The sequence below is a fragment of the Ruegeria sp. BC5 genome, from assembly GCF_056539205.1.
Genome location: NZ_JBQFUN010000001.1, coordinates 502,465 through 614,613 on the forward strand (window position 1 = coordinate 502,465; position 112,149 = coordinate 614,613).

The 112,149-nt window shown below is 57.2% G+C and carries 104 protein-coding genes and 4 tRNA genes (2 of these 108 cut by a window edge); 54 read left to right on the plus strand and 54 right to left on the minus strand.

What is annotated here, in order from left to right; genetic code table 11:
* A protein-coding gene (locus ACR0LY_RS02585) for a hypothetical protein (RefSeq protein ID WP_480640504.1) crosses the window boundary here: on the minus strand, positions 1 to 289 show its 5' portion. It extends 212 nt beyond the left edge of the window; only the first 289 of its 501 coding nucleotides appear in the window; the start codon lies at positions 287 to 289; the stop codon falls past the left edge of the window.
* 166 nt (positions 290 to 455) lie between these two features.
* Here ACR0LY_RS02585 and ACR0LY_RS02590 point away from each other — a divergent pair, with 166 nt between their 5' ends.
* Positions 456 to 866, plus strand: coding sequence for a SufE family protein (locus ACR0LY_RS02590; RefSeq protein ID WP_170348835.1), 411 nt, complete (start codon positions 456 to 458; stop codon positions 864 to 866).
* A gap of 6 nt (positions 867 to 872) precedes the next feature.
* Here the strand turns inward: ACR0LY_RS02590 and ACR0LY_RS02595 are convergent, their stop codons facing one another.
* The gene (locus tag ACR0LY_RS02595) at positions 873 to 1,538 is read right to left on the minus strand and encodes a DUF1638 domain-containing protein (RefSeq protein ID WP_170348834.1); all 666 of its coding nucleotides are present in this window, start codon (positions 1,536 to 1,538) and stop codon (positions 873 to 875) included.
* A gap of 89 nt (positions 1,539 to 1,627) precedes the next feature.
* Entirely contained in the window at positions 1,628 to 2,326 is a 699-nt protein-coding gene (locus tag ACR0LY_RS02600; RefSeq protein WP_170348833.1) for a corrinoid protein, read from the minus strand.
* A gap of 290 nt (positions 2,327 to 2,616) precedes the next feature.
* Between ACR0LY_RS02600 and ACR0LY_RS02605 the strand changes: the two genes are divergently transcribed.
* Positions 2,617 to 3,681, plus strand: coding sequence for a PA0069 family radical SAM protein (locus ACR0LY_RS02605; RefSeq protein WP_170348832.1), 1,065 nt, complete (start codon positions 2,617 to 2,619; stop codon positions 3,679 to 3,681).
* A gap of 48 nt (positions 3,682 to 3,729) precedes the next feature.
* On the opposite strand, the gene gltA is transcribed toward ACR0LY_RS02605, so the two are convergent.
* Complete coding sequence (gltA, locus tag ACR0LY_RS02610) at positions 3,730 to 5,025, minus strand: citrate synthase (RefSeq protein WP_170348831.1); 1,296 nt, start codon at positions 5,023 to 5,025, stop codon at positions 3,730 to 3,732.
* A 119-nt stretch (positions 5,026 to 5,144) separates the two neighbouring features.
* Positions 5,145 to 6,545, minus strand: coding sequence for a glutamate--tRNA ligase (gltX, locus tag ACR0LY_RS02615; protein ID WP_170349413.1), 1,401 nt, complete (start codon positions 6,543 to 6,545; stop codon positions 5,145 to 5,147).
* 78 nt (positions 6,546 to 6,623) lie between these two features.
* Here gltX and ACR0LY_RS02620 point away from each other — a divergent pair, with 78 nt between their 5' ends.
* A complete protein-coding gene (locus ACR0LY_RS02620) occupies positions 6,624 to 8,675 on the plus strand; it encodes a ComEC/Rec2 family competence protein (RefSeq protein ID WP_170348830.1) in 2,052 nt (683 codons plus the stop codon).
* Here the strand turns inward: ACR0LY_RS02620 and lexA are convergent.
* From lexA to ACR0LY_RS02650, 6 genes are all read right to left on the minus strand, one after another.
* Positions 8,669 to 9,367, minus strand: a complete 699-nt coding sequence (gene lexA, locus ACR0LY_RS02625; RefSeq protein WP_170348829.1) for a transcriptional repressor LexA — start codon at positions 9,365 to 9,367, stop codon at positions 8,669 to 8,671. The two genes, ACR0LY_RS02620 and lexA, sit on opposite strands and share 7 nt — an antisense overlap.
* A gap of 78 nt (positions 9,368 to 9,445) precedes the next feature.
* Complete coding sequence (locus tag ACR0LY_RS02630) at positions 9,446 to 10,618, minus strand: molybdopterin molybdotransferase MoeA (RefSeq protein WP_170348828.1); 1,173 nt, start codon at positions 10,616 to 10,618, stop codon at positions 9,446 to 9,448.
* Positions 10,615 to 11,088: a cyclic pyranopterin monophosphate synthase MoaC gene (gene moaC / locus ACR0LY_RS02635; protein ID WP_170348827.1), complete on the minus strand. Its 474-nt coding sequence runs from the start codon at positions 11,086 to 11,088 to the stop codon at positions 10,615 to 10,617. Before moaC ends, ACR0LY_RS02630 begins: the two co-directional genes overlap by 4 nt.
* Entirely contained in the window at positions 11,088 to 11,900 is an 813-nt protein-coding gene (trpC, locus tag ACR0LY_RS02640; protein ID WP_170348826.1) for an indole-3-glycerol phosphate synthase TrpC, read from the minus strand. The genes moaC and trpC overlap by 1 nt, the downstream gene beginning before the upstream one ends.
* Complete coding sequence (gene trpD / locus ACR0LY_RS02645; protein ID WP_170348825.1) at positions 11,897 to 12,916, minus strand: anthranilate phosphoribosyltransferase; 1,020 nt, start codon at positions 12,914 to 12,916, stop codon at positions 11,897 to 11,899. The genes trpC and trpD overlap by 4 nt, the downstream gene beginning before the upstream one ends.
* Entirely contained in the window at positions 12,913 to 13,494 is a 582-nt protein-coding gene (locus ACR0LY_RS02650) for an anthranilate synthase component II (protein WP_170348824.1), read from the minus strand. Before ACR0LY_RS02650 ends, trpD begins: the two co-directional genes overlap by 4 nt.
* Positions 13,495 to 13,611: 117 nt before the next feature.
* On the opposite strand from ACR0LY_RS02650, the gene ACR0LY_RS02655 reads away from it, so the two are divergent.
* Positions 13,612 to 15,180 (plus strand): divergent polysaccharide deacetylase family protein, encoded by a 1,569-nt coding sequence (locus ACR0LY_RS02655; RefSeq protein ID WP_480640508.1) that lies wholly within the window; start codon positions 13,612 to 13,614, stop codon positions 15,178 to 15,180.
* A 45-nt stretch (positions 15,181 to 15,225) separates the two neighbouring features.
* Here ACR0LY_RS02655 and trpE read toward each other — a convergent pair whose 3' ends face one another.
* The 5 genes from trpE to fabI all read right to left on the minus strand — a co-directional run bounded on the left by trpE (position 15,226) and on the right by fabI (position 21,195).
* A complete protein-coding gene (gene trpE, locus ACR0LY_RS02660; protein ID WP_170348823.1) occupies positions 15,226 to 16,737 on the minus strand; it encodes an anthranilate synthase component I in 1,512 nt (503 codons plus the stop codon).
* 12 nt (positions 16,738 to 16,749) lie between these two features.
* The gene (locus ACR0LY_RS02665) at positions 16,750 to 18,591 is read right to left on the minus strand and encodes a peptidyl-prolyl cis-trans isomerase (RefSeq protein WP_170348822.1); all 1,842 of its coding nucleotides are present in this window, start codon (positions 18,589 to 18,591) and stop codon (positions 16,750 to 16,752) included.
* Positions 18,592 to 18,671: 80 nt separating this feature from the next.
* Positions 18,672 to 19,847, minus strand: coding sequence for an aminotransferase (locus ACR0LY_RS02670; RefSeq protein WP_170348821.1), 1,176 nt, complete (start codon positions 19,845 to 19,847; stop codon positions 18,672 to 18,674).
* A gap of 27 nt (positions 19,848 to 19,874) precedes the next feature.
* The gene (gpt, locus tag ACR0LY_RS02675; protein WP_170348820.1) at positions 19,875 to 20,384 is read right to left on the minus strand and encodes a xanthine phosphoribosyltransferase; all 510 of its coding nucleotides are present in this window, start codon (positions 20,382 to 20,384) and stop codon (positions 19,875 to 19,877) included.
* 4 nt (positions 20,385 to 20,388) lie between these two features.
* Positions 20,389 to 21,195: an enoyl-ACP reductase FabI gene (gene fabI, locus ACR0LY_RS02680; RefSeq protein WP_170348819.1), complete on the minus strand. Its 807-nt coding sequence runs from the start codon at positions 21,193 to 21,195 to the stop codon at positions 20,389 to 20,391.
* A 135-nt stretch (positions 21,196 to 21,330) separates the two neighbouring features.
* Between fabI and pdxH the strand changes: the two genes are divergently transcribed.
* The 4 genes from pdxH to ACR0LY_RS02700 all read left to right on the plus strand — a co-directional run bounded on the left by pdxH (position 21,331) and on the right by ACR0LY_RS02700 (position 23,179).
* Entirely contained in the window at positions 21,331 to 21,936 is a 606-nt protein-coding gene (pdxH, locus tag ACR0LY_RS02685) for a pyridoxamine 5'-phosphate oxidase (RefSeq protein WP_170348818.1), read from the plus strand.
* 142 nt (positions 21,937 to 22,078) lie between these two features.
* Complete coding sequence (locus tag ACR0LY_RS02690) at positions 22,079 to 22,585, plus strand: cold-shock protein (RefSeq protein WP_174818762.1); 507 nt, start codon at positions 22,079 to 22,081, stop codon at positions 22,583 to 22,585.
* Positions 22,586 to 22,591: 6 nt separating this feature from the next.
* The gene (locus tag ACR0LY_RS02695) at positions 22,592 to 23,059 is read left to right on the plus strand and encodes a DUF192 domain-containing protein (protein ID WP_170348816.1); all 468 of its coding nucleotides are present in this window, start codon (positions 22,592 to 22,594) and stop codon (positions 23,057 to 23,059) included.
* 43 nt (positions 23,060 to 23,102) lie between these two features.
* Positions 23,103 to 23,179 (plus strand) — tRNA-Pro (locus ACR0LY_RS02700).
* A gap of 10 nt (positions 23,180 to 23,189) precedes the next feature.
* On the opposite strand, the gene ACR0LY_RS02705 is transcribed toward ACR0LY_RS02700, so the two are convergent.
* A complete protein-coding gene (locus ACR0LY_RS02705; RefSeq protein ID WP_170349409.1) occupies positions 23,190 to 23,624 on the minus strand; it encodes a hypothetical protein in 435 nt (144 codons plus the stop codon).
* A gap of 531 nt (positions 23,625 to 24,155) precedes the next feature.
* On the opposite strand from ACR0LY_RS02705, the gene ACR0LY_RS02710 reads away from it, so the two are divergent.
* Entirely contained in the window at positions 24,156 to 27,776 is a 3,621-nt protein-coding gene (locus tag ACR0LY_RS02710; protein ID WP_170348815.1) for a vitamin B12-dependent ribonucleotide reductase, read from the plus strand.
* Positions 27,777 to 28,324: 548 nt separating this feature from the next.
* The gene (locus ACR0LY_RS02715) at positions 28,325 to 28,570 is read left to right on the plus strand and encodes an EF-hand domain-containing protein (RefSeq protein ID WP_170348814.1); all 246 of its coding nucleotides are present in this window, start codon (positions 28,325 to 28,327) and stop codon (positions 28,568 to 28,570) included.
* Positions 28,571 to 28,617: 47 nt separating this feature from the next.
* Here ACR0LY_RS02715 and ACR0LY_RS02720 read toward each other — a convergent pair whose 3' ends face one another.
* On the minus strand, positions 28,618 to 30,162 hold the full coding sequence (locus ACR0LY_RS02720) for a trimethylamine methyltransferase family protein (protein ID WP_170348813.1): 1,545 nt from the start codon (positions 30,160 to 30,162) through the stop codon (positions 28,618 to 28,620).
* A gap of 417 nt (positions 30,163 to 30,579) precedes the next feature.
* Here ACR0LY_RS02720 and ACR0LY_RS02725 point away from each other — a divergent pair, with 417 nt between their 5' ends.
* Positions 30,580 to 31,098, plus strand: a complete 519-nt coding sequence (locus ACR0LY_RS02725) for an outer membrane protein (protein WP_170348812.1) — start codon at positions 30,580 to 30,582, stop codon at positions 31,096 to 31,098.
* 6 nt (positions 31,099 to 31,104) lie between these two features.
* Here the strand turns inward: ACR0LY_RS02725 and ACR0LY_RS02730 are convergent, their stop codons facing one another.
* Positions 31,105 to 32,295: a pyridoxal phosphate-dependent aminotransferase gene (locus tag ACR0LY_RS02730; protein ID WP_170348811.1), complete on the minus strand. Its 1,191-nt coding sequence runs from the start codon at positions 32,293 to 32,295 to the stop codon at positions 31,105 to 31,107.
* Positions 32,296 to 32,560: 265 nt separating this feature from the next.
* Here ACR0LY_RS02730 and cysS point away from each other — a divergent pair, with 265 nt between their 5' ends.
* From cysS to ACR0LY_RS02745, 3 genes are read left to right on the plus strand one after another with little or no spacing between them, the layout of a single operon-like run.
* Complete coding sequence (cysS, locus tag ACR0LY_RS02735) at positions 32,561 to 33,958, plus strand: cysteine--tRNA ligase (protein ID WP_170348810.1); 1,398 nt, start codon at positions 32,561 to 32,563, stop codon at positions 33,956 to 33,958.
* Positions 33,958 to 35,592 (plus strand): citramalate synthase, encoded by a 1,635-nt coding sequence (gene cimA, locus ACR0LY_RS02740; RefSeq protein WP_170348809.1) that lies wholly within the window; start codon positions 33,958 to 33,960, stop codon positions 35,590 to 35,592. The genes cysS and cimA overlap by 1 nt, the downstream gene beginning before the upstream one ends.
* On the plus strand, positions 35,589 to 36,371 hold the full coding sequence (locus ACR0LY_RS02745; protein WP_170348808.1) for a squalene/phytoene synthase family protein: 783 nt from the start codon (positions 35,589 to 35,591) through the stop codon (positions 36,369 to 36,371). Before cimA ends, ACR0LY_RS02745 begins: the two co-directional genes overlap by 4 nt.
* A 3-nt stretch (positions 36,372 to 36,374) precedes the next feature.
* On the opposite strand, the gene ACR0LY_RS02750 is transcribed toward ACR0LY_RS02745, so the two are convergent.
* On the minus strand, positions 36,375 to 37,601 hold the full coding sequence (locus ACR0LY_RS02750) for an MFS transporter (protein ID WP_170348807.1): 1,227 nt from the start codon (positions 37,599 to 37,601) through the stop codon (positions 36,375 to 36,377).
* A 98-nt stretch (positions 37,602 to 37,699) separates the two neighbouring features.
* On the opposite strand from ACR0LY_RS02750, the gene ACR0LY_RS02755 reads away from it, so the two are divergent.
* The 3 genes from ACR0LY_RS02755 to ACR0LY_RS02765 are packed head-to-tail and all read left to right on the plus strand — an operon-like array spanning position 37,700 to position 39,500.
* Entirely contained in the window at positions 37,700 to 38,332 is a 633-nt protein-coding gene (locus tag ACR0LY_RS02755) for a DNA-3-methyladenine glycosylase family protein (RefSeq protein ID WP_170348806.1), read from the plus strand.
* The gene (locus ACR0LY_RS02760; RefSeq protein WP_170348805.1) at positions 38,329 to 38,994 is read left to right on the plus strand and encodes an alpha/beta hydrolase; all 666 of its coding nucleotides are present in this window, start codon (positions 38,329 to 38,331) and stop codon (positions 38,992 to 38,994) included. The genes ACR0LY_RS02755 and ACR0LY_RS02760 overlap by 4 nt, the downstream gene beginning before the upstream one ends.
* Positions 38,995 to 38,996: 2 nt before the next feature.
* Positions 38,997 to 39,500 (plus strand): GNAT family N-acetyltransferase, encoded by a 504-nt coding sequence (locus tag ACR0LY_RS02765; protein WP_170348804.1) that lies wholly within the window; start codon positions 38,997 to 38,999, stop codon positions 39,498 to 39,500.
* Positions 39,501 to 39,504: 4 nt separating this feature from the next.
* On the opposite strand, the gene ACR0LY_RS02770 is transcribed toward ACR0LY_RS02765, so the two are convergent.
* Together ACR0LY_RS02770 and ACR0LY_RS02775 are read right to left on the minus strand one after the other, a co-directional pair.
* A complete protein-coding gene (locus tag ACR0LY_RS02770; RefSeq protein WP_170348803.1) occupies positions 39,505 to 39,930 on the minus strand; it encodes a VOC family protein in 426 nt (141 codons plus the stop codon).
* A 31-nt stretch (positions 39,931 to 39,961) separates the two neighbouring features.
* Entirely contained in the window at positions 39,962 to 40,567 is a 606-nt protein-coding gene (locus ACR0LY_RS02775; protein WP_170348802.1) for an rRNA large subunit pseudouridine synthase E, read from the minus strand.
* A gap of 213 nt (positions 40,568 to 40,780) precedes the next feature.
* Here ACR0LY_RS02775 and ACR0LY_RS02780 point away from each other — a divergent pair, with 213 nt between their 5' ends.
* Entirely contained in the window at positions 40,781 to 41,368 is a 588-nt protein-coding gene (locus ACR0LY_RS02780) for an HNH endonuclease (RefSeq protein ID WP_170348801.1), read from the plus strand.
* Here the strand turns inward: ACR0LY_RS02780 and ACR0LY_RS02785 are convergent.
* Positions 41,365 to 41,829 (minus strand): disulfide bond formation protein B, encoded by a 465-nt coding sequence (locus ACR0LY_RS02785; RefSeq protein WP_170348800.1) that lies wholly within the window; start codon positions 41,827 to 41,829, stop codon positions 41,365 to 41,367. The two genes, ACR0LY_RS02780 and ACR0LY_RS02785, sit on opposite strands and share 4 nt — an antisense overlap.
* Positions 41,826 to 42,404, minus strand: coding sequence for a YqaA family protein (locus tag ACR0LY_RS02790; protein ID WP_170348799.1), 579 nt, complete (start codon positions 42,402 to 42,404; stop codon positions 41,826 to 41,828). Before ACR0LY_RS02790 ends, ACR0LY_RS02785 begins: the two co-directional genes overlap by 4 nt.
* Positions 42,405 to 42,549: 145 nt before the next feature.
* Between ACR0LY_RS02790 and ACR0LY_RS02795 the strand changes: the two genes are divergently transcribed.
* Positions 42,550 to 42,635 (plus strand) — tRNA-Leu (locus ACR0LY_RS02795).
* 76 nt (positions 42,636 to 42,711) lie between these two features.
* Here ACR0LY_RS02795 and ACR0LY_RS02800 read toward each other — a convergent pair.
* Together ACR0LY_RS02800 and ACR0LY_RS02805 are read right to left on the minus strand one after the other, a co-directional pair.
* Entirely contained in the window at positions 42,712 to 42,864 is a 153-nt protein-coding gene (locus tag ACR0LY_RS02800; RefSeq protein WP_170348798.1) for a hypothetical protein, read from the minus strand.
* Positions 42,861 to 44,354, minus strand: coding sequence for a BCCT family transporter (locus ACR0LY_RS02805; protein ID WP_170348797.1), 1,494 nt, complete (start codon positions 44,352 to 44,354; stop codon positions 42,861 to 42,863). The genes ACR0LY_RS02800 and ACR0LY_RS02805 overlap by 4 nt, the downstream gene beginning before the upstream one ends.
* A gap of 382 nt (positions 44,355 to 44,736) precedes the next feature.
* Here ACR0LY_RS02805 and ACR0LY_RS02810 point away from each other — a divergent pair, with 382 nt between their 5' ends.
* From ACR0LY_RS02810 to ACR0LY_RS02820, 3 genes are all read left to right on the plus strand, one after another.
* A complete protein-coding gene (locus ACR0LY_RS02810) occupies positions 44,737 to 45,705 on the plus strand; it encodes a TAXI family TRAP transporter solute-binding subunit (protein ID WP_170348796.1) in 969 nt (322 codons plus the stop codon).
* 103 nt (positions 45,706 to 45,808) lie between these two features.
* Positions 45,809 to 48,418 carry a TRAP transporter permease gene (locus ACR0LY_RS02815; RefSeq protein ID WP_170348795.1) on the plus strand — a complete coding sequence of 870 codons (2,610 nt, stop codon included), beginning with the start codon at positions 45,809 to 45,811 and terminating at the stop codon, positions 48,416 to 48,418.
* Complete coding sequence (locus ACR0LY_RS02820) at positions 48,415 to 48,846, plus strand: universal stress protein (RefSeq protein WP_170348794.1); 432 nt, start codon at positions 48,415 to 48,417, stop codon at positions 48,844 to 48,846. The genes ACR0LY_RS02815 and ACR0LY_RS02820 overlap by 4 nt, the downstream gene beginning before the upstream one ends.
* Here ACR0LY_RS02820 and ACR0LY_RS02825 read toward each other — a convergent pair.
* From ACR0LY_RS02825 to ACR0LY_RS02835, 3 genes are read right to left on the minus strand one after another with little or no spacing between them, the layout of a single operon-like run.
* Positions 48,843 to 49,883: a lipocalin-like domain-containing protein gene (locus ACR0LY_RS02825; protein WP_170348793.1), complete on the minus strand. Its 1,041-nt coding sequence runs from the start codon at positions 49,881 to 49,883 to the stop codon at positions 48,843 to 48,845. The genes ACR0LY_RS02820 and ACR0LY_RS02825 overlap by 4 nt on opposite strands.
* Positions 49,873 to 52,287, minus strand: coding sequence for an ABC transporter permease (locus tag ACR0LY_RS02830; RefSeq protein WP_170348792.1), 2,415 nt, complete (start codon positions 52,285 to 52,287; stop codon positions 49,873 to 49,875). Before ACR0LY_RS02830 ends, ACR0LY_RS02825 begins: the two co-directional genes overlap by 11 nt.
* On the minus strand, positions 52,284 to 52,931 hold the full coding sequence (locus ACR0LY_RS02835) for an ABC transporter ATP-binding protein (RefSeq protein WP_170348791.1): 648 nt from the start codon (positions 52,929 to 52,931) through the stop codon (positions 52,284 to 52,286). The genes ACR0LY_RS02830 and ACR0LY_RS02835 overlap by 4 nt, the downstream gene beginning before the upstream one ends.
* Positions 52,932 to 53,082: 151 nt before the next feature.
* On the opposite strand from ACR0LY_RS02835, the gene ACR0LY_RS02840 reads away from it, so the two are divergent.
* Positions 53,083 to 53,517, plus strand: coding sequence for an ion channel (locus tag ACR0LY_RS02840; protein WP_170348790.1), 435 nt, complete (start codon positions 53,083 to 53,085; stop codon positions 53,515 to 53,517).
* Here the strand turns inward: ACR0LY_RS02840 and cls are convergent.
* The 3 genes from cls to ACR0LY_RS02855 form a co-directional block, all read right to left on the minus strand.
* A complete protein-coding gene (gene cls, locus ACR0LY_RS02845) occupies positions 53,514 to 54,926 on the minus strand; it encodes a cardiolipin synthase (RefSeq protein WP_170348789.1) in 1,413 nt (470 codons plus the stop codon). The two genes, ACR0LY_RS02840 and cls, sit on opposite strands and share 4 nt — an antisense overlap.
* A gap of 23 nt (positions 54,927 to 54,949) precedes the next feature.
* Positions 54,950 to 55,924 carry an HAD family hydrolase gene (locus ACR0LY_RS02850; RefSeq protein WP_170348788.1) on the minus strand — a complete coding sequence of 325 codons (975 nt, stop codon included), beginning with the start codon at positions 55,922 to 55,924 and terminating at the stop codon, positions 54,950 to 54,952.
* A 69-nt stretch (positions 55,925 to 55,993) separates the two neighbouring features.
* On the minus strand, positions 55,994 to 57,604 hold the full coding sequence (locus tag ACR0LY_RS02855; protein WP_174820415.1) for an arylsulfatase: 1,611 nt from the start codon (positions 57,602 to 57,604) through the stop codon (positions 55,994 to 55,996).
* Between the two features lie 219 nt (positions 57,605 to 57,823).
* Here ACR0LY_RS02855 and ACR0LY_RS02860 point away from each other — a divergent pair, with 219 nt between their 5' ends.
* Entirely contained in the window at positions 57,824 to 58,483 is a 660-nt protein-coding gene (locus ACR0LY_RS02860) for a Crp/Fnr family transcriptional regulator (RefSeq protein ID WP_254440173.1), read from the plus strand.
* A 3-nt stretch (positions 58,484 to 58,486) separates the two neighbouring features.
* On the opposite strand, the gene ACR0LY_RS02865 is transcribed toward ACR0LY_RS02860, so the two are convergent.
* The 8 genes from ACR0LY_RS02865 to ACR0LY_RS02900 form a co-directional block, all read right to left on the minus strand.
* A complete protein-coding gene (locus tag ACR0LY_RS02865) occupies positions 58,487 to 59,716 on the minus strand; it encodes a BatD family protein (protein ID WP_170348786.1) in 1,230 nt (409 codons plus the stop codon).
* On the minus strand, positions 59,713 to 61,218 hold the full coding sequence (locus ACR0LY_RS02870; protein ID WP_170348785.1) for a VWA domain-containing protein: 1,506 nt from the start codon (positions 61,216 to 61,218) through the stop codon (positions 59,713 to 59,715). Before ACR0LY_RS02870 ends, ACR0LY_RS02865 begins: the two co-directional genes overlap by 4 nt.
* Positions 61,215 to 62,198 (minus strand): vWA domain-containing protein, encoded by a 984-nt coding sequence (locus ACR0LY_RS02875; protein ID WP_170348784.1) that lies wholly within the window; start codon positions 62,196 to 62,198, stop codon positions 61,215 to 61,217. The genes ACR0LY_RS02870 and ACR0LY_RS02875 overlap by 4 nt, the downstream gene beginning before the upstream one ends.
* Positions 62,195 to 62,671, minus strand: a complete 477-nt coding sequence (locus ACR0LY_RS02880; RefSeq protein WP_170348783.1) for a DUF4381 domain-containing protein — start codon at positions 62,669 to 62,671, stop codon at positions 62,195 to 62,197. The genes ACR0LY_RS02875 and ACR0LY_RS02880 overlap by 4 nt, the downstream gene beginning before the upstream one ends.
* Positions 62,668 to 63,615: a DUF58 domain-containing protein gene (locus tag ACR0LY_RS02885; protein WP_170348782.1), complete on the minus strand. Its 948-nt coding sequence runs from the start codon at positions 63,613 to 63,615 to the stop codon at positions 62,668 to 62,670. The genes ACR0LY_RS02880 and ACR0LY_RS02885 overlap by 4 nt, the downstream gene beginning before the upstream one ends.
* Positions 63,616 to 63,633: 18 nt before the next feature.
* Positions 63,634 to 64,611, minus strand: a complete 978-nt coding sequence (locus ACR0LY_RS02890; RefSeq protein ID WP_170348781.1) for an AAA family ATPase — start codon at positions 64,609 to 64,611, stop codon at positions 63,634 to 63,636.
* Between the two features lie 119 nt (positions 64,612 to 64,730).
* The gene (locus ACR0LY_RS02895; protein ID WP_170348780.1) at positions 64,731 to 65,840 is read right to left on the minus strand and encodes an acetoin utilization protein AcuC; all 1,110 of its coding nucleotides are present in this window, start codon (positions 65,838 to 65,840) and stop codon (positions 64,731 to 64,733) included.
* A gap of 3 nt (positions 65,841 to 65,843) precedes the next feature.
* Positions 65,844 to 66,929 (minus strand): AI-2E family transporter, encoded by a 1,086-nt coding sequence (locus ACR0LY_RS02900; RefSeq protein WP_170348779.1) that lies wholly within the window; start codon positions 66,927 to 66,929, stop codon positions 65,844 to 65,846.
* A 156-nt stretch (positions 66,930 to 67,085) separates the two neighbouring features.
* Here ACR0LY_RS02900 and ACR0LY_RS02905 point away from each other — a divergent pair, with 156 nt between their 5' ends.
* The 3 genes from ACR0LY_RS02905 to ACR0LY_RS02915 all read left to right on the plus strand — a co-directional run bounded on the left by ACR0LY_RS02905 (position 67,086) and on the right by ACR0LY_RS02915 (position 70,136).
* A complete protein-coding gene (locus ACR0LY_RS02905; RefSeq protein WP_170348778.1) occupies positions 67,086 to 67,952 on the plus strand; it encodes a YihY/virulence factor BrkB family protein in 867 nt (288 codons plus the stop codon).
* Positions 67,949 to 69,850 carry a multiheme c-type cytochrome gene (locus tag ACR0LY_RS02910; RefSeq protein WP_170348777.1) on the plus strand — a complete coding sequence of 634 codons (1,902 nt, stop codon included), beginning with the start codon at positions 67,949 to 67,951 and terminating at the stop codon, positions 69,848 to 69,850. The genes ACR0LY_RS02905 and ACR0LY_RS02910 overlap by 4 nt, the downstream gene beginning before the upstream one ends.
* Positions 69,851 to 69,947: 97 nt before the next feature.
* Positions 69,948 to 70,136, plus strand: a complete 189-nt coding sequence (locus ACR0LY_RS02915; RefSeq protein WP_170348776.1) for a hypothetical protein — start codon at positions 69,948 to 69,950, stop codon at positions 70,134 to 70,136.
* Between the two features lies 1 nt (position 70,137).
* Here the strand turns inward: ACR0LY_RS02915 and ACR0LY_RS02920 are convergent, their stop codons facing one another.
* Together ACR0LY_RS02920 and ACR0LY_RS02925 are read right to left on the minus strand one after the other, a co-directional pair.
* A complete protein-coding gene (locus ACR0LY_RS02920) occupies positions 70,138 to 70,854 on the minus strand; it encodes an RlmE family RNA methyltransferase (protein WP_170348775.1) in 717 nt (238 codons plus the stop codon).
* Positions 70,854 to 71,966 (minus strand): Ppx/GppA phosphatase family protein, encoded by a 1,113-nt coding sequence (locus ACR0LY_RS02925; RefSeq protein WP_170348774.1) that lies wholly within the window; start codon positions 71,964 to 71,966, stop codon positions 70,854 to 70,856. The genes ACR0LY_RS02920 and ACR0LY_RS02925 overlap by 1 nt, the downstream gene beginning before the upstream one ends.
* A gap of 241 nt (positions 71,967 to 72,207) precedes the next feature.
* Here ACR0LY_RS02925 and ACR0LY_RS02930 point away from each other — a divergent pair, with 241 nt between their 5' ends.
* From ACR0LY_RS02930 to ACR0LY_RS02950, 5 genes are all read left to right on the plus strand, one after another.
* Positions 72,208 to 72,504, plus strand: a complete 297-nt coding sequence (locus ACR0LY_RS02930; RefSeq protein WP_170348773.1) for a virulence factor — start codon at positions 72,208 to 72,210, stop codon at positions 72,502 to 72,504.
* 26 nt (positions 72,505 to 72,530) lie between these two features.
* On the plus strand, positions 72,531 to 73,457 hold the full coding sequence (locus ACR0LY_RS02935; protein ID WP_170348772.1) for a methylenetetrahydrofolate reductase: 927 nt from the start codon (positions 72,531 to 72,533) through the stop codon (positions 73,455 to 73,457).
* Between the two features lie 9 nt (positions 73,458 to 73,466).
* A complete protein-coding gene (locus ACR0LY_RS02940) occupies positions 73,467 to 74,531 on the plus strand; it encodes a methyltetrahydrofolate cobalamin methyltransferase (protein WP_170348771.1) in 1,065 nt (354 codons plus the stop codon).
* Positions 74,532 to 74,661: 130 nt separating this feature from the next.
* A complete protein-coding gene (locus tag ACR0LY_RS02945) occupies positions 74,662 to 75,489 on the plus strand; it encodes a polyphosphate kinase 2 family protein (RefSeq protein ID WP_170348770.1) in 828 nt (275 codons plus the stop codon).
* Between the two features lie 65 nt (positions 75,490 to 75,554).
* Positions 75,555 to 75,628, plus strand: a tRNA-Gly gene (locus tag ACR0LY_RS02950).
* A gap of 1 nt (position 75,629) precedes the next feature.
* Here ACR0LY_RS02950 and ACR0LY_RS02955 read toward each other — a convergent pair.
* Both ACR0LY_RS02955 and ACR0LY_RS02960 read right to left on the minus strand, forming a co-directional pair.
* On the minus strand, positions 75,630 to 76,487 hold the full coding sequence (locus ACR0LY_RS02955; protein WP_170348769.1) for a class I SAM-dependent methyltransferase: 858 nt from the start codon (positions 76,485 to 76,487) through the stop codon (positions 75,630 to 75,632).
* Positions 76,488 to 76,511: 24 nt separating this feature from the next.
* Positions 76,512 to 78,557 (minus strand): ASKHA domain-containing protein, encoded by a 2,046-nt coding sequence (locus ACR0LY_RS02960; RefSeq protein ID WP_170348768.1) that lies wholly within the window; start codon positions 78,555 to 78,557, stop codon positions 76,512 to 76,514.
* Between the two features lie 217 nt (positions 78,558 to 78,774).
* On the opposite strand from ACR0LY_RS02960, the gene guaB reads away from it, so the two are divergent.
* The 3 genes from guaB (at position 78,775) to ACR0LY_RS02975 (ending at position 83,872) form a co-directional block, all read left to right on the plus strand.
* On the plus strand, positions 78,775 to 80,223 hold the full coding sequence (guaB, locus tag ACR0LY_RS02965; protein ID WP_170348767.1) for an IMP dehydrogenase: 1,449 nt from the start codon (positions 78,775 to 78,777) through the stop codon (positions 80,221 to 80,223).
* Between the two features lie 95 nt (positions 80,224 to 80,318).
* Entirely contained in the window at positions 80,319 to 81,476 is a 1,158-nt protein-coding gene (locus ACR0LY_RS02970) for an RsmB/NOP family class I SAM-dependent RNA methyltransferase (protein WP_170348766.1), read from the plus strand.
* A 104-nt stretch (positions 81,477 to 81,580) separates the two neighbouring features.
* Positions 81,581 to 83,872, plus strand: a complete 2,292-nt coding sequence (locus tag ACR0LY_RS02975; protein ID WP_170348765.1) for a hybrid sensor histidine kinase/response regulator — start codon at positions 81,581 to 81,583, stop codon at positions 83,870 to 83,872.
* Between the two features lie 5 nt (positions 83,873 to 83,877).
* On the opposite strand, the gene ACR0LY_RS02980 is transcribed toward ACR0LY_RS02975, so the two are convergent.
* A complete protein-coding gene (locus ACR0LY_RS02980) occupies positions 83,878 to 84,471 on the minus strand; it encodes a sulfotransferase family 2 domain-containing protein (RefSeq protein WP_170348764.1) in 594 nt (197 codons plus the stop codon).
* A gap of 192 nt (positions 84,472 to 84,663) precedes the next feature.
* On the opposite strand from ACR0LY_RS02980, the gene recA reads away from it, so the two are divergent.
* The 4 genes from recA to ACR0LY_RS03000 all read left to right on the plus strand — a co-directional run bounded on the left by recA (position 84,664) and on the right by ACR0LY_RS03000 (position 89,854).
* Positions 84,664 to 85,731: a recombinase RecA gene (recA, locus tag ACR0LY_RS02985; protein WP_170348763.1), complete on the plus strand. Its 1,068-nt coding sequence runs from the start codon at positions 84,664 to 84,666 to the stop codon at positions 85,729 to 85,731.
* Between the two features lie 180 nt (positions 85,732 to 85,911).
* A complete protein-coding gene (alaS, locus tag ACR0LY_RS02990) occupies positions 85,912 to 88,584 on the plus strand; it encodes an alanine--tRNA ligase (RefSeq protein WP_170348762.1) in 2,673 nt (890 codons plus the stop codon).
* A 1-nt stretch (position 88,585) separates the two neighbouring features.
* On the plus strand, positions 88,586 to 88,873 hold the full coding sequence (locus tag ACR0LY_RS02995; RefSeq protein ID WP_170348761.1) for a DUF1330 domain-containing protein: 288 nt from the start codon (positions 88,586 to 88,588) through the stop codon (positions 88,871 to 88,873).
* A 357-nt stretch (positions 88,874 to 89,230) separates the two neighbouring features.
* Positions 89,231 to 89,854 carry a transglutaminase-like cysteine peptidase gene (locus tag ACR0LY_RS03000; protein ID WP_170348760.1) on the plus strand — a complete coding sequence of 208 codons (624 nt, stop codon included), beginning with the start codon at positions 89,231 to 89,233 and terminating at the stop codon, positions 89,852 to 89,854.
* Positions 89,855 to 89,991: 137 nt separating this feature from the next.
* On the opposite strand, the gene ACR0LY_RS03005 is transcribed toward ACR0LY_RS03000, so the two are convergent.
* The 6 genes from ACR0LY_RS03005 to ACR0LY_RS03030 all read right to left on the minus strand — a co-directional run bounded on the left by ACR0LY_RS03005 (position 89,992) and on the right by ACR0LY_RS03030 (position 96,325).
* Positions 89,992 to 91,191 carry a hypothetical protein gene (locus ACR0LY_RS03005; RefSeq protein WP_170348759.1) on the minus strand — a complete coding sequence of 400 codons (1,200 nt, stop codon included), beginning with the start codon at positions 91,189 to 91,191 and terminating at the stop codon, positions 89,992 to 89,994.
* Positions 91,192 to 91,650: 459 nt separating this feature from the next.
* Positions 91,651 to 93,468 carry a translational GTPase TypA gene (typA, locus tag ACR0LY_RS03010; RefSeq protein ID WP_170348758.1) on the minus strand — a complete coding sequence of 606 codons (1,818 nt, stop codon included), beginning with the start codon at positions 93,466 to 93,468 and terminating at the stop codon, positions 91,651 to 91,653.
* A gap of 76 nt (positions 93,469 to 93,544) precedes the next feature.
* Positions 93,545 to 93,880 carry a DMT family transporter gene (locus ACR0LY_RS03015; RefSeq protein ID WP_226688434.1) on the minus strand — a complete coding sequence of 112 codons (336 nt, stop codon included), beginning with the start codon at positions 93,878 to 93,880 and terminating at the stop codon, positions 93,545 to 93,547.
* A gap of 392 nt (positions 93,881 to 94,272) precedes the next feature.
* Positions 94,273 to 95,430, minus strand: a complete 1,158-nt coding sequence (locus ACR0LY_RS03020; protein WP_170348756.1) for an HD domain-containing protein — start codon at positions 95,428 to 95,430, stop codon at positions 94,273 to 94,275.
* Positions 95,427 to 95,672 carry a hypothetical protein gene (locus tag ACR0LY_RS03025; protein WP_170348755.1) on the minus strand — a complete coding sequence of 82 codons (246 nt, stop codon included), beginning with the start codon at positions 95,670 to 95,672 and terminating at the stop codon, positions 95,427 to 95,429. The genes ACR0LY_RS03020 and ACR0LY_RS03025 overlap by 4 nt, the downstream gene beginning before the upstream one ends.
* Positions 95,672 to 96,325, minus strand: a complete 654-nt coding sequence (locus ACR0LY_RS03030) for an alpha/beta hydrolase (protein ID WP_170348754.1) — start codon at positions 96,323 to 96,325, stop codon at positions 95,672 to 95,674. Before ACR0LY_RS03030 ends, ACR0LY_RS03025 begins: the two co-directional genes overlap by 1 nt.
* Before the next feature lie 177 nt (positions 96,326 to 96,502).
* Here ACR0LY_RS03030 and iscR point away from each other — a divergent pair, with 177 nt between their 5' ends.
* From iscR to ACR0LY_RS03080, 10 genes are all read left to right on the plus strand, one after another.
* Positions 96,503 to 96,961, plus strand: a complete 459-nt coding sequence (iscR, locus tag ACR0LY_RS03035) for a Fe-S cluster assembly transcriptional regulator IscR (protein ID WP_170348753.1) — start codon at positions 96,503 to 96,505, stop codon at positions 96,959 to 96,961.
* 60 nt (positions 96,962 to 97,021) lie between these two features.
* Entirely contained in the window at positions 97,022 to 98,065 is a 1,044-nt protein-coding gene (locus ACR0LY_RS03040) for a cysteine desulfurase family protein (protein WP_170348752.1), read from the plus strand.
* A gap of 18 nt (positions 98,066 to 98,083) precedes the next feature.
* Positions 98,084 to 99,604, plus strand: coding sequence for a Fe-S cluster assembly protein SufB (gene sufB / locus ACR0LY_RS03045; RefSeq protein ID WP_170348751.1), 1,521 nt, complete (start codon positions 98,084 to 98,086; stop codon positions 99,602 to 99,604).
* A gap of 39 nt (positions 99,605 to 99,643) precedes the next feature.
* Positions 99,644 to 100,519 (plus strand): FkbM family methyltransferase, encoded by an 876-nt coding sequence (locus tag ACR0LY_RS03050; RefSeq protein ID WP_170348750.1) that lies wholly within the window; start codon positions 99,644 to 99,646, stop codon positions 100,517 to 100,519.
* A 39-nt stretch (positions 100,520 to 100,558) separates the two neighbouring features.
* Entirely contained in the window at positions 100,559 to 101,314 is a 756-nt protein-coding gene (gene sufC / locus ACR0LY_RS03055; protein ID WP_170348749.1) for a Fe-S cluster assembly ATPase SufC, read from the plus strand.
* The gene (sufD, locus tag ACR0LY_RS03060; protein ID WP_170348748.1) at positions 101,314 to 102,597 is read left to right on the plus strand and encodes a Fe-S cluster assembly protein SufD; all 1,284 of its coding nucleotides are present in this window, start codon (positions 101,314 to 101,316) and stop codon (positions 102,595 to 102,597) included. The genes sufC and sufD overlap by 1 nt, the downstream gene beginning before the upstream one ends.
* Positions 102,597 to 103,082: a YIP1 family protein gene (locus tag ACR0LY_RS03065; protein ID WP_170348747.1), complete on the plus strand. Its 486-nt coding sequence runs from the start codon at positions 102,597 to 102,599 to the stop codon at positions 103,080 to 103,082. The genes sufD and ACR0LY_RS03065 overlap by 1 nt, the downstream gene beginning before the upstream one ends.
* The gene (locus ACR0LY_RS03070; protein WP_170348746.1) at positions 103,079 to 103,645 is read left to right on the plus strand and encodes a YIP1 family protein; all 567 of its coding nucleotides are present in this window, start codon (positions 103,079 to 103,081) and stop codon (positions 103,643 to 103,645) included. The genes ACR0LY_RS03065 and ACR0LY_RS03070 overlap by 4 nt, the downstream gene beginning before the upstream one ends.
* A gap of 13 nt (positions 103,646 to 103,658) precedes the next feature.
* A complete protein-coding gene (locus ACR0LY_RS03075; protein ID WP_170348745.1) occupies positions 103,659 to 104,879 on the plus strand; it encodes a cysteine desulfurase in 1,221 nt (406 codons plus the stop codon).
* 66 nt (positions 104,880 to 104,945) lie between these two features.
* Positions 104,946 to 105,022 (plus strand) — tRNA-Arg (locus tag ACR0LY_RS03080).
* 227 nt (positions 105,023 to 105,249) lie between these two features.
* Here the strand turns inward: ACR0LY_RS03080 and mepK are convergent.
* Complete coding sequence (gene mepK, locus ACR0LY_RS03085) at positions 105,250 to 105,819, minus strand: peptidoglycan L,D-endopeptidase MepK (RefSeq protein WP_170348744.1); 570 nt, start codon at positions 105,817 to 105,819, stop codon at positions 105,250 to 105,252.
* Positions 105,820 to 105,951: 132 nt separating this feature from the next.
* Positions 105,952 to 106,170 (minus strand): hypothetical protein, encoded by a 219-nt coding sequence (locus ACR0LY_RS03090; protein WP_170348743.1) that lies wholly within the window; start codon positions 106,168 to 106,170, stop codon positions 105,952 to 105,954.
* A gap of 3 nt (positions 106,171 to 106,173) precedes the next feature.
* On the opposite strand from ACR0LY_RS03090, the gene ACR0LY_RS03095 reads away from it, so the two are divergent.
* The 4 genes from ACR0LY_RS03095 to ACR0LY_RS03110 are packed head-to-tail and all read left to right on the plus strand — an operon-like array spanning position 106,174 to position 110,413.
* Positions 106,174 to 107,778, plus strand: coding sequence for a L,D-transpeptidase family protein (locus tag ACR0LY_RS03095; RefSeq protein WP_170348742.1), 1,605 nt, complete (start codon positions 106,174 to 106,176; stop codon positions 107,776 to 107,778).
* A gap of 35 nt (positions 107,779 to 107,813) precedes the next feature.
* Positions 107,814 to 108,905 carry a UDP-3-O-(3-hydroxymyristoyl)glucosamine N-acyltransferase gene (gene lpxD, locus ACR0LY_RS03100; RefSeq protein WP_170348741.1) on the plus strand — a complete coding sequence of 364 codons (1,092 nt, stop codon included), beginning with the start codon at positions 107,814 to 107,816 and terminating at the stop codon, positions 108,903 to 108,905.
* 32 nt (positions 108,906 to 108,937) lie between these two features.
* Positions 108,938 to 109,195, plus strand: coding sequence for an acyl carrier protein (locus ACR0LY_RS03105; protein WP_170348740.1), 258 nt, complete (start codon positions 108,938 to 108,940; stop codon positions 109,193 to 109,195).
* Between the two features lie 9 nt (positions 109,196 to 109,204).
* Entirely contained in the window at positions 109,205 to 110,413 is a 1,209-nt protein-coding gene (locus ACR0LY_RS03110) for a beta-ketoacyl-[acyl-carrier-protein] synthase family protein (RefSeq protein ID WP_170348739.1), read from the plus strand.
* A 67-nt stretch (positions 110,414 to 110,480) separates the two neighbouring features.
* On the opposite strand, the gene ACR0LY_RS03115 is transcribed toward ACR0LY_RS03110, so the two are convergent.
* The gene (locus ACR0LY_RS03115) at positions 110,481 to 111,077 is read right to left on the minus strand and encodes an invasion associated locus B family protein (protein WP_170348738.1); all 597 of its coding nucleotides are present in this window, start codon (positions 111,075 to 111,077) and stop codon (positions 110,481 to 110,483) included.
* A gap of 438 nt (positions 111,078 to 111,515) precedes the next feature.
* Here ACR0LY_RS03115 and ACR0LY_RS03120 point away from each other — a divergent pair, with 438 nt between their 5' ends.
* Positions 111,516 to 112,149: the 5' end (the start) of a helicase HerA-like domain-containing protein gene (locus tag ACR0LY_RS03120; protein ID WP_170348737.1), read on the plus strand. It continues 908 nt past the right edge of the window; the window shows 634 of its 1,542 coding nt (coding positions 1-634); its start codon is at positions 111,516 to 111,518; the stop codon falls past the right edge of the window.

The following is a 112,149-nucleotide window of genomic DNA, read 5'->3' on the forward strand; positions in this document are numbered from 1 at the left end:
GAGCGTCATAAGCACCTTGCCGGATTGCCGTCCCCGAGGCGTAGACGATTGCACCGTTCGGGGTCGGCTCAATCCTCAATTCATCAATCTTGGCGATCGGAACGCTTGTATCCTCGGGGGTTGGCCTTGAGAGCAACCCACCGCCTTCCCTTGTTTCGGGCACAAGAGCGTTCGCGTCATAGGTCGCTGTTTCCGGCGGCGGGGCTGACGTGCTTGAACCGAACCAGTTGGACGGGTTCACCCGTGACTCGCGCCAGCTGTTGCAGGCAGACAGGGCCAGGGTAGCCACCAAGAGAACAGTAAATGATTTTTGCATGGTCCCAACGTCCAGAGCTGTAAGTCCAGCAATGGGTTATCGCAATTTCTGTTGATTGAAAAGCCGCGTAGGGGGGTGGACAGGCATAGATCAGAGGCATAGTTCACAATTGTGATTGCAACGAAAGGACCGCCGCGACATGGCAACGCCTGCCTTTGAAGAGATCGTCGAGGATTTCGAATTTCTGGAGGACTGGGAAGACCGGTACCGCCACGTCATCGACCAGGGCAAAGCGATGGAGCCGCTGGAGGACGCACTAAAAGTGCCGGCCACCAAGGTCCACGGCTGCGCAAGCCAGGTCTGGTTGCACCCGATCATCGAAGATCGGGTTTTCCGGTTCGACGGGGACAGCGATGCGCTGATCGTACGCGGTCTGATCGCGGTATTGCGTTCCTTATATAACGGGTTGCCCGTCAGCGAAGTCCCCAAGGTGGACGCAGGCGGAGAGCTGGCGCGCTTGGGTCTGAATGATCACCTTTCTGCTCAGCGATCGAACGGGTTGCGGGCAATGATTGAACGCATCCGCGAAGTGGCGCAGGAAAACGCCTGACGCTATTCAGGCTTTCGGCTTACGTTTTGCCCAATCGGTCAGGGTGGTTTCCAAATCGCCATAGCCGGTCAGGCGACGTTCGAATTCCAAACCCATCCGCTCGGCACATTCACGGGCACGGGCCGTCAGGTCCGGATCGTCGATTTGCGCCTGATAGACCAGCTTGGTGTAGTTGCCGAAATACATGCTAAGCAACTCGGGGTGTCGGTCCAGCCCCAGCGGCTTCCACACAAAGGCATCGAACTGCCGGGCCAGAAAATCGGTCAGGTAAAAGGCGGTGGTTTCCTCATCACCATGTGCTTCAAACGCCTGATTTCCTTCGAAGAAGGAATAACAATGGGGGCCTTTGACCATCTCGACGCCCAGGTCTTCGCAGGCTTGCTGCAGCAGGCCACCCGTTCCGCAATCGGCATAGACCACAAAGATCTGGTCATAGTCGTCACGGTGTTTGGCGACGGCCTCCTGTACCGCCGGAATGATCTTGTCAGGCTGGATGTGAAAAATCGCGGGCAGGCAGGTCAGCGCCATGTGATCCCAGCCATTGCGTTGCTTCAGGTCCAGAATCTCACGCGCCAGCGCGCCACAGGCCAACAGCAGGATGCGCCCGTGCTCACCGGATTGGTAGCCCTTGGTCGTCAGGCTGGCATCGTCTGGCAATTTTTCCTGCTGCATTGGGTGCCTCTCGGATTCTACGCGACTGTCAGTGTAACAAAAAAGGCCGCCCGAAACCCGGACGGCCCCAGAATAACCTGCGCGTCCGGTTAGCCGGCCAGTTGGTTGTGCTTGCGCGAGACGAAATCCTTGGCGGTTTCAACCGCAACGGCTGCGTCACGGCAATAAGCATCCGCACCGATGGCTTTGCCGAATTCCTCGTTCAGCGGCGCGCCGCCAACCAGAACGATATAGTCTTCGCGCTTACCTTGTTCGACCAGCGTGTCGATCACGACCTTCATGTAAGGCATGGTCGTGGTCAGCAGGGCGGACATGCCCAGAATATCTGGCTCTTCGGTTTCAAGCGCTTCCAGATAGTTTTCAACCGGGTTGTTGATGCCGATATCGACCACTTCAAAGCCAGCGCCCTCCATCATCATCGACACAAGGTTCTTGCCGATGTCGTGGATGTCGCCTTTGACCGTACCGATCACCATCTTACCCACGCGCGGCGCGCCGGTTTCGGCCAGCAGCGGCTTGAGGATAAACATACCGCCCTTCATGGCGTTTGCAGCCAGCAGAACCTCGGGCACGAAAAGAATACCGTCGCGGAAGTCGTGGCCCACGATGGTCATGCCACCGACCAGAGCCTTGGTCAGGATGTCGTAAGGTGTCCATCCGCGTTCAAGCAGGATGTTCACACCTTCTTCGATCTCTTCTTTCAGGCCGTCATAAAGATCGTCGAACATCTGCTCGACAAGTTCGTCGTCATTCAGTTCGGACAGGACGATGTCTTCTTCTTCAGACATGGGGCGTTTCCCTGAGCTGTGCGAGCCATAGGCTCGTGGTGGCATTTTTTCCGTTTTGGCCAAAACGTCGCAGTTTGACTGTGACGATTGCGACCTCAGTCGTTTCGGGACCGACCTATACGTCAAATTTTCGCGTCTCTCGACAGAATTATCTGCAAGATGATCCTGCATCTGGTTCATTTTACTGGTGGATAACCACGCGGTTGATACCTGCGCGGCCTCGAATGCTGTGCTTGCGAGTATTCGGGATTGCCGTTATACCCAATCAAAGGAACATAACGAGAACAAACATGGTTGCACCGCATATTCGCGGCCGAGGAGCCGCCACAAATACCGCTGGACGGTTCGAACAATTCGACACCATCCCTTGCGACGATGGCTGGGATATCGACGAGGACCTGCCGCCTTTGCGAACCGATGTTCGGGACGAGGTCGCGCGCAGCCTGATTACCTATAACCGTTCGCCGGATTTGCCGTTTGATCGCTCGATCAACCCGTATCGCGGGTGTGAGCATGGTTGTGTCTACTGTTTCGCCCGCCCGAGCCATGCCTATCTTGGGCTATCGCCGGGGCTGGATTTCGAAACCCGCCTGATCGCGCGGCCAAACGCAGCGGATATCCTGCGCAAGGAGTTGTCGGCCAAAGGGTACAAGGTTGCACCCATTGCCTTGGGTACCAACACGGACCCTTACCAACCGATTGAGAAAACCCACGCGATTACAAGAGGCTGTCTGTCGGTTCTGCAAGAATTCAATCACCCCATCGCCATCGTCACCAAGGGGGCCTTGGTCGAACGGGACTTGGACATCCTGGCGCACATGGCTCAGCAAGGGTTGGTGCGGGTCGGGATATCCCTGACCACTCTGGATGCTAATCTGTCCCGTCGGATGGAGCCGCGCGCGCCCTCACCACAGCGCCGATTGGCCATGATACGCCGCTTGACCGAAGCTGGGGTGCCGGTGCGGGTCATGACGTCTCCCATAGTGCCTGGTCTGACGGATCATGAGTTGGAACACCTGCTTGAGGCGGGGCGTGAGGCGGGCGCGGATGCTGCCAGTTGGATCATGTTGCGCTTGCCGCGTGAAGTATCGACGTTGTGGCAGGAGTGGTTGCAGGATCACGAACCCGCGCGGGCGGAAAAGATCATGTCCAAGCTGCGCGAAATGCACGGGGGCAGGGACTATGACCCGCGCTGGGGCCACCGGATGCGGGGTGAGGGTGAATATGCTGGGTTGATTGCCAAACGGTTTGCCTTGGCGGTCAAGCGCCTAGGCCTTGTAACGCGGACACCGCCCCTGCGATGCGACCTGTTTGCCCGCCCGGCTCAGATCGGCGATCAGTTGAGCCTACTATGAAAGAAGCCCCGGACGCAGGTCCGGGGCTTAAGCATTTCATCGCTGCAATCAGCGGTTTTCGATATCCACGTAATCACGCATGGTTTCGCCCAGATACAGCTGGCGCGGACGACCGATCTTGTTCTGTGGATCGGCGATCATCTCTTTCCATTGGCTGACCCAGCCAACGGTGCGCGACAGGGCGAAGATCGGCGTGAACATCGAGGTTGGGAAACCCATCGCCTCGAGGATGATGCCCGAATAGAAGTCCACATTCGGGAACAGCTTTTTCTCGGCGAAATACGGATCTTCCAGCGCTTCTCGCTCAAGCTCTTTGGCGACCTGCAGTTTTGGATTGTCTTCGATGCCCAGCAGATCCAGCACTTCGTCAGCGGATTGCTTCATCACCTTGGCGCGCGGGTCAAAGTTCTTGTAGACGCGGTGGCCAAAGCCCATCAGGCGGAACGGATCATCCTTGTCCTTGGCGCGGGCAATGTATTCAGGGATGCGATCCACTGAACCAATCTCTTCCAGCATCTCCAGACACGCTTGGTTGGCGCCACCATGGGCCGGACCCCACAGACAGGCGATACCGGCCGCGATACAGGCAAACGGGTTCGCACCCGAGCTTGAAGCCAGACGCACGGTCGAGGTCGAAGCGTTCTGTTCATGATCCGCGTGCAGGGTAAAGATGCGGTCCATCGCGCGGCTGAGGATCGGGTTAACATCATACTCTTCGGCCGGAACGCTGAAGCACATGCGTAGGAAGTTCGACGCATAGTCCAGGTCGTTGCGCGGATACACGAAGGGCTGACCGGTGTGATACTTGTATGCCCAGGCTGCGATGGTCGGCATCTTGGCGATCAGACGGTGCGACGCAATCTCGCGCTGACGTGGGTCATGAATATCTGTCGAGTCATGATAGAAAGCCGACATTGCACCGACGACGCCAACCATGATTGCCATAGGATGCGCATCGCGACGGAACCCGCGATAGAAATACTGCATCTGTTCGTGCATCATGGTGTGGCGAGTGATCGTGGTCTCGAACTTCTCCAGATCTTTTGCGACTGGCAGCTCTCCGTACAGCAACAGGTAGCACACTTCGAGGAAGTGCGATTTCTCGGCCAGTTGGTCGATCGGATAGCCGCGGTGCAACAGTTCACCCTTATCGCCGTCAATATAGGTGATGGTGCTGTCGCAGCTGGCTGTCGAGGTGAAGCCCGGATCATAGGTGAACACACCCGCATCACTGTACAGTTTGCGAATGTCGATCACATCCGGGCCAACGGTTGGCGAGTGAACCGGCAACTCGTAATTTTCACCATGTACGGTAAGAGTGGCTGTTTTTTTGCTGTCGGTCATCGTTGTCCCTTCTTCGTTCATGAGCACGCCGGGTGAGCGGCCTGCGCGCGGTCAGCGGTCACACACCAAAGTGTTGACCGGTCGTAACGAAGCAGCGTTACCTGAATATTAAGCCAGGGTCATTTTGCTGCGTCGGAAAGCCGTGCCAAGGTTTCTTCACGCCCCAGCACAAGCATCATGTCAAACACCGAAGGAGTCACTGCCCGACCCGCCAAAGCCGCCCGCAAGGGCCCAGCCAGCTTGCCGAACTTGATGCCTTTCGCTTCTGCAAAGGCATTGAGGGTTTCCTCCAGTTCGTTCCGCAACCAGCTAGCATTTTGCACATGCGGCGTCAATTCACTTAGTATACCGTCGGATACTGTTTGCAGTGATTTTGCCGCTTTCTCATCCGGCTCAATCGGGCGGGAAATCAGCGCAAAGTGTGCTTTTTCAAGCAATTCCGGGAAAGTTCGGGCGCGATCCTTCAGACAATACATTGCACGTTCAAGAACACTAGATTGTGTCTGAGTGAGAGCAGGAAGGCCCGCCGCATCCAGATAAGCTTCGATTTCATGCCGCAGCGCAGCATCATCAGACATCGCGATATGCTGACCGCAGAGATTCTCAAGCTTTTTCAGATCAAAGCGGGCCGGACTTTTGCCGATTCCGTCCAAATCAAACCACTCTTTGGCCTGCTCGTCGGTAAAAAACTCATCGTCGCCGTGGCTCCAGCCCAAACGCGCGAGATAGTTGCGCATGCCAGCGGCAGGATAGCCCATCGCCTGATATTCCTGTGCGCCCAAGGCACCGTGACGCTTCGACAGTTTCTTACCGTCTGGCCCGTGAATCAGCGGGATATGTGCCCATACCGGAACGTCCCAGCCCATCGCCTCGTAGATCATCATCTGGCGTGCGGCGTTGTTGAGGTGATCGTCGCCCCGGATCACGTGCGTCACGCCCATGTCGTGATCATCCACCACCACAGCCAGCATATAAACCGGTGTTCCGTCCGAGCGCAAAAGGACCATGTCGTCCAGCTGATTGTTGCGAATGGTCACATCCCCCTGCACCTGATCGCGGATCACGGTGGCGCCGTCCTGTGGGGCCTTGATACGGATTACAAAAGGTGCATCGGGATGGGTTGCCGGATCAGCGTCACGCCAAGGGCTGCGAAACAGGGTGGACTTGCCGTCGGCCCGAGCTTGCTCACGAAAGGCTGCAATTTCATCCTGGGTTGAAAAACACTTATAGGCTTTACCTTCGGCCAGAAGCTGGTGAGCGACTTCGGCATGGCGTGTGGCACCCTCAAACTGGCTGATTACATCACCATCGTGGTCTAGGCCAAGCCATTCCATACCTTGCAGAATTGCGGCTGTCGCCTCAGGCGTCGAGCGTTCGCGATCTGTGTCTTCGATCCGCAGCAGGAACTTACCGCCACGACCACGAGCATAGAGCCAGTTGAACAACGCAGTGCGGGCACCGCCGATATGCAAAAAACCGGTGGGCGAGGGGGCGAAACGGGTGACGACCTGATCGGACATTGTGTGGATTAACCTTTTGGTAACCGTGTCGGGCATAGTTTGGCGTCTGTCTAACGAGCCCGAAGGACGGGGGCAACCATGCGTGTTCTGACACGGGTCGACGCCGCTTTGCTGAACCAGACAGGGTATTTGTTCCAGTGGTCTCCGATTTGTCTGGCAGTTGGCATCGGCCTCTATTTCAGCCTTCGGTTTGAACCGGAATGGCAGGTCTATGCCTGTCTTCTACTTGGGATCACGTTGCTGGTCTGGGTTGGCCGCACGCGGCGCACTGGCTGGGCTGCGTTGGCAACGGGGGGCGCGCTGATCGCGTCCGGTTTTATACTGGCCGGCGCCCGAGCCCATACGGTCGCAGAGCCGGTCCTGTCCTGGCGTTACTACGGCCCGATCGAGGGGCGGGTCGTAGCCATGGATCGCTCTGCGTCGGACGCGTTGCGGGTCACGCTGGATCGGGTGCGCATAGGGGATGTGCCCGCAGATCGCAGACCGCAGCGCGTCCGGCTTTCACTGCACGGAGGATCGGTTTCCCTGGCGCCTGGGCAAAGGATCATGACCACCGGGCATCTCTCACCGCCGCAAGGGCCGGTTGAACCCGGAGGGTTTGATTTCCGCCGTCATGCCTGGTTTCAAGGGCTGGGCGCGGTTGGCTATACCCGGGTGCCGGTGATGACCATTGCCCCCGCAACTGACGCGACCGAAGGGGTCCGGGTAACTGCCTGGCGTATGGCTATCTCGGAAAGGGTACGTGCGATCCTGCCTGGTGAGATCGGTGGGTTCGCAGCCGCCGTTACAACCGGAGATCGCAGTGGCATGGGGCAAGAGACGTTAAAATCCCTGCGGGCCTCGAACCTAGCGCATTTGCTGGCGATTTCGGGCCTTCACATGGGGTTGCTGACGGGGTTCGTTTTTCTGGTGTTTCGGTTGGGCTTATCAGCCATTCCTTCAGTGGCCTTAAGGTTGCCCGTCCGCAAGTTGGCGGCAGTTTGTGCGTTGATCGCGGCCGTCCTTTACCTACTGTTGTCCGGGGGCAATGTTGCAACGGAACGCGCTTTCGTCATGGCCAGCGTAATGCTGGGGGCGATCCTGATCGACCGCCGTGCGATTTCTTTGCGGGCCGTGGCCGTGGCTGCCATAATCGTGTTGATTCTACGGCCAGAAACATTGTTGAGCCCAGGCTTCCAGATGTCCTTTGCTGCCACTACGGCGCTTGTCGCGGTGTTTGGGCTGTTGCGGGACTATGGCCCAATGCCCGGTCCAAAATGGCTGAAACCGGTGACCGGCTTGCTGTTGTCCTCGGCGATTGCAGGGCTTGCGACCGCACCTATCGGGGCGGCGCATTTCAACACGATGTCACACTATGGGTTGCTGGCCAATATGCTCTCGGTCCCGGTAATGGGCACGATTGTGGTGCCCGCCGCCTTTGTCGCGGCATTGCTGACCCCTTTCGGGCTAGAGGCGGTCGCATTGAATGTCATGGGTCTGGGGTTGGAGTGGATTCTGATCGTTTCAGACAAGGTGTCAAACTTAGATGGCGCGCAAGGCTATGTCGTTTGTCCGCCACATTACGTGTTGCCCATGTTTGCGCTGGGGGCGTTGTGGCTGGCGCTGTGGCAGGGCCGCGCAAAATGGATTGGGATTATCCCGGTTGCGTCCGCATTTTTGTCGTGGGGGCAGGGGCAAAGACCCGAGGTTCTGATCGCGGAATCAGGCGGGCTGGTGGGGGTCATGACTGAACATGGCCGCGCGCTGAGCAAAGAAAAAGGTAGCGGTTTCATCGCTACGGTATGGTTGGAAAACGATGGTGACGGAGTAGATCAGAAGAAGGCGGCCAGCCGCTGGCCTGATGCAGAAAACGCTGTTCAGCGCTTTGATTGGCAGGGCAAGGAAGTGATTCACATCACCGGAAAACGTGCGGCTCAAGGGTTTGAAGAATGCCAATCAAACCAGATCGTGGTGTCTGCAGTTGAGTTGAACCTGAACGGGGATTGCGGTCTTTTCGATCCGAACCGCCTGAAAGAGACCGGAAGCCTGGCGTTTTCAAAAGGACGCATAACAACCAGCCGAGAGGTAATCGGCCATCGCCTGTGGTCCCCGGCCATCGCCGAGAACCGCAATTTAAAACGGGATCAGTAGCTGCGGATCAACCCGACCAGCCGTCCTTGCACCTTGACCTTGTCCTCGGGCAGAACGCGGGTTTCATAGGCGGGGTTCGCAGCCTCAAGCGCGATAGCATTGCCGCGGCGGAAAAAGCGCTTCAGGGTCGCTTCCTGATCTTCGACCAGAGCCACGACGATATCGCCATTATCGGCAACCCGAGTTTCACGGATCACCACGACATCGCCGTCATTGATACCGGCATCGATCATCGAGTCGCCACGTACCTCAAGCGCGTAATGTTCACCTTTGCCCGAAACCATGCTGCCCGGGACCGCCACACGGTGCGATACGTGGCTGATCGCCTCAATCGGGACACCAGCGGCGATACGGCCCATGACCGGCAATTCCAAGGCATCTACAGTGACCGGTTCGAAATTCGCCGGGCGGGGACCTTCGGGCCTGTCGCCTTCAATCACGCGAGGTTTGAAAGCGGCTGTTGGTTCGCCGCCGAGACTCTCGGGCAGCTTCACGATCTCAATCGCGCGCGCCCGGTGGGCAAGGCGACGAATAAAGCCACGTTCTTCCAGCGCAGTGATCAGGCGATGAATCCCGGACTTCGACCGTAAATCCAGCGCGGCCTTCATTTCGTCGAAACTAGGCGGAACACCGTCCGCCTGAACGCGTTTGTGGATGAATTCCAACAAATCCAACTGTTTCTTGGTCAGCATTGCTCACACCTCGTCGGTCATGCGTTTTCTTTTGTTCTACGCATGTTCACGTTTTGTGTCAACGGATTTGAGCGTTGCCTATATCGGCAGGTACAGAACCTCATCCCCCGCGGGGCGCGCCGGATCATTCGGCTCACGAACCAAAAGCGCGTTGGCCTGCGCCAGAACGCTGAGAAGCGAGCTGTCCTGATCGGCACAGGCGCGAATGCCATCCTCACCGAGGACAGCTCGCATATAATGTTCGCGTGGGCCGTTTTTGCCGATGGGCTCGGCCAGCTTGGCCTGGCGAAACGGGGTCAGGGCTTGTTCGATGCCCAACATGCGACGCAACATGGGGATCAGGAAGAGATAACCGCAAACCATTGCACTCACGGGATTTCCCGGCAGCCCAACCATCGCTGTGTCACCCAACTGACCCGCCATCAGGGGTTTCCCGGGGCGCATGCGGATTTTGTAGAACGACCGCTCCATCCCCAATTTCTGAGAAACGTCCCCGACCAGATCGTATTCTCCGACCGAGGCACCCCCGATTGTCACGACCAGATCGGCGCCACTTGCCAGCCCAAACGCCGTTTCCAAGGACGCGACAGTGTCGCGCGCGATCGGTAGAATTCGCACATGTGCACTGGCATTCTCTAGCATGGCTTTCAGGCCAAAAGTGTTCGAAGCGATGATTTGATCCGGGCCTGGGATCTCACCGGGCATAACCAGTTCATCTCCGGTCGAAATCAATGCGACCACGGGTTTGCGTCTGACCGGCACTGTTGCAATATTCATTGCTGCCAACAGCGCGACGTCTTCAGGGCGCAAAAGGCGCGGAGCGCTGATCTTGGTGCCGACGGTAAAGTCGACACCTGCAGGTCGGATATTTGTTTTCAGTCCGGGATCGTCGGTGATTGTAAGCAAATCCCCGCGCCGTTCCGTATCTTCTTGAATAACAACGAAATCAGCACCTTCCGGCACCGGAGCGCCGGTAAAGATACGAACGGCCTGACCGGGGCCTACGGTGCCTTCAAAACGACGCCCGGCAGCGGATTCGCCAACTACTTTGAACATGGCGTGTTGTTCGACTTCGGTCGATTTCAGCGCATAACCGTCCATGGAAGAGGCTGCAAATGGCGGTTGATCGCGCGTGGCGCTGAGGTCTCCCGCCAGCACGCGGCCAGCAGATTCGGCAAGCGGAACTGTTTCGGCGTTTAGCGGGGAAACAAGATCAAACAGTAGCGACCGGGCTTCTTCGACCGTAATCATCTCGCCTCGTAACGGCCTGATTTACCGCCATCTTTCAGCAGGACCCGGATACCGCCGATCTCCATCGCCTTATCGACTGCCTTGGTCATGTCATACACAGTCAGCGCCGCGGTTGAGACCGCAGTCAACGCCTCCATCTCAACCCCGGTCTGGCCTGCGGTCTTGACGGTGGCTTCAATCTGTACGCCCGGCAAATCAGGGTTCAGGGTCAACTCAACCGCAACCTTTGTGACTGGCAAGGGGTGGCATAGCGGGATTAGGTCGGGTGTTTTCTTCGCTCCCATGATGCCTGCCAGCCGCGCAATACCCAATACGTCGCCCTTTTTGGCGCGTCCTTCTGAAATTAAATCAAAGGTTTCCTTTGCCATCTTGATGTGGCCAGCCGCCACCGCGACGCGGTCAGTAACAGCCTTGTCCGAGACGTCGACCATATGGGCCTGTCCCTGTGCATCGAAATGGGTCAGAGGCATCACATCACTCCGGGGATCAGCGGGTTTGCCAGCAATTGCCGGGTGGCGGCGGTGACATCATCCTGACGCATCAGGCTTTCCCCAATCAGGAAACACCGCGCGCCATAACGGGCGATATCGGCCAGGTCTTCGGGTGTACTCAGACCGCTTTCACAGACAATCGTCCGACCGCCAGGAACCAGTTTCGACAGACGGCGCGTGGTATCAAGTGTGGTCTCGAAGGTCTTGAGATTACGGTTGTTTATCCCGATCAATGGGCTTTTCAGTTGGGTCGCACGTTCCAGTTCAGCCTCGTCGTGAACTTCGATAAGAACGTCCATCCCCCAGTCAAAGGCCGTTTGTTCCAGCTCGGCCGCCTGACCATCTTCGACCGAGGCCATGATGATTAGAATGCAATCGGCACCCAAAGCGCGCGCTTCGACCACTTGATAAGGGTCGTACATGAAATCCTTACGCAGGGCTGGCAGCGACGTTGCTGCGCGTGCCTCGGTCAAGTATTCCTTGGCGCCTTGGAAGCTAGGCGTGTCGGTCAGTACAGACAGACAGGCTGCACCGCCTTCTTCATACGCCTTGGCCAATGCAGGCGGGTCGAAATCGGCGCGGATCAACCCCTTGGAGGGGCTGGCCTTTTTGACCTCGGCGATCAGGCCATACCCCTTGCGGGTCGCTTTCCGCAAGCTTTCGGCAAAGCCGCGCACTTCGGATGCAAAACGTGCCTCACTTTCCAGTTTTTCCAAGGACTTCTCAGCCTTGTCTGCAGCTATTTCTTCCAGCTTATAGGCTTTGATCTTGTCCAGTACCGTCTCGGTCATGCGGTCTCCTGAGTCATGCGGGCCAGAACCGCGATTTTTTCTTTGGCTTTTCCGCTGTCGATGCTTTCGACGGCTTTTTCGACACCATCCCGCAAATCTGTTGCGGCGTCTGCAACCACCAGCGCGGCGGCAGAGTTCAACAGAACCGCATCGCGATAGGCCGAGGGCTGCCCGTCCAGCAGTGCGCGGAAGGCGACAGCATTTTCTTCGGGTGTTCCGCCGATGATATCCTCGAACGGATGAACCGGTAGGCCCGCGTCTTCGGGGTGAAGTTCCACCTCCTTAACGCCACCATCCTCTAGTGCTGCGACCCAACTGATGCCAGTGATGGTCAGCTCATCGGTCCCGTCTGATCCGTGTACCAGCCAGGCGCGGTCAGACCCCAGCAGACCAAGCGTTTCGGCCATTGGGCGTATCAGGTCGCGGCTGAAGGCTCCGGTCAATTGGCGTTTGACGCCCGCAGGGTTCGTCAAAGGGCCGAGAATGTTGAAGATCGTCCGGGTCCCAAGCTCTTGCCGCGAGGGCATGACATGCGCAATGGCTGGGTGGTGCATCGGGGCCATCATAAAGCCGATACCGGCCTCTTTCAAAGCCTTTTCAACTGTTTCCGGGCCAACCATGACGTTGATCCCCAACTGCCCCAAAGCATCCGCTGCCCCGGATTTTGAGCTGAGGTTGCGGTTGCCATGCTTGGCCACGGTGACACCGGCACCAGCGACAACAAATGCCGTGGCGGTTGAGATATTGAGCGTGCCTTTGCCGTCCCCTCCGGTTCCGACGATATCCATTGCACCGTCGGGCGCGGTGACGGCATTGCACTTGGCGCGCATCACGGCGGCGGCCGCGGCGTATTCCTCGACCGTTTCGCCACGGGTGCGCATGGCCATCAGCAGGCCACCGATCTGGCTGGGCGTGGCTTCACCGTCAAACAAGATACCAAAAGCCTGTTCGGCTTCGGCACGGGTCAGAGGCCGATCGGCGGCGGCTCCGATCAGCGGTTTCAGAGCGTCGCTCATGCGGGAACTTTCATCTCAGACAGGAAATTCTTGAGCAGGGCGTGACCATGCTCGGAGGCGATGGATTCCGGGTGGAACTGAACGCCGTGAATCGGCAATTCTTTGTGCTGCAGACCCATAATGGTACCGTCTTCCAGCTCTGCCGTGACCTCAAGACAGTCGGGCAGGGTGTTGGGGTCGACCACCAAAGAATGATAGCGGGTCGCCTCAAATGGCGAGGGCAGCCCGGCAAACACACCTTTTCCGGAGTGGTGCATCGTTCCCATTTTGCCATGTACGATTTCGTGGCAGCGGATGACGTCGCCCCCAAAGGCCTGTCCGATGGTCTGATGGCCAAGACAGACTCCCATCAGCGGCGTTTTCGTTTCAGCCGCTGCTTCGGTCAAGGCCAAGCAGATACCGGCCTGATCCGGATCACAGGGGCCGGGGCTGAGCAGGATGCCGGATGGGTTCATGGCCATGGCTTCCTGAACGTCCAAGGCGTCATTCCGCCGAATGACCATCTCGGCGCCAAGTTCGCCTAAATAATGTACCAGGTTGTAGGTAAACGAGTCGTAGTTGTCGATCAGCAGCAGCATTTGGGCACTTGTCTCGGCTTGGGCATTTCGGGCTGGCGATGCAGCCCCGAGCCACGGTATAATGTCGGGACATACATGCTCAGGCTTGCGCGGCAGCGTCAAGGGGACATCCCGTTCTTGGCGCTGCGGCAAGCAAATGCCGCAGCAGACGGCGAACATGTGATCGATGCAGGGCCAAGACGAGAGGCAATTGTTATGGGCGGATTTGTCGGCGGAATGATCGTGGGAACGGTCGCTGTTCTTGTGCTGGGGGCGGTGCTGTCTTTGAACATGCCTTTGACCAGCAAACCGAACGTGGCGGTTTCTGCGCCTGAACCCTCTCTGGCTGATGTCCCGGATACAGTGGCGGACGCGACGGATACCGGGGGTGACCCCGATGTGCTGGACTTGCCACCAACCACACCTGAATCTGTCGGCGAACAGACGGACACGCTGGCTGAATTGTCAGATGTCGAGGTTGAGCCCGATGCCCAGCCCAAAGTCAACCTGGACCCGGCGCAAGTCGATGCGCCCAGCGTTGCTCAATCAGCTCCTGTAATTGCAACCACTGTGGCCCCGGTCGCTCCACAGGCCCCGCCGTTGTCGCAGGTATCCCCAAATGCCGAAGCCTTGCCTGAGGTGTCGCTGGAGGTGCCTGAACCTCAGCCTGAACCGGCCGTCGAACAAGAGCCCGAGGTTGTGGAGGCCGAGCCGAAACCAGAACCCGAGGTTGCCGAGGGGGCTCAGAAATCGGACCCTGTTGTTGCCGACAGTGCAGCACAACCGGAACCCGAGGTCGCCGCAGCCGCCGATCCGGAAACCGAGGAAAACCCATTTGTCGACAGCCCAATCGCCGTAGAAGGTGATGAGGATACAGCACCGCGCAATTTGCCCCGGATCGCGTCGGTTCCGCAAATTGGCGGGGCAAGCGAAGCGACCACAGTCTCGACAGTCGGAACGCGCGTGGTTCCATTAACGGAACGTGATGATGTTATTGAGGTCAGCACGACCAACGTGGCGGCTGTCCTTCCGGGCAAGCCGATCGAGGCTTATGCGGCGGAATTCGAAAACCCCGAATCCAAGCCGTTGATGTCAATCATTCTGATCGACGATGAAGGTGCCTATGGGGCTGAAGCTCTGCATGATTTTCCTTATCCGCTGAGTTTTGCCGTCAGCCCGTCTGATCCGGACGCTGTGGAAAAGATGGCGCGTCACCGCGAAGCCGGGTTCGAAGTTCTGGCTCTGGCTGATCTACACGAAGCCGCCAGCGCGCAGGATGCCGAAGTATCGCTGGCCGTATGGCTCGACACGCTGCCGGAAACGGTGGGTATTCTCGAAGGCGTGGATTCTGGCATTCAGGGCAATCGCAAGCTTGCCGACCAAGTGGCCGCAATTGCTGCCGGTACAGGGCGTGGTCTGATCACGCAGGACAATGGTCTGAACACTGTCCAAAAACTGGCTGCGCGCAACGGTATTCCATCGGGTGTGATTTTCCGCGATATCGACGGTGCGCGCCAGGACCCCAAGATCATGCGTCGTTTTCTGGACCAAGCGGCATTTCGTGCCGGGCAGGAGGGGACGGTTGTAATGCTGGGCCGTCTGCGCCCTGACACGATCTCGGCTTTGTTGCTGTGGGGGCTTGAAGATCGGGGCAGCCGTGTGGCGATGGCCCCAATCTCCGCAGTGATGATGAAAGAGGTTCAGTAACCTCGGAACAACGAAAACGGCTGGCCCTGAAAGCCCGCCGTTTTTTTATGTGTTGCCAGATCCTGTGAACCGGGACGCATCGGCAGCAGCGCGGCGAATGGCGTTTGATTTATGGACGGTTTCCATAAACTCTGCCTCGGGGTCGCTATCAAAAACAACACCGCCGCCCGCCTGAATATAAAGCTTGTGATCCTTCACGATGGCCGTTCGCAGAGCAATGCACATGTCCATGTCGCCGCCGGCACTGAAATAACCAACGCCGCCGCCATAGATACCGCGCTTTTCAGGCTCCAACTCGTCGATGATCTCCATCGCACGCACTTTTGGCGCGCCCGAGACGGTGCCAGCAGGCATCCCGGCAAAGAACGCGTCCAATGCGTCTTTGTCTTCGGCCAGCTCTCCGACCACGTTCGACACGATGTGCATCACATGGCTGTAGCGTTCGATGATGAACTCTTCGGTTGGCCGCACCGTTCCGATCTTGGCCACGCGGCCGGTATCGTTGCGGCCCAGGTCCAGCAACATTAAGTGTTCGGCCAGCTCTTTCTTGTCGGCCAGCAGATCGACCTCGTTGGCCTTATCCTCTTCGGGGGTTGCGCCACGGGGTCGGGTACCTGCGATGGGGCGGATTGTCACCTCGTCGCCAAAGACACGCACCAGAATTTCTGGGCTGGCACCGACCACCTGAAAGCCGCCAAAGTTGAAATAGAACATGAACGGAGAGGGGTTAGTGCGCCGCAATGACCGATAAAGTGTAAAGGGCGGCAGTGGGAAATCCTGTGTCCAACGCTGAGCTGGTACCACCTGAAAGATGTCACCTGCGCGGATGTATTCCTTGGCCTTTTTAACCGCTTCTATATAGCCGGATTTGGTGAAATTCGACACCGGAGGCGCGACTTCAGAGGCATCGCCCAGATCGCGAGTCTCGGCGGGCATGGCGCGTTCTAAATCGCGCACTGCGTCCATCACACGCTCAGCGGCTTGCGCATAGGCAGCCTTGGCGGATTGCCCCTCGGCGACCCAGGCAGGGGAGACGACCGTGACCTCTCCCTTTACACCGTCCAGAACGGCGATGACCGATGGGCGCAGCATAATCGCATCGGGTAGGCCCAGTGGGTCTGGGTTCACATCCGGCAGATACTCTACCAGACGCACCATGTCATACCCAAGATAACCGAACAGCCCTGCGGCGGCTTGAGGCAAATCGTCAGGCAGCTCAATCCGGCTTTCGGCCAGCAAGGCACGCAGATTGTCCATCGGATTGCCATCCTGAGGCGAAAACGCGTCGGCATCGAACCTGGCCGAGCGGTTCAATTCGGACGTCTCACCCCGGCAGCGCCAGATCAGGTCCGGTTTCATCCCGATGATTGAATAGCGGCCACGCACCTCGCCTCCGGTCACGGATTCCAGCATAAAGGCGTCTTTCTGCGCGCCCGTCAGCTTGAGCATCAGGGACACAGGCGTATCCAGATCGGCTGCCAAGCGGGTGTAAACGACCTGATTTTCGCCAGCCTCATAGGCGCGGGCGAAGCTGTCAAACTCGGGGGTCAGGGCCATGTTCGGTCTCTTTTAATAGCTCGACTGCACGGCGTTCAGCGCGCGTTGGTCAATCACGGGACGGGCGCGGGTCTGCGCGTCGCGCACATAAGCGTCAAAGATGTTCTGGGCCAGCGCCTGATTTAGCTGTGCTTCCAGCGCGGTTTGTACCTGGCGCAGTTCATCAGTTTCGGCGGGCGGTAGCAATTCTTCAAGACGCACGACGAACGCCGTGCCATCGCCAGGAATGACTCGCAGCTCACCAGGCTCCATCTCGAACACCTGACCCATGAAATCTGCCGGCACATCCTCAAGGAAAGCGGTGCGGGTCAGCGCATTTTCAACCCGGAACGGCAAACCGGTGGCGGTGAAATCGCCGTCAGCATTCAGTTGCTCCAGAGCGGAATTTGCATTTTCAGCCAACGCCTTGCCGGTTTCCACCTGCGTCCATGCGGCGGCCACACGATCACGTGCGCTTTCCAGAGGCTCGGGGCGTTGGGGCAGCACCTCGTTCAAACGCAAAGCAAAGATCGAACCGTCTTCGAGGAACGCAACCTCGGGGAAATCGCCTTCGTTTACGGCTTCGGCAGCGGCGCGGAAACCGTCATAGGCGGCGACGCCTTCACCGCTTTCGCGGGTCCAGTCGATCTGGCCCAATTCCATTTCGGTCTCGCCGGTCAGTTCTTCCAGCGTTGCACCACCAGCGAGCAGATCGTCAATGTCTTCGGCCTGTGCTTCGATTTGACGACGCGCGCGGTCGGCGGCCAGTTCTTCGCGCAGGGCAGGGGCGGCATCTTCGAACGGCGTGTTGTTTTCGGCCAGCGATCCGTTGATGCGGAACAGCGCGGGGCCGAAGGTCGAGGGCAGCGGGCCAACAACCGCGTCCAGATCGGCGGCAAAGACGGCATCAGCAGCTTCGCCCAGATCTTCGCGGGTGACGTCGCCAAGGTCGATATCGCTCAACTCTAGCTGGCGATCTCGCACGAGGTTTTCGAACGTGGTGCCACCGACCTCAAGCTGCGCAATCGCATGCTGTGCGTCTTCTTCGTTCGGATAAGTCAGACGTTCGACCAGACGTCGCTCGGGCTGATAGAATTCCGAGGCACGCTGATCATAGAGGCGACGCACCGCATCCTCATCAATCTCGACACTGTCCAACAGCATGTCGGGCGACAGAATCGCATAAGTCAGTTGCTTGGTACTGGGCAGGGTGAACTGATCCTGATTCTCATCATAGTAAGTCTGGATCTGCTCATCCGTGGGTGCAGGAACAGGCGATGTCAGGGCGTCGGGCCCGACCGTCGCAACGGTAAAACTGCGGCGTGCGCCGACATAGTCCGTCAGCACTTGCGTCAGAAGCGAAGGCATCTCAACCCCGCTGATCACCGCGTTTTGCACGATGGTGCGCGAGGACTCCTTGCGCAGATCCGATTCGAATTCGGTATCCGTCATGCCAGCCTGTTCCAGCTGGAACTGATAGGCCTCGCGGTCAAACGTGCCGTTGACGCCCTGAAAAGCCGGGATGGCGACGATTTCTTCTTGCAGGTTCTCATCCCCGATCGAAATGCCCAGCTCACCGACTTCGTTGTCCAGCGCGGCCAAAGCGGTCAGGCGCGACAGGGCCAACTGATCCAGACCGAACTCATGCGCCTGCGACATTTGCAAGGGCTGGCCGGTCTGGCTTTCGACCGCGCGAATTTCGCGCTGCAATTCGCGAACGTATTGGTTGATCGAAACCTCTTCGTTCCCAACTTGTGCGACGGTGCGCACGGTGCCGGTCAGGCTTGTTGCGCCAAAGCCCGCAAGGCCCAGCATCAATAGGCCCATGAGAATCCAGACAAAGGTCTTCGATAGGTTTTTCATGCCTGCGGCCATGGTGCCCTCTTAATCTTGTGGCAAGGAACTGCCCTGTCGGTTGCGGCCCTGAATACGACGCGCACCGCCGGGGGGCAAGCTCAGAAGGACAGGGCTTGCAACCGTTCGAACAATTGCTGAATACCGGCGCGGTCGAGATTAGCGAATGCAATGCGCATCTGGCGTTTTCCGGCGGGATCATCTGGCGGCATAAACATCGTTCCGGGCAGCAGAAGGATGCCGGCCTCCGCCACCAGACGGCGGGCCAGTTCGTCCGAGGGGATATCGAACGGATGTTCGAAATAGGCGAAATAGGCGCCCAAGCCTAACAGACGCCAACCCTTGTTAGTCAGGTTTGGCAACTGCTCTTGGATAGCCGCGCGGCGATCGAGGATTTCGTCACGCTCTCCGGCGACCCATTGCGACAGGTTCCGCATGCCCCAAAGGGCCGCGAATTGGCCGATCTGACCGGGGCAGATCGCCACCGTATCAAGGAATTTTTCTACCTCGGATAGCAGGTCAGCACCGGTTGCAATGGCACCAACCCGGTGGCCGGTCAGGCGATAGGCTTTGGAAAAGGAATAGAGGTGAACCAGCGTCTCGTCCCAGCCGGGCTGCGCGAACAGGTCATGCGGCGGGCCGCTGCGGCTGTCGAAATCGCGATAGGTCTCATCGACCAGCAAGCGCAGACCGTTTTCACGGGCCAGTTCGTAGAACGCGCGCACCAGATCGGCCGGGTATTCCACACCACCCGGGTTGTTCGGCGTCACCAGAGCGATGGCGCGGGTTTTGTCGGTGATCAAAGCGCGGGCGGCATCAGGATTAGGTAACAGATCATCACCGGTCTTCAGGTCAACGGCATGTACCCCGGCCATGTCCAACCACATTTTGTGATTAAAATACCATGGGGTTGGCAGGATGACCTCATCCCCTTCGTCAGTGATAGCCGAGATTGTGGCGGCAAATGCCTGATTGCAGCCCGAGGTGATTGCGACCTGATCCGGTGCGACCTCGACGTCATAGTGCTGACCAATTTGCACCGCCAGTTCGGTGCGCAGATCCGGATTGCCCAGCACGGGCCCATACAGATGGGCCCGATCCTCGGTCACCGCAAATTCGGCCATGGCCTGACGCAAGGCCAAAGGGGGCGGATCGACCGGCGCGGCCTGGCTGACATTGATCAAAGGCTGGTCGTCAGGGAAATTCGCGCCTTCCAGCCAGCGCCGCGCCTCCATCACCGGTGGGGCGAAGGTGGCGGCGGTGCGTGTCCGGGTCATGCGAGATCCTAGATGTTCAGGAAAAGATCAGTCTGTGCCGCGGTAGGGCTCGACATATTGCAGGGCCATATCCCACGGGAAGAAGATCCACGTATCCTGGCTGACTTCGGTGATGAACGTATCCACCATCGGGCGGCCTTTGGGTTTGGCATAGACAGTGGCAAAATGCGCCTTGGGGTACATCGCACGCACCAGTTCCAGTGTTTTGCCGCTGTCGACGAGATCGTCGATGATCAAAACGCCTTCACCATCACCCATCAGATCGGCATCAGGGGCTTTCAGCACCTCGGCTTCGCCTTGTTCCTGATGGTGATAGGACCGCACGCTAATCGTGTCGACGGTGCGAATGTCCAGCTCACGGCTGGCGATCATGGCTGGGGCCATACCACCGCGTGTGATCGCAACAACCGCGCGCCAAGCACCGTCGTCCGGTCCTTGACCATCCAGCCGCCATGCCAGAGCACGGGAATCGCGATGGATTTGGTCCCAACTGATGTGAAAGCCTTTTTCGTGAGGCAGACGGTCCTTGGCGCTCATTGCGTTAACCCTTTTCAACGTCCGGGGCGTCGACGGCTTTCATACCGACGATGTGATACCCCGAATCTACGTGCAGATTTTCGCCCGTGACACCACTGCTGAGATCGGACAGCAGATACAGCGCTGATTTACCGACATCGTCGATGGTCACGTTGCGGCGCAGGGGCGAATTATACTCGTTCCACTTCATGATATAGCGGAAGTCACCAATACCGCTGGCTGCCAGCGTCTTGATCGGACCGGCCGAGATCGAGTTCACCCGGATACCGTCTTTGCCCAGATCCTCGGCCAGATATTTGACCGATGCTTCCAGCGCGGCCTTGGCGACACCCATGACGTTATAGTGCGGCATAACCTGCTCGGCACCGTAATAGGTCAGAGTGATTGCACTGCCGCCTTCGGACATCATCTTTTCCGCACGCTGCATGACGGCGGTGAAAGAGTAGACCGAAACATCCATGGTCAGCTTGAAATTCGCCCGGCTGGTATCGACGTACCGACCACGCAGCTCATTCTTGTCGGAAAAACCAATCGCGTGAACCACGAAGTCCAGCTTGCCCCATTTCTGTTCCAATTCCGAGAACAGAGCATCAATCGAGTCCTCGTCACCCACATCACAGGGAAGAACAATTTCACTGCCCAGCTGCGCCGCCAGCGGATCGACCCGCTTTTTTAGGGCATCGCCCTGATAGGAAAAGGCCAATTCGGCCCCGGCATCGGATAAAGCGCGGGCAATGCCCCATGCGATCGATTTATCATTGGCCAGTCCCATGATGAGGCCGCGTTTGCCGGCCATCAACTGATTTGACATGTTTGGTTCTCCGCCTGTCTTCGCGATTTGTTGCGTTGGTTTATGCCATTGGATGCGCTGCATCAAGGCCGCGTACTCTTGCCCGCAGCGGGTTCTCGCCCTAGGGTGGCCAATAATAGTTTCCGGGGGATGGAAATGACCGAGCGTGACGGCATCTTCGCCGGCTCCGATCCGTTTGAAATAGCGGGGCGGTGGCTGGGTGAGGCCAAAGACAGCGAACCGAACGATCCCAATGCAATAGCGTTGGCAACCGTCGATTCTGACGGCATGCCGAACGTGCGTATGGTGCTGTTGAAAGAAATCGAATCCGGTGCCTTTGTATTTTACACCAACTACGAAAGTGCCAAGGCGGCCGAATTGAATTCGGCGGGCAAAGCAGCTTTTGTAATGCATTGGAAATCATTGAGGCGGCAAATCCGTGTTCGTGGTACAATAACCCGCGAAAGCGGGGCGCAAGCCGATGAATATTATGCGTCGCGCTCGCTAAAAAGCCGTCTTGGGGCTTGGGCTTCGAAACAGTCTCAGCCTCTCAGCAGCCGGGCTGCTTTGATGGCAGAAGTTGCAAAGGTGACCGCGAAATTAGGGCCGAACCCACCGCGACCACCGTTCTGGGGCGGGTACAGGTTAGTGCCGAGCGAGATTGAGTTTTGGGCCGATGGTGCATTCCGGTTGCACGACAGGTTTCAGTGGCGCCGGGATCAGGAAGACTCGGCATGGGATGTACAAAGGTTGAATCCATGACATTCGCGTATCGTGAAATGCAACACAAAGAAATCAAAGGATTTTTTCAGCTTGAATTTGCGAGCCAATCCCATACACATCGGACCCTTAACGAACTATTAATTTTCGCGATAGGAATGCTGTGCCGGAAGACCTGAACAATATGTACCGCGTTCGAGGACACGTGAAATGGTTTGACCCCGCTAAGGGGTACGGTTTCGTTGTGTCCGACGAAGGTGGCCCGGATATTCTGTTGCATGTGAACGTGTTACGTAACTTTGGTCAAAGCTCGGTCGCCGATGGCGCCGGGATCGAGATCATGACGCATCGCACTGACCGCGGCGTTCAGGCGGTTGAGGTTGTCAGCGTAGACCCACCGGCGCGCACCGACTCAATGATGTTGGCTGATTTCGCGGAACTTGATCCGGTTGTGATCGCGGAGGCTCCTTTGGAAGCGGCGCGGGTGAAATGGTTCGACAAGGGCAAGGGTTTTGGCTTTGCCAATGTTTTTGGTCGGGACGAAGACGTTTTCCTGCATATCGAGGTGCTGCGCCGATCTGGTCTGGCTGATCTGCAACCAGGCGAAGCGTTGGCGATGCGCGTCATTAATGGCAAACGCGGGCGTATGGCGGCTCAGGTCCTGGCCTGGGAAGCTGCACTGGACGAATAATACCAGATGATCAGACTGTTAACGGTTCTTGCAAGTGTGACAATGCTGTGGGCCGGTAACGTGCTGGCTGCGTGCCAGGTGGATCGTGTCGGGCTGCGGAACGACAAAACTCAGGTCAGTTTCAACGTCGAGCTTGCAATCAGTCCGCAGGATAGGGCGCGTGGATTGATGTTTCGCGAGTCGCTGCCGCAACGGTCTGGAATGCTGTTCGTGTTCGATCCGCCGCAGCCAGTCGCCTTTTGGATGAGAAACACGCTGATTCCCTTGGATATCATTTTTCTGGATCGCACAGGCGCTGTTGTTCATGTGCATGAGAACGCGATTCCCGGGGATGAATCACTGATTGAAGGCGGAGATTCGGTTTATGCAGTCCTGGAAATCAACGCTGGATTGGCGGCGCGTTACCTGATCACCCCAGGAACACAGATGCAGCACGAAATTTTTTCGCAAGGTCCTGCAATTTGGCCGTGTTAGGGCTTTTCAAATCAGAATGGCAACGTTAGGAAGGCGCACGGTCCGGGGCGTGGCGCAGTCTGGTAGCGCACCTGTTTTGGGTACAGGGGGTCGTAGGTTCGAATCCTGCCGCCCCGACCACTTCTTCCTCTTATGTTAGTGAACCACCCATCTTTTGGAACAGCGCGCCCAACGCTTGATCCAGTGCTTTGCTCTCTACGGGAACTTTGACGGCTGGGCCCTGTTTTTGCGGCACATTGAAGAACAATTCGGCATCCACGCGATACCCGGTAGTGTTCTTGGTCGACGTCATGCGCATGACGCTTTTGGGCAGGTCCTGCGGGTAGCCATCATAATTGAGAATCAGAAACGCGGTGGTGTCCGGAGGAAGAAACTCCTGGCACTCAAACACCCGATTCCCCACTTTTTCGAACTTTTCTCCTGGCCCAGCGCACTGAGTCTCAAAGGTGTCAAACAACCGTTCGGGATATGTTTCAAACTGCGCGCTGCGGGTCGGAGGGGGCATATCTTGTGGTGCGCAGGCCACGATAAGGGCCATTGCGGGCAGAAATCGAAACGCGGTCATCCACTCTGACACTCTCGATTTTCTATTCTGCACGTTATGCCTCCTGTCTGGCCGCGCGACCGGTGGTGTTGTGATTCTCATTCAGCCTATCCACCTTACAACGAGATTATCAAATGCCGGTAACTCTGCTGATAAAAACAGTTAATCCTGTTGTGCGATTTTCAAGTGCAGTGCTTTATCCCGTGGATGAACCTGTGGAGGAATCGGAATCCAACGCCCGCGGACCCTTTGGAACCGTTTGGTCAACAAAAAAGATTTCAAAAATGAATGAAAATGGCGTTGACGATCTATGGCCGAATACGCCAAGTTGTATGGGCCGAAAGACATGCCACTAAATCTGGTAGCATAACCAGGGTAAGGCATAGGGCGAGGGTCGGAAAGCACATCTATTAAACGTGCAACCGTATAAGCGGTTTCGCGCTGTTAAAGACAGCGACCGGTCATTTGCGCCCAATTTTCAGGCATGGCGTGCGGATCGCTGAAATGCATCTGACGCGAACGGACAAGTTGATTGAATCTAGGGCTGCGGACATGAAGATTGACAGGAAATTCACCAAATCGGGGCAAGATGCATACGCAGAACTGGATTTTGTCTCTGCGACATCTGAGATACGGAACCCGGACGGCACCATTGTTTTCCGACTGGATGAAATCGAGATCCCCGCAAAGTGGAGCCAGGTCGCCAGTGATGTCATCGCTCAGAAGTACTTTCGTAAGGCTGGCGTTCCGTCGGCTCTGAAAAAGGTCAAGGAAAAGGACGTTCCCGAATTTCTGTGGCGCTCAGTTCCTGCAGAAGGTGCTGAATTCGGTGGCGAAACCTCGTCCAAGCAGGTGTTCGACCGCTTGGCGGGCGCTTGGGCGTATTGGGGTTGGAAGGGCGGCTATTTCTCGACCGAGGAGGATGCGCGCGCTTACTTTGACGAGATGCGTTATATGCTGGCGACTCAGCGCGCCGCGCCGAACAGCCCGCAGTGGTTCAACACAGGTCTGCACTGGGCCTACGGAATCGATGGCCCTGCGCAGGGTCACCACTATGTCGATTACAAGACCGGCAAGCTGACCAAATCGAAATCCGCATACGAGCATCCGCAGCCGCACGCGTGCTTCATCCAGTCCGTCGATGATGATTTGGTGAACGAAGGCGGCATCATGGATCTTTGGGTGCGCGAGGCGCGCCTTTTCAAATACGGCTCGGGTACCGGGACCAACTTCAGCCATCTGCGTGCAGAAGGCGAGGCGCTGTCGGGTGGCGGCAAATCCTCGGGCCTCATGGGCTTTCTCAAGATCGGCGACCGCGCCGCTGGCGCGATCAAATCAGGCGGAACAACCCGTCGAGCAGCAAAGATGGTAATCGTCGATGCTGATCACCCTGACATCGAAAAATTCATCGAATGGAAGGTGATCGAAGAGCAGAAGGTGGCCTCGATCGTTGCCGGATCGAAGATGCACGAGAAGATGCTGAACGGCATTTTCGAGGCCATCCGTAGCTGGGACGGCGCTCAGGACGACGCGTATGATCCCAACAAGAATGACAGCCTGAAGAAAGCGGTTCGCGAAGCCAAAAAGGTTGCGATCCCAGAAACTTACATCAAGCGCGTTCTGGATTACGCCAAGCAGGGCCATGACAGTATTGAGTTCCCAACCTATGATACGGATTGGGATTCGGAAGCCTATAGCTCGGTGTCGGGCCAAAACTCGAACAACTCGATCCGTGTGACCAACGCATTCCTGACCGCCGTCGAGAAAGACGCGGATTGGGAATTGATCAACCGCACCGATGGCAAAGTCTCGAAGACCGTCAAGGCGCGGGATCTGTGGGAAAAGGTTGGCCACGCCGCATGGGCTTGCGCCGATCCCGGCATTCAGTTCCATGACACAGTTAACGAATGGCATACATGCCCGGCGGACGGAGAGATTCGCGGCTCGAACCCTTGCTCGGAATACATGTTCCTCGATGACACGGCTTGTAACCTGGCGTCGATGAACCTGCTGACCTTCCTCAAGGATGGTGAATTCCAGGCGGCGGACTATATGCACGCTTCGCGTCTGTGGACACTGACGCTGGAAATCTCGGTGACTATGGCGCAGTTCCCGTCGAAGGAAATCGCGCAATTGTCCTATGACTTCCGTACCTTGGGTCTGGGATATGCCAATATCGGCGGCCTGCTGATGAATATGGGCTACAGTTACGACTCGGATGAGGGGCGCTCGATCTGTGGCGCGCTGACCGCGATCATGACCGGTGTCGCCTATGCGACCTCGGCCGAGATTGCAGGCGAGCTTGGACCTTTCAAGGGGTATGAGCGCAACGCTGAACACATGCTGCGCGTCATCCGCAACCACCGTCGTGCATCGCAAGGCGTGACCGATGGTTATGAAAAACTGGCCGTAAAGCCGGTGCCACTGGACCATGGTAACTGCCCGGACAAGCGTCTGATCGATCTGGCCATGTCCGCTTGGGATGAGGCGCTGAGCCTCGGTGAGAAGAACGGCTACCGGAACGCGCAGGCCACCGTGATTGCGCCCACCGGCACCATCGGTCTGGTGATGGATTGCGACACCACTGGGATCGAGCCTGACTTTGCGCTGGTAAAGTTCAAGAAGCTGGCCGGTGGCGGTTACTTCAAGATCATCAACCGTTCGGTGCCTTCCGCTCTGGAAAAGCTGGGCTATTCCTCGTCGCAGATCGAAGAAATCGTCGGTTATGCGGTTGGTCACGGCACTATCGGCAACGCGCCGGGGATTAACCACACCTCGCTGACCGGTCACGGTTTTGGCCCAAATGAGCTGGCCAAGGTGGACGCCGCGCTGGAAAGCGCCTTTGATATCCGGTTCGTGTTCAATCAGTGGACACTGGGCGAGGATTTCTGCACCGGAGTTCTGGGCATCCCGGCGACCAAGCTGAATGACCCGACTTTCGACCTGCTGCGCCATCTGGGCTTTACCAAGGCGGATATCGACGCGGCGAACGATCATGTCTGCGGAACCATGACGCTGGAAGGCGCGCCGCATCTGAAGGAAGAACACTATTCGATCTTTGACTGCGCCAACCCGTGCGGCAAGAAAGGCAAGCGTTTCCTTGGGGTTGATAGCCACATCACCATGATGGCGGCGGCGCAGAGCTTTATCTCGGGTGCGATCTCGAAGACGATCAACATGCCAAATGACGCGACCATCGAGGACTGCCAGAAGGCATACGAACTGTCATGGTCGCTGGGTGTGAAGGCGAACGCGCTGTATCGTGATGGTTCGAAACTGTCGCAGCCTCTGGCGGCGGCGCTCGTCGAGGATGACGATGAAGCCGCTGAAGTGCTTGAAAGCGGATCGGCGCAGGAGAAAGCCGTCGTTCTGGCCGAAAAAGTGATCGAGAAGGTTGTGGTCAAGGAAATCATCCGCAGCCACCGCGAGAAACTGCCACATCGCCGCAAGGGCTATACCCAGAAAGCGATCGTGGGCGGCCACAAGGTCTATCTGCGAACCGGTGAGTTCGAAGACGGCAAGTTGGGCGAGATCTTCATCGATATGCACAAGGAAGGCGCTGGCTTCCGGGCGATGATGAACAACTTTGCCATCGCTGTCTCGGTTGGCTTGCAATATGGCGTACCGCTGGAAGAGTTCGTCGATGCGTTTACCTTCACCAAGTTCGAACCGGCGGGGATGGTACAGGGCAACGACTCGATCAAGAATGCGACCTCGATCCTGGATTACATCTTCCGCGAACTGGCCGTGTCTTATCTGGACCGAACCGATCTGGCCCACGTGAAGCCCGAAGGTGCAACCTTCGATGATCTGGGCCGGGGCGAGGAAGAGGGTGTCTCAAACGTCTCTGAAATCAGTGAAAGTGCAGCGACTAAGTCGCTGGAAGTGCTGAAACAAATCAGCTCAACCGGGTATCTGCGCAAGCGTCTGCCGCAGGATCTTGTCGTCTTTAACGGCGGTCAGGCCGAGGTGAACGGCATGGCGGAAACCGCCGCATCGTTCGAGGCTCCGGTCGCGGAAACAGCGGTTGCCACAGGCATGGATGCTCGCACCAAAGCCAAGATGCAGGGCTACGAAGGAGACCCGTGCGGCGAATGTGGAAACTATACGCTGGTGCGCAACGGCACCTGCATGAAATGCAACACCTGCGGCGGGACCAGCGGGTGTAGCTAAGGCAAACGCCCCGCCACGCGGGGTGTAGGGACCTGAATTTCCCCTCGGATATTCGGTCCCGACGAATACGGGGCAAGGCATAGCCTGAGACTTACCACTAGGCGTCTTGCTCCACTCGGTCGACATGCCCGTGTCGGCCGGGAACAGGGTGGGGCGGAATATTTGCTCTTTCCCACTCTTTCACGGGGCGGGTGCGCTCGTCCCATGCGCAGTCCAGGCCGCAGGCAAAAAAACACCGGGCGGTCAACGAAATGAGCCTGGAAGGCGAAACTGACAGGGGGCTTCGGCCCCCTTTCTTTTTTCAACCGTGAATGGGAAATTAGGCAGGGTTCTGCCAGATTGTGCATTCCTCATCGGGCAAGACCCGCCGAGACGTGATGGGGGAATTTTGCCCAGCGGCTCGCCGCAGACGCGACTCGGAAAAACACGCAAAGATTGGCGCGAAAGTGGCTTAGTCCCGCAATGCGGGTGACAGCAGCCCGGCGTGCGGTGTTTGTAGGGCTTGTCCGGACGCAAACATGCAAAAAACTCAATCAGGAGGCATCACAATGAAACCACAAACTCTGGCCGCTATTTCCGCCCTTGCCTTTGGACTGCCGACGCTGGCCGTCGCACAATCCTCGGCAGATACAAATGGAGACGGCGTTTTGACCATCGAAGAGGTGCAGGCGGTTCTGCCTGAAGTGGACACGGATGGTTTCTCGGCAATGGATGCCAACGGCGACGGCGCGCTGGATGAGGCCGAGATTGCCGTGGCACAGGAAGCAGGATTGCTGCCGCCAACCGACGGCTAACACATTAAAGAAAGCGGCCAGAGGATTTCTGGCCGCTTTTCAATATCTTATTGGGAGAGGTGAATATTGAATCTGGTCCGAAGTTCAGCATCCAGAAGTGGATCAAAGCGCGCCGGTGACGGCATCGACAAGATCTCTTCCTTCCGCTTGATCGCCTTTTCGATCAGATCGGGTTTGCCAAGCTCGGCCCATTCCTTGGGTGAGGTGCGGTCGCCGAAAACGGGATAGACATAGTCCGCCTGCATCCGGCTGAGCGTGGCATCGGTGCCCAGATAGTGACCCGGCCCGCCAATGCAGACCTCGGCGATTTGGTCCAAGGCCAAGGTTTCGTCAGTCACTTCGATCCCACGCACACAGCGCTGTGCCTGACCGATCAGGTCGTCACTGAGGATCAGGCTCTCATGGCAAAAGCCCAGCAACGAGGCATGCATGCCCGCCGCTTCGTATACCATGTTCAAACCTGACAGGCCCGCCATGACGTTGGAACACATCTGCTCCCACCCGGCCTGCATATCGGGCAGCTTCGAGTCCGATGCTCCAGCCGCAGCACCACCCGGCAGGTCATAAAACCGATGCATTTGCGCGCAGCCGGCCGTCAGCAGGGCCTGTTCGCCCGAACCGATGGACATCGCACCTGTGCGCAGGTCCAAACCAAATGGCCAGGTGCCAAAAACTGCCGGTGCGCTGGGGCTTACGGCATTTACGTAAACCAGTCCGGCCAGACATTCCGCAGTGGCCTGCGTGATTGCTCCGGCGATGGTTGAAGGCGCGGTCGCGCCTGCCATGCCGGCAGACAACAGCAGAACCGGCATCCCGGCCTTGATGCACTCTTCCATCACTTCGCAACTTTCGGTCGCGAATTTCATCGGGGGCACGACAAAACAGTTCGAATTCGACACGAAGGGCCGCTCACGAAACTTGTCCTCGCCGCCGGCGATCATGTGGAGCATTTCCACCGCAGGGGCAACGTGGCTGGGTTCGGTAAAGGACGTACCGATATGTTTGAAGCTGCCTGAACAGGCGGCGTAGATTGTGTTCAGGTCCATTTCCAGATTGTCCGAGATGTCGCGGCAAACCATGGGGCGCTGAACAAAATGGATGTTTTCTAGCTGTTCGCAAATGCGCGCAGCATCGTGCAGGTCCTGAACGGTCGAGTCGCGGTATTCCCGCCCGTGTACATCCACCATGCTGACGGCAGCACCGGCGGTGCCGTAGTGAACCTTAGTGCCCGACAACTCTAGGTCGGTCTTTCCATCGCGGCTGTACAGGGTAACCGAGCGGTTGGCCTTGGCAATCGTGTCTTCCACCAACGCGCGCGGGAACCGGATGCGGCCATCGTCACCCAGGATGCACCCGGCGCCGACCAGGTAGTCGATGCCGCTTGGCGGGGCATCCGCCAGACCAATGGTTTCCAATGCGGTCAAGGCGGCTTCGTGTATGCGCTCGATTTGGGCTTGGGTCAGCACATTGAGAGTGCCGCCTTCCATACCTGCACGGACAGGGCGCAAATGTTCGGGCAGGGCAGTTGCACGGGCAGCACGACGCGCGGCGCGACCGCCGGTGCGGGATGAGGTGCGGGTTTGATCGTTCATGGTTCGGATTCCGATGGGTAATTGGCTGTCAGAAGGGTTGATCTAAGCCTCTGACGGCCGCCCACGTGCCGCACGACCACGATCCGCACCAATGGTGCGGCTGACCAGTCGAATCTTCCAAACGTCGTTTTGCATGCAGGTCCTCACCTATTGACCTGAAGTTTCCCGATGTACCTGATCACAATCTGTTCTGTTTGCGACCTGAGCGCCTAAAAGCGAAGTATTCATGAAGATGTCACACTCTTCTTTTGTCTGCTCAAGTTTTTTTCTTTGGCACCTGAAAATCTGTTATAGTTCCTTCACTTATTTAAGAGTGGTTCGTGATCTCAATTGAAATTTAATGATCATGTACCAAGTTTTTGAGTTAACATGACTTAACCGAACGTCTCTGCGGCGAAAGGTTTTTAGGAGAGATTAATGAAAGCCCTTAAGGCCCTCAGTCTCACAACATTGGTGTCCCTCGCGACCCCGGTATTGGCTGAGGATTGGACCGGGGCTTATGCAGGTTTTAGCTTTGGATATGCAGATGCCGAAGGCCCGAATGGCTCCAGCGGCGATGATCTGACCTTCGCGCCACATATTGGCTATGACCGCGACTTCGGGAATTTTGTTTTGGGCGGCGAGCTTGAATACAATAGCCTGTCTTTGGACTTGGGGCAGGGCGAGGGTTCCCTGGACAGCATGACCCGCCTGAAGCTGCGCGGCGGCTATGATTTTGGCCCGGCTTTGGGCTATGTTGTGATCGGTGCGTCGCGGGTCGATAGCTCAGTCGATAACGATACCGCTGCTGTGTATGGAATTGGCGTGGCCTATCCCATCGGCGACCGCTTTGTCATCAGCGGCGAAGCGTTGCGGCAGGAGTTCGACGATGTCACCCGATCAGATGGCGCCCTGGATTCGAATGTCTTTAACCTGCGAACCTCATTCCGGTTCTGACACCCGTTAACTGGCCGCGGCGTGACGACCGGCTATTTCCGTTGCAAATTCGCAAATCCTTGACAAAGCGGACCCGAACCGTTCGTCATCAATGGTCATGGCCACACGGATATGGCCGGCGGCGGCGGACCCAAAACTCTCACCCGGCATCACGGCAATGGCGTGCGTATCCAGCAGCGCGTTGGCGAATGCTTCTCCGCTGAGACCCGTGGCGCGGATATCCAGCATCAGGTACATGGCCCCCTGCGCTGGAACCAACCCGACAGTGTTCTGAGTGCTCAGAATACCCACGGCGAGTGCGCGCCGCCTGCGGAACGGCGCAGCGATTTGATCTTCCAGCACGTTACCTGCGTTCAGGGCGAAACTAGCAGCGTCCTGAATAAACCCGGGAACCCCATAGGTCGTATGCGTAGCGAGGTTGATCAGATGCGCGATTACATCCTCTGGCCCAACAATCCATCCACAACGCGAACCCGTCATGGCGTGCGACTTGGACATCGACCCAACCACCAGCGTACGTTCGGTCATACCCGGCAGAGTGCGCGGCGAAATATGTGAGCCTTCCCAAACCTGTGTGTCATAAACCTCATCCGAAATCAGCCAAAGATCCCGCTTGCGACAGACCTTGGCGATCCCTTCAAGCGTTTGACGGGAATAGACGACCCCGGTGGGGTTGTTTGGTGTGTTGATCAGCAGGGACACAGCGCCATCCGCGACCGCGTCAATCTGCTCGGCACGCGGTTGAAATGCGTCTTCGGCGGTTGTCTGAATCGCCCGCGCTTCCGCTCCGACACCGCGGATCGTACCGGGATAGGTGGCATAATATGGATCCAGATACAGACCAACATCGCCTGGATCGCAGACCGCAACATGGGCAGCGAACAAGGCGGATTGCCCACCAGGCGTGATCAAAACATTGTTTCTGGTCGTGGGAACTCCGGTACGCGCCTGCAGCCGGGCGGCCACGGTATCGCGCAGCAAATCCGTGCCTGGCACCATCGCGTATCCGGTGTGGCCTTGCCGCGCCGAATGGTCCATGGCTTCCAGAATCGATGGGTCGGTTCGGATGTCATGTTCACCAATGGTCAGTTCGACTACAGCATAGCCGTCGCTGACCATTCGACGGGCACGATAGAACACGTCCCAACCGTCACTGCCGCCGCCGGTCAGATGAGTAATACGCTGCGACAATTTCATGACCCGCCTCCGTCTGGTGTTCTGCGCCGAAAGGGCCAGAGCCGTTGCAGAATGTCAATCGGCGAAACAGATGGTTGGAACTCAAGGCTTGGCGAAAGGCGGTCGCCGTGATACTGGGACAATATGAACCCGATGACCTGCATCATTATTTGCTGCATTACCTGCTGATACTTCAAGCGGGCCGGTTTCTTTCGTTTTCATCCCTGAGACAAGTTGCTAAGCCCGCGTTAACGCGACCAGCCATGCTGTCTTTAGGAGCCGACCGATGACGACGATCAAACTGCACAACACCCGGACGCGGACGAAAGAGGATTTCGTGCCGATCAGTGCCGACAATGTGCGGATGTATGTCTGTGGGCCCACCGTTTACGACCGCGCCCATCTGGGCAACGCACGGCCTGTAGTGGTGTTCGATGTGCTCTACCGATTGTTGCGACACACCTATGGTGCGGATCACGTGACTTATGTGCGCAATTTCACGGACGTGGATGACAAGATCAACGCGACTGCGCTGGCACGGCAACAGGCGGGGGCTGAAGGCACGTTGGAGCAGCTGGTTCAGGAGCGCTCGAAAGAGACCATCGGTTGGTATCTGCACGACATGGGCGCGCTTGGGGCGCTAGAACCCAATGAGATGCCGCGCGCTACGCAATACATTGCGCAGATGATCGCGATGATCGAGGATCTGATCGCTAAGGGCCACGCATACGCGGCAGAGGGGCACGTTCTGTTTGCCGTGGACAGTTGGAAAGAACATTACGGCGAATTGTCGGGCCGGTCCCTCGACGACATGATCGCGGGCGCTCGGGTTGAGGTTGCGCCTTACAAGAAAAACCCGATGGATTTCGTGCTGTGGAAGCCCTCGACCGATGAATTGCCGGGGTGGGACTCCCCTTGGGGCCGAGGGCGTCCGGGCTGGCACATAGAATGCTCGGCCATGAGCTATGAGCTGTTGGGCGAGAGTTTTGACATCCACGGCGGTGGCAATGACTTGATGTTCCCGCATCATGAGAATGAGATCGCGCAGAGCAAGTGCGCCCATCCGCATGGTGAGTTCGCAAAGGTCTGGCTGCACAATGAGATGCTGCAGGTGGAAGGCAAGAAGATGTCCAAATCTCTGGGCAATTTCTTCACCGTCCATGATCTGCTGGAGCAGGGCGTCCCGGGTGAGGTGATCCGCTTTGTCTTCCTGCAAACCCACTATCGTAAGCCGATGGATTGGACTGAGAAGAAGGCACGTGAAGCCGAGGCGACGCTGCGCAAGTGGCGGGCGCTGACGTCGGGCATCGAGCCCGCCGCCAGCGCGGCACCTGCAGTTATCGCAGCGCTTAGTGACGACCTGAACACTGCGGGTGCTTTGGCTGAACTCCACCGTCTGGCTGCGGATGGAGATGCCGTTGGTTTGTTGGCCAGCGCACAATTGCTTGGTCTCTTGACCCCCGTGATGGGGGCGTGGGCGGATACCACATCGACGGATTTGTCGGCACATGCGGACCGGTTGGCAGATGCGCGGGTCATTGCGATGCAAAGCAAGGATTTCTCGGAAGTGGACCGTCTCAAAGCCGCTTATCTGGCTGCTGGGCTTGAGGTTCGTATGAGCAAGGATGGTGTCGAACTGGTGCCCGGTGCTGGGTTCGACGCTGCCAAGCTGGAGGGGGTGTGATGACCAAAGACCGCCTCTACCTCTACGACACCACCCTGCGAGACGGGCAACAGACGCAGGGCGTGCAGTTTTCGACCTCTGAGAAGGTGCAGATCGCACAGGCGTTGGACGCGCTGGGTGTCGACTATATCGAAGGCGGTTGGCCGGGCGCGAACCCGACTGACAGCGCGTTTTTCGATGTTGCGCCCAAGACTTCGGCCCGTTTGACCGCATTTGGCATGACTAAGCGGTCGGGCCGGTCTGCTGAAAATGACGATGTTCTGGCCGCGGTGATGAATGCAAACACGCAGGCGGTGTGTCTGGTGGGCAAGTCGCATGATTACCACGTGACCCACGCGCTGGGAATTTCGCTGGAAGAAAATGTCGAGAACGTCCGCGCCTCCGTCGCGCATATCGTGGCACAGGGTCGTGAGGCTCTGTTTGACGCCGAGCATTTCTTTGACGGGTACAAGGACAACCCCGGCTATGCGGTTCAGGTGTGTCAGGCGGCCTTGGACGCCGGTGCGCGCTGGGTTGTGCTGTGCGACACCAATGGCGGCGCACTGCCCGCCGAGGTGACGCGGATCGTGACCGAAGTGATTGCCGCCGGATTGCCCGGTGACCGCTTGGGCATTCACACCCACAACGATACCGAAAACGCGGTGGCTTGCTCTCTGGCCGCTGTCGATGCGGGCGCGCGGCAGATACAAGGCACGCTGAACGGGTTGGGTGAGCGATGCGGTAATGCGAATCTGACCGCTCTGATCCCGACTTTGCTGTTGAAGGAGCCCTATGCGTCGGGTTTCGATATCGGTGTCAGCGGGCAGGCCTTGGCCGGTTTGACGCGGGTCAGTCGGATGCTGGACGATATCCTGAACCGGGTGCCCAGCAAGCAATCGGCCTATGTCGGCGCCTCGGCCTTTGCGCATAAGGCAGGGCTGCATGCCAGCGCGATCCTCAAGGACCCATCGACTTATGAACATGTCGATCCGGCCTCTGTCGGGAATGCGCGGATCATTCCGATGTCGAACCAGGCGGGGCAGTCGAACCTGCGCAAACGCCTGACCGAGGCCGGTCTGTCCGTCGAAATGGACAACCCGGCGCTGGGGTGCATTCTGGACCGGATCAAGCAGCGCGAGGCCGAGGGGTATTCCTATGACACTGCGCAGGCCAGTTTTGAGCTGCTGGCACGTGATGAGTTGGGGCAGCTGCCCGAGTTCTTTGAGGTCAAGCGCTATAAGGTGACCGTTGAGCGGCGCAAGAACAAGTACAACAAGATGGTCAGCCTATCCGAAGCCGTCGTTGTTGTGAAAGTCGACGGGGAAAAGAAACTGTCGGTTAGCGAGTCTTTGGACGAGGACGGCAGTGACCGGGGGCCGGTGAACGCGCTGGCCAAAGCGCTGGCCAAGGATCTGGGGCAGTATTCGCAGATTTTGTCCGACATGCGTCTGGTCGACTTCAAGGTACGCATCACGCAGGGCGGCACCGAGGCGGTGACCCGCGTGATAATCGACAGCGAAGACGGGCAGGGGCGGCGTTGGTCGACCGTGGGCGTAAGCGCGAACATAGTCGATGCCTCGTTCGAGGCGCTGTTGGACGCGATACAGTGGAAACTGGTGCGCGATTGCGGGTCACAGACGGCGGTGGCCGAGTGAGCGTAGATTTTGATGATGACGTTAAGGCCTGCGCAGCATTGGTGCATCGCGCTGATCCTGACCGGTTCATTGCGGTCATGGCGGCACCCGTTGCGGTACGGCCTAAACTGTTCCCGCTCTATGCGCTGAATGTCGAGGTTGCTCGGGCCCCTTGGGTCACGCAAGAGACAATGATCGCTGAAATGCGCCTGCAATGGTGGCGCGATGCGCTGCAAGAGATTGCCGAAGGTAAGGCGGTGCGCCGGCATGAGGTTGTGACGCCTCTGTCGCAGGTCCTGTCGCCCGATCTGGCGGCTACGTTGGATGAGTATGTGGCCGTAAGGCGTTGGGACATTTACCGTGATCCGTTTGAGGACGAAGCGCATTTCGACACCTATATCAACCATAGCGCCGGATCCTTGATGGTCGCAGCCGCGCAGGTTCTGGGTGAAGCGGACGAAGCTGTGCTGCGCGATTTCGGCTATGGCGTAGGGGTGGCGAACTGGTTTCGGGCGATCCCCGATCTTGAGGCGCGTGGTCGTATTCCTTTGCTTGACGGCACGCCTGATGGTGTTCGGTCACTGGCGCAAAAGGCCTTGGACAAACTTCAGCGCGCACGGTCAAACAGTGCAGGTATTTCAGCAGATGCCCGCCCCGCGCTTTTTGCGGGATGGCAGGCAGAATGGGTTTTGCGGCGAGTCGTGACTCGCCCAGAGCGCGTCGCCGTCGGGGACCTCGCACAGGGTGAAATTCGCCGCAGAGCGTCCTTAATGTGGTCCGTTGCCAGCGGGCGCTGGTAGGCGTCAGACCGTTTCCGGCTCAGAGGGTTTCAGAACCAACCACAGCAGCGCACCACCTGCCAGTGTCAACAGTGGGATCATGGCCAGGTTCACGGCGGTCCAGCCTTCGACTGGTGACCCACCCGAGCAGTTCATCAACCCACCCGAAGCGAGCGACGCAAGTGTCACGCCGCCAAACACCAGCAGGTCGTTCAGCCCCTGCATCCGCCCACGTTCGTTCACGTCGTGCGACGCGGCCAGCATCGTCGTGGCGCCGATAAAGCCAAAGTTCCAGCCAATGCCCAGCAGGATCAGCGCGATAAAGAAATTGCCCAACTCGACGCCTTGCAAAGCAACCACACCCGCGCCGGCCAGAATGGCGAGACCGAGGGCTACAATTTTTTCGACTCCGAACCGCGCGATCAACTGGCCCGTGAAAAAGCTGGGCACATACATCGCCAGAACATGGCTAGTGACGACATCAGCGGCATCGTTGGCGCTGTAACCGCACCCCACAACCGCAAGCGGGGTCGAGGTCATGACAAGATTCATCAAAGCGTAGGAAACCATCGCACAAATGATCGCCACGGCGATGCGTGGGGTTCTAAGCATTTCAAGCCGGGATCGTCCTTTGGGCGCGTCTTCCTTTGGCTTTTCGGGCGTCGGGATATCGAGGAAGAAAAACAGCACTGACCCAAAGACATTCATCGCGATGACAGCCAGATAGGTGCCAAAAAACGGAATCACATATGCGGTCGAGGTCAGTTTGACGATCTGCGGACCGATGATCGCCGCTGCAAGACCGCCTGCCATGACATATGAAATCGCTTTGGGCCGAAACACGTCAGACGCCGTATCAGCAGCTGCAAAGCGGTAAAATCCATGCGCGCTCATGTAAATGCCGGTCAGCAGGCTTCCCAGCAGGAAGACCGGGAACGAGCCCAGAAACAACCCGTACGCGCCGACCGCCCCGCCGCAAGCCCCCGCAGTAGCACCAACCAGAAACCCGGCGCGCCGTCCCCAGCGCTGCATGATCGCCGAGATCGGCGTGGCAGCCAGCATTGACCCCAGCACGATGAGCGAAATCGGCAGGGTGGCCAGACACGCGTTTGTAGCCAGTGAATCCCCAGCTAACCCGCCCACGATAAAGAGCATCGGCATCTGTGCGCCCAGTACAGCTTGTGCCGCCACCAAAACGGCGACATTGCGCTTGGCGCGACTGGTGTCGAGGGTTGTCGTCGTTAGTGTCATGCGCCAATGCGTATCTTTGAAAAGCCTGTCGTACAAGCGGGTTGCATCTGCGACAAAGCAACCTACCGTGAGCGCGATATCATTTTCCCGGAGGGCCCATGTCTGTCGGACGCATCATTGAATCACCTGACTGTGTCGCAGAGGGCGCCGAATGGCTGGCCGCGGAATGCCCGCGGATGGCCTGGGCGATGGATCAGACTGGGCCTTTGCCCCTGCGTCGCCGTCCGGATGGGTTTGCCCAACTTCTCAGCGCTATTGTCAGCCAGCAAGTCAGCGTGGCCTCGGCCAATGCGATCTGGAAACGGCTGCAGGATGCCAAGCTCACCGGACCGCGCAAGATCATGTGGGCAACCGATGACGATTTGCGGGCTGTGGGGCTGAGCCGTCAAAAGATACGCTACGCACGCGCGTTGGCTGAGGCGCGTATTGATTACAAGACATTACGCGACGCATCTAATGCGGATGTCATCGCGACTTTGACCGAGGTGCCGGGGATCGGTGTCTGGACAGCTGAAATATACGCGATGTTCTCTTTGGGGCGCGCCGATGTGATCGCTCCGGGCGATCTGGCGCTGCAAGAGGCAGCGCGCATCCTCTATGACTTGCCCAAACGTCCCACGGACAAAGAACTGCGCCAAATGGCCGAAGCTTGGTCGCCCTGGCGATCGGTTGCGGCGCGTGTGTTGTGGGCCTATTACCGGGTGGCAAAAGAACGAGAAGGGATCAGATGACACGGGTTTTGAATGCGCTCCGAAAAGAGCCGGTTTCGGGCGATACGCGCTCAGTCGTGGTGTTCGTGCATGGCTATGGGGCCAATGGGGCCGACTTGCTGGGTCTGGCTGATCCGTTGGGCGAACACTTGCCTGACACGCTGTTTGTCGCCCCTGATGCGCCCGAGCAGATCCCCGGGATGCCAAATGGGTTTCAGTGGTTTCCGATCCCATGGATTGACGGTTCATCCGAAGAAGAGGCCCGACGAGGAATGGAAATGGCGGTTGAGGATTTCAACGCCTTCCTCGATGCGCTGATGGTGGACGAGGATGTTTTGCCGGAACAGGTTGTATTGTTCGGGTTTTCCCAGGGCACGATGATGAGCCTGCACGTCGCACCGCGTCGCGAGGATCCGGTTGCCGGCATCGTTGCCTTTTCGGGACGGTTGCTAGAGCCCGATCTGCTGCCCGACGAGACGGTCAGCCGGATGCCGATTCTGCTGGTTCATGGTGACGTCGATGATGTGGTGCCGCCGCAATCCTTGCCCGCCGCCGCTGAAGCGCTGCAAGAGGCCGGGTTCAAAGAGGTTTACGCTCATGTGATGAAGGGTACCGGCCACGGAATTGCGCCGGACGGCCTGAGTGTCGCGCTGGCCTTCATGCGCGACAAACTGAGCCTGTAGGGATGATCGCGGTCCGCCCCATGATGCCAGAGGATGTGGCCACAGCTTGCCGCATCCTCAATGAGATCATCGAAATCGGGGGCAGCACCGCGTTTGAAATTCCGTTCTCTGACGCGTTGTTCGTTCAAAGCTACCTAGAGGGCGCTGACAAAATCTGCACCCACGTCGCCTTGGACGATCAAGGAGAGGTGGCTGGCTTTCAGTGGCTGGGAATGCACGACGTGTTGCCACAGGATTGCGCCGATATCGCGACCTTCACCAGACGTCATCCTGCGCTGAAAGGGGCAGGCCGGGCCTTGTTCGCCGAAACTTCGAAATTCGCGGTGGCAATGGGGTTTACAGCGATTAATGCAACCATCCGCGCCGATAATGGGATGGGCCTTGGCTACTACGACAAGATGGGGTTTCAAGACTACTCGGTCGCCTATGGCGTGCCACTGCAGGATGGCACGCCGGTTGATAGAATATCTAAAAGGTTTGATCTATCGGCGGGCGCGGCACTCTGAGGGGTCAGCCCCACAAATGCCCTTCGGCAAATTCAACCGAATTGCCTGACGGATCGCGCACGTAAAGAGAGCGTGCGCCGTTTGGCCAGTCAAACTCGGCATCTAAGGGGATATTCCAATCCAGCAGATGTTTGCGCATCGTGTCGATCTCCGCGCGTGTCAGGATCAGACAAACGTGGCCAGGCCCGTGCGCGCCATGGGGGGGAACGGGCAAGTCGGGATTGCCCGGCGGTTTCTCGGTTTCTTCCGCGTTAAACAACAACAAGACCGAACTGCCGATCCGGAAGAATACGTGTCGATCCGTCACGCGCTGGATTTTCTCCAACGCCAGGATCTCTCCATAAAACCGTTCGGCAGCATCCAAGTCGTCGACATAGAGAGCGGCCTCAAGAATGCCGGTTGGTACTGGAATGTCGGGTGTGACTTTCATGCTGTAAGCCTATCACAACATGCAGTTTTTGTCACCGGCGTGGGCGACGGTCGCGTTTGCGTTGCGGGGCAGAGTTCAATGTTGGCGTCGGTAGGCTGTCCCATTGGCCTGGCTCAAGCCCCTCTAGCGACCAGTCGCCGATCCGGGCGCGGATCAGGCGCAGGGTCGGGTGACCGACGGCAGCTGTCATCCGCCGCACCTGCCGATTGCGGCCCTCGCGGATGGTCAGTTCGATCCAGCAATCGGGCACCGTCTGGCGCACTCTGATCGGCGGATTGCGGGGCCACAGCCCTGGCGGTTCATCCATCAACCGGGCTTTGGCAGGGCGGGTCAGGCCGTCTTTCAGTTCAACCCCGTCTCGCAGGGCTTTCAAGGCAGCGTCATCCGGCAGACCTTCGACCTGAACCCAATAGGTTTTGGCCATCTTGTGTTTTGGGTCCGATATTTGCGCTTGCAGTCGCCCGTTGTCGGTCAGCAGCATCAAGCCTTCGCTGTCCCGATCCAGCCGCCCGGCCGGGTAAACGCCTGGCAGATCGATATAGTCTGACAGAGTGCGGCGGGGCGAATCTGCGTTGGCGCGGTCGGTAAACTGCGGTAGCACATCGAAAGGTTTGTTGAAGCGAATGAACCAGGACATGACAAACGCCATAGCTCGCAGGTCAGTGAGGCGCAACCTGTGGATAACTGTTACGCAGGTGTTACAGATTCGGATTAACCAATCCCCGAGATATTGTGGAAACTCAGGGCTTGTCAGAGATTTAACACGATATATAGTTAAGTTAAGGCCGGGGCGGGTGTTCCCCGCTCTGATGTCAAAAACGGGCAGAGCAGAGCGAGGAGCGATTCTGAGATGGATGGAGACTTCAGGACCGAATTTGTCAGGGAACCCGGTGCGCTCAGGCATCATCCGGCATTGGTTTTGAACGCCGATTATCGCCCCTTATCCTATTACCCGTTATCCCTGTGGCCATGGCAAGAGGCGATCAAGGCTGCTTGGCTGGACAGGGTGGACATAGTGGCTGAATACGACGAAGTCGTCCGAAGCCCCAGTACCGAGATACGAATACCTTCGGTCGTTGTCCTGAAAGATTATGTAAAACCTAGAAAGCGCGTGGCCTTCACGCGCTTTAATTTATTTTTGAGGGACGAATTCCGCTGTCAGTATTGTGGCAGCCGGGGTGATCTGACGTTTGACCATGTGGTACCGCGTGCGGCAGGGGGCGTCACAAGCTGGCAGAATGTCGTGGCGGCCTGCAGCCCGTGCAACCTAAAAAAAGGGTCCAAGTCATTGCGACAGGCGGGGATGACGCTGCGTAAGCCTCCGCGCCAACCGGAATCAGAGGCGTTGCGCAATATTGGGCGCAAGTTCCCGCCGAACCACCTGCATGACAGCTGGATCGACTTTCTCTATTGGGATGCGGAACTGGACGAACTTTAACGAGCGCGCCAGGCTGCGATCCAGACCAGCACCAACACGCCGGACAGGACAGCGTTCCAACCTGCCATCGACAAGCCCAACATCTGCCAGGGGATATCATCGCAACGCACCAGCGGGGCGGACATGATCTGTTCCATCAGATCTTCTGTCGACAGGCCGCCTATGTCACCGGATGTGCAGCTAGACGGGCCTTCCCACCATTTCTGCTCGACCCCCGCGTGAAACACGCCGATTGCAGCCGTGGTTAGGGCCGCAAGCGCGCCCAACAATGGCAACAGCGTTGCCCGTGGCAGGGCCAAAGCCATTGCTCCAATTAGAACGGCGGCGCCATGCGGATAGCGTTGCCAGATGCACATTTTGCAAGGCGCCAAGCCGCCGAGGTACTGAAACCCCCACGCCCCAAGCAGAAGTGCCGCGGACCCTGCCGTAGCGATCAGGATCAGAGTGTTTTTGCGAGTCATAGGTATTTCACCACGAAAAACCCGCCGAACAGCAGGATGACGAAAAGAGTGAACATAAGGCCCAGCCGCTTCTCGATGAAGGCCCGGATCGGTTCTCCAAAGCCCCAAAGCAGACCGGCAACCATGAAGAACCGCAAGGCACGCGCCAGGATAGAGGTGGCGATGAAAGTGCCCAGCGGCATACCAGTCCAACCGGACATGATCGTAATGACCTTGTAGGGGAAGGGGGTAACCCCAGCCGCAAGCACGGCCCAAAAGCCGAAATCGTTGAAGCGGGTATTGAACTCTTCCATGGCGTGGGCTTTGCCCATCGACTCGAGGATCGGTTGGCCGAGACTTTCATAAAAGAACGCGCCAATGGCATAGCCCAGCAAGCCCCCCAACACCGAAAAGACCAGTGCGACCGATGCAATCAGCCAAGCCCGCGACGGGCGGGCCAGAATCATGGGAATCATCAAAACATCAGGTGGGATCGGAAAGACCGAACTTTCGATAAAAGCCACGAAGGCCAACGCCCACAATGCATGCGGATGTTCTGCCAGACGAATGGTCCAGTCATAAAGCGATCGCAACATAAGATGCTAAAATCCTGTTCTAACGTAGCGCAAGCCAAACCACGCGCCCGGCAAGGCGTCAAGCATCACCGCGAATACAAACTGGATTTTGGTTGCTTTTTGCCTCTGGACCTTCCCGGTTATGGGCGCTAATCCAATGGTCGTGGCCCAAGTGGCGGAATGGTAGACGCAGGGGATTCAAAATCCCCCGGTAGTGATACCGTGCCGGTTCGAGTCCGGCCTTGGGTACCAAAGTAAAAACAGAGGGTTAGGGAAACCTGCTCTCTGTTTTTTCTTTTTCGGCATTGCGTTTGCACATACTGCCAAATCACATCTTTTCGTTTTGGTGACGTTTTGCCTGAGTCTCAGAGTCGGCAGGTTTGGATGCCTTGGGAAAGCCTGTGAAGATCAACCAGATCAGGACTCCGATATATGCGAAAACGACAACATTCAGCATGGTATCAACAAACTGTCCGCTCATGTCCGGTCCTCTCGCGATAGGCTTTTGAACAGGCAGATCACGAGGATCGGTACGATAAAGACGAACGCCATGGCCGAAAGTGCGATGATTGATCTGACCACGGAAATGTCGCCCACCAGAATCATCGCCAGTCCCAGTGCCCCCAAAATAATGCCCCAGATTGTACGGATGCGGGGCGACGGGTTCTCGTCGCCTCCGGTGCCGATCATTGCAAGTGTGAAACCTGCGCTTACGACGCTGGTTACAACGAACAGGAACGCGGCCAAAACAGTGGCGATTTGCGTCACACCGCCCAAGGGGAATTTTGCAAGCAGGGCAAAGGTTGTCGCGTCCAGATTCTCGGCGTTAACGGCGGACAGGGTGCCGTCCTGACGCAGAGTGTCGTAGAAACCCAGCCCACCGAAAATGCCGAACCACAGGATCGAGAACAAGGTGGGAGCAACGATGACACCAACCAGAAACTCTCGGATCGTGCGCCCGCGAGAGATTCGGGCGATGAAAATGCCCACAAAAGGCGACCAGGCCAACCACCAGATCATATAGTTCAGCGTCCAGCCGTGGAACCAGTCGACGATGATGTCGTCGAAGAATTCAGCTGTAGAGAATCCAGCCGGAAGAACGCCGAAGAGGTAGCGTCCGAAGCCTGACACGATGCCGTCCATCATGAACGATGTGGGGCCGAGGATCAGCAGATAGACCATCATTCCAACCGCAATCAGCATCGCGATATTGGACAGCAGAGACATCCCTTCGCCAAGGTCGCGGCGCAGCGGAATGATATAAGCCACGCAAAGCAAGGCAAAAACGGGCAGGGTTAGCACGCCAGGTGAATCAATCCCGATCAGACCAGCCAGGCCGGTTTGAATCTGGAATACGCCCATCGCCAGCGAACCGGCCAAGCCCACGGCTATCGCAACAATCGAGAGCAGATCGAAAACCCATCCCAGAGATTTGGTCCAGCGGGCCTCACCCAATGTATCGGCTACAGGGGCGCTCAGCAGTAGTGTGCGCCCTCGACGATAGGCAAAATAAGCGATGACCAGACCAACGATCGCGTAGATGGCCCAGGCGTGAAATCCCCAGTTCAGATAGGTGATGAACAATGCATGACCGGCGGCCATGGGATCGGGGTTGTATTGGCGCAGAACCTCGAAATGGGTCAGGGGTTCGGCCGCGCCATAAAACAACAGACCAACGCCCATGCCAGCTGCGAACAACATGGCGATCCAGGCAGGCGTTGAAAACTCAGGCTCGGCCCCGTCGGGACCAAGGCGGATGTCGCCAAATCGGGACAAGGCCAGATACAGCGTGACAAACAACAGGCCGCTGACCTCAAGCATGATGAACCAGCCACGGCTATTGAACTGCGTGGCCACCGCTGCGGATGCAAGCCGCCCCAGCCCTTGCGGGTCGACTATACCCCAGGCCGCAATCGCTGCGCTGATGGTCAGAGCGATGACAAGCAACGGGCTGGGGGACGCGGGCTTCATTTTAAATGGCCTTTCCTGACAGTTGCAGAACAAATTCGTTTCCAGCCCTGCGCTTACAGGTGTCTGTGAATGTCGGTTTGACACTAGAGATCACCGAACCGAGTTTCAAAAGAATTGTTCCTGACCACCCAAAAGACCTGTGAGATGGGCATTCTGGGGGGAAAGTTTTGAAAAAGCCCTCAGATATGCGGCGTGGGCGTGTCAGGCCGAGTACGGGGGTTGACAAGTTGAGTATCTGAATGAAACGTCGAAGGTGTTGGGAGATTTTGGAAATTCAGTCGCTTGTGCCTGTTGCAAGACAGGTACAGTTGGCGTACCGGCAGGTCCCGGATGGGACCGCTAACAGTCTCCCATCCACCAAAAGAATTGGGAGTTCACGAAAATGAAAAACAGCAGCAAGCTTAGCCTCGGCGCGGTCGTCACCGCGGCCCTTATGGCTCCGGCCGCGTATGCAGAGGAATTCATCACAATCGGCACCGGTGGTGTGACCGGTGTGTATTATCCGACAGGCGGCGCGATTTGTCGTCTGGTCAACAAAGGCCGCAAAGAGCACGGCGTGCGCTGCTCGGTCGAATCGACCGGTGGTTCGGTTTACAACATCAACACCATCCGCGAAGGCGAGCTGGAGTTTGGTGTGGCGCAGTCCGACTGGCAGTACCACGCCTTTAACGGCACCTCGAAATTCGAAGAGGCTGGTCCCTTCGAAGGTCTGCGCGCCGTCTTCTCGGTACACCCCGAGCCGTTCACCGTGGTTGCCCGTGCCGATTCCGGCATCACGAACTTTGAAGACATGAAGGGCAAGCGCGTCAACATCGGTAACCCCGGTTCCGGTCAGCGCGGCACCATGGAGGTCCTGCTGGGCGAAATGGGTTGGACCACCGACGATTTCGAACTGGCGACCGAACTGAAAGCAGCTGAACAGTCTGCTGCTCTGTGCGACAACCAGATCGACGCGATGGTTTACACCGTTGGCCACCCCTCGGGTTCGATCCAAGAAGCCACCACCGCGTGTGATTCCGTGCTGGTGAATGTCAGCGGCGACGCCGTGGACAAGCTGGTTGGCGACAACTCGTTCTACCGCACCGCAACCATCCCCGGTGGCATGTATCGCGGTTCCGACGGTGACACCGCAACCTTTGGTGTTGGCGCGACTTTCGTGACCTCGGCAGACGTGTCGGAAGACGCGGTGTATGCAGTTGTCAGCTCGGTCTTTGAAAACTTCGACGACTTCAAAAAGCTGCACCCGGCATTTGCAAACCTCAAGCCCGAAGAGATGATCGCGGATGGCCTGTCGGCTCCGCTGCATCCGGGTGCCGAGAAGTACTACAAGGAAAAAGGCTGGATTCAGTAATCCAGACCTGACGCAGGGTGCCCACGGGCGCCCTGCAACCTAAAGCCCGTAAAATAACGGGTGGTTCAAAAGGCCAAAACGGCCACGACGGGGAGACATTTGCATGAGTTCCGACACACAATCCAATCGTCCGCTATCCGAAGAAGAGCTGCAGGAACTTGTAGCCTCGTCCGATGCGGGTGGGCGTAATCCGGTCGGCAATGTCGGGATTTTTCTGGCCGTTGTGGCGGCGATATGGTCGATTTTTCAGGTGCTTTTAGCATCACCTATCGCCAACTATGTGTTGCCGGGCAGCGTCGTGAACAATGCACGTCAGTTTCATCTGGCCTTTGCCATGTTTCTGGCCTTTGCGGCCTATCCAGCGCTGAAGTCCAGCCCGCGTGACTATATCCCGGTTCAGGACTGGATAATGGGGGTCGCTGGCGCGTTTCTTGCGCTATACGGGTACTTCTTCTACGAAAAGATCGTCGATGCGGGCGGTCTTGCGGATGACACTGACAAGTGGGTCGCATTGGCTGGCCTGCTGCTGTTGTTCGAGGCCGCGCGCCGTGCGCTTGGGCCTGCAATGGCCATTATCGCGACGATCTTTCTGGCATATGTGTTCTTTGGCTCATCTGAATGGGTGCCCGAGGTTATCCGCTGGAAAGGCGCAAGCCTGAAAAAGGCCATGAGCCACATGTGGATCACGTCCGAGGGCGTGTTCGGCATCGCCTTGGGTGTTTCCACCAAATTCGTCTTCCTGTTCGTGCTGTTCGGCGCCTTGCTCGACAAGGCCGGGGCAGGGAACTACTTTATCAAGATGGCGTTTGGTGCCCTTGGCCACCTGCGCGGTGGTCCGGCCAAAGCGGCGGTTGTGGGCTCTGCGGCAACCGGCCTGATTTCAGGTTCGTCCATCGCCAACGTTGTGACCACCGGTACCTTCACCATCCCGCTGATGAAGCGCGTCGGGTTCAGCAGTGAACAGGCCGGATCGGTTGAGGTTGCCTCCTCAGTGAACGGCCAGATCATGCCGCCTGTGATGGGCGCTGCGGCCTTCCTGATGGTGGAATATGTGGGCATTTCCTATGTCGAGGTGATTACCCACGCGTTCCTGCCAGCGGCGATTTCCTACATCGCGCTCGTCTATATCGTTCATCTTGAAGCGGTGAAGCGGAACATGCCCACACTGGGTGATCGCGACGTCCATCTGGCGCGCACTGTCGTTGGAATGTTGATGTTCTTCCTTGTGTTTGCGGGGCTTTGCTATGGCTCGCAATACCCGGTCGATGCGGTCACCAGCTGGGTGCCCTCGGCGGCCGGATTGGTCCTGAGCCTGATTGTCTGCGCGGTCTATGTGGTGCTGCTGTATCTGGCGGCTCAGGTGCCGGATCTGGAACCTGATGATCCGAATGCCAAAGAAGTAACGCTGCCGGTTATCGCCGATATCTATAAGGCCGGGCTGCACTATCTGCTGCCGATCATCGTTCTGGTTTATTTCCTGATGATCGAACAGAAATCGCCTGGTCTGTCGGCGTTCTGGGCCACGGCGTTGCTGTTCGTGATCCTGCTGACCCAAAAGCCGCTCAAGGCGATGTTCCGTGGGCAGAGTAACCTGAACACCAGCTTTATCGATGGTGTCGCCGACCTTTGGCAGGGCCTGATTGACGGCGCGCGCAACATGATCGGCATCGCGCTTGCGACGGCCACTGCTGGCGTGATCGTTGGCACCGTGACTCTGACCGGTGTTGGGCAGGTGATGGCCGATCTGGTCGAGTTCCTGTCGGGCGGCAACCTGATCCTGATGCTGGTAATGGTTGGTATCCTAAGCCTGATCCTGGGCATGGGCCTGCCGACCACGGCGAACTACATCGTTGTCAGCTCGCTGATGGCCGGCGTGGTTGTCGAACTAGGCGCGCAGAGTGGTCTGATCGTGCCGCTGATCGCCGTCCACCTGTTTGTCTTCTACTTTGGGATCATGGCGGACGTGACGCCGCCGGTCGGATTGGCAAGCTTTGCAGCGGCAGCCGTGTCAGGCGGCGATGCGATCAAAACCGGTTTCACCGCGTTCTTCTACAGCCTGCGCACCGTGGCACTTCCGTTTGTGTTCATCTTCAACACGGACCTGCTGTTGATCGACGTCACCTGGGTTGAAGGGATAACCGTCGCGATATTCGCAACCATAGCCATCCTTGTATTTACTGCGGGGACGATGGGTTATTTCGTGACGCACAGCCGTATTTACGAAAGCGTCGCGCTGATCTTCGTTGCCTTTGCGCTGTTCCGGCCCGACTTCTTCATGGATCGGCTTTCACCGCCCTATGCGTCGGTTGAACCGTCGGCCTTCATTGAAACGATCGGGCAAACGCCGCCTGGAACAGAAGTCCGCCTTGTCGTTAGCGGCCCTGATTTTGACACTCTGGAGATGACGGACACTACGGTCGTAGTGCCGGTTGGCAGCGAAGAGGGTGGCGCCGCGCGTGTGGACGCCATGGGCCTGATGCTGATCGAAGAGGACGGTCTGGTCAAACTGGACGAACCGCTGTTTGGCACCCCGGTCGCGGATGAGTTGGATAACTTCGACTATTACGCGGATGACGCGGTACGTCTGACCTCGGTCAGCCTGCCATCCAGTCAGCCGCCGAAGCAATTGATCTATATCCCAGCGATGATTCTGCTGGGGCTGATCGCTTTCCTTCAACGCGGCCGCGCCGCCAGACAAGAGGTGCCCGCATGACAAACTCTGTTCTTTGTGCCGTTGATATCAGCAATGGCGATCTGGACGTACATGTGTTGAAGACCGCGGCGGCTTTGGCTGAACAGGACAATGCGCAGTTGGACGTGGTGACTGTGTTGCCGGATTTTGGGGAAAGCTGGGTATCTGGCTTTTTCCAACCGGATTTCCACGAAAAGGCGTTGGATGAGGCGCATACCAAACTGACCGATATGTGTACGGCAACTTTGGGTGCAGAGCGGAACGAGAGAATCCGCCACGTCGTCGCCACCGGAACAGCCTATCAGGAGATATTGAAGACCGCTGAAAGCGCGAACAGCGATCTGATCGTGATCGGCGCACACAAACCGGACCTCAAGGACTATCTTCTGGGTCCGAACGCGGCGCGGGTCGTGCGGCATTCGACGGTCTCGGTTTACGTGGTGCGTTAGTACCCGGTCATCTCAAGGTAGCCGCGCCCAGAGTGGCTGCCTGACACCGTGACGGGGCCTTCCCAGTATTCGAACCGCGTTGCCATCCAGGCATCAGGGGTGATCGCCGACACGTCGACCTCCAAATCACGATCAGGCAAAGTCACGCGCCACTGGACAGGTACGTCCCGACCGGCGACTCGCGCCGTATCCAACGGTGCGAACGAAACGGACCCGTCGGTAAGGGGCGTCGCGGTGCCGTCTGCTGTGATCCATGTGGCCGCTGTGAAATCTCCGCGCCCGCCGCGCAGGCGAAAGGCCATAAGCTTGTTGCCGTCATCAAAACTGAGCGAGAACCAATCCCACCCGCTTTGATCTGCGGCAAGCGGCTGGCTGGACCACTCACGATCCAACCAGCCCTGACCGGTGACAGCGACATCTCCATCGGGTAGGCGCAGTACACCTTCGGCGTCATAGAAGGGTTGAGAATAGTAATGGCTGGCCTGCCTATCGGCGGACTTGACAGAGTATCCGTCCTCTCCGTGAAACACCAGTGGACCTTGGGCTGTCAGGGTTAGGTCATAGGAAAATTCGGCACCGCTCGCGGACAAGGACAAGGCGCGGGGATCAGGCCCGCGCATATGCCATTCGTCGATCCAGGCCTCGAATGGTTCGGCAGTCACCCCAGCCTGACCGATGCCGCCACGCGACAGGCGTTCGGCAAAATAATGCGCTTCCTCAGTCGTCACAGCAGCGTGGCCCAACCACAGCTGAGGGCTTTGCCAACCTTCGGCCTCGGTCGGTTTCAGGGCGGATCGGAACAAGGTCCATTGAATGCCGTAATCGCGCCCGTCTTCTCCGGTCAGGTTGGCAGTCAGATACCACCACTCGATTCGAAAGGACGGGTGCGGGCCGTGATCTCGCGGAAATTCGAACTGGTAACCTGGTTTGGGGATGTCGAACCCGTCGGCTGACCCGCCCAGCCCGGCATAGCCTTGCGCGTGCAAGGCAGAGGGCAGCAATAGGATCAGGACAAACAGCCAAGCTTTAACGTTCATTGGCAAATACCTTCAGAAGGTCGGCGGGTGGCAAACGCATCAAGCGCAATGCGGGCAGGGCGGCGGCGGCAAAGGCGGCAAGCAGGGTCAGCACAAACAGATAGACCCAATCAGCAGGAAACAGAAACATCGGCAGTCGCCAGCCAAAAGCCTGTACGTTGATCACCGCCAACAGCGCCCAGGCCAGAACCAACCCAAGTGGCAAGGCTAGGACGGCCGTCAACGCCGCCAGCAGCACACTGCGCAACACCTCTAGCCGTGCCAGTTGCGCACGTGTCAGCCCCAACGCCCAAACCGGGGCAACCTGCGGCAGCCTCTGCGTCCACAAGGTCAGCAAACTGGTCAGGATGGCAAATCCCGCCACCCCCAGTGTCAGCACGTTCAGTGCGGAAGTCACCACAAAGGTCTTGTCAAAGATCGCCAGCGATTGCGCTTTCATGGCGGCCTGTTGGACGACGGCCCGCCGAGGTAGGTCAAACTGGTCTCGCAACGCCTGCGTTACTTCGGTGGCGCGCTCGGGTGCAAGGCGGATACCGAACCTGCGCGTGTCGGCCCCCGGGGCGATTTGGTCAAGCTGCGGCATTGATACGATCGCCTGACCGGTCGGATTGCCGTAGTCCGAATAAACACCTGCCACGGTCAGCGCATGCCCTGCATTAAGGGTCAGCGAATCCCCAGGCCACAAACCCGCACGGCGGGCGAGCTGTTCGTTGATTAAAACGGCCTCACCCGTCAGGACGCGATCCCAGACATCATCTGACGAGGCGATCAGAGGCCAGTGATCGCGGTAAGTCTGGTGGTCCACAATTCCGTATAAGAACAACGGCCCGGTCTCGTGGGTCAGTTCAACGCTGCGGATTGGCAACACGGCGTCCACCTGCGGGCCTAGCCATTGGGCAATCTGTTGACCTTGTTGGTTGTCAGTGGCGGTCACGTAAATCTCGGACGTCAGGCGTTGATCCAACCAGCCAACAAAGGTGAGGCGAAAGCTGGAAACCATGGTTCCGACACCAATATTCGCGGCCAAAGCCAGCAGCAGTGCCATCAAAGCCAAAGACAGACCCGGTAATTGCGCCTGCATATCGGCCCAGACCCATTGTGCGATCGGCCCTCGGGCGCGCCGATGAAAACCCGACAGGGCGAGGGACAGAAGATAGGGCAGAGTCAGTGCCGCTCCGGTGAGAATGCCGCCGACCATCACAAACCCGGCAACCAACCCGTTAAAGGCAAACCCTATGCCAAAGCCACCCCCGATCAGGGCCAGACCGATCAGGCCCGCGCTGCGTTGTCCCAAGGCTGAACCACGCCAAGCTTGAACTCCGGAACCAGTCAGCAAGGGCATACGCGCCAATCGATACAAGGCGTGGCCACTGGCAAACATTGTGCCCGCTAATGCCATCGCCAGCCCCGCCAGCGCCCATTGCGGTTGCAAGGACATTTGCCCGTCGACAGGTGCGCCGTATAGCCCGCGCAAAGTGGCCGCGACGTCGGGCAGCAGCGCTCCGGCGAGAAAGAACCCAAGGATCAGGCCCAAGGTGCCGCCGATCAGGGCCAACGCGGTCAATTCAGCCATGATCACCCAGATCAAACGCCGCATTGAGACACCCAGAGCCCGTAGGGTGCGGATCATCGCCCTCCGTTGCGCAAAGGCCAGCCCGACGGTGCCATGAACAATAAAAAGACCGACGGCAAAGGACAGCAGTCCAAATGCGGTCAGGTTCAGGTGAAAACTATCTGTCAGACTGGCTGCATCCAACTGCGCCGAAGCTGCGCTCCGTTCAAGTTCAGGCGCGATCTCGGATAGCGGAGGCACGCCAAGCGGCTGATCGGGCAGCACTATCAGGCGCGAGATCTGCCCGGATTTGTCCAGAAGTGTCTCGGCAGCGCCGATATCGGTCAGGATCAGATCAGGCGGAACCGTGTCAGAGGTTAGAATCGGCGGCAGACCGCTTTGCCCGCGCAGCACCTGTGCAAGATCAGGCGCAGCCAGCAAGCGGCCCGGTGCGGTCAGCATGTCGGCCGGGTCGGGGGGCGTTTCGCTTTGCTCAATCTGGGTCACGGCGGGCAGGGCCGGGTAGGCGACCATGTCAACGCCCATCACCTGTACCGTGCGTCCCGAAATCCGCAGGGGGCCTTCCAAAACAGCTGCCACTTGCCAACCTGCACGGCGCAGCGCGACATAACGCTCAACCGGGATCGGGCCGGACGGGTCGCGCAGCTCATCAAACAGACCCAGCGCAAGCTGATCATTGGCCTGTTGATAGCTGGCGCGCGCCTCGGCATTGATGGCCTGCACCGCCGACCACAGCCCGGTCGCCAACGCGATGCCAATCAACAGCGTTGCCAGTTGCAGCCAGTGACGTCGCCAATGCGACAGCAAGGCCTGTATGATTGCCCCAGTCATGCGATATGGCCACCGGTCAGATGCGCCCGCCGATCCAGACGCGCCGCGATGTCTGGCGAGTGCGTAACTAACAGTAAGGCGGCGCCTGTCTCGGCAACTAGCGAGAGCATCAGATCCAGCACGGTCGCGCTGGCGGTTTCGTCCAGATTGCCGGTTGGTTCATCCGCCAGCAACAGCTTTGGCCGGGGGGCCATGGCGCGGCCGATGGCTACGCGCTGTTGTTGACCGCCTGACAGGTTTTCAGGATAGCGCGTCAGCAAGTCGGACAAACCAAGCCGTTCAGCCAGTTGCGCGGTCCAGTCGGTGTCTTCACGGTCCGCCAATCGGGCGTGAAATGAGAGGTTCTGAGCGACCGTCAGCGATGGAATCAGATTGAATTGCTGAAACACCAACGACACGCTCTCACGGCGCAATGCTGCCCGACCACGGTCATCCAGCGAAGAAAGGGCGGTGCCGTCCAGCGTAATCTCACCGCCGTCAAAGCTGTCCAAAGCGGCAGCAAGGTTCAAAAGCGTGCTTTTGCCGCTGCCGCTTTCACCGGTCAGAGCCAGCGTCTGTCCTTGATCCAGCGTCAGTGACACATCGCGCAACACCGGCCGCCCGCCGGGATAGGATTTCTGGACCTTGTCGATATTCAGCAGCATGCAAACCCCTTGGACAGTGCCTGTCACAATGTGCAACGCCACCCCACAGAGTCCAGCGTCCGGGCGCAATCTTTTGCGATTGTCACAGCCTTGTTCTTTTTTGGTTAAGTCGCCATTGTGTCAGAACTTCTCCGGGCCGGGATACGAGTTTATGACACTAGCGCAGCAGATTGTTTGGGGCAGTATCTATCTGGGGATTTGCTTCCTAATCGAAATCATCCTTTTGACGTGGTGTACGCAGGTCATCCGGCACGCGGTACCCCGGCTTGAGAACACGAAACGGTTTCTTGCCATCGCCGGTCCCATCTGTATCGCGCTAGCATTCATCGTTGCAATTCACACGTTTCAAGTCTGGTTGTGGGCGATCGTTTGGGTGTTGGGGGATGTTCTGCCTGACTGGAATTCGGCCTTGTATTTCTCGTTGGTGACTTTCACTACCCTGGGGTACGGCGACATTGTGTTGGGTGAGCCACTGCGCATATTCGGCGCGTTTGCTTCGGTCACAGGTTTGCTGGCGTTTGGCCTGTCGACGGCCTTTATGGTTGCCCTGATGACCCAGGTTTTTAAAGAAGAGCTGATGTCCTAGAGGATGGGCGCGAACAACCGCGCAAGTGGTGAGCCGAACCGGATATAGCCGGGTTGTTCGGGCAGTTTGCGGGTCAATTCATAACTGTTTTCAAAATCGTCGCGCAGCATTTTGTCCACCGCCTCAGCCGCGCGTTGGTCGAAAAACAGTGCCATGGCTTCGAAATTCAGCCGGAATGATCGGTTGTCCAGATTGGTCGTTCCCACAGCAGCCAGAGTGTCATCGACCACGAATGCCTTTTGATGCATGAACCCTTCAGTATACCGAAACACCCGCGCACCGCAGTCTCGGATTTCGTCGAAATAAGCGAAGGCAGCCAGCCAGGGCAGGCGGTGGTCAATCACTTCTGGCACAAGGATGCGCACATCGACACCCCGAAGAGCAGCGTGCTGCAGGGCCGTCATGACGTCGATATCAGGCACAAAATAGGGTGAGGCGATCCATATCCTTTCCTTGGCTGCAGTGATGGCCGAGAAAAACATCATCGCACCAGTTTCCGTGTCGTCCCCCGGACCGGTGGCGACAAGCAGGGCATTCATGTCCTGTTCGGATTCTGATCCGGCCCAGTTGAGTTGATCAATCAGATCTTCTTCGTGGGCCCAGTGCCAATCCTCGACAAAGATCAACTGTAATTGACGGACGATATGGCCGGTCATTTTCAGATGTGTGTCGCGCCAATGGCCGAAATGTTTGCTCTGGCCCAGATACTCGACCCCTACATTGTGACCGCCAATAAAGCCCGTTTCACCATCAATGATTACGGTCTTGCGGTGGTTTCGATAGTTCAGCTGAAAGCGATATTGCGGTCCGCGCCGGTCGCGCGGGTTGGCAATCTCGATCCCAGCGGCGCGCAAGGTGTCAAGGTAGGCGGTCGGCAGACCATAACTGCCCACGGAATCGGTCATAAAGCGGACCGAGACACCACGCTCGGCTGCGGCAATCAGTTTGGACTGCAACTGTTTGCCCAGGTCGTCATCGCGGACAATGTAGAACTGGATCAGGATATAACTTTGCGCGGCGTCGATTGCCTCGAAAATGGCATCGAACGTGGCCTTGCCGTCGATCAGCAAATTGGCACCGTTTCCACGCGATACTGGCAGATGCGCCAGAACCTCGAATGGCCGTGCGTTGAACGGCATCGAGCCGGGCTCGGGCATTGAAAAATCTGCAAAGCTTTTGATGCCTTCAACGACACGTTCGCTGTGTTTTCGCGCAATGCGATATCCGCGAAATCGGTGGTGGCCCAAAAACAAATACATGGGTACGCTGAGCATCGGGGCTGAGATCAGAAACACCACCCAGCCAACCGCGCCCTGCGGTGTTCGGGCGGTCTGCGCAGCCCTTATCGCAAAGACCACAGCCGTCACGTACAGGACGAGGACAGCAGCGGAAACAAGTAATGTCCACATGAGGTTATCGTTCTCTGAGTGCCTTATTCCGACCCAGTGTAGATGCGATTCCAGTCTTGCGCCATATCCACGATGACCCAGCCCATATCGGGGCCTTTGTCCAACCCGTCGACCAGTTTTCCGATCGGGCTTTCACGGTCATAGGCCCATTCTCTTTCAGCGTCGGTGTGATGGATCAGGACGCCCAAACGCGGTCCGTGCCCGGCGGTTGTCCACTCGAGCATGGCAAAGTCCCCGTCCGAATTTCCACCGGCCAGAATGGGGCGCCTGCCAAGGGTGCGTTCGATATTGATCGGCTTGCCTTCCTTGTCGTCTATAAAAGCAATGCCGGGTGCCTTGATGATCGTGGGTTTGCCTTCAGCCGTTTCATAGGTGGTGGCAGTATAGGTGCCCAGTACCTGCTCTGGCGGCACGCCATAGGCGTCCTCGGCAAACACGCGCATGAAATGCAGCCCGCCGCCCGAAACAATGTAAGTGCGGAACCCTTCATCCCTGAGATAGCGTAGCAGTTCCACCATTGGCTGATAAGTCATCTGGTCATAGGGCAGCCCGGTATCGGGGTGACGCGCGGTGTCCAGCCATTTGGTGACCGAGGCTTGAAACTCTTCGACACTGACCCCGGAATGCGAGGCATTCAGGACTTCGATCAAGGCCTCATGGCCGCCTTCCGCGATGGCCTCCATATCCCCCTTGGCCGCAGCTTCCAGCGTTGGGCTGGTCAGGATCGAAGGATCAACCGCGGCCATTTCGGCAAGGCGGTCCATGGCGAAGGTCAGTTGGAAATACACCGGCTGTTCCGCCCAAAGCGTCCCGTCATTATCGAACACGGCGATCCGGTCTGCTGGTGTCACGTAATCGGGATTGTCCGGATCGGTGACGGCGTCAACAAAAGCAACAATCTGATCCTTCGACGCAGAGGTTCCCCAACTGGGCAGCGGGTCGGCCAGGGCAATCGACGGGGCCATGAAAACGGCAGCAGCGCGAAGGGCGGTCTTCATGAGAAATTCCTTTTTCTTCAACGTGAAAAGGGCCGCCGTTGAACCGGCGACCCTAAGCTTGCGAGGGGCTTAGTTGTTGGTCGGCGTGACCAGTTTCTCCATCACCTGATCCAGATTAAAGCTTGCCGCTTTCTGGCGTGGCGGGAACTCTTGGAAGGTTTCCAAGAAAGACCCGACATATTGCTGTGCTGGCACCAGGAAATAAGCCCGGTCCAACAGCCAGTCATAGTAGGTGTTGGAGGTCCGATACGCGCGCTCATACGGATCACGACGCAGGTTCACGATCAGAGGAATACGCAGTTCGGTCCAGGGCTCGATCCAGGCGCGCAGGGTGGCCCATGCCTTCTGCTCTAGGAAGATCAGCTTCCAATCGTCAAAACGCAGCGCGGTCAGGTCACCGTCATCCGAGAAATAGAAAATTTCACGTCGGGGGCTTTCCGTGGCCTCACCAGTCAGCAAAGGCAGAATGTTGTAGCCGTCCAGATGCACCTTGTAATCTCGGCCCATGCCGGAGGAGCTATAGCCAGCCTTCAGCTTTTCCTTGATCTCTGGATCACCAGCGACGGCCAGATAGGTCGGCAGCCAGTCCATGTGATGCACGATCTCATTGGTGACCGATCCAGCCTCGATCTGACCGGGCCAGCGCACCATCGATGGAACGCGCCATCCGCCTTCCCAATTGGTGTTCTTTTCGCCCCAGAACGGTGTCATGGCAGCATCCGGCCATGTGTTCATGTGCGGTCCGTTGTCGGTGGAATAGTGAACGATCGTGTTGTCTGCGATTCCAAGCTCATCCAGCAGGTCCAGCAACTGCCCTACATGCATGTCATGTTCAATCATGCCCGCAGTGTATTCGTCTGCAACGCCACCAATGATATCGTTCGCTTGCGCGCGCATCTCATCCTTGACGTGGGTGCGGAAATGCATCCGAGTGCCGTTCCACCAGACATAGAAGGGCTGGCCTTGCTCATGGGCTCGCTTGATGAAGTCAATTGCAGCGGCAACGGTCTCTTCGTCTACCGTCTCCATGCGCTTGCGGGTCAGGGGGCCGGTGTCTTCTATGGTGCCGTCCGCCTTGGATTTGATTACACCGCGCGGGCCATACGCTTCGCGGAAGGTGCGCCCATCGGCCAGAACCGCGTCGCCGGGATAGTCTTCATTTTCCGGTTCTTCCTCGGCATTCAGGTGATACAGGTTTCCGAAAAATTCATCAAATCCGTGATTTGTCGGAAGATGCTCATCCTTGTCGCCCAGGTGGTTTTTACCAAATTGACCAGTGGCATAGCCGTGGTCCTTCAACAAGCCCGCGATGGTTGGATCTTCGACCTGCATACCCAGATCGGCACCCGGCAATCCAACCTTGGACAACCCGGTCCGGAATACTGATTGCCCCATGATATAGGATGACCGGCCCGCGGTGCAGGATTGCTCGCCATAATAGTCGGTGAAGATCATCCCTTCCTTGGCGACGCGATCGATATTGGGCGTCTGATACCCCATTAAACCCATCGTATAGGCCGAAATATTGGACTGTCCAATATCGTCCCCCCAGATGACCAGGATGTTGGGTTTCTGTTCCTGCGCCCAGGCGGGAATTGCCAACGCAACGGCGAATGTAGCCACAGCAACCCGGCGCAAGCCTCTGCGCCAACTGTATGCAATCGAACGTGGTGGTGACATGATGTACTCCTGATTTGAAAGGGTCGAAAAAACCCGGAGGTGAAAATTAGTTGGAGGCTGGCTGTTTCAGCCAATAAGCTGCCAAGAAATGGTCGATTTCTGAACGGCGTTACATCACCCGTAGGGGAATCGAGCGTGCTCAGGTTAGGCGATCAATGAGATTGAAAACTCATCATATGATGATATTGAAAAATTCTAATGTTTGACAAAGCGAATAATATGAAACTCTTGCAGGGCGGAGGCTGGTTCAGCAAACGTTCCGCCGCATTTCAGCGTGATTTGTTGGAGTGCGGGGTCCCGAAAACCTATGAAGCCTGGGAAACGCTGTATCACCATGGCGATCCGTCCAACGGGGTCTTTGCTGTCCTCAGCGGTGGGGTGCAGATCACCGCTCCGGCGGATGACGGGCAGGAATTCGTTCTGCATCGCGAAGGCGCGGGGTTTTGGGTCGGGGATCTGGCGTTGTTTGCGGATGAACCGCGTCTGGTTAGTGTCGTAACGACGCAAGAGACGCACGCGTTGTACTTCCCAAACGGCCGCGTGACCAAGTTGGTTCAGTCCAAGCCTGATTACGTTCGGGACTTTTACGCGCTGACCCACGAGAATATGCAGACCGCCCTTCGGATCATGGCAAACCTGGCGGTCACGGGCAGCGAAAAGAGGTTAGTTCTCAGGCTGCTGCATCTGGATGAAGGCACCTCGAAATGTGATGGATGGATCGTCGTGTCACAGGAAGAATTGGCCGAGATGATCGCTGTGTCACAACCTACTTTGCATCGCAGCCTACACCGCCTTGCTGATTTGGACATGATTGAACTCGGCTATGGACGGGTGCGGTTGAAGAACAGACAGGCGCTGATCGCGAACTGCCAGACCTAAGCGTTAAGGGTTCAGCGGTGGAAGCGGTTGAGCCTGCGATTGTGGTGTTTCTGCAAGTTCCTTCATGGCCGAAATTGCAGCGGACCAATCCGGTGTTTTCTGATTGGTATCAGATGCATACCGTGCACAGCCAATCCTTGCCAACTGTGCCTCAAGTTCCCGATACCCTTGTGGATCACTGCTGCGGGTTTTCCAGGTTTCCAGCGCTGAATAAGCTGCGGAAATATCATGGGCCTTTAGCGCGCGTTGCAATTCCGCCAGAGCAAATGCAGGCGATGCGCGATATGCTTGGTGCCGCGCGTCTTTCCAAGTGCGAAAGCGCGGTGTGCCCCAACGCAAAGACGCCCAAAAAACAATTGCCGCCAATCCCAACCAAAGCGCATATTCAACCATCCTGTCCGTCGACAGAGGGTTCGACCTGGGCGCGGTGAGCGTCAGATCCACACCCGGTACTTCAACTGTCTCGACCGCGTCAGTTGACAGATTGAACCACTGGATGGACACGGGCGGCAGCTGCGCTTGGCCGCCATCTTGGGCAAGGTACACTACCTCGTCGACCCGTTGGCCGGACAGAATACCTCGATCCTCGGTTTCAGTTAAGCGTGGTTCCTTGGGGTAAGGGCGCAGCAGAGGTTCTTGATATTTAGGAATAAGTTTCGGAATAAGGATCGGGCTGGTGCCGGTTATACGCGCCGTTAACCGCCGTGTAATCGCATCTCCGGCCTGCATCTCAGTCACGCCCTCAACTTCTTGCTCCAATTCAAAACCCGTCGCGATGATCAGAGGGTTCAGATTGGCTGCACCGTCTGGGACAACAGCATTGATTGCGATCGGTGAAAGCGGGACCGAGACTTGTATTGGAGCATTCGTTTCAGGGTCGGCAAACGTCACCTTCATGTCGGTGACGCCAAGGCTGATTTGCCCGGCAAGCAGAGGGTAAATGCGATAGCTGCGCTGAACCCCGGACCATGTTTCACCGTTCACGGGCTCACTGACGGGACCTGATGCGCGTTCAGGAAGCCGGACCAACAGGTTTTCCTGTTCCAATGACGGGAAGACGGGAGGAGACGGCATGAACGTAGGAACCAGTACCTTGATGCGCACGATCCCCGGTTGCCCCACGATCACGTTTTCGGTCGGCGTCTCCACCGTCACTTGAGGTTGGATTGCAGTTGTTCCTTGCGAAAGCACTGCGCTGGGTAACAAAAGCAGCAGGAGGAGAAGGCGCTTCATTGCGTTCGCTCCTGATTTTCCAACAAGAACCGATTGCGCAGAAAGTCCTGCATGTCTGTGTCGATGGCGCTGATCCATTGATCCGCGGAAAGGGGCTGGCTGCCGTCGGTTTGGGCTTGAATGGTTGTGTTTTCGCCCCGACCTGCGTCGTTGTCGAATACGGTGTCATCCGCGCCGATACCTGCCTCTTCACCGGTATCAGATTGTTCGCGAGTGGTTTCAACATAGTCCAAAATGGCCGTGGCAACTTCAAGATTATGTTGCGCATCCGGCCAGTTAGGGCGACGCTCTAACGCAGTTTCAAAGGCCGAAATAGCTGGTCTGTATTCCCGGTTTCGGATGCGTGCCATTCCCTCGGCGAAGGCTGCTTCAGGCGTTTTAAGTTCCGCAAAGATCGCCGCGGCCTCGGGGTATTGGCCTGTTTTTAGACGAGCGTAACCTTCGTGATATGGGTCTTCGAACAACTCTGCCGCATCAGCAAAGCGCTTTTGGTTCATGGCGATCTGGCCTTGTTGGTCGGGCGTCAGGAACCAATCGCGCCATCCGTCGGCATTGGCCGGGCCAGACGGTTGAACAAGGAATAGCCCCAGCATGGCCCACCGGATAACCCAACCCCGCCTGAACCAAAGAAGGGACAACAGCGCAGCTGGCCAGGCCAGAATCCACCCTCGGTCTTGCCAATCAAGCCGGTCCTCGTCATCCAGAGCATCGACATAAGCTGTCTGTATTTGCCTCAGCAGTCGCGTGACATCCCGGTCATCAGTTGAAAACGGGACCACTTCGGCGTTTTTCAGGGTGTTGAGCTGAACGATTTCCTGTCTGTCAGGCAGCATTGTCAGAAAAAAAATCTGCGATGACGCGGTTTCGAACTCTGGAATCTGCGAGGGGTCTAGATCATCCAGAACAAACAGCACTGCGCCTGGTGTCTGACTTTCATCCAAGATGCTTTGCGCCAGTACTAAAGCGTCTCCTGCGGCATCTCCGGACTTTGGCATCACGGCAGGGGTCAGACCCTCCAACAATGGACGCAAGATGTTCGCATCCTCGGTCAGGGGTGCAACCCGGTGCGATGAGCCTGCATAGGCAATCAAAGCGGTCTGTGCGCCAGCCCGTGCGTTGATGATATCGGTGATCTTGAATTTCGCCCGTTGCAGCCGCGACGGGGTCAGATCGGTCTCTTCCATGCTGTCGGTAACTTTCAAGGCGATCACCAGGGGGGCCGTATCCGCGATCAGAGGGTTGGGCGCCCGCGTCCAGGTCGGACCAGCAGCGGCCAGCGTGAGTAGAACGGCGACGGTCATGGCAACGTCGATCGGATAGATCCGGCGGTTTGCTTCGGCACCTAACAAAAGTGCTTTAGCCAAATGTGGAGCTATACCAGCAGGCAGGTCAGATAGCCCCTTGTGTTTCGGGCGGATCGCCCACCACAGCACCGCGATTGGGATTAGGAATAGAAGGTAAATTACTCTGATAAAATGAAATTCAGTCACAACGCCGATCATGTCGCTCTCCTGTGACGTTGTGCGAAATGAAAGCCGGTCGAACTGCAAAGAAAAACGATCAACGCCATCAGCAACGGGTAATGCGTCAGGCTTTCGCGTGGGCGGTAGCTTTGGGTTTCGACAATTCTGGGGTTTTGTTCATCAATTCGCTGGTATGTGTCGCTCAGCGCGGCCTGATCGTTGGCAAAGAAATACTGGCCACCAGTACGATCCGCGATGGCTTGCAGCGCGTCCAGATCCACACGGTCTTCGCCAGTGGCGTCAGGATCACCAACGCCGATGGTATAAATGATCACACCATTATCCGCAGCGATGGCTGCAGCGTTGGCGGGCGTCATGCGGCTGGACGTATCCGCGCCGTCGCTGAGTACAATCATCAAACGCTGATCTACCTCGCTTGAGTCAAAGATACGTATTCCAAGCCCGATCGCATCACCCAAAGCCGTATTCGGACCCGCCATGCCGACTTGAGTTTGATCCAGGAACCCATTCAAACTATTGAGGTCTTCGGTAAATGGTGCCTGTACGAAGGCGCGGGTACCAAAGATAATAAGCGCCATCCGGTCTCCCTGACGCTCGGCAATAAATGCGCGCAACACGTCTTTGACAGCAGCAAGGCGCTGCTTGGGCGCCCCATCTGTGGATTGGAAATCGCGCTGATCCATCGACCCTGAGATGTCGAGAGCCAACACAACGTCCCGCGCAGATTTTTCGACGACAATAGGATCAGCCAGTTTTTCAGGACGAGCAAGGGCTGTAACAAGCAGCAGCCAGATCAAGGTTGCTACGAATGCTTGCAGCATTGACCGCTTTGAGATCATAGACCCCGATTGCGGATCAGCCCCTGCAGCCTTGGCGACATGGCGGAAAAACGGGATGCGAATTGCGCTGGTCTGTTCGCGATGCGGTGGAACAAACCAATAGACCAACAGCGGGAAGGGCAACATCAGAAAAACCCAGGGCGCGGCGAATGAAATCATCTGCGCCCTCCTTCAGGTTTGTGGCTTTGTATCCAGACCCGTGCCATATGTGACAGTTCAGGGCTCGATGGGCTTAATCTGTAGGGCCCTTCGAGTAGTAGGCGAGATGCCGGAGAGGAAACCGGCATTTTTTCAGCAGTTTGCTGTAGAAAGTTTAGCCACTCTTGCCCATGCAAACTGGCAACCTTCGCGCGTGGATATGCAGCAAGTGCCGTACGGCGTAAAATCTCTGCGACTTTTGCGGGGTCATCGTTCGCGGCTTGTAGATCGGCAAGTGCGGCGCGTCGGTATGCGTTGGATCGCTGATGTCCGCGAAACAAATGAAATCCCACAACAATGACTGCCAATACAACGACTGCAAGAGCCAGCCAACCCCAGGTCTGTGGTGTCATTGGAATTGGTTCGGGCACGGGCGCGGGCACCAGCATGTCGAGCAGCTCGACGAGGGATTTGCCGTCCACATCGACGCTCATGTCCGTCCTCCGGGATGGCCGAACAATTTCAGCAATTGATCAAGGGCCGGCTCGGACGTTGTCAGCGGGACAATCGGGAAGCCATAGCGCCGTGACCAGAGTTGCAATTGCGCCAACCTATTATCCATTGCAGCCTTGATACGGCTGGACAGGTCCGGGTCGGAACTGTCGAGCTCGATTTGTTTCGTCCCATCCGAAACCGTCATCTTCAAGCCTGCGGTCAGTTGATGCGCACTAGGGTCGGAAATATTGAACAGAATAAGGTCGTTGGATTGCGCTAAGCGGCTCAGCAGGCGTTCTGATGCCCTGTCCAGACCATCGAAATCCGAAAACACACAGATCAACGCGTTGGTATGTGCAATACCGACCGCCTGTCTCAGCACGTCATTCAGCGCGATGGTCGGTTTGGGACGCAAGGACGCGTTCAAATCGCCATTCAACGCCGCGACCGAGGATAAGAACCGCGTTAAGGCAGCGGCGCGGCGTTGCGGGCGGTGTTCGGCCAGATCAGTGTCGCCAAAGACGATGCCGCCGACACGGTCACCTTGCGACAGGACGCGATGGGCCGCAATCGCGGCGGCCTCGGCGGCGATGACTGATTTCATATACACTTCGGTACCGAAAAACATCGAAACGCGTTGATCGACAAGCAGCAGGGCAGGGCGATCCCGTTCTTCGGTATAGACCCTAACATGAGGTTTTCCGGTGCGCGCCGTCACTTTCCAGTCGATAGTCCGTATGTCATCGCCAGGGAGATAGCCGCGCAGTTCTTCGAAATTCAGACCGCGCCCTCGCAGCCGCGACGCATGGCGGCCATTCAGGATTGAACGCGCAGGTTGTCTCGGCAAAAGGCTGAGCGCGCGCGACTTTGCGCCAAGCCGCAACAGGTGTTGGGCATCCACATGAATGCGTGGGTCATTAGGATATGTGGCGGTCTGGGCCACGAACTTCTCTCCGATCAATCAGGGCAGCGCCACTAGGCGCAGGATTTCCGTTATCACGTCATCCGGTGTTTTGGCGCTTCCTTGCGCCTCAAAGCTAAGCGTGATGCGGTGGCGGAACACGTCGTGGGCAACGGCGCGAATATCCGCGGGGTCCACATAATCGCGTTCATTCATCCAGGCATGCGCGCGTCCGCACTTGTCCAGCGCAAGCGAGGCACGTGGGCTGGCACCAATTTCAATCCAACTGGCCAACTCATCGCTGAACTTCTCGGGTGTGCGGGTCGCCTGCACCAAATCAGCCATGTATCGATCCATTGCGTCGGACACATGAATTTGCCCTATCTCGAGCCGTGCCTGAAAAACGGCGTCTTGCGGGATCGGGGTTCGGGTCTTTCTGAATACGCCGGTCCCGGCGGCGACTTCTTCACCGCGCACCAGCCGTATAACCTCTACCTCGTCTTCGACCGGGGGGTAGGTGATCTGAACGTGAATAAGGAACCGATCCATCTGCGCTTCGGGCAGGGGATAAGTGCCCTCTTGCTCAATCGGGTTTTGCGTAGCCATCACGATGAACAAAGGCTCCATTTTGTGTGTGGTGCCTGAAACGGTGACTTGCCGTTCCTCCATCGCCTCCAACAGCGCGGCTTGGACTTTGGCAGGCGCACGGTTGATTTCATCGGCCAGCACGATGTTGGCAAAGATCGGGCCAGGATCGAACCGGAACGTGCCGCCGTCACTGGTTTGTTGGAATACTTCGGTGCCGGTTACGTCGGATGGCAGCAGATCTGGTGTGAATTGTATCCGGCTGAAATCTGCATCAAGATTGCGCGCCATGGCTTTGACCGCACGAGTTTTTGCCAGACCCGGCAGACCTTCGATCAATAGGTTTCCGTTCGCCAGCAATCCAATTAGCAGCCGGTCAATTACCTCGACCTGCCCGATAATTGACTTGCCCATGCGAGCTTTGAGATCATTTATCTGATTAAGTGCATTCATTTATTTGGTCCAATCGTGGCCAGATGTCAGAAAAAGACATATCAGGGCTGCGCCGAAGCGGAATGGTCAGGAATATTTAATAATGATCGAAAGTTAGCAGCGTTATCGCCACCAATCCACTATGAAATCCGGGCCGCTAATTGTTGCAGGTCGTTCTGCAATTCGGGGCGAATATCGCCGTGGTTCGGCGTGTCGCACAAGGTTTCGAACCAGTGTCGCGGAGGGCGTTTTCCAGCCGCGCGGCTCCAGGCCAGGTCACCCAGCACCGATCGCGCTGTGGCATTCAGTGTCTCGGGTATGTCGATCTTGTTCAGGGTCGCCCAAACGCCGCTCCACAGCCGTGCGACGGACCAGGGGTTATATCCGCCACCGCCCAGGACCAACAATCGGGGCGCCATATCGCGCAGGTTGGCAACAGCCCGCCAGTGGGCGTTGTTCGTTAAAGTCAGACGCGACAGCGGGTCCTCGGCCACGGCATCCGCGCCGCATTGCATTACGATGGCCTGTGGTCGAAATGATGCGGTCGCGGGTAGGATAAGTTGATCAAGAATGGCATCGAATTCGTCATCATTGAGGTTTCGCCCAACTGGAAGATTGAACGCGGCCCCACCTGCATCGTCGGTCAAAGTTCCGCTGAACGGCCAACGCCGCGCTTCGTGAACCGAGATCATGCGAACCTTAGTTGAACCGTGAAAGGCGGCCTCGACCCCGTCGCAATGATGCGCATCGATATCAACATAGACGATCCGGTCGAGGCCGTTCTTCAGCAAGGTCAGGATCGCCAAAACCGGGTCGTTCAGATAACAAAACCCGTTGGCGCGGTTCGGCAGGCCGTGATGCGTGCCGCCGGCCGGGCTGTAGACGATGCCTCCATCACGGACCAGCTCTGCACCCAACATTGATCCACCAGCGGCGGTGGCGGGACGTCTGTACATCTCGGTGAATACTGGGTTCGACAATGTGCCCAGCGCGTATTTCGCCCGCGTTTCATCCGATACGGCCTGATCCCGCTCAGCCTGTTGCAACGCTTCGATATAATCGGGTGTATGAAATGCGTGAAGTGCAGCAGGTTTTGCGCACGGGCTGACGCGATAGTTCGAACTCGTCAACCACCCTAGCGCCCGGCACAGATCCATGACGGTAGACACGCGCGGAATGGCCAGCGGGTGTTTTGAACCATAGGTCGAGCTGCGATAGATCTCGGATCCGATGAACAGGGGCGCAGGCATCGTCTAGCTAGCGACACCATGGCGGATGTCTTCCCCCAGCCTTCCGTCCAGAGACATCAGGATCGCAATCGGACGCAGGGCCGGAATATGGCTAAAGACGATCAGGATACAAACGGTGAGCGGCACGCTGAGGAACGCCCCGATCAAACCCCAGATCGTGGTCCAGAACATCAGCGCCAGAATGACCAGAAAGGTGGACATGTTCAGCGAACGTCCCAGCAGCGCGGGGTCCAGAAAGTTGCCGATCAGGAATTGAAGCGTTCCGCAGCCCAAGATGATCATCAGGAATGGTCCGATGCTTTCAAACTGCACCAACGCGATCAGGGAGGGGAAGATTACCGCGATGATCGAGCCGATGGACGGGATGAAGTTCAGTGCGAAGGTCAGGACGGCCCAGGTCTCGGCGAATTCCAGTCCAAGTATCTTGAAGACTGAGTAGCTGATGCTTGCTGTGATTAGGCTGATCAGTGTTTTCACACCGACATAGCGTTGCAGGCTGAACGAGATCGCATCCAGAATGGCAGCGAATTCGATACCCGTTTTAGGATCGCCCGCGGCCAGTTGAATCTTTTTGCGAAAGGCCAATCGTTCGGCCATCAGGAAGGCGACATAAAGGCTGATCAGGAAAAACTGGTTCAGCAGGGATGTAGCGCTGCCCAACAGAACGCGCGCGATATAAGACATGTCGATGTTGATCAGGTTGTCGCGGATAAATGTGGTCACGTCATTGCCAACCCAACCGGTGACACGGTTGACCGTCTCGTCGAACTGGTTTTCGTAAGTGCCGATCGTGCGGGCGAATTGGGTGGCCTGACTGCCCAAAATATACATGATCACGAACAACCCGGCCAAAACGACGGTGACACCGGCCACATTGGCCAACCACACCGGCATGCGGGTCAGTGCGATGATCCGGTCGCTCAGTGCGATGATCAGGACATTGACCAGCAAGGCCATTGTCAGCGGGATCAGAAACGCGGAACCAGCGTATAGCCCCAGCACCAGCAGCGTTGCCACAATCGACACGTCGCGCACAACGGAAAGCTTCAGCTTTGTCGGTGTTGTGGTTTCGTCATTGTCCAGTGTCATAGCTTGGCCTGTCTCGGGAACTGTCCTTAGCGCGTATAGCGATCCTGCACAGCAGAGCCGGATTATGCAATGCGTCCAAACCTTTGTCTGAGATTATTTGGGTAGTTCGCGGGATTGCCGGTTCTTTGGGTGCCACAGGCAGGTTAGGCTTTGAGAATGAACGCGCGTGTGATTCCTTATTTGAGCCGACCGGTTCGGGCACTTTGGGTGGCTATTGTCCGCTTTGACGCCAAGAACGGCTTCGTCATGAGCAGCCATGTCGCCATGTCTCTAATGTTGGCGCTTTTTCCGTTTGCCCTGTTTACCGTGGCTTTGGCAGGTTCACTGTCACAGGATTACGTCACCGACGAATTGATCGAGCTGATTTTTGGTGCCTGGCCAAAAGATGTGGCCGGGCCGATTGTGGCTGAACTGCGCTCGGTCCTGACGGAATCTGGTTCAGGGGTAATCACTTTGGGCGGTTTGCTGGCGGTGTTTTTTGCCTCAAACGGGGTATTGGCCGTGCGCAAGGCCATGAATCAGGCCTATCACGACCACGACAGCTGGCCGTTTTGGAAAACGCGGCTGTTGTGTCTGGGGCTGGTGATTGTTGGTGGTCTTACAATCATGATCATAGCGGCGGTCGAAGTGGTTCTGCCAGTCTATACGCAGTTGGTGTCCGAGAAGACGGATGTGAACGTGTCCGATTGGTTGTCGGTGGATCGTCTGCGCTGGACTTTCACGGTAGCCGTTCCCGCAGGTGTTGTTGTGCTGGCACATCTGGTCTTGCCAACGGGACGGCACAAGCTGCGCCAGATTCTGCCGGGCGTTGTGCTGACGCTTGCCCTTTGGGCTGCGGGAGGTTGGGGGTTTTCGGTCTATATCGCGCAGTTCGCCTCGTACAGCGCCACCTACGCAGGTCTGGCCGGGGCGATGGCCGCGCTGATCTTTCTGTATCTGTGTGCCGCGATGCTGATCCTGGGCGCCGAATACAACGGGGCGTTAATGGATATGCAGGATGAACTGGGCGGGCAAGCGGCGTGAGAACAGCAATTTTTCTTTTCGGGGTGCTGGCACCGGTTTACGCATTTGCTCAATCGCCCGAGTATGTCGGCTCGGACCAATGTATCGCGTGCCACAAGGCTGAGGCCGAGGCCTGGTCTGCATCCCATCACGCTTTGGCCTGGACCAAGGTAGAAGACGGGCACGTCGCGGCTGATTTTGACGGAACGCGGTTTGATCATGACGACATGTCTGTCGAGTTCAGCCAAACAGGCGATATGGTACAGGCCCGTGTGACCGAAAAGGATGGCACTACAACCCTTTACGATCTGCATTCGGTGGTCGGTATTGAACCGTTGCAGCAATACTTGTTCGAATCCGAACCCGGCCGTTTGCAGAGTTTCGATGTGGTTTGGGATACAAGCGAACAGCGGTGGTATCACCTCTATCCCGATCAGGACCTTCCGCCGGATGATGGGTTGCACTGGACCGGACCATATAAAAATTGGAATGCCCGGTGCGCCGAATGCCACGCGACAGGGTTTGAAAAGAACTACGATGGGCAGACCCGCAATTACAGCTCAGTTCAGGCTGAGATTGGGGTCGGGTGCGAGGCCTGCCATGGCCCATCCTCGGCCCATATCGACTGGACGCAAGGAGAAAACATCAGCGCTGATCTGAGCGCGTTTGGGTTCACCATGGATTGGGGAAAAGGCCAGACTGAGGCGGAAATCCAGCAATGCGCCGGTTGTCATTCCCGGCGTGAAGCACACGGCGATGGAAACCCGGTGCCGGGAACGCCCTATCATGACGCTTACAACCTGTCGGTGCTACGCCCAGGCCTCTATCACCCTGACGGCCAGATTTTGGACGAGGTCTATGTCTACGGTTCATTCCTGCAGTCCAAGATGTATGCACAGGGCGTCGGTTGTATGAATTGCCACGACCCGCACAGCGCTGAGCTGAAGGCCGAGGGAAATGGCGTATGTACCCAGTGCCATTCCCCGGCGGGAAATCCAGTTTTCCCGACCCTGACGGCCAAAGATTACGATACACCGGCGCATCATCATCACCCGGACGACAGCGCAGGCGCCCAGTGCGTATCCTGTCATATGATCGAGCGGGTATATATGGGTGTCGATTGGCGACGCGATCACAGCTTTCGCATCCCGCGCCCTGATCTGGGGTTGGGGCAGGACGCCTGTACCGATTGCCACCAATCCGAAGATCAAGCCTGGGCCGCGGGACAAATCCAAGGGTGGTTTCCTGACTCCACCCAACGTCGTGAGCATTTCGGGACGACGTTTCAGGTGGCTCTGACCGGGCAGGCTGACGGGCCAGAGGCTTTGCTGGAAATAGCGACTGACCCGAACATGGCTGGCATCGTGCGCGCCACGGCGGCGTATCTGCTGCAGCCCTTCGCGTCGCCCGAGGTTGCGGCAAAAACGGCACCAATGCTGTCGGACACTAACCCCTTAGTGCGCGCCAACGCAGCAGCGTTGCAACGTGAGGCAGCGCTGCCGGACCGGGTAGGGCGGTTGGAACCGTTGCTTTCTGACCCGATGCGCAACGTGCGTATTTCGGCAGCCAAAGAGTTCCTGAACATTCCGGCTCAGGCGCTGACGTCGGAGCAGCAAACACAAGTGGCGCAGAGCATGGCCGAATGGCAGGGTGCAATCGGGAACCGGCTGGATTTCCCTGAAACCCATCTTGTTTTGGGTGGAATGGCGTTGACGTTCCGCAACGCACCTGCGGCTGAGCTAGCCTTTCGCGAAGTTGTCACCCTTGACCCACAGCGCGCCGAGGCCTGGCCAATGTTGGTGCAGTTGGCGCAGATTAATCGTGGGCCACAGGCCGCGCGCACCGTACTGCAAGAGGGGCTAGACATACTGCCTAAAGATCCGGGATTGCTGCAGCTCAAGGCTCAGCTGACCCCGTAAACCGGCATGGCGTGGCCCGGATTTTGCCACGTTCCCGACTAATTATTGGGTTAACCATGGGTCAAGCTAGAAACACCGCCAGACCCTAAGGTGACCCATGTCTGACAAACCGGTTCACACATCGCAGCTGCAAAATCCTTTGTCCCTGGGCCAGAGGATCGCTGAACTGCAGGCGAGAAAGCCAGAATATATCAACCATGGCGAAGCCCTGCTGTTGCAAAGCACAGCTGCCGCGTCGCTGCGCGAGCAATTCCTGACCGGTGATCGAAGCTGGCTTGATGATTAAGTCAGCCGCGGAATCCCGTGGCGACAACAAATTTCTCGGAACTGTCAGACCGTGACGCAGGGGGCTTTACGTTTGCCACCTTTTCGAACTTTTGCTTCAACAACTTTTGCAGATCGCCCTCGGCCCCCCCGGCCAGAACCTTGGCGACAAACGTGCCGCCTTCTTCCAGCACGTCGAAGGCAAAATAGGCCGCGGTTTCGCACAGGGCCATGATCCGTAGGTGATCGGTTTGCTTATGCCCGGACGACGACGCCGCCATATCGGACATCACGACATCTGCCTTGCCGCCCAGCCAGGCTTTGACCATTTCGTCGGCATCGTCTTCCATGAAGTCCAGCACATGCGCCTCGGCACCTGCGACCGGTTCAACCTCTTGTAAGTCGACGCCCAGAACGGTTCCAATCCGTTTGCCAGATCGCTCGCCCAGCGCATTGACGCGTTTAACGGCTACCTGCAGCCAGCCACCGGGCGCACAACCCAGATCGACCACGCGCGCACCGGGAACGAGAAAGCGGAACTTGTCATCCAGTTCCAAAATCTTATAGGCCGCACGTCCGCGATAGCCATCCGCTTGCGCGCGCTTCACATACGGGTCGTTCAACTGCCGCTCAAGCCAACGGGTCGAGCTGAGCTTGCGCCCGCGCGCAGTCTTGACCTTGACCTTCAGGTCGCGCTGTCCGCGACCCGAGTTGTTTTTGCCACTTGGTGTCTTCGCCATTAGAACGGTCCGTCTTCCAATACACCGTCCGCACTCATCTGCGCATAAAGCAGGCCTTCGCGCAGCCCACGATCCGCCACGGAAAGGCGGTCAGTGGGCCAGCAGCGAAGCAATGCCTGCAAAATGGCTGAGCCGGACATGATCAGGGCCTGCCGGTCATCGCCGATACGCGGATCTCGCCGCCGCCCCAGTGGGCCGAGTTCTAAGTATCCCCGTATGACTTTGTCAATCTGATCGCTGGTCATACGCAAACCGTCCACTTTGGTCCGGTCATAACGCTTTAGCCCCAGATGCGAGGCGGCCACGGTCGTTACCGTGCCGCTAGTACCGACAATCTGAAACCCTTCGCGGGCCTGTTCGTCCTTATAGGGGGCAAAATCGGCCAGGTTTTCTTCAAAAAACCAGCTCATCAGCGCGAAACGAGCCGAGTCGTCTTCGACATCATTGAACTGGTCACGCAGAGTGGCCACCCCCAACGGAACGCTGATCCAATCCACCACTTTTGCTGCCGGGAAAGGGCTATCGGCTGTATGAAACCCGTGGTGCAGCCGCATAATCGCCGCCGGACGGTCCCGACGCGGTACGGAAGAGACGTCGATCCACACCAACTCGGTCGAACCGCCGCCGATATCTACGACCAATAGCTGTTCGGTCTTGGTCGACACCAGCGGCGCGCACGAGATCACGGCCAGGCGGGCCTCTTCCTCGGGCTGGATGATTTCCAGATTCAGGCCAGTCTCGCGTTTTACCTGCCGGATGAAGTCGCGAGAATTCTTGGCGCGCCGACAGGCCTCGGTCGCGACCAGGCGCATCCGTTTGACCTTGTTTCGCTTCAGTTTCTGCTGACAGATGCGCAGTGCTTGAATGGTGCGCGCCATCGACGACCGAGACAGCCGTCCGGTCCGTTCCAGCCCCGCGCCCAGTTGCACGGATTTGGAAAAGCTGTCTACCACATGAAAACCGCTACCCTTGGGTTGGGCTATCAACATGCGGCAGCTATTTGTTCCCAGATCCAGCGCCGCATATAACGCATCTGGATCGGGTCTTGCCGGCGCGGGGCTTTCGACCGCCTTGGGGAACGCGCCCGCACCTTTGGGACGCTTGGGCGCCATATTAAACGCCCTCCGATTTTCGAGTTACCCCGACCATAGGTCGGCCAAATGTTTCGTGCAAGACGCTCATTAAAGTGATGAGTATTTTGATGTGCGCATTTGCGCGAGAATTGAGTACAAGCGCCGTATCCTGTGGGGGACAAAAACGTCGTTTGAAAGACTGCTTGTGTCGAAAATCGACCGACTTTGACCCATATAGAAGTCTAGAACCGATCCATCTGGTTAGGAGGAATCAACGGCAATGCCTGACGTCACCATCGTATACTGGCGCGATATTCCCGCCCAAGTCATCGTCGGCAAAGGCCGTCGTGGCGCAAAGCGGCAGTTGGAGGAGCGGTTCGAACAAGCCATCGACCGGGCTGCGATGAAAGTGAACGCCAAGGACAGCGATGCCTATCTGGCCGAGTGGCGCAAGGCCGAACCCTTTGCTGTCGAGGGCGACCCGTCCGAGATTGCCGAGGCCGAGGCCGTGCGTTTGGAAACGGAATACGATCAGGGCCGCATCAAGGCTCTGATCGCCAATGACGGTTGGGCATGAGCCCAAAATCTATATGGGAGGCCGCAATGGCTTTGCTGAACTTCAAGAAACGTGATGCGGTCGAAAACGGCCCTTTGAATCCGACCGTCGAAGCCTTTTTGCAAGGTTATTCGATCGAGGTGATGCCGCGCACCGCCGAAAAGGTCGAAGATTTCCGCGCGCTGTTGCCCGAAGGCACCCGCGTCTACATCGCCCATATTGAGGGCACGCCCATCGAAGATATGGTCAAGACCGCCAAGCGGATCGCCGACGAAGGTTATCCCGTGATGCCCCATTTCCCGGCGCGGATCATCAAGGATGCGGCCACGTTGGAAAACTGGATCTCGATGTATCAGGGCGAAGCGGGCGTTGATCAAGCGCTGTTGCTGGCCGGTGGTGTCGCCAATCCGCATGGTGATTTCGACAGCTCGATGCAACTGCTGGAATCCGGCCTGTTCGACAAGGCAGGCTTCAAGCGTCTGCACGTGGCGGGCCACCCCGAGGGCAACAAGGACATCGACCCGGACGGCTCGACCAAGAATGTCGACGACGCGCTGCGTTGGAAGCAGAAATTCTCGGAAACCACCGATGCGGAAATGGCTCTGGCAACCCAGTTTGCTTTCGATGCTAAGCCGATCATCGCATGGGCCGACAGCCTGAAAGAAGCGGGCATCGATCTGCCGATCCATATCGGCATCGCGGGCCCGGCCAAGCTGCAGACCTTGATCAAATTCGCTATCGCCTGCGGTGTTGGCCCGTCGCTGAAGGTTCTGCAAAAGCGCGCCATGGATGTCTCGAAGCTCTTGCTGCCGTATGAACCGACCGATGTTGTGACTGAGCTGGCCAACCACAAAGCGGCCAACCCGGATTTCAACATCACCAACGTACATTTCTTCCCGCTTGGTGGCATCAAGACCAACGCCAACTGGGCGATCAATAACGGCGGCGCTTCGGCAAAGCCTGCAAACGCTTAAGGAACGGACATGACCCGTACAGTCGTAGAATCAAAAACAAAAACAGCCGTCCTGGGATTTGACGAACCGTTTTGCGTCATCGGTGAGCGGATCAACCCGACCGGTCGTAAAAAGCTGGCCGCAGAGCTGGAAGCGGGCGATTTCTCAACCGTTGAGAAAGACGCCATCGCACAGGTCGCCGCAGGGGCCACCGTGTTGGATATCAACGCAGGCGTTGTCTACAACTCGAACCCCAACCCGAACGAGACCGAGCCGCCGCTGATGCGCAAGATTGTCGAGCTGGTACAGGGGCTGGTCGATGTGCCGCTGTGCGTTGACTCCTCAGTTCCCGGCGCTTTGGAAGCGGGTTTGGAAGCCGCGGAAGGTCGTCCACTGCTGAACTCGGTCACCGGCGAAGAAGAGCGGTTGGAAATGGTTCTGCCGCTGGTCAAAAAGTACAACGTTCCAGTCGTTGCGATCTCGAACGACGACACCGGTATTTCAGAAGATCCCGATGTGCGGTTCGAGGTTGCCAAAAAGATCGTCGAGCGTGCCGCTGATTTCGGCATCCCGGCCCATGACATCGTCGTTGACCCGCTGGTTATGCCCATCGGTGCGATGGCAACCGCAGGCCAGCAGGTGTTCGCTCTGGTCCGTCGCCTGCGCGAGGAACTGGGCGTGAACACCACTTGCGGTGCGTCCAACATCTCGTTCGGTCTGCCGAACCGTCACGGCATCAATAACGCGTTCCTGCCGATGGCAATGGGCGCTGGCATGACCTCGGCGATTATGAACCCGGTCGCCTTGCCGGTGACGCAGAAAAAGATTGCCGAGAAGAAAGAGGCCGTCACAGCCGCTGGCATCATCCTGCCCGAAGGCATGGATGACGAGGCTTTCGTCCAGATGTTTGGCCTGGGTTCGACCAAGCCGCGCGCTGGCAAGGAAATGGAGGCCATTCGTGCCGCCAACCTGCTGACCAATAACGACCCGCATGGCGGGGAGTGGATCAGGTTCAACAAAGCGCCGGACGAAGCTGGGGCCGCAGGCGCTGCTGGTGGCCGTCGCGGTGGTGGTCGTCGTCGCCGCGCGTCCTGAACCGGACACTATATACAGTGAAAAGGCTGGGCCTCGCGCCCAGCCTTTTTCGTTCTTGATACCAATCAAGGCTAAGGCGAGGGTGGCGGGTCAGACTGACTGGGACAGATGACGAAGGACCAGCGCAATCATGACCCGACATCACCCCCCAAAGCTCGCCGACGCGGACTTGAACCTGAAATTGGGCAAGCAGAGCTATTTCAAGAAATTGGCCGAGTTGCAGGCGCAGTTGGCGCTGATCCAACAGGCGTTTCTGTTTCACGGAACCAAGGGCGTGCTGGTCTTTGAAGGATGGGATGCGGCAGGCAAGGGCGGCACGATCCGACGGATCAGTCAGGCTCTGGATCCACGCAGTTTCAAAGTGTGGCCAATTGGGGCGCCCCGGAACTATTACCTGAACCGTCACTACCTGTTGCGGTTTTGGGAGAGGTTGCCACCTCAAGGCGCGATCTCTGCCTTTGATCGCAGTTGGTATGGCCGGGTGCTGGTCGAGCGGATCGAGAAGTTCACCCCGGAAGAGCGCTGGCGCGGAGCCTATCGCGAGATCAACGATTTCGAACGCATGCTGGTGGATGACGGCACCCGCATCGTAAAGCTGTTCTTTCACATTTCTCAGCAAGAACAGATGGAGCGGTTCACCGAACGCCTACGCAACCCGATGAAGCGGTGGAAACTGACCTATGAGGACTTTCGCAACCGCGAACGATGGGCCGAAGCAGAAATTGCCGTAGATGAAATGTTGGCCCGTACCTCAACCGATGTCGCGCCATGGTGTGTGATCCCTGCCAACAACAAGAAATATGCAAGAATCAAAGCTATGCAGGCAATTGTTGACGCGTTTTCGAAAGATATCGACCTGAACCCGCAGCATCTGGATCAGCGCACGCTGGATGCGGCATGCGAGGCGCTGGATGTGGATCAATCCCTGATCGACGACCTGCGTGCCCGGACCGAGTAAGATGGGAGCTGAGATGGAAAGACGCTTGCGGTTAATCAATTGCCGGTGCTATTCAGCGCCACGCGGCGGGTATGATGTAATGGTAGCCTGTCAGCTTCCCAAGCTGAACGCGCGGGTTCGATTCCCGCTACCCGCTCCAATTACTCAGATTTTCGCGCCTGAAACAGGTTGATCAAAGCCGGGATTTCGACCGTTTTCTCAGACGCATACGGTTGAAATGCCTTTGTAATTCCTTGCTGGATATTCAATACGTCCTCGGCATCCCCTTCAAAATAGGCGATCAGACGGGCCGCCGGACCGATACGTGTACACAAGGTTGCGCAATCCTCGATCGTTCCGCGAATGCGCAGTAAGACAGGTACTTGTTCGACACGAATATCGGTCAGGCCAGCCTGGTCCAGTAGGCCAGAGACCCGTTCGTGGTCATGAAAGGCCAATGGGCCGGGGGCGTTTCGATCCATTACAGGTGGGTTGCCCAGTCGGGCACATGCGATGATATGCGGTGTCTTGAACCAGGGATTTCCGTCTAATGGTCCCCAGGCGGCAAAGGTCATCTGACCACCCGGCTTCAACGCACGTGCCATGTTGGCAAAGGCAGCGACCGTGTCTTCAAAAAACATCACCCCAAAACGCGAGATCATTGCGTCGCGATCTGCCTCGACAAACCGGTGGGTCTGGGCATCGGCATGTTGGAGGTCGATGTTTAACAACCCTTCTTCGATGGCCCGTTGCCCCGCGCGGTCCAGAAATGGCTGCGAGAAGTCCGCCGCCAGTACGTGACCGCTTTCGCCTACGGACTCTGCCGCCCTGACGCTGCTTGCACCGGTGCCGCAGCCGATATCCAGCACCCGCATGCCGGGTTGTAGCCCGGCTCGGTCTATGACCAGATCAAGAACCGGGGCCAACATTTCATCCATCTGCTCTTCATAGGTGAGCCAATTGGCGCCAGAGGGAGAATTGCTCCAAAATTCGGCCTGTTCTTCGTTCGCTGCTTGCATGATCGCCTCCCTCAGGTGACGCGACTATGACCGGCGTCGGCGTCGGCGACCAGACTTTTCATCGGCCCCTCCGGCCGAGTTGAAGGTAGGTGAGGGCAGGGTGACCACCTGCGACAGCTCCGGGAACGGATCGGTTTTGTGCGGGATAGCGTTTGCGGCGACGAAATGATCCTGGAACTTGGGTTCAATTGCTGTTTCAACCTTGGTGATCTCGCGCACGACGCGCTCGATTTCCGACCGGGCGGTGATGTTGCACAGCGCAATCCGCGCACCTGTGCCCGCCGCATTGCCCGCGCTTGAGACCTTGTCCAGCGGCGCGTCGGGGATCATGCCCAGAACCATCGCGTGTTTGGTCGAAATATGCGCACCGAAAGCTCCGGCCAGTACCACGCGATCCACTTTATCGACCTCCATGACATCCATCAGAAGGCGCGCACCGGCATAAAGCGCGGATTTGGCCAGCTGGATGGCACGGATATCGCCTTGGGTCACGGTTATGCGCGGGCCGCCCTCGGCGCTGGCGTCATGGATCAGGTAGGCATGGGTGCGGCCTTCGGGCACGCAGCGCGTGGTGCCAGTTTGCTCGGCCGACCCGATTAGACCGCTTTCATCCAGCAACCCGGCGATGCGCATTTCAGCGACCGCCTCGATGATGCCCGAACCACAGATGCCGGTGATACCGGTGGTGGCAACGTCCTGATCAAAGCCATCTTCGTCAGACCATTTCTCGGAACCAATAATGCGGAAGCGGGGTTCCTTGGTAACGGGGTCGATCTCGATCCTTTCAATGGCTCCGGGGGCGGCCCTTTGGCCGGAACTGATCTGCGCGCCCTCGAATGCAGGACCCGTGGGCGAGGAACAAGCCAGAACGCGGCTGGTGTTGCCCAGCAGAATTTCGGCGTTGGTGCCGACATCGACGATCAGAACGAGGTCTTCGGATTTTCCGGGCTCCTCGGACAGGGCAACGGCGGCACAGTCGGCGCCGACATGACCTGCGATGCAGGGCAGGATATAGACCTGCGCGCGTGGGTTCATTTTCGTCAGGTCCATCTCACGCGCGGGCAGGGACATGCTTTCCGACGTGGCCAGAGCAAACGGCGCCTGACCAAGTTCAACCGGGTCCAGCCCCAGCAGTAGATGGTGCATGACCGGGTTGCAGACGAATACAGTTTCGACGATCAGGTCGGCATCAATCCCAGCTTCATCCGCAATCGAGGTGGACAGGTCATTGATCGCCTCGCGCACGGCTTTTGTCATTTCCTGATCGCCGCCGGGGTTCATCATCGAATATGACACGCGGCTCATCAGATCTTCGCCAAAGCGGATCTGTGGATTCATCAGGCCCGATGATGCCTTAACCTCACCTGTTTCCAGATCGGTCAGGTGGGCGGCAATGGTGGTTGAGCCAAGGTCAATAGCCAGCCCATACAACCCGCTTTCATGGAGGCCGGGCCAGATTTCAACGACCTTCGCGACCGAATCCTTGTGCCCTTTGTGAACAGCAACGGTAACTTCCCATTTACCTTTGCGCAGAACCGGCTGCAGCTTGGACATCAGCGACAGATCGGCTGTGACGGCATCGATGTGCCACTGTTCGCGCAAGGCACGCTCCAGCCGCTCCAGATCGCCGGTGGGTGAGTGCATATCGGGCTCTTCCACCACCACAAAATACAGCCGGGTTGCCGGGTCCATGGTGATGGCGCGCGCGGTGGCAGCCTTGCGGACGACCTGCCGGTGTACCTGGCTTTCAGGTGGTACGTCGATCACGATGTCGCCCTGAACCGTCGCCTGACAGCCCAGACGGCGACCGGTTTTCAACCCGCGCTTGTCGTCGTAACGCTGTTCGACCGCGTTCCATTCGCTCAGCGCGTCGTCGGATACAGTCACGCCGTGCTTGGGAAACTCTCCATAGCTGGGCGTGATCTGGCATTTTGAACAGATCCCGCGCCCGCCACAGACCGAATCCAGGTCGACGCCCAACTGCCGGGCAGCGGTCAGAACCGGGGTGCCGACGGGGAAATGCCCGCGTTTGCCCGAGGGGGTAAAGACAACAAGGGGATCGGTGGTCATATCTGGCCTGCCTTTTTGTATTCGCGCGTTTGCCGGCAAGATATGGGTTTGTGCGCAAAGGGAAAGGGCATTCCGCGGCACGTTTTGGATAATGAACGTCGTTTTTTACTGTGGTAGCGGCTTGCGGGGGAAAACTAGTTTAGGTCAGGGGCTTTTCCTTGGGATGAATCCATGTAATAGGGTCACCGCCAAACGGGCTTTTGCATGAGGTTAGTAGATGCAGATTCGTGAGGCACTTACCTTTGACGACGTACTCTTGGTTCCGGGGGCATCGACGGTGCTGCCTGCGACGGCGGACACGACCACGCGCGTGACCCGTGAGATTACCATGAACATCCCGCTGCTCAGCTCGGCCATGGACACGGTGACCGAGGCGCGCATGGCCATTGCCATGGCGCAGGCCGGTGGCATTGGCGTTATTCATAAGAACCTGACAACCGAAGAACAGGCCCGCGAAGTGCGGCGGGTCAAGCGGTTTGAGTCCGGCATTGTGTATAATCCGGTGACCCTGCGCGCGGATCAGACGCTGGCAGATGCGCAGGCGCTGGTGCAGCGTTACAACTTTACTGGCTTTCCGGTGATTGATGACCAAGGTCGCGTCGTTGGTATCGTGACAAACCGTGACATGCGTTTTGCGACCTCGGATGATACGCCGATCAAGGCGATGATGACCTCGGACAATCTGGCGATGCTGAAAGAGCCCGCCGATCTGGAAGAGGCCAAAAGCCTGATGCGAGCCCGTCGGATCGAAAAGCTGCTGGTGGTCGATGGCGAGGGCAAGCTGACCGGCCTGCTGACGTTGAAGGACACCGAACAAGCGGTGCTGAATCCAACGGCCTGCAAGGACCGCCTGGGCCGTTTGCGTGTGGCTGCGGCGACCTCGGTCGGGGATGCCGGGTTTGAACGGTCTGAGCAACTGGTGGATTCCGGTGTCGACATCATCGTGGTCGATACCGCGCATGGTCATTCCCAAGGCGTTCTGGACGCGGTGAAGCGTGTCAAGACGCTGTCAAATGAGGTTCAGATCATTGCGGGTAACGTGGCAACGGGTGAAGCGACCAAGGCACTTATCGATGCCGGCGCGGATGCGATCAAGGTTGGTATCGGGCCTGGGTCGATCTGCACCACGCGGATGGTTGCGGGGGTCGGGGTGCCTCAGCTGACAGCGATCATGGATTGCGCTTCGGCCGCCGGAGATGTTCCGGTGATTGCGGATGGTGGCATCAAATTCTCGGGCGATTTCGCCAAGGCGATTGCGGCGGGCGCATCCTGTGCGATGGTCGGCTCGATGATCGCGGGCACCGATGAAAGCCCGGGAGAAGTGATCCTGTATCAGGGCCGTTCATTCAAATCCTATCGCGGCATGGGTAGCCTGGGCGCGATGGCGCGCGGCTCGGCAGATCGGTATTTCCAGAAGGATGCGGCCAACGACAAACTGGTGCCCGAAGGGATCGAAGGGCAGGTGCCTTACAAAGGGTCGGCCAGCGCGGTGGTCCACCAATTGGTTGGCGGTTTGCGCGCGGCGATGGGCTATACCGGTTGTGCGACAGTTGAAGAAATGCGCAAGAACTGCAATTTCGTCAAAATCACTGGTGCAGGCCTGAAAGAAAGCCACGTGCATGACGTGCAGATCACCCGTGAAAGCCCGAACTACCGGGTGATGTAATTGTATCCAATGCGTAATGCGGCGTCCGGATCAGGGCGCCGTTTTGCATTTTCAGCGCAACTTTACGCGCCAAGACAACAGCATCGGAAAACACTATGACCCCGGCCGCTCGTATTCAGGCATCGATTGAAATCCTTGACCAGATTCTGTCGGGTATGCCCGTCGAGAAGTCTCTGACCAACTGGGCGCGACGCAGCCGGTTTGCCGGGTCCAAGGATCGTGCTGCGGTTCGTGATCATGTGTTTGATGCGTTGCGGTGTCAGCGGTCCTATGCGGCGCTGGGTGGTGCTGACACTGGCCGAGGTTTGATGATCGGTGCGCTTCGCGCCTCTGGCGAACGGCCGGAGGATTTGTTCACAGGCGCCCGTCACGCGCCCGCGGTTTTATCTGAGTGTGAGGTCAGGCGTGATTTTCATTCGGATGCCGAGTCTTTGGACATTCCCGAATGGCTCTGGCCCAGATTTCAGTCCTCACTGGGAGATCAGGCAGTTGCCGTCGCGCGGGCGCTGCAACACCGCGCGCCGGTGCATCTGCGGGTTAATCTGGTCAAAACGGATGTAGCTTTCGCAAGCAAATCGCTAGCGGCTGAAGACATAACAGCCGCCCCGCATCCAACTTGCGAAACAGCCTTGGAAGTGACCCAAGGCGCGCGCAAGATCGCCCAAAGCCGGACCTATGCAATGGGGTTGGTCGAACTTCAGGATGCCGCCAGTCAGGCCGTTGTGGCCGCTTTGAATCTGCGCCCGGGGATGCGGGTTCTGGACTATTGCGCAGGTGGGGGTGGTAAGTCGTTGGCCCTGGCCGCGCATCAGGGGGTCGAGGTGTTTGCCCATGATGTAAACGCAGGCCGGATGCGCGACCTGCCTGCGCGCGCGGAACGTGCGGGGGTGCGGATTCAGATCGTGTCCACGGATAAACTCGAACAGCAAAAGCCGTTTGATGTCATTCTCGCGGATGCGCCATGTTCGGGCAGCGGGTCGTGGCGACGTGCGCCTGCGGGCAAGTGGGCGCTAACCGAAAGTCGCTTGCAGGAGCTTACCGGAATTCAATCGACCATTCTGGATAAGTTATCGACAATGGTCGCGCCGGGCGGTGTCTTGGCCTATGCGACGTGTTCTATGTTGGAGGATGAAAACGGCGCTGTCGTCGCCTCCTTTCTGCGCGCCAATCCAGAGTGGTCCGAGGCGTTTCGCAAAACGTGGCTTGTTTCGCACGGAGCTGATGGTTTCTTCACTGCACACTTGACGCGATAGTGCGTCAGGTCATAGCAACTTTAGGGAGAGTATCCGGTTTCGCTTAATCGGACATTAACCTTATTTGGGCTGACTACGCCAAAGCCCATCGACTTGAGTTGTTTATGACTGACACTACGGAAGTATTCGCCGATCCGTCTGACCACAAAACCCCATCCGGCCTGCGGCTTGCCTCTTTGGTTGTCATCGGTGCGCTTCTAAGCCTGACGCCGGTTTTAGGGCTGTTGCCCGACGTTTGGCATACAGGCTTCATGGTTGCGGGCGTATCCCTTCTGGCCGCTTCGTTTCTGGTGGTTCTTCGGGGGAAGATCACGGACTATTTGGCGCAGCAGGCGGTGAAAACCATGGCCGTTTTTGCAGAGCAAGATCTGTTTCCCTGCGTGATTGCGAATGCCCAAGGCGAAATTCTGGCCGCCAACCCCGAGGCACGCGCGCAGTTTCAGGCCTTTGCAGGCAGTCGGTTAGAGCAATGCCTGAAATCCCTGTTCGCGAACCCTCCGGCTATTTTGCTTCGACTGCAGTCATCGGCTGAAATTTATGGCAAAGCCCGCGAAGACATTGTGACCGTTGGGTCAACGATCCCGGTTTCAGTGTTCAACGTTGGTCAGGGTCGGTTTTGCTGGCGTTTTCATCTGGATACGCCTGGACAGTGGGACGAGGTCAACATCCCGGTCCTGACCGAGGGGCGCAACGGCACTTTGCTGCGGGTGAATGACGCAGCGGCGCATATGCTGGGGCAGAGGCCGGACGCGCTGAACGAAGTGCTCACGAGCGATTCTCTTACGCAGGGTGAAATTGTACAGGTTCAGACAACAAGGGGTGCGGTTTCAGCCATTGTATGCGAACTCGGCTGGTCCGGCACTGTGCGAAACCTGCTCGTGTTGCCTGTGGCGCAGGACCGGCAAGCCAGCAGTGGTACATCCTTTGCCGATTTGCCAGTGCCGATCATGCGCCTTGCCCCCGATGGTCGTATTCTCGAGGCGAACCGGCTGGCGGTAAAGTTGATCGGCGATATCGAGCCCGACGAAACCAATGTCGATCAGATTATGCAAGGGCTGGGGCATCCAATCTTGGATTGGTTGGGGCGGACCGCCGCACAAGAACCCACGATGCGGTCCGAGTTTCTGCGTCTGACCCGCCAGGACAAAGAGATTTTTGTTCAGGTCACCTTAAACCGTGTGGTGAACAACGGGCAGGTCTGCCTGATTGCGGTGTTGAATGACGCTACTGAACTCAAAACGCTTGAGGCACAGTTCGTGCAGGGTCAGAAAATGCAGGCGGTGGGCCAGTTGGCCGGTGGCGTTGCCCATGATTTCAACAATTTGCTGACAGCCATTTCCGGGCATTGCGACCTGCTGCTTTTGCGGCACGACCAAAATGACCCGAACTACGGCGATCTGGTTCAGATCAACCAGAATGCCAACAGGGCTGCGGCTCTGGTCAGTCAGCTGCTGGCGTTTTCGCGCAAACAAACCTTGCAGCCCGAGGTGCTGGACCTGCGCGATACGATCTCGGATCTGATCCACCTGCTGAACCGGTTGGTGGGCGAAAAAGTGCGTCTGATACTCAGCCATGATCCGGTTCTGAAACCCGTCCGGGCGGACAAAAGACAGCTAGAGCAGGTGCTGATGAACCTAGTTGTGAACGCGCGCGACGCCATGCCGGATGGCGGCGAGATTCGGATTGAGACCGAGGTGGTCGTGCTGAGCCAACCCTTCACACGCGACCGTGCCACGGTTCAGCCGGGGGAATACGTGACCGTCAAGGTAATCGACAGCGGCACTGGTATCCCGGCAGACAAGCTGCAAAAGGTATTTGAGCCGTTCTATACGACCAAGCGCACTGGCGAAGGTACGGGGTTGGGCTTGTCCACGGTCTATGGAATCGTCAAGCAAACGGGCGGGTTCATTTTTGTCGACAGCCTTCCGGGACATGGAACTGAATTCATTGTCTACCTTCCGGTGTCCGCCGCGCCTCAGGAAGTTCAGCAAGAGGTGTTGCCCGCGGTCGAAACGCAAAGCGCTCGGCAGGGTGAGGGTGTTGTGCTGTTGGTTGAAGACGAGGCCCCGGTGCGTGCCTTTGCAACACGCGCATTAAGGTTGAAGGGCTATACCGTTCTTGAGGCCGAGTCGGCAGAAGAGGCACTGCGCTTGCTTGAGGACGGGGCGTTGAATGTCGATGTTTTTGTCACCGATGTGGTCATGCCCGGGATGGATGGGCCAACCTGGGTGCGTCAGGCGATGAAAACGCGTCCGGATGTACGGGTGATCTTCATGTCTGGCTATACCGAAGGGGCCTTTGGTGATTCCGGGCCGGAAATCGCGCATTCGGCCTTCTTGCCGAAACCATTCTCATTGAATGAGCTGACCGAAGCGGTGTTTCAACAGATTAACTGACCAAATCAAAGTGCAGCGTCGTGGCATATGAACTCGGCGTCGTGGCGTTTTCGAAATTTTCGCTCGGTTTCAGGTGACAGGGCAAGCTCACGTCGGGGTGAGACATTTTCCTGCTGCAGGTTAATCTGCATGTTCAGACGATCCTGAAGGAAGTTTAAAATCTTATCCTGATTTTCGTATTTGAAGACATGGCTTGCACCAAAACCGTTGCTTCGGGTGCGGAAAAACTGACTTTGGCTGCCGACATCCGCGAAATCGGGGCGCGGAGATTTCATATAGGCCTGCACAAAATCGTCAAAGGATATGTCACGAGTTGAATGTGGATGCCCGACCCGGCCATCGCGGCTGCGGAAACGGTACCAACTGCCCAGCCAGTCGATCGGTTCGCGTACGACGGCCATGATCTCCATTTCGGTGTCGTACATTTTCCGAAAAATGTTCTGAAAAAAGCGGTCATAGCGCCGTACAGGAGCGTGTTTCAGATCCGGTGGACCGGTTACGACAAAATCGGCGCGCTCGCGCAGGGCTGAGTGATAGGCCGTGCTGCCGGTCTTTGGAACAGCCAGAAACGCAAGGCGTTCCTTATAGAAAACAAGCATTTATTTGCCTTTTGCCGATCTTTGTTACGGGTGCAGATTGGCGTAAACGACTCTTTAACACAATTGCCCAACAGTAAGTATTGTAAGTTTTAGTTGAAATGTTCTCTTTTTGGTCCCATAAGGAACAAGAGGCGAACAAAGCAGCGATTGCCGCCCGTTCAAGGGTGTGACAAAAGGGAAGGCGACAGGACAATGGCGGATCTTCTGACGATGAGCGACAAGAAAAACGCAGACAAGCAAAAGGCGCTCGACAGCGCGCTGGCCCAGATCGAACGCCAGTTCGGCAAGGGCTCGATCATGAAGCTGGGCGAGGATTCCAAGCAGGACATCGAGGCCAGCTCGACCGGCTCTCTGGGTCTGGATATTGCTCTGGGGATTGGCGGCCTACCGATGGGTCGGATCGTTGAAATTTACGGGCCAGAAAGCTCTGGTAAGACGACGCTGACGTTGCACTGCATTGCCGAACAGCAAAAGCGTGGTGGTGTTTGCGCCTTTGTTGACGCGGAACATGCGCTGGACCCACAATATGCGCGAAAGCTGGGCGTCGACCTGGATGAGTTGCTGATCTCACAGCCCGACACCGGCGAACAGGCGCTAGAGATTACCGATACGTTGGTGCGCTCGGGTGCGGTGAACATGGTTGTCGTCGACTCTGTTGCGGCTTTGACGCCGAAATCCGAGTTGGAAGGCGACATGGGCGACAGCAATGTCGGCGTTCAGGCCCGTTTGATGAGCCAGGCGATGCGCAAACTGACCGGTTCGATCAGCCGCTCGAACTGCATGGTAATCTTCATCAACCAGATTCGGATGAAAATCGGCGTGATGTTCGGCAGCCCGGAAACCACGACCGGTGGTAACGCGCTAAAATTCTACAGCTCGGTCCGCCTGGACATCCGCCGCATCGGTGCAATCAAGGATCGCGATGAGGTTGTGGGCAACCAGACCCGCGTCAAAGTGGTCAAGAACAAGGTGGCGCCGCCATTCAAGCAGGTGGAATTCGACATCATGTATGGCGAAGGCATCAGCAAGATGGGCGAACTGCTGGATCTGGGCGTCAAGGCCGGCGTGGTCGAAAAATCGGGCTCGTGGTTCAGCTATGGCGACGAACGGATCGGGCAGGGGCGAGAGAATGCCAAGCAATACCTGCGCGATAACAGCCGCGCCGCGCTTGAGATTGAAGACAAGATTCGCGCAGCACACGGTCTGGATTTCGAAATGCCGCCCGGCGCGACTGAGGATGATGATATCCTCGAGGCATAAACGCTCGCTGACGGGAACGGAAAAAATTCCGCGTCACACAGCCAGTGCTTAGAAAATCCGAAACAAGGCGGTCCATCGGGGTCGCCTTGTTTCGTTCTGCGAGTCCAACGCTGTGGACTATCCGCAGGGACAGGGATAAACCCGTTTTGACACAATATGATTGCGCGCCGAGAGAGCCTTATGCCCACGCTGAATGATATCCGATCAACCTTTCTGAACTACTTTGACAAACAGGGGCACGAAGTGGTGCCGTCCAGCCCTCTGGTCCCGCGCAACGACCCAACCTTGATGTTCGTGAACTCGGGGATGGTGCAGTTCAAAAACCTGTTTACCGGTGTGGAAACCCGCGACTACCAGCGTGCGACCACCGCTCAGAAATGTGTGCGCGCGGGCGGCAAGCACAACGATCTGGACAATGTGGGCTATACCGCACGGCACCACACGTTCTTTGAAATGCTGGGGAATTTCTCGTTCGGTGATTATTTCAAACCCGAGGCAATCCCGTTTGCCTGGGAGTTGATCACTAAGGAATTCGGTGTCGACAAGAACCGCCTGCTGACCACTGTCTATCACACCGATGATGAGGCGTTTGAAATCTGGAAGAAGGTTGGTGTGCCAGAAGACCGGATCATCCGTATCGCCACCAATGACAACTTCTGGCAGATGGGCCCCACCGGTCCGTGCGGTCCGTGTACCGAGATTTTCTATGATCATGGCGATCACATCTGGGGTGGCCCTCCCGGATCGGCCGAGGAAGACGGCGACCGGTTCATTGAAATCTGGAACATCGTTTTCATGCAGAACGAGCAGTTCGAAGACGGCTCGATGGTCGAACTCGACATGCAGTCGATCGACACCGGCATGGGGCTGGAGCGAATTGGGGCGCTGCTGCAAGGAAGCCATGACAACTATGACACGGACCTGTTCAAAACCCTGATCGAGGCGTCGGCGGACGCCACGGGTGTTGATCCTTATGGTGATCAGAACGTGCATCACCGGGTGATTGCAGATCACCTGCGTTCGACGTCGTTCCTGATCGCAGATGGTGTGATGCCGTCGAATGACGGACGAGGCTACGTTCTGCGGCGGATCATGCGCCGCGCCATGCGTCACGCGCATTTGCTGGGCGCGAAAGACCCGGTCATGCACCGGTTGGTGCCCGCGCTGGTGCAACTGATGGGCGCGCAATATACCGAGCTTGGTCAGGCGCAAGCTCTGATCGAAGAGACGCTGCTGCTGGAAGAAACCCGCTTTAAACAGACGCTGGATCGCGGTCTTAAGCTGTTGGATGATGAGGTCTCTGGCCTGCCTGAAGGCAGTGCATTGTCTGGTGAAGCGGCGTTCAAGCTGTATGACACTTACGGTTTCCCACTGGATTTAACGCAAGATGCATTGCGTGAAAAAGGCCGGACTGTGGATACGGACGGGTTCGATGCGGCCATGGCCGAGCAAAAAGCCAAGGCCCGCGCCGCTTGGGCCGGGTCCGGTGAGTCAGCGGATCAGGCCGTTTGGTTTGACGTTCTGGATGCAGCGGGCGCCACCGATTTTCTGGGTTACGACACCGAAAAAGCCGAAGGGCAGGTGGCAGCTCTGGTGGTTGATGGCGCTTTGGTCGACAAGATTGAAAAGGGCGGCTCGGGATGGGTTGTCGTGAACCAGACGCCTTTCTATGGCGAAGCTGGTGGTCAGGTTGGGGACACCGGGGAAATTCGGCGTCTTGAGAACCTGCAAGACGTGGCGCAGGTCGAAGACACGCGCAAGTTTGCAGAAGGTAAGGTTTATGCGCATCGGGTCACGGTAAGTCAGGGTACTTTGTCTAAGGGCGATGCTGTTGAGCTTGAGGTTGATCATGCCCGTCGAACAGCGATCCGGGCCAACCATTCGGCCACGCACTTGCTGCACGAGGCGCTCCGCGAAACGCTGGGTGATCACGTGGCACAACGCGGATCGCTGAATGCATCAGATCGGCTGCGTTTCGATTTCAGCCATTCCAAGGCGCTTAGCCCTGATGAGATTCAAAAGATTGAACGTGAGGTGAATGAATTCATTCGCCAGAACTCGGCCGTTGAAACCCGAATCATGACGCCCGACGATGCGCGCGAACTGGGTGCGCAGGCGCTGTTTGGTGAGAAGTACGGTGACGAAGTCCGGGTTGTGTCGATGGGCAAAGCTCAGACAGGCAAGGGTCATGACGGTGATACATGGTCTATCGAACTGTGTGGCGGCACGCATGTGCGTCAGACCGGTGATATCGGCACGTTTGTTGTACTGGGTGACAGTGCCAGCAGTGCCGGTGTGCGCCGGATCGAGGCGCTGACTGGGGATGAGGCATTCCGGCATCTGTCCGCGCAAGATCAGCGGCTGGGTCAGATCGCTTCGGAATTGAAAGCGCAGCCAGATGATGTGGTCACCCGTGTCAAGTCTCTGCTGGATGAGCGCAAAGCCTTGCAAAACGAGGTTGCTCAGTTGCGCCGTGATCTGGCGATGGCCGGTGGTGCAGGGCAGGGCGGCGGAGCCGAGACGCGCGAAGTGAACGGTGTGCCTTTCCTGGCGCAGGCGCTGAGCGGAGTTTCCGGCAAGGATCTACCTGCATTGATTGACGAACTCAAAAACCGTCTGGGCTCGGGCGCGGTGCTGTTGATTGCGGATGCCGGTGGCAAGGCTGCCGTGGCTGCCGGTGTAACATCGGACCTGACCGACAAGGTTTCAGCTGTTGATTTGGTCCGGGCCGCAGTGGTTGAATTGGGCGGCAAGGGTGGCGGTGGACGTCCGGACATGGCGCAGGGCGGTGGCCGGGATGCGTCAAATTCAGAAGCGGCAATCAAAGCCGCAGAACAAGTTTTGGGAGGATAGGATGCCGGCACTTTGGATTGCCCACGTGACCGTGACAGACAACGAGGCCTATGGCAAATATGCTGAACTGGCAGGACCGGCGCTTGCCAAGCACGGGGGCTCGTTCATCGCACGTGCTGGACGGTATGTGCAGCTTGAAGGGAAAGAGCGCCCACGCAATGTTGTTGCCCGTTTCCCCTCGGTCGAGGCCGCAGTGGAATGCTACAATTCACCCGAATATCAACAGGCGCTGGACCATGCACGCGGGGCTAGTGAACGTGAATTGTTGATTGTCGAGACCACTGAATAAAGCTCGACCGCCAAAGATTGGCCAACTTCTGGTTGTGTAAGCGGAATTTAGCCAATGGATAAGCCAGGCAACTTGATGAGTCGTCTGGCTTTTTTGACATCGCAATATTTCTATATATTACAGTTATTTGTCTTCAATAACTTGCGCTAAGTTAACCTTGCGTAACTTTTGGATTGTGGCCGAGCCCTCACAATTCTTGCCTGAAATGGTCAAAATGCGGAACGAATTTCCGCCTCTTTTTCCTTGCAACTTCACCTCAGATTGCGCAAACGGCCCCGTCTACTGATAGTTAAGCTAAACGATCTACGGTCCTGTTTGTCCGCAATTGCGAGGATGAATAATGGTCGAGGAACAGGCATGAAGCTGTTGAGCAATGAACTCAGAGATGTATCTGCACGGTTGATCTCATCAATTGGTCGACTGGTTGCTGTATCCGCATTGGCGTTAGGAACTTTAGGTGTTGGCACCGATGCACAAGCAACCGAGGGACGCTTTATCCAGATTGCAGCCGTGTCGCCGCCGCCGTCAGGCGCTCGGCAATTGTGCCGTCAATACAGATGGGCGTGTTCGACCAAAGCAACTGTATCCATGTCCAGCCAGAAAGAGATGCAGATTATTCAGCACGTAAATCGTCAAGTGAATGCTACGACACGCGCGGTGACAGATCGGTCGCAATATCGGACCGCGGAAAGATGGGCCTTGCCGACCTCTCGTGGTGGAGATTGCGAAGATTTTGCACTGCTTAAGAAACGCGATTTAATTCGAGCCGGGGTTGATCCCAGTAAATTGCTGATCGCGACTGTGTTAGATGCAAAGCGCAATTCACATGCCGTGCTTGTCTATCGCTCGGCAGCCGGGGATTTGGTTTTGGATAACCTAACCAATCAGATCAAACCGTGGGCCGCCACGCAATATCTGTTCCTTCGCATGCAAAACCCCAGGAAACCCAGCGGTTGGGTCGGCGTTTACGGTCGTAGCTGAGACTTTTTCCATTTCCCCTCAGGCTGGAGGGAAAAAAGGGCGGCCCTGAGGTCGCCCTTTGTGCATTCCATAGGTTTTAGCTTGGTCTGACCATTCAAATCCGAATCTAAGGACGCAAGTCAGATGCAGCTGTTCGGTTAAAACGTTCCACCACTGCCGGGGCCGCCAGCGTTTCCACCAGAAGCGCCGCCTGTGCTGCCGCCATTACCGTTGCCGCCGCCGCCGCCACCTTGTCCGTTGTTGCTGCCGCCATTGCCGGTGCCCGGTCCTGAACCACCGTTGTTGCCGCCGCCATTACCGCTGTTTCCGGCGTTCCCGTTCCCATTGCCCGGGCCACCGTTATTGCCGCCGTTGCCACTGCCGCCATCGGTGCCGCCGCCATTGCTGCCGCCGTTCCCGGAACCGCCACCGCCATTGCCACTACCGCCGCCTTGGCCATTATTGCTGCCGCCATTACCGGTGCCCGGTCCTGAACCACCGTTGTTGCCGCCGCCATTACCGCTGTTTCCGGCGTTCCCGTTCCCATTGCCCGGGCCACCATTATTGCCGCCGTTGCCATTGCCGGAGTTGCCACCGTCGCCGTTATTGCCGCCGTTGCCGTTACCGGAATTGCCACCGTCGCCATTGTTGCCGCCGTTGCCGTTACCTGAATTACCACCGCCGCCATTGTTGCCGCCGTTGCCGTTACCGGAGTTACCACCACCGTCGTTATTGCCGCCGTTGCCGTTACCGGAATTGCCACCGCCGCCATTATTGCCGCCGTTGCCGTTACCGGAATTACCACCGCCGCCGTTATTGCCGCCGTTGCCGTTACCGGAATTACCACCGCCGCCGTTATTGCCGCCGTTGCCGTTACCGGAATTGCCACCGCCGCCATTATTGCCGCCGTTGCCGTTACCGGAATTGCCACCGCCGCCATTGTTGCCGCCGTTGCCGTTGCCGGAATTGCCACCGCCGCCATTATTGCCGCCGTTGCCGTTGCCGGAATTGCCACCGCCGCCGCCGCCGTTATTGCCGCCGCCGCCGCCGCCACCGTTATTGCCGCCGCCGCCGCCGCCGCCACCGTTATTGCCGCCGCCGCCGCCGCCGCCACCGTTATTGCCGCCGCCGCCGCCGCCACCGCCGCCGCCGTTGTTGCCGCCACCGTCGTCACTGCTGCCGCCACCGTTATCACCGTTGCCTGAATCGCCAAAGGTGTCGCTATCACTATCGCGATCAGATGCAGCCGTGGACGCCGTTGGCAAATCAGTCAGGACAGCCGCAAAAGCCGGACAACTATCAAGTGTACGGGCCAGAATGTCCTCGAAATCAGCTCGGCGTTGGATATAGCGCAACATGCGCGTATCGACGACTGAGCAGCCGCACAACGTTTCTGTCGATACCGATTGTCGGGCTGTTTTGATGTTGCATCTTTCCGCCTGCGCCGCGCTGGCGGTGATGAACGGTAATGTTGCTGAGACAAATACAAAAGATAATAAATGGGATTTCACGCGCATGGCGCCGCTCCTTCAGAACTCGTTACTAACACTATTGCACTACAGTTTGTGCTTTACGTTTTGGTACATCAATTGTGCCATACTTCAACCATAATTACACCCATTTTGGGTCACATTTACAAGGGGTGTTTAATTTGAATTAATTTTAGGAACAAATTTTACGCGAAAAAAATACACTTAAAACAAAGAGAAAGCCCGCCAAAACGGCGGGCTTTTCGTATATTTGCGCAGTTCATGCGCGCACAAATTTGTCAGATGTGTGGCATTGTTGCAATTGCGGCAACTATACTTAAGGGAGACTCAGGCGGACTTCGCCATACGCTTGCGTTCATGCGGGTCCAGAAAGCGTTTGCGTAGACGAACAGCGTTTGGGGTGACCTCAACCAATTCATCATCGTCGATATAAGCAATCGCCTCTTCCAGCGAGAACTGAACGTGGGGCGTAAGCCGTACGGCATCGTCAGATCCGCTTGCGCGGACGTTGGTCAGCTTTTTACCCTTGAGAGGGTTCACTTCCAGATCATTGTCGCGCGAATGCTCACCGATAACCATGCCCTGATAAACGTCAGTTTGTGGGGCAACGAACATGCGGCCACGCTCTTCCAAGTTCCACAGGGCATAAGCCACGGCCTGACCCTTCTCCATCGAGATCAGAACGCCTGCGCGACGGCCCGGGATCGGGCCCTTGTGCGCGGCCCAGCCGTGGAAAACGCGGTTCAGAACGCCGGTGCCACGTGTGTCTGTCAGGAACTCGCCATGATACCCGATTAACCCGCGTGAAGGGACGTGTGCGATGATCCGGGTTTTGCCTGCACCGGCGGGGCGCATTTCGGCCAATTCACCTTTGCGTGCACCGGTGATCTTTTCGATCACCGAGCCCGAAAACTCGTCATCGACGTCGATAGTGACTTCTTCGATAGGTTCCAGACGCTGGCCTTCTTCCTCACGGAACAGAACCTGCGGGCGCGAAATGCTGAGTTCGAACCCTTCGCGGCGCATATTCTCGATCAGAACGCCCATTTGCAATTCGCCACGACCCGCGACCTCAAACGCCTCGCCGCCGGGGGTATCGGTGATGCGGATGGCGACGTTGGATTCGGCCTCTTTCATCAGTCGGTCACGAATGACGCGGGATTGGACCTTTTTGCCGTCACGACCTGCCAGAGGGGAATCGTTGATGCCAAAGGTCACAGTGATGGTCGGTGGATCGATGGGCTGGGCGGGCAGGGCTTCTTCGACCTGCGGGGATACCAACGAATCCGCAACGGTGGCTTTGCTCATCCCTGCGATGGTAACGATGTCCCCAGCTTCGGCCACGTCGATGGGTTGTTGCGCGAGGCCACGAAACGCCAGGATTTTCGACGCGCGGAAGTTCTCGATCAAGGTGCCATCGCGGGACAGTGCCTTGAGGCTGTCGCCCGCCTTCAGCGTACCGCTTTCAACACGACCGGTCAGGATGCGGCCAATGAACGGATCGCTGCCCAGCGTGGTCGCCAGCATGCGGAACGGTTCGTCCTTGCGTTCGGCCTGTTGCGGGGCAGGGACGTGATCAACGATCAGGTCGAACAACGCGGTCAGGTCCTTGCGCGGTCCGTCCAGTTCCATATCTGCCCAGCCCGAACGGCCCGATGCGTACATTGCCGGGAAGTCCAGTTGGTCATCATCAGCGCCAAGGTTGGCGAACAGGTCGAAACATTCGTCCAGCGCGCGGTCGGGTTCGGCGTCAGGCTTGTCGACCTTGTTCAAAACGACGATCGGCCGCAGTCCCAGCGCCAGCGCCTTGGAGGTCACAAACTTGGTCTGTGGCATCGGGCCTTCAGCGGCATCGACTAGCAGTACCACGCCGTCGACCATGCTGAGAATCCGCTCAACCTCGCCACCAAAATCGGCGTGGCCGGGGGTGTCGACGATGTTGATGCGCGTGCCCTTCCACTCGACCGAGGTGGCTTTGGCCAGGATGGTGATGCCACGCTCGCGTTCAAGATCGTTGCTGTCCATGGCGCGTTCGGCCACAGCTTGGTTTTCCCGGAACGCGCCGGATTGTTTGAGCAGCTCATCCACCAGGGTCGTCTTGCCGTGGTCCACGTGAGCGATGATTGCGATATTGCGCAGGTCCATGAGAGGTCAGCCTTTGAACGGGAAGTTGCCGCGCGCATAGCGTGGTTTGACCAAATAGACCAGCCCTAACCGGCGATCAGTGGCCGGCCGTCTTGGAAAACAGGTGAATGATCAGGATTCCGGCCAAAATCATTATCAATCCAATGACGGCGGGCCAGTCCAGCCTTTGCCCGAAAACAATGAAGCCAATGATCGCGATCAGAAAGATGCCAAGCCCGGACCAGATCGCATAAACAATTCCGACTGGCATGTATCTTAGCGTCAGGCCCAGCAGGTAAAAAGCAATGCCATAGCTGACAACCACCAGAACGGAGGGCCAGAAACGACTGAACTGTTGGCTGGCTTGCAGGGACGTTGTGCCGATGGTCTCTGCGATGACCGCCAGCAACAAGATCAGATAGGCTTTGGGCACGGTAGGTATCTCGACAAATGTTTTGCGAGGTTGAGCATGAAAACGGCAAAGCGAGCAAGCAAAATTTCGGAATCTCGGCATGCGCAATGACGCTAAGGCAAAAACATTAGCCATTTGGGAAGTATGGATAACCTGACTATTTTTTGACCCTAGGTTATGTTAAAAACGCGTTGTTTTTTAATGATTTTTGTTTTCCAGGTTACATCGCATGACTAAATTTGCAGGAATAATAGTTTTTGTTTCGGCTTTGATCGTGGCGCTTGGGTGGCTTGCTGGCGGGGGGTCCGTCGACAAAAACGCGGCCAAGTTTGTTGAACGGTTAGATAGTTTTCAGGTTTGAGCGCCTGCCGAAACAAGGGAAAAAGAGGCCTTTGCGCCTCTTTTTTCTTTTCCTACATGGTTGCCGTGGCAGCGAAATAGGCATCTAGCTGGGGTTGCAGCCACGCCCATAAGTCGGGTGCGCCGCGTTTGACCGGAGTGCCGACACGGGTTTCGATCTGCGCATAACTGACATCATAATCCACCCATGATCCGCCGCCCGTTGCCAGGTTTCCGACTGGTGCCTGAAAACGGTCGACTGCCTTGGCAAAGCGGGCATCGGGACTGTCGGCTGCTTCGAACTCATGCCACAGAGACAGAAAGGTCGCCTTTTGATTATCCGGTAGCATCCCGAACAGGCGCTCTGCTGCGGCTTGTTCTTCGGCTTCTTGGGCCGCGTGGTCGACATGACCATGAATGGGGTAATCCCCGGCGTCGATCTCAACAACATCATGCAGCAGAAGCATTTGTAAAACGCGGTCAATGGACACATCGGGTGCTGCGTATTCGGACAGAATCCAAGCGTACAGCATGATGTGCCATGAATGCTCGGCCGAATTCTCGAACCGCTCACCGCTGAGCAGGCGCGAAGCCCGGTAGACGGATTTCAGTTGGTCGCTTTCGGCAAGAAATCCAAGGCGAGCTGAGAATGAAGTCTGTGCAGGGGTGTCTCCGTTCAGCAGGCATTGCGCTGCGGTATAGGCGTCTGGAAATTCGGTCTTCAGATAAGCGGCCCGCCCGCCGTTCAGATTGTCCTGAACAATAGCTTTGTGATCCGCCCTCGGGGCCGCGGCGCAGAGGACCTGAAACATCGGCTGGCAGCGATCAAGGGATTTCGCGAATCTGGCGTCTTGGGTCTGATCGGCCTCGAACTCTTGCCACAGGTTCAGACAAGCCTCGGCCTGCTCTTCGGGCAAAAGATCGAACAATTCTGACGCGGCGGCTTGCTCGGCCCGTTCGACCGCTTGCCAATCGGTTTGCAGATGGATCGGATGATCGCCGACAATGATTTCGACCAAATCATGCAGCAACAGCATGCGGATGACCCGATCAATGCTGACACCTTCATCAGCCAAGGGTTGCATAACCAGCGCCCAAAGCGCGAGTTGCCAGCTGTGTTCTGCCGCGTTTTCAGCGCGGGATTGATCCAGAAGAAAATTCGCGCGATCGACCGATTTCAGCCTGTCCACGCGTTTGAGAAATTCGATTTGCGCGGACAGTCTGTTTGTCATTGTTTTTCGATTGCTTTCAATTTGGAGCGGTGATCCGAGAGCCTCTGGATCACGAACTTGCGGGCTTTGCGCTCTGCCAACCGCACGCGAATTTCGGTCAGGAAGGCTTCTTCCAAAGTCTGCGAGGACGCACCCAGATGTTCGCCCACTTCGACAAAGAAACGGTCGTCGCCGGTTTCATCCATCACTTTCATTGTGTCCTCGGCCAGCTTGGCGGCCAGGGTGGTGATGGTGTCAGACATCAGCGTGTGTTCTCGGTCAGGCGGCGTTTCACATAGTCGCTGACATCGGTCATCAGAGTATCCATGTGACGATCCTGGAAGAAGTGATCGGCGCCATCAACCTCGTTATGGGTGATGGTGATTCCCTTTTGTTCGTGCAGCTTGTTCACCAGAGAGGTTGTGTCCGCAGGTGGTGCCACGCGGTCGGCTGATCCGTTGATGATCAGGCCCGAGGACGGGCAGGGTGCCAAGAACGAAAAGTCGTACATGTTTGCAGGGGGTGACACGCTGATAAAGCCGGTGATTTCCGGGCGCCGCATCAACAACTGCATGCCGATCCATGCACCAAACGAGAAACCCGCGACCCAGCAGTGTTTCGAGTTGTTGTTCATTGACTGCAGGTAATCCAGCGCCGAGGCTGCGTCGCTCAACTCACCAACACCCTGGTCGTATTCACCCTGGCTGCGACCCACGCCACGGAAATTGAACCGCAAAACGGTAAAGCCCATGTTGTAGAATGCGTAATGCAGGTTGTAGACCACCTTGTTGTTCATGGTCCCGCCAAATTGAGGATGCGGATGAAGCACGATGGCGATCGGTGCGTCTTTTTCCTTTTGCGGGTGGTAGCGGCCTTCCAGGCGGCCTTCGGGTCCGGGAAAAATCACCTCGGGCATGTGTGCTTTGGTCCTGTCTTTTTCTTCTTGGTGCCGGGATATACTTGACGGTTATCGTCAGGCACCTTAGAACGGTTCTAATAATTTTGCATTGCGCAATGCGCTGCCCGTCGGAGATACGCACTGGCAGCGGCGGCGTCAATGTTTTCGCGCGGTATCGACCAAAAGGGGACGAGAATGAAGCTTTCGACCAAGGGTCGCTACGCGATGGTAGCTATGGCCGATATCGCCCTGCAACCGACAGATACGCTTGTAACGCTGAGTGAGATTTCTGAGCGGCAGGACATCTCACTGCCTTATCTTGAGCAATTGTTCGTGAAACTACGCCGAGCCGATCTGGTCTCATCGGTTCGCGGACCGGGTGGCGGGTATCGGTTGTCGCGGTCGCCTTCGGAAATTCGCGTGGTCGAGATTCTGTCGGCGGTCGACGAAACAGTGGATGCGCTGCAAAAAGGCGCAGGGGCATCGGGTGCGTCATCAGGAAGCCGGGCGCAATCACTAAGCAACCGCTTGTGGGAAGGGCTAAGCGCCCATGTTTATGTTTTTCTGCATCAAACCCGACTGTCGGACGTAATCAGGAACGATTTGGCCCCGTGTCCCGCGGTTCCGAGCCTGTTTGCAGTGGTGGACGAGTGAGATTATGCACTTGGTCTATGAAAACGCGATACCACTTCGCATTCGTGAAAAGGTGACTCCATGAGTCGTGTTTACCTGGATCATAATGCCACGACTCCTTTGCGCCCCGAGGCCAGAGAGGCGATGATCGCGGCGATGGAGGTTTGCGGCAACCCGTCTTCGGTGCATGCCGAGGGACGTGCCGCCAAGGCCTTGATCGAGAAGGCGCGGGCGCAAATCGCGGCGGCCTTTGGTGCGGATGGGGCGGATATCGTATTCACGTCGGGTTCCACCGAGGGGGCGGCGCTGACCTTACGCGGGCGTGGCCTGCATGGATCTGCTGTTGAGCATGACGCGGTAAGATCCTGGATTACAGAAGACTTGCCAGCGGACGCCTCGGGCCGCGTTCAAGTCTCCGATCCTGCTCAATCGACCTTGCAGCTGGCGAATTCGGAAACCGGTATCGTGCAGGCTTTGCCTGCGGGGCTTGCTGTAACCGATGCGACGCAAGCTTTTGGAAAACTACCGGTGGCCTTCAACTGGCTGGGTGCTCAAATGGCGCTGATCTCAGCGCATAAATTGGGTGGCCCCAAGGGTGTTGGTGCTGTTGTGATGAAACGCGGCACGGATTTGCCTGCCCAAATTCAAGGCGGTGGTCAGGAAATGGGGCGCCGGTCGGGTACCGAAAATGTCATTGGAATCGCGGGCTTCGGGGCCGCAGCAGAAGCCGCTGCACGGGATCTTGCCAATGGGGTTTGGGACCAGGTCAAAGAAATTAGAAATATTCTAGAAAATGCCCTTGAGGCCGGTTCTAAATTGACTATTTTTGTCGGGAAGGATCAGGATCGCCTGCCTAACACATTGTGTTTTGCCACTCCGGGATGGAAAGGCGAAACGCAGGTCATGCAAATGGACCTGGCGGGGTTTGCCATCAGCGCGGGTTCTGCCTGTTCCAGTGGCAAGGTGCGCGCCAGCGCGGTCCTCACGGCAATGGGGTATGATGAGGTCACGGCAGCCAGCGCAATACGCGTTTCGCTGGGACCTTTTACGACGAAAGAAGATGTGCTGCGTTTCGCCGAAACGTGGCTGGAAAAAGAGAAAAAGCATCGCGCGCGTGCCGCGTGACTTGACGGAGTGAAGGAAATGGCCGCTTTGGACCAGACCCAGGTAAAAGAAGGTGTCGATCAGGAAACCGTGGACGCGGTGCGCGAGGCTGGCACTTATAAATACGGCTGGGATACCGATATCGAAATGGAGTACGCGCCCAAAGGTGTGAACCCGGATATCGTTCGACTGATCTCTGACAAAAACGAAGAGCCCGAATGGATGACCGAATGGCGTCTGTCGGCCTTTGAACGCTGGACCAAGATGGAAGAGCCGACCTGGGCGATGGTACATTACCCGCCGATCGACTTTCAGGACCAGTATTACTATGCCCGTCCCAAGTCGATGGAAGAAAAGCCAAAATCGCTGGACGAGGTCGACCCCAAACTGCTGGCCACCTATGAAAAGCTGGGCATTCCGCTGAAAGAACAGATGATTTTGGCCGGCGTCGAAGGCGCCGAGAATGCGCCCGCCGAAGGCCGTAAGGTCGCTGTGGACGCGGTATTTGACTCGGTCTCTGTTGGTACAACCTTCAAGGATGAGCTTGCCAAGGCTGGTGTGATCTTCTGCTCGATCTCTGAGGCGATCAAGGAACACCCTGAACTGGTTAAGAAATACTTGGGCACTGTGGTTCCGGTATCCGACAACTTCTATGCCACGCTGAACTCGGCCGTATTCTCGGACGGATCGTTCGTTTACATCCCACCGGGTGTTCGCTGCCCGATGGAGCTGAGCACCTATTTCCGCATCAACGCCGAAAACACTGGTCAGTTCGAACGCACGCTGATCATCGCCGATAAGGGATCATATGTGTCCTATCTGGAAGGCTGCACCGCGCCGCAACGTGACACCGCGCAGTTGCATGCCGCTGTGGTTGAGATCATCGTCGAAGAAGATGCTGAAGTTAAATACTCGACCGTTCAAAACTGGTTCCCCGGTGATGAAAACGGCAAGGGCGGTATCTATAACTTTGTGACCAAGCGGGCGGATTGCCGGGGCGACCGGTCCAAGGTGATGTGGACGCAGGTCGAAACCGGCTCGGCCGTGACCTGGAAATACCCGTCCTGCATCCTGCGTGGCAATGAAAGCCAGGGTGAGTTCTATTCGATCGCGATTGCCAACAATTATCAGCAGGCCGACACCGGCACCAAGATGATTCACCTGGGTAAGAACACAAAGTCGCGCATCGTGTCCAAGGGCATCAGCGCGGGCAAGGCGCAGAACACCTATCGCGGGCTGGTTTCGATGCACCCAAAGGCGAAGGACAGCCGGAACTATACGCAGTGTGACAGCCTGCTTATCGGTGACAAATGCGGCGCACATACGGTTCCGTATATCGAGGTCAAGAACAACTCGAGCCGTGTGGAACACGAAGCGACGACATCCAAAGTGGACGACGATCAGCTGTTCTACTGCCGCCAGCGCGGTATGGACGAGGAAGAAGCCGTGGCCTTGGTCGTCAACGGGTTCTGCAAGGACGTGCTGCAGGCATTGCCGATGGAGTTTGCCATGGAAGCGCAGCAGCTTGTTGCAATCTCGCTGGAAGGCTCGGTTGGGTAGAAGGATTCTGGAAAAGGCTTCCTCTGGGACGACTGTGAAATGCCAAAATTTTTTGACATCAACAGGTTGCACCACCTGATCGATCTTCTCGGTCCGGCAAGATTAACGCGCGTCGTGGATATCGGAGCCAATCCACTAGATGAATCACCGTACTACAAACTCAGGGATGCGAAGCTGTGTGAAGTGTGGGGTTTTGAACCTCAACCAGAGGCATATGCCCAATTGGTTGAGTCAGCAGGATCGCAGGAACACTATCTACCGTATGCTGTGGGGTGCGGAGGTGAACAAACGCTCAACGTCTACAGGAGCAGTGGTTTTACGTCTTTTTACGAGCCAAATCCGGATTGGTTGGCAACTCTAGGGAAGTGGGACAAACAACTCACGCTTAAAGAAAAGTTGGATGTTGTCGGACATCGTCTGGACGATATTGAAGGCTTGCCCGAGTTTGATTTGCTCAAAATCGACGTTCAGGGTGCCGAGACCCAGATTTTTGAAGAAGGTGGCAAAAAGCTGAGCGAGGCATGCGCGGTTATTTCTGAAGTGGCTGCGATTCCCATCTACCAGGACCAACCACTGTTGAATGCTCAGATGACTGTTTTGGAAAGATACGGATACTCTCTTCACAAGTTTCTCTTCTTCAAACCGAGAGCGTTGCATGGAAGCAAGTTGTCCAAACGCCTGCGCCCAAGGTTTCACGCCAACCAGTTGACCGATGGGGACGCAGTGTTTCTGCGAAACTTGTTGAACTTGGATAAAGTGGAAAGCGAAAAACTAAAGCACCTCGCCATTCTGGCCGACTCGGTATTCGAAAGCTTCGATGTCGCGGCTCTTTCTCTGACAGAACTATTGAAACGTGGAGAAATTTCTGAGGAATCCGCGAATAGTTATGTTGACCAATTGCACAAAACAACCTGAAACGATACGCGCTCCCTGACTGGGGCAGAAAGAGAAAACATGCTGGAAATCAAAAACCTGCACGTACAGCTTGAAGACGAAGATAAGCAAATCCTCAAGGGTGTGGACCTGACGGTCGAGCCTGGCAAGGTACACGCGATCATGGGACCGAATGGCTCGGGCAAATCGACGCTCAGCTATGTGCTTTCGGGACGTGACGGCTATGAGGTCACCGAAGGTACGGCGACGTTGGAAGGCGAAGACCTGCTGGACATGGAGCCAGAAGAGCGTGCTGCCGCTGGCGTCTTTCTTGCGTTCCAGTATCCGGTCGAAATTCCCGGCGTTGGCAACATGACTTTCCTGCGCACGGCGGTAAACGCTCAGCGGAAAGCGCGCGGAGAAGAGGAGCTGTCAGCGGCAGACTTCCTGAAAGAAGTGCGCGCCAAGGCCAAGACGCTGAAAATCGACGCCGATATGCTCAAGCGTCCGGTCAATGTTGGTTTCTCGGGCGGTGAGAAAAAGCGCAACGAGATCCTGCAGATGGCTATGCTGGAACCCAAGATGTGCATCATGGACGAAACCGACTCGGGTCTCGACGTGGATGCGATGAAGCTGGTGTCCGAAGGCGTGAACGCGCTGCGCAACGAAGGTCGCAGCTTTTTGGTCATCACCCACTATCAGCGGCTGCTGGATCACATCAAACCGGACGTCGTACACATCATGGCTGACGGTCGTATCGTGAAGACCGGCGGACCCGAGCTGGCGTTGGAAGTTGAACATAACGGCTATGCCGACATTCTGGCCGAGGTGAACTGATGGCTTTGCCACAAGAGAAACTGACCGCAACCGAGGAGCGGCTGGCATCCCTGGCCATGCCCGAGATGTGCGGATGCACCCGTGCCGCACGCGAGGATGCGCTTGCGCGTGTGCAAGAGATGGGCCTGCCTGGCCGTCGCGATGAGTACTGGAAGTACACACGTCCTGATACGCTGATCTCGGCTCAAGCACCGCGCGCCGAGGTTTTCGATGCGGGCGAGCCCATGATTTTCGAAGACATGGACAATCTGAAAATTGTCTTCGTCGACGGAGTATTCAGCCCCGAGGAATCCGATGATCTGACACTTGAGGGGGTGATGATCGACCGGATCGAGGATATCTGCGGCAAGGATATTCACTGGGCCAAAGAGCTGTATGGCGCGTTAGAGAGCCGTGGCCAGACCCCAGTGCCGCGTCCGCTGGCTGCGCTGAACACAGCCTTTGCCAAAGATGGTGTTGCCATCCATGTGACAGGCAAACCGTCCAAGCCGATCTGCCTGATGTATCGTCACGCCTCGGAAACATCGGACGCGATGCTGCATCACGTGATCCGTGTCGAACCAGATGCCGAAGTCACCGTGCTTGAGGTTGGTCCGGCCGCGTCGCGCTTTAACAAGGTGATGGAGATCGACATCGCCGACAATGGGACGCTGCATCATGTGCGCGCGCAAGGTCGCGATCATGAACGTCGGGCAATGACTCATATGTTCGCCCGTCTGGGAACGGAATCGACCTATAAGTCATTTACCCTGACCGCAAACGGCGTTCTGACCCGCAATGAGCAGGTCGTGGAACTGACCGGAGATGATGCGGTTGCCCATGTGGCAGGTGCATGTGTCGGAGACGGTGATTTTCACCATGACGACACAGTGTTTATCACCCATGACGCGGTGAACTGCGAAAGCCGCCAGGTGTTCAAGAAGGTTCTGCGCAACGGTGCGACCGGCGTCTTCCAGGGTAAGATCCTCGTGAAAGAAGGCGCGCAGAAGACAGATGGCTATCAGATCAGCCAGTCGCTTCTGTTGGACGACGACAGCCAGTTCCTCGCCAAGCCCGAGCTTGAGATCTATGCCGATGATGTGGCCTGTTCACACGGCTCGACCTCGGGCGCGATTGACGAGACGGCTCTGTTCTACCTGCGATCACGCGGCGTTCCGGTCAAAGACGCAACCAACATGCTGACACTGGCCTTTCTGGCCGAAGCGGTGGACGAGATCGAAGACAGCGAAGTTGCTGAAAAGATCGTGAACCGTTTGGAAGATTGGCTGGCGCGCCGCAGCTGATGCCAGTCACATCGGATATCGTGGCCACGTACCGGGGGCCGGGGCGCGTCGTGCGTCGGCTTCTGGATTTGGGGCAGCGGGAAGACAGGGCCTTGGTCTTTGTCATGGGGTTTTGCGTGGTGGCTTTCATCGCACAGCTTCCCGGCCTCGCGCGGCGGGCGCATTTGGAAGGGCTTGAGCTGAACGCGCTGATGGCCGCGGCTTTGCTAGGCACTGTTTTCATACTGCCGTTGCTGTTTTACCTTCTGGCGTTCGTATCTTACGGGGCCGCTCGTTTGGTTGGCGGTCGCGGCACGGCTTACGGTGCTCGTCTGGCTTTGTTTTGGGCTTTACTGTCGTCGACACCATTGGTGTTGTTGAACGGTCTGGTGGCGGGTCTCATCGGGCCAGGACCTGCGTTAACCCTGGTAGGGGCAGCCTGGTTTGGCGTGTTTATCTGGTTCTGGCTGGCGGGCCTGAGACAAACACAAAGGCAGGCGGAATGAATTTCTCGACCCTAGGTAACATTGCAGTCCTGACGCTGGTCAACCCGGCTGAAGCGGCCCGGCACCTATTATCCTTTCGCGTCGGGCGCGAAGTTCTGTGGCTGGCCTTCTGTCTGGCCGTCGTTTTGAATGGGCTGGTGCAGTTTGGGATCGAACATCTTGTTCCTTCGCCGGAAGGCCTGAATGTTCCTGCACCCGAACCGATTTTCATGAGCCTTATCCGCTCGGCCGCCCTAATGATGTTCAGCATTACGGCGTTCCTGTTCGTCGGGCGTTTGCTGGGCGGGCGCGCGTCATTCGACGAGATCATGACGCTGACGGTCTGGTTGCAGTTCCTGCAAAGCGCGGCGATGTTCGTAACGCTTGTGCTGGCCATTTTCGTTCCGGTTTTGATGGTGCTGTTTTTGTTCGCCACAGCGCTGGTGAGCCTTTACGTCACGCTGCATTTCCTCAATGAAGCGCATAAGTTCGGAACGCTTTGGAAATCCTTTGGGGTCATAGTGTTGTCTGCGTTGATCGCAGCCCCCTTTGTCCTCGCTTTAACACCCAGCGGCCCGGTATAGGGATATGAAGACCATGTATGACGTAGAAAAAATCCGCGCGGACTTTCCGATTCTGTCGCGTGAGATAAACGGCAAACCGCTGACTTATCTGGACAATGGTGCCTCTGCGCAGAAACCTCAGATGGTGATCGACGCGGTGACCCGCGCCTATGCCGAGGAATACGCGAATGTGCATCGTGGCCTGCATTACCTGTCCAACCTCGCGACCGAAAAGTACGAGTCCGTCCGCGGCACCATCGCCCGTTTCCTTGGGGCGGCGGATGAGAATGAGATCGTCCTGAACTCGGGCACGACCGAGGGGATCAACCTTGTGGCCTATGGCTGGGCGATGCCGCGCCTTCAGGCCGGGGATGAGATTGTCCTTAGCGTCATGGAGCATCACGCCAACATCGTTCCCTGGCATTTCCTGCGCGAACGGCAGGGGGTTGTCCTAAAGTGGGTCGATATCGATGCGGATGGCGGGCTGGACCCGCAGGCCGTGATCGATGCAATCGGTCCCAAGACCAAGCTGGTCGCGGTCACGCAATGCTCGAACGTGCTGGGAACGGTGGTGGATGTTAAGGCCATTACCGAAGGTGCGCATGCCAAAGGCGTTCCGGTGCTGGTCGACGGCAGCCAGGGTGCCGTGCATATGCCGGTCAATGTGTCGGATATCGGCTGCGACTTTTATGCAATCACCGGGCACAAGCTGTATGGCCCGTCCGGTTCGGGCGCGATCTATATTAAATCCGAACGCATGGCCGAGATGCGCCCCTTCATCGGTGGCGGCGACATGATCAAAGAGGTCAGCAAAGATCAGGTGATCTACAACGACCCCCCAATGAAGTTTGAGGCCGGAACACCCGGTATCGTGCAATCGATTGGTTTGGGCGTGGCGCTTGACTATATGATGGACCTTGGGATGGAGAACATCGCCGCCCACGAAGGCGCGCTTCGCGACTATGCGATGCAGCGGTTGACCGGTTTGAACTGGCTGCAGGTACAAGGCACACGTCCCGATAAGGCCGCTATTTTCAGCTTTACGCTGGATGGGGCAGGGCATGCGCATGACGTGTCGACGATCCTCGACAAAAAAGGGGTTGCCGTGCGGGCCGGTCATCATTGCGCTGGTCCACTGATGGATTTCTTCGGCGTGACCGCCACCTGCCGCGCCAGCTTTGGTTTGTACAACACCAAGGATGAGGTCGACACGCTGGTCGATGCCCTTGAACTGGCGCATGATTTGTTTGCCTAAAAGCTGGTCGATCCGGGTGGATTTTCAGTTGCACCCGGATCGGAACAAGGATAGCTAACGGCCAAGGCACCTGTAGCTCAGCTGGATAGAGCGCTGCCCTCCGAAGGCAGAGGCCAGAGGTTCGAATCCTCTCAGGTGCGCCATACCACCTCGCATTAGCAGTTATTCTGAGTGTCTTATATTGGAGACTGCGTCCCTTAATTTGACGCTATGATGACTGGTTCTGATACAGTCCGGTAAGCGACAATATCTGGTCGATGGAACGCAGTTCATCGAGGTTGAACTGTTCTTTTCATAAGGAGTAATTCTAGGTTACTTAAAAACAAAGAGCGCCCAGAGGCGCTCGTTGTTTTTTAAGATTTTGGAAGTGTTAACCGCCCCAGCTACGGACCTCACCGCAGTCCATATGGACGAAATTCGAGCGGGAGTACTTGCCCACTCCACCAGCGCGGCAGGACATTGCAGCCTTGGCCATTTGCGACACTGAACGCGACGACAGGCGCAGGTCAGCCGCTTGGCCTTTCATGTGCAATGAGTTCTTGGCAACCCGACGAGAACGAGACCGAAGCATCGCGTTGGTTTGCGGAGAACGATAGCCGGACAGCAGCATATAGGGCTCATTTACGTCCAGAAGGTTATGCGATGCAGCCATGATGTCGATCGTGCGCAGATCCATGTCTTTGCTTTGATCAGTCCGCCAGTCACGCATGAAGTGGTTCACTTCTTTGACAGCGTCCTTGATGTATTTTCCATCGACCCAATATATCATATCAATCCGTTCGCCGGTGCGACCGGAATACATACGAATACGTCGGATATCGCCGCCGCCTCGAAGGAAACCTGCTGCATTGGAATAGGTCGGTGCGGCCACAACTGCCGTAGCTGCAAATGCGCCCAGAAGGGCACGCCGGGTCAAGCCCGATGTACTGCTCATCGTCATTTCAGTTTCGTCCCGTACTGTTCCTGCCTGCACACGATGTTACGCGCGCGATATTAATTTTTTCCCATCCCAGATGCGGGATTTATGACACAGTCGGTTTTGTCCGCCAAGAAGTCTTTCGGATTCATCAATTCAAGGGGGAAATTTCGGCAGTTTTTTGCGCAGGTGATGCGAATATGTATAATATTGAGACATTTGGCGGCGCATTTCCGCCGGGCGATGCAAAGACGCATCACGCACCGAAAGATGCGCCAGGTTGATACGTTTGTGAATAGACAACGCGCCCAAGGCGTAACCATATTTGATCCGCGCGCATTTCTGCTGCGTAAAATAATGAATAATCAAGGCCATCCAATGTTCTCAGGTATTCGGACCCGTTCTGGTATTATTTTCACCGCATGTTTTCTGGCTTCGGCGTCCGTAGTGAATGCAGACACCCGGCCAGCGACGGCGTTTCAGATGGCTGTTGCCGAATTTGCGCCCTCGGGGTCAGGAATCGCCGAGTTTTACCGCGAGAATGGTTTTGCCCCGGTTTGGGTTGGCGAAACGCCGCTGCATTCGGCGCGCCGCGCACGGCTGATCCAGGCCTTGTCATCGACCGATATGCATGGATTGCCGCAGGGTTCGGACAGCGTCCAGTCCCTTGTGGAACAGATGCAAGAGGCCCGTACGACGCGCGATCTGGGCGCTGTTGAAGTCAGTCTGACCCGCGCTTTCGCTGAATACGCGCGCAATCTCCAGTCGGGCGCGCTGCGCCCATCCCAGATTGATGATGGGTTAGTGCGCAAGGTTCAAAGGGCTTCGACAAAGGAGCACTTGCAGGGGTTGATCGCAGGGGAAAATGGCTCGTATTTCGATCAATTGGCCCCGCAAACAACCCAGTACCGGGCCTTGATGAAGCAGAAGTTGGTGCTGCAGGACCTCATCCATCAAGGCGGTTGGGGCGCGACGGTTCCTGTTGCTAAGTTGGAATATGGCGACACCGGACCCAATGTAATAAAACTGCGCAATCGTTTGGTTTCCATGGGGTATTTGCGTCCTACCGCCAGCCCGGAGTTTGATGCGGCTTTGTTGGGTGCCGTTCAGGCGTTCCAGACAGATCATGGTCTTGCGCCGGACGGTGTGGCCGGTCAGGGCACGATTTCTGAGTTGAACCGCAGTGCCTCCGACCGTCTAAAGGCTGTCTATGTCGCATTGGAGCGCGAGCGCTGGTTGCCGCGCGAACGGGGTGAGCGGCACATTTTGGTAAATCAGGCTGATTTCTCGGCCAAGATCGTCGATGACGGGTTGGTCACGTTCGAAACGCGCGCGGTGATCGGCAAGAACACACATGACCGACGCAGCCCCGAGTTCTCGGACAAGATGGAGCATATGGTCATCAACCCCAGTTGGTATGTGCCGCGCTCGATCATCACCAAGGAATACCTGCCCCAACTGCAATCAAATCCCAACGCCGTTGGCCATATCCAGATCACCGACCGCAGCGGTCGGCAGGTCAATCGCGGCGCGGTGGATTTCACTCAGTTCAACGCGCGGAACTTTCCGTTTGCGATGCGCCAACCGCCCAGCAAAAGCAATGCGCTGGGGCTGGTGAAGTTCATGTTCCCCAACAAGTACAACATCTATCTGCATGATACGCCTCAGAAAAGTCTGTTCGCGCGTGAGGTGCGGGCGTTCTCGCACGGGTGTATCCGCCTGGCAGATCCGTTTGATTTCGCCTATGCGTTGTTGGCCAAGCAGGAAGAAAACCCAAAGGCGTTTTTTCAGCGTGTTCTGGCCACGGGTAAGGAAACCACGGTGCAATTGGAACAGCATGTTCCGGTTCACCTGATCTACCGCACGGCTTATGTCGGCCCCAAGGGTGAGGTTCAGTATCGCCGGGATGTCTATGAGCGTGATCGGAAAATCTGGGAGGCCTTGCAGAAAGCAGGGGTGGCCCTGCCGGACGTTCAGGGGTAATCAGCGGGGCAGATCCTTAAACCGGGAAGCCCGATATGCACTATACCATCCAGCAAATCGCCGACGCTCTTGGGGCAGACTGCCAGGGCGATACTGGCCTGATCGTTGAACGCGCGGCTGAGCCGGGTGATGCAGCGGCGACTGATCTGGCGATGGCGATGTCTCCGAAATATGCCGAGGCGCTGAGCGGCAGCTCGGCACGGACAGCCGTGTTGTGGGAAGGTGCGGATTGGCAAGCGCTAGGGTTGGAGGCGGCCATCTTTGTGCCCCGTCCGCGTATGGCGATGGCCGGGATCACCACAATGTTGGATCGCGGGCAGGGCGTAGCGCCGGGTATTCACCCTTCGGCCGTGATCGACCCGACCGCGGAAATCCCCAAAGACGCAGCCATCGGCCCCTTGGCCGTCATCGGTGCGCGGGTTCGTATTGGCAAAGGCGCAGTTATCGGCCCGCATTGCGTGATTGGCATGGATACGGTTCTGGGCGAAAACGCCATGTTGCGTGAGATGGTTAGCATCGGGTCCAGGGCGCAGATCGGTGATCGTTTCATTGCCCAACCCGGCGCACGGATCGGGAGCGACGGGTTCAGCTTTGTTACCCCCGAGGTTTCGGATGTTGAGAATGTCCGCAAAACAATGGGCGACAAAGGTGATGCGCGGGCGCAAAGCTGGCTTCGCATTCACTCGCTGGGTGCAGTTGAGATCGGGGATGACGTTGAGGTCGGCGCCAATTGTACCGTCGACAACGGAACGATCCGGAATACCTGCATCGGAAACGGGTCCAAGTTGGACAATCTTGTGCATGTGGGGCACAACACACGGGTTGGGCAGGATTGTCTAATTTGTGGTCAGGCTGGCGTTTCCGGCTCGGTCGAGATTGGCAATAACGTGGTACTGGGTGGCCAGACCGGCGTGGTCGACAACATCTTTATCGGTGACGGCGTGATAGCGGCGGGCGGCACTAAAATCCTGTCCAACGTTCCTTCGGGTCGGGTACTAATGGGATATCCGGCCATCAAAATGGAAACCCATACCGACATCTACAAAGCACAACGTCGTTTGCCCCGCATGGCACGTGACGTCGAGGCGTTGAAAAAGGCTGTTTTCAAACAGCCCCCGAGTGATTAAATCATCCGCAACGGGAAAATCAGAGGACCGACATGAGCATCACCGACCGCGTCATCGCAATCATTGCTGAGCAGGCCGTGCTGGAGCCTTCGGACGTCACGCCCGAAAGTACACTTGAAGATCTGGGTATCGACAGCCTGGGTCTGGTCGAGAGCATTTTCGCCATCGAAGAAGAGTTCGATATCTCGGTCCCGTTCAACGCGAATGAACCACAAGCCAGCGATTTCGATATCTCAAATGTGGCAGCGATCATTGCCGGGATCGAAAAGCTTGTGTCCGAAAAGGTCTGACCTGAAATTATGAAACGCGTTGTTATTTCCGGGGCCGGGACGATTAATTCGCTGGGTCACTCTGTCCCTGATACGCTTGAAGCTATGCGCGAAGGGCGTTGTGGCATCTCACAACTTGAATTCCGCGATGTTGAGCGGCTTTCCATCAAAATCGGCGGCCAAGTGCGCGGGTTCGAGGCCGAAGGGCGGTTTAATCGCCAGCAGATGAGCCTTTACGATCGCTTTACGCAATTCACGCTGACCGCCGCGAAAGAGGCGATTGACCAATCCGGGATCGAGTTTCACGGAGATCTTGCTGCTCGGTCCGGTGTGGTTCTTGGCACCGCCGGTGGCGGCGTGTCCACTTGGGACGATAATTACCGTTCTGTCTACGAGGACGGTAAAAACCGTGTGCATCCATTTGTGGTGCCCAAACTGATGAACAACGCGGCGGCCAGCCATGTGTCTATGGAACATAACCTGAAGGGGCCAAGTTTTACGGTTTCAACCGCTTGCGCCTCATCCAATCACGCGATGGCATTGGCGTTTCAGATGGTCCGCAGCGGCGCAGCACCTGCAATGATCACGGGTGGATCAGAATCCATGTTGTGTTTCGGCGGCGTCAAAGCCTGGGAAGGCCTGCGCGTGATGTCCAAGGACGCTTGCCGCCCGTTCAGCGCCAACCGAAATGGAATGGTGCAGGGCGAAGGGGCCGGGGCTTTTGTCTTTGAAGAATACGAACATGCGCGCGCACGAGGGGCAGATATTCTGTGTGAGGTTGTCGGCTTTGCCATGTCCTCGGATGCGTCTGACATCGTAATGCCCAGCAAACAGGGCGCGGCACGGGCCATGGCCGGTGCGCTGACCGATGCGCGCCTGAATGCGGATCAGGTCGGATACATCAATGCGCATGGGACGGGCACAGCGGCGAATGACAAGACCGAATGCGCGGCGGTGGCCGGTGTGTTCGGGCCGCATGCAGATGACCTGATGATTTCGTCGACGAAATCCATGCACGGGCATTTGATTGGGGGTACTGGCGCGGTCGAGTTGCTGGCATGTATCATGGCGTTGCGCGACGGGGTGATCGCCCCAACCATCGGTTATGAAGATCCAGATCCCGAATGTGCATTGGACGTGGTGCCAAATGAGGCGCGAGACGCGAAGGTGGATGTTGCGCTTAGCAATGCGTTTGCCTTTGGCGGGTTGAACGCGGTTTTGGCTCTGAAACGGGTCTGAAGCTTAGGAAGCAAAACGACAAAACGCCGCCCGAAGGACTGGGCGGCGTTTTCTGTTTTACTAGTCATTAGTTTTTGATGACTTCCAGCTGGTCAAACCCGGCAGTGAACCCTGCTAGAGATATTTCCAATTGCAGTGCCTGCGAAGGTGCCAGAACAGAAACCATCGACAAGGTACCTTTGGTCCCACTCTTCAAAGCTTCGACGTCTTGCTGGGTAAAGCCCACTTGCGCAAGGCACCCAATGGGGTTGCAGTGGTGATAGTTGTATCGTTTGCCCGGCGCTCCGTCGATCGACAAGGATATCTGAGCTTGCAAAAGCACTTCGAGGGGCACAACGATGATCGCAGCAGCTACGGCCGGAGCTTCTTCGGGCAGCTTTTCAATCGTAATTTCGGCAATGGGCTGGTCTTGCTGACCGGTCAGAATCTGTCGCATGACACAAGGTTCGCTGTCAGTTCCTGTATTGATGCACATGACTGCCCAGTCGCCGGTCTCTTCCTTAAGGTACTGCTCGCCAATACGCGGGCCGGATTCCCCAAGATCCAGGTCAGCACCGGTTTGGGTTTGCGGAGCCTCGGCATCCTGCGTTGCTTCTTGTGCATAAGCGGCACCACACCAAAGCGCAGCGGCCACAAGGCTGAGAGATAGAGTGTTCTTGATCATGAATGCCTCGGCAATGTGATTGAGCTTTTTGACCCGTCTATCATCCTTGGATCATGGTGTCAGGCATTAAGCTGCACAAATGGGTGACCGTAGTCAGCTTTTTGCCGCTTTCCAGTGCTTGAAACCTGGATGAAACAAAAAAGAAAGGGAACCGGTGGAGCGGCTCCCTTTCATAAATTTTTCTCCCCGTCGGACTGGCCGACTTAGTTATGCGCAGACGTTACGAAAGGCGGTCGCATGCGTCAACTGAAAACCTGAAATTTTAATGGAAGAACCAGCATTGCTTTAAAAAAACCGCGCCCGAAGGCGCGGTCAGTCGACAGGGAGGAAGTTTGCCGCACCCGACCTCTGACAGCGAGGGCAGCAAAATGACTATCGCAGTCAAAGGTTAACTTTGTATGCTGGGTCCAGATCGGTGGAAATTAAGGCCTTACCTACATGGACAAAAACATTTTTCTGGGCGGCGCGGGTGAAGATTACAGCCAGCCTCAAAACCTGACCCTCAAATATGCCAACCGGCACGGGTTGATCGCAGGGGCGACGGGCACAGGCAAAACGGTGACGTTGCAAATCCTGGCCGAGGGGTTCTCGGCTGCGGGCGTCCCAGTGTTTCTATCCGATGTCAAAGGCGACTTGTCCGGGTTGGCAATGGCGGGCAGTGAAAGTCACAAGTTGCACCAGGCGTTTCAGGATCGCGCGGCGCGCATCGGCTTTCAGGATTATACCTATGCCGCATGCCCGGTAACATTTTGGGATCTGTTCGGCGAACAAGGCCATCCTGTTCGAACGACCGTTACAGAAATGGGGCCATTGCTGTTGTCTAGGCTCATGGACCTGAGCGAGGCGCAGGAAGGTATTTTGAACATTGCTTTTCGAGTGGCGGATGAAGAAGGGATGCCGCTGCTGGATCTCAAGGATCTGCAAGCCCTGCTGGTCTGGATCGGTGAGAACCGCACACAGTTATCCCTGCGCTATGGTAATGTCTCGACTGCTTCGATTGGAGCAATCCAGCGGCGGTTGTTGGTGTTGGAAAACCAGGGCGGAACCAATTTGTTCGGTGAACCCGCGCTGG

What these genes read in the sequence shown, in the direction of transcription:
- trpD (WP_170348825.1), bottom strand. Translation starts at nt 12,916, where the DNA reads ATGAGCGACGCTCTGAAACCGCTGATCGGAGCCGCCGCCGATCGGCCT.
- ACR0LY_RS02980 (WP_170348764.1), bottom strand. Translation starts at nt 84,471, where the DNA reads ATGCTTGTTTTCTATAAGGAACGCCTTGCGTTTCTGGCTGTTCCAAAG.
- ACR0LY_RS03050 (WP_170348750.1), top strand. Translation starts at nt 99,644, where the DNA reads ATGCCAAAATTTTTTGACATCAACAGGTTGCACCACCTGATCGATCTT.
- cls (WP_170348789.1), bottom strand. Translation starts at nt 54,926, where the DNA reads ATGTGGACATTACTTGTTTCCGCTGCTGTCCTCGTCCTGTACGTGACG.
- ACR0LY_RS02715 (WP_170348814.1), top strand. Translation starts at nt 28,325, where the DNA reads ATGAAACCACAAACTCTGGCCGCTATTTCCGCCCTTGCCTTTGGACTG.
- ACR0LY_RS03110 (WP_170348739.1), top strand. Translation starts at nt 109,205, where the DNA reads ATGAAACGCGTTGTTATTTCCGGGGCCGGGACGATTAATTCGCTGGGT.
- fabI (WP_170348819.1), bottom strand. Translation starts at nt 21,195, where the DNA reads ATGTCAAATCAGTTGATGGCCGGCAAACGCGGCCTCATCATGGGACTG.
- ACR0LY_RS03030 (WP_170348754.1), bottom strand. Translation starts at nt 96,325, where the DNA reads ATGCCCGAGGTGATTTTTCCCGGACCCGAAGGCCGCCTGGAAGGCCGC.
- ACR0LY_RS02915 (WP_170348776.1), top strand. Translation starts at nt 69,948, where the DNA reads ATGTCTGACAAACCGGTTCACACATCGCAGCTGCAAAATCCTTTGTCC.
- ACR0LY_RS02750 (WP_170348807.1), bottom strand. Translation starts at nt 37,601, where the DNA reads ATGACACTAACGACGACAACCCTCGACACCAGTCGCGCCAAGCGCAAT.
- recA (WP_170348763.1), top strand. Translation starts at nt 84,664, where the DNA reads ATGGCGGATCTTCTGACGATGAGCGACAAGAAAAACGCAGACAAGCAA.
- ACR0LY_RS03070 (WP_170348746.1), top strand. Translation starts at nt 103,079, where the DNA reads ATGAATTTCTCGACCCTAGGTAACATTGCAGTCCTGACGCTGGTCAAC.
- ACR0LY_RS03025 (WP_170348755.1), bottom strand. Translation starts at nt 95,672, where the DNA reads ATGTCTGACACCATCACCACCCTGGCCGCCAAGCTGGCCGAGGACACA.
- ACR0LY_RS02905 (WP_170348778.1), top strand. Translation starts at nt 67,086, where the DNA reads ATGAACGCGCGTGTGATTCCTTATTTGAGCCGACCGGTTCGGGCACTT.
- ACR0LY_RS02870 (WP_170348785.1), bottom strand. Translation starts at nt 61,218, where the DNA reads ATGATCGGCGTTGTGACTGAATTTCATTTTATCAGAGTAATTTACCTT.
- ACR0LY_RS02825 (WP_170348793.1), bottom strand. Translation starts at nt 49,883, where the DNA reads ATGAACGTTAAAGCTTGGCTGTTTGTCCTGATCCTATTGCTGCCCTCT.
- ACR0LY_RS02595 (WP_170348834.1), bottom strand. Translation starts at nt 1,538, where the DNA reads ATGCAGCAGGAAAAATTGCCAGACGATGCCAGCCTGACGACCAAGGGC.
- guaB (WP_170348767.1), top strand. Translation starts at nt 78,775, where the DNA reads ATGCAGATTCGTGAGGCACTTACCTTTGACGACGTACTCTTGGTTCCG.
- sufB (WP_170348751.1), top strand. Translation starts at nt 98,084, where the DNA reads ATGGCCGCTTTGGACCAGACCCAGGTAAAAGAAGGTGTCGATCAGGAA.
- ACR0LY_RS02945 (WP_170348770.1), top strand. Translation starts at nt 74,662, where the DNA reads ATGACCCGACATCACCCCCCAAAGCTCGCCGACGCGGACTTGAACCTG.
- ACR0LY_RS02805 (WP_170348797.1), bottom strand. Translation starts at nt 44,354, where the DNA reads ATGAAGCCCGCGTCCCCCAGCCCGTTGCTTGTCATCGCTCTGACCATC.
- ACR0LY_RS02850 (WP_170348788.1), bottom strand. Translation starts at nt 55,924, where the DNA reads ATGAAGACCGCCCTTCGCGCTGCTGCCGTTTTCATGGCCCCGTCGATT.
- mepK (WP_170348744.1), bottom strand. Translation starts at nt 105,819, where the DNA reads ATGACGATGAGCAGTACATCGGGCTTGACCCGGCGTGCCCTTCTGGGC.
- ACR0LY_RS02800 (WP_170348798.1), bottom strand. Translation starts at nt 42,864, where the DNA reads ATGAGCGGACAGTTTGTTGATACCATGCTGAATGTTGTCGTTTTCGCA.
- alaS (WP_170348762.1), top strand. Translation starts at nt 85,912, where the DNA reads ATGCCCACGCTGAATGATATCCGATCAACCTTTCTGAACTACTTTGAC.
- ACR0LY_RS02725 (WP_170348812.1), top strand. Translation starts at nt 30,580, where the DNA reads ATGAAAGCCCTTAAGGCCCTCAGTCTCACAACATTGGTGTCCCTCGCG.
- ACR0LY_RS02630 (WP_170348828.1), bottom strand. Translation starts at nt 10,618, where the DNA reads ATGATTACGGTCGAAGAAGCCCGGTCGCTACTGTTTGATCTTGTTTCC.
- ACR0LY_RS02835 (WP_170348791.1), bottom strand. Translation starts at nt 52,931, where the DNA reads ATGCTGCTGAATATCGACAAGGTCCAGAAATCCTATCCCGGCGGGCGG.
- gltA (WP_170348831.1), bottom strand. Translation starts at nt 5,025, where the DNA reads ATGACCGACAGCAAAAAAACAGCCACTCTTACCGTACATGGTGAAAAT.
- ACR0LY_RS02605 (WP_170348832.1), top strand. Translation starts at nt 2,617, where the DNA reads ATGGTTGCACCGCATATTCGCGGCCGAGGAGCCGCCACAAATACCGCT.
- ACR0LY_RS02970 (WP_170348766.1), top strand. Translation starts at nt 80,319, where the DNA reads ATGACCCCGGCCGCTCGTATTCAGGCATCGATTGAAATCCTTGACCAG.
- ACR0LY_RS02895 (WP_170348780.1), bottom strand. Translation starts at nt 65,840, where the DNA reads ATGCCTGCGCCCCTGTTCATCGGATCCGAGATCTATCGCAGCTCGACC.
- ACR0LY_RS03105 (WP_170348740.1), top strand. Translation starts at nt 108,938, where the DNA reads ATGAGCATCACCGACCGCGTCATCGCAATCATTGCTGAGCAGGCCGTG.
- ACR0LY_RS02995 (WP_170348761.1), top strand. Translation starts at nt 88,586, where the DNA reads ATGCCGGCACTTTGGATTGCCCACGTGACCGTGACAGACAACGAGGCC.
- typA (WP_170348758.1), bottom strand. Translation starts at nt 93,468, where the DNA reads ATGGACCTGCGCAATATCGCAATCATCGCTCACGTGGACCACGGCAAG.
- ACR0LY_RS02590 (WP_170348835.1), top strand. Translation starts at nt 456, where the DNA reads ATGGCAACGCCTGCCTTTGAAGAGATCGTCGAGGATTTCGAATTTCTG.
- gltX (WP_170349413.1), bottom strand. Translation starts at nt 6,545, where the DNA reads ATGTCCGATCAGGTCGTCACCCGTTTCGCCCCCTCGCCCACCGGTTTT.
- ACR0LY_RS02955 (WP_170348769.1), bottom strand. Translation starts at nt 76,487, where the DNA reads ATGCAAGCAGCGAACGAAGAACAGGCCGAATTTTGGAGCAATTCTCCC.
- ACR0LY_RS02780 (WP_170348801.1), top strand. Translation starts at nt 40,781, where the DNA reads ATGGATGGAGACTTCAGGACCGAATTTGTCAGGGAACCCGGTGCGCTC.
- ACR0LY_RS02695 (WP_170348816.1), top strand. Translation starts at nt 22,592, where the DNA reads ATGATCAGACTGTTAACGGTTCTTGCAAGTGTGACAATGCTGTGGGCC.
- ACR0LY_RS02920 (WP_170348775.1), bottom strand. Translation starts at nt 70,854, where the DNA reads ATGGCGAAGACACCAAGTGGCAAAAACAACTCGGGTCGCGGACAGCGC.
- ACR0LY_RS02770 (WP_170348803.1), bottom strand. Translation starts at nt 39,930, where the DNA reads ATGAAAGTCACACCCGACATTCCAGTACCAACCGGCATTCTTGAGGCC.
- moaC (WP_170348827.1), bottom strand. Translation starts at nt 11,088, where the DNA reads ATGCCTCTGACCCATTTCGATGCACAGGGACAGGCCCATATGGTCGAC.
- ACR0LY_RS03005 (WP_170348759.1), bottom strand. Translation starts at nt 91,191, where the DNA reads ATGTTGCGCTATATCCAACGCCGAGCTGATTTCGAGGACATTCTGGCC.
- ACR0LY_RS02860 (WP_254440173.1), top strand. Translation starts at nt 57,824, where the DNA reads ATGAAACTCTTGCAGGGCGGAGGCTGGTTCAGCAAACGTTCCGCCGCA.
- ACR0LY_RS02600 (WP_170348833.1), bottom strand. Translation starts at nt 2,326, where the DNA reads ATGTCTGAAGAAGAAGACATCGTCCTGTCCGAACTGAATGACGACGAA.
- ACR0LY_RS02790 (WP_170348799.1), bottom strand. Translation starts at nt 42,404, where the DNA reads ATGTTGCGATCGCTTTATGACTGGACCATTCGTCTGGCAGAACATCCG.
- ACR0LY_RS02720 (WP_170348813.1), bottom strand. Translation starts at nt 30,162, where the DNA reads ATGAACGATCAAACCCGCACCTCATCCCGCACCGGCGGTCGCGCCGCG.
- ACR0LY_RS03040 (WP_170348752.1), top strand. Translation starts at nt 97,022, where the DNA reads ATGAGTCGTGTTTACCTGGATCATAATGCCACGACTCCTTTGCGCCCC.
- ACR0LY_RS02940 (WP_170348771.1), top strand. Translation starts at nt 73,467, where the DNA reads ATGACCCGTACAGTCGTAGAATCAAAAACAAAAACAGCCGTCCTGGGA.
- gpt (WP_170348820.1), bottom strand. Translation starts at nt 20,384, where the DNA reads ATGAGCGCCAAGGACCGTCTGCCTCACGAAAAAGGCTTTCACATCAGT.
- iscR (WP_170348753.1), top strand. Translation starts at nt 96,503, where the DNA reads ATGAAGCTTTCGACCAAGGGTCGCTACGCGATGGTAGCTATGGCCGAT.
- ACR0LY_RS02760 (WP_170348805.1), top strand. Translation starts at nt 38,329, where the DNA reads ATGACACGGGTTTTGAATGCGCTCCGAAAAGAGCCGGTTTCGGGCGAT.
- ACR0LY_RS03115 (WP_170348738.1), bottom strand. Translation starts at nt 111,077, where the DNA reads ATGATCAAGAACACTCTATCTCTCAGCCTTGTGGCCGCTGCGCTTTGG.
- sufC (WP_170348749.1), top strand. Translation starts at nt 100,559, where the DNA reads ATGCTGGAAATCAAAAACCTGCACGTACAGCTTGAAGACGAAGATAAG.
- ACR0LY_RS02775 (WP_170348802.1), bottom strand. Translation starts at nt 40,567, where the DNA reads ATGTCCTGGTTCATTCGCTTCAACAAACCTTTCGATGTGCTACCGCAG.
- ACR0LY_RS02670 (WP_170348821.1), bottom strand. Translation starts at nt 19,847, where the DNA reads ATGACCCGGACACGCACCGCCGCCACCTTCGCCCCACCGGTGATGGAG.
- ACR0LY_RS02975 (WP_170348765.1), top strand. Translation starts at nt 81,581, where the DNA reads ATGACTGACACTACGGAAGTATTCGCCGATCCGTCTGACCACAAAACC.
- ACR0LY_RS02815 (WP_170348795.1), top strand. Translation starts at nt 45,809, where the DNA reads ATGAGTTCCGACACACAATCCAATCGTCCGCTATCCGAAGAAGAGCTG.
- ACR0LY_RS02620 (WP_170348830.1), top strand. Translation starts at nt 6,624, where the DNA reads ATGCGTGTTCTGACACGGGTCGACGCCGCTTTGCTGAACCAGACAGGG.
- ACR0LY_RS02875 (WP_170348784.1), bottom strand. Translation starts at nt 62,198, where the DNA reads ATGATTTCATTCGCCGCGCCCTGGGTTTTTCTGATGTTGCCCTTCCCG.
- ACR0LY_RS02925 (WP_170348774.1), bottom strand. Translation starts at nt 71,966, where the DNA reads ATGGCGCCCAAGCGTCCCAAAGGTGCGGGCGCGTTCCCCAAGGCGGTC.
- ACR0LY_RS03020 (WP_170348756.1), bottom strand. Translation starts at nt 95,430, where the DNA reads ATGACAAACAGACTGTCCGCGCAAATCGAATTTCTCAAACGCGTGGAC.
- ACR0LY_RS02690 (WP_174818762.1), top strand. Translation starts at nt 22,079, where the DNA reads ATGTACCGCGTTCGAGGACACGTGAAATGGTTTGACCCCGCTAAGGGG.
- ACR0LY_RS02930 (WP_170348773.1), top strand. Translation starts at nt 72,208, where the DNA reads ATGCCTGACGTCACCATCGTATACTGGCGCGATATTCCCGCCCAAGTC.
- sufD (WP_170348748.1), top strand. Translation starts at nt 101,314, where the DNA reads ATGGCTTTGCCACAAGAGAAACTGACCGCAACCGAGGAGCGGCTGGCA.
- ACR0LY_RS02880 (WP_170348783.1), bottom strand. Translation starts at nt 62,671, where the DNA reads ATGAGCGTCGATGTGGACGGCAAATCCCTCGTCGAGCTGCTCGACATG.
- ACR0LY_RS02810 (WP_170348796.1), top strand. Translation starts at nt 44,737, where the DNA reads ATGAAAAACAGCAGCAAGCTTAGCCTCGGCGCGGTCGTCACCGCGGCC.
- ACR0LY_RS02705 (WP_170349409.1), bottom strand. Translation starts at nt 23,624, where the DNA reads ATGACCGCGTTTCGATTTCTGCCCGCAATGGCCCTTATCGTGGCCTGC.
- ACR0LY_RS02855 (WP_174820415.1), bottom strand. Translation starts at nt 57,604, where the DNA reads ATGTCACCACCACGTTCGATTGCATACAGTTGGCGCAGAGGCTTGCGC.
- ACR0LY_RS02840 (WP_170348790.1), top strand. Translation starts at nt 53,083, where the DNA reads ATGACACTAGCGCAGCAGATTGTTTGGGGCAGTATCTATCTGGGGATT.
- ACR0LY_RS02960 (WP_170348768.1), bottom strand. Translation starts at nt 78,557, where the DNA reads ATGACCACCGATCCCCTTGTTGTCTTTACCCCCTCGGGCAAACGCGGG.
- trpC (WP_170348826.1), bottom strand. Translation starts at nt 11,900, where the DNA reads ATGACCGAGACGGTACTGGACAAGATCAAAGCCTATAAGCTGGAAGAA.
- ACR0LY_RS02730 (WP_170348811.1), bottom strand. Translation starts at nt 32,295, where the DNA reads ATGAAATTGTCGCAGCGTATTACTCATCTGACCGGCGGCGGCAGTGAC.
- ACR0LY_RS02820 (WP_170348794.1), top strand. Translation starts at nt 48,415, where the DNA reads ATGACAAACTCTGTTCTTTGTGCCGTTGATATCAGCAATGGCGATCTG.
- ACR0LY_RS03095 (WP_170348742.1), top strand. Translation starts at nt 106,174, where the DNA reads ATGTTCTCAGGTATTCGGACCCGTTCTGGTATTATTTTCACCGCATGT.
- ACR0LY_RS02900 (WP_170348779.1), bottom strand. Translation starts at nt 66,929, where the DNA reads ATGACACTGGACAATGACGAAACCACAACACCGACAAAGCTGAAGCTT.
- ACR0LY_RS02830 (WP_170348792.1), bottom strand. Translation starts at nt 52,287, where the DNA reads ATGACTGGGGCAATCATACAGGCCTTGCTGTCGCATTGGCGACGTCAC.
- cysS (WP_170348810.1), top strand. Translation starts at nt 32,561, where the DNA reads ATGACGACGATCAAACTGCACAACACCCGGACGCGGACGAAAGAGGAT.
- ACR0LY_RS02890 (WP_170348781.1), bottom strand. Translation starts at nt 64,611, where the DNA reads ATGAATGCACTTAATCAGATAAATGATCTCAAAGCTCGCATGGGCAAG.
- ACR0LY_RS03000 (WP_170348760.1), top strand. Translation starts at nt 89,231, where the DNA reads ATGAAGCTGTTGAGCAATGAACTCAGAGATGTATCTGCACGGTTGATC.
- ACR0LY_RS03090 (WP_170348743.1), bottom strand. Translation starts at nt 106,170, where the DNA reads ATGGCCTTGATTATTCATTATTTTACGCAGCAGAAATGCGCGCGGATC.
- ACR0LY_RS02665 (WP_170348822.1), bottom strand. Translation starts at nt 18,591, where the DNA reads ATGGCCGCAGGCATGAAAAACCTATCGAAGACCTTTGTCTGGATTCTC.
- ACR0LY_RS02755 (WP_170348806.1), top strand. Translation starts at nt 37,700, where the DNA reads ATGTCTGTCGGACGCATCATTGAATCACCTGACTGTGTCGCAGAGGGC.
- ACR0LY_RS02865 (WP_170348786.1), bottom strand. Translation starts at nt 59,716, where the DNA reads ATGAAGCGCCTTCTCCTCCTGCTGCTTTTGTTACCCAGCGCAGTGCTT.
- ACR0LY_RS02710 (WP_170348815.1), top strand. Translation starts at nt 24,156, where the DNA reads ATGAAGATTGACAGGAAATTCACCAAATCGGGGCAAGATGCATACGCA.
- ACR0LY_RS03075 (WP_170348745.1), top strand. Translation starts at nt 103,659, where the DNA reads ATGTATGACGTAGAAAAAATCCGCGCGGACTTTCCGATTCTGTCGCGT.
- ACR0LY_RS02935 (WP_170348772.1), top strand. Translation starts at nt 72,531, where the DNA reads ATGGCTTTGCTGAACTTCAAGAAACGTGATGCGGTCGAAAACGGCCCT.
- ACR0LY_RS02650 (WP_170348824.1), bottom strand. Translation starts at nt 13,494, where the DNA reads ATGCTGCTGCTGATCGACAACTACGACTCGTTTACCTACAACCTGGTA.
- lexA (WP_170348829.1), bottom strand. Translation starts at nt 9,367, where the DNA reads ATGCTGACCAAGAAACAGTTGGATTTGTTGGAATTCATCCACAAACGC.
- lpxD (WP_170348741.1), top strand. Translation starts at nt 107,814, where the DNA reads ATGCACTATACCATCCAGCAAATCGCCGACGCTCTTGGGGCAGACTGC.
- trpE (WP_170348823.1), bottom strand. Translation starts at nt 16,737, where the DNA reads ATGGCCCTGACCCCCGAGTTTGACAGCTTCGCCCGCGCCTATGAGGCT.
- ACR0LY_RS03065 (WP_170348747.1), top strand. Translation starts at nt 102,597, where the DNA reads ATGCCAGTCACATCGGATATCGTGGCCACGTACCGGGGGCCGGGGCGC.
- cimA (WP_170348809.1), top strand. Translation starts at nt 33,958, where the DNA reads ATGACCAAAGACCGCCTCTACCTCTACGACACCACCCTGCGAGACGGG.
- pdxH (WP_170348818.1), top strand. Translation starts at nt 21,331, where the DNA reads ATGACCGAGCGTGACGGCATCTTCGCCGGCTCCGATCCGTTTGAAATA.
- ACR0LY_RS02785 (WP_170348800.1), bottom strand. Translation starts at nt 41,829, where the DNA reads ATGACTCGCAAAAACACTCTGATCCTGATCGCTACGGCAGGGTCCGCG.
- ACR0LY_RS02765 (WP_170348804.1), top strand. Translation starts at nt 38,997, where the DNA reads ATGATCGCGGTCCGCCCCATGATGCCAGAGGATGTGGCCACAGCTTGC.